At 71.2% G+C, this 112,730-nt stretch carries 106 protein-coding genes, 2 pseudogenes and 1 riboswitch (2 of these 109 cut by a window edge); of the genes and pseudogenes, 60 read left to right on the top strand and 48 right to left on the bottom strand.

The window, feature by feature from the left end; translation table 11 throughout:
- Window positions 1–1,026 carry the 3' portion of an aldehyde dehydrogenase family protein gene (locus ACIODU_RS20870; protein WP_401769521.1) on the top strand. 477 nt of this gene lie to the left of the window's left edge, so 1,026 of the gene's 1,503 nt are visible here — the last part of the coding sequence; the start codon falls outside the window, past its left edge; it ends in the stop codon at window positions 1,024–1,026.
- Window positions 1,027–1,195: 169 nt separating this feature from the next.
- Entirely contained in the window at window positions 1,196–2,575 is a 1,380-nt protein-coding gene (locus tag ACIODU_RS20865; RefSeq protein ID WP_401769366.1) for a VWA domain-containing protein, read from the top strand.
- On the opposite strand, the pseudogene ACIODU_RS20860 reads toward ACIODU_RS20865, so the two are convergent.
- Window positions 2,565–3,062, bottom strand: a pseudogene (locus ACIODU_RS20860) (MFS transporter); the annotation flags it as partial. The gene ACIODU_RS20865 and the pseudogene ACIODU_RS20860 sit on opposite strands and share 11 nt — an antisense overlap.
- On the opposite strand from ACIODU_RS20860, the gene ACIODU_RS20855 reads away from it, so the two are divergent.
- A complete protein-coding gene (locus ACIODU_RS20855) occupies window positions 3,006–3,500 on the top strand; it encodes a winged helix-turn-helix transcriptional regulator (RefSeq protein ID WP_401769520.1) in 495 nt (164 codons plus the stop codon). The pseudogene ACIODU_RS20860 and the gene ACIODU_RS20855 overlap by 57 nt on opposite strands.
- A 33-nt stretch (window positions 3,501–3,533) precedes the next feature.
- On the opposite strand, the gene ACIODU_RS20850 is transcribed toward ACIODU_RS20855, so the two are convergent.
- Complete coding sequence (locus ACIODU_RS20850; protein ID WP_401769364.1) at window positions 3,534–5,132, bottom strand: purple acid phosphatase family protein; 1,599 nt, start codon at window positions 5,130–5,132, stop codon at window positions 3,534–3,536.
- A gap of 188 nt (window positions 5,133–5,320) precedes the next feature.
- Window positions 5,321–5,842: a carboxymuconolactone decarboxylase family protein gene (locus ACIODU_RS20845; protein WP_401769362.1), complete on the bottom strand. Its 522-nt coding sequence runs from the start codon at window positions 5,840–5,842 to the stop codon at window positions 5,321–5,323.
- A gap of 47 nt (window positions 5,843–5,889) precedes the next feature.
- On the opposite strand from ACIODU_RS20845, the gene ACIODU_RS20840 reads away from it, so the two are divergent.
- The 4 genes from ACIODU_RS20840 (at window position 5,890) to ACIODU_RS20825 (ending at window position 9,542) form a co-directional block, all read left to right on the top strand.
- Window positions 5,890–7,353: a PLP-dependent aminotransferase family protein gene (locus ACIODU_RS20840; protein WP_401769360.1), complete on the top strand. Its 1,464-nt coding sequence runs from the start codon at window positions 5,890–5,892 to the stop codon at window positions 7,351–7,353.
- Between the two features lie 135 nt (window positions 7,354–7,488).
- Window positions 7,489–7,878 (top strand): VOC family protein, encoded by a 390-nt coding sequence (locus ACIODU_RS20835; protein ID WP_356423997.1) that lies wholly within the window; start codon window positions 7,489–7,491, stop codon window positions 7,876–7,878.
- Between the two features lie 138 nt (window positions 7,879–8,016).
- A complete protein-coding gene (locus ACIODU_RS20830; RefSeq protein WP_356423994.1) occupies window positions 8,017–8,298 on the top strand; it encodes a hypothetical protein in 282 nt (93 codons plus the stop codon).
- Window positions 8,299–8,360: 62 nt separating this feature from the next.
- On the top strand, window positions 8,361–9,542 hold the full coding sequence (locus ACIODU_RS20825; protein WP_401769358.1) for a glutathionylspermidine synthase family protein: 1,182 nt from the start codon (window positions 8,361–8,363) through the stop codon (window positions 9,540–9,542).
- Between the two features lie 39 nt (window positions 9,543–9,581).
- On the opposite strand, the gene rocD is transcribed toward ACIODU_RS20825, so the two are convergent.
- Window positions 9,582–10,787 (bottom strand): ornithine--oxo-acid transaminase, encoded by a 1,206-nt coding sequence (gene rocD / locus ACIODU_RS20820; protein ID WP_401769356.1) that lies wholly within the window; start codon window positions 10,785–10,787, stop codon window positions 9,582–9,584.
- Between the two features lie 184 nt (window positions 10,788–10,971).
- A riboswitch (ZMP/ZTP riboswitch) is annotated at window positions 10,972–11,062 on the top strand.
- A gap of 37 nt (window positions 11,063–11,099) precedes the next feature.
- Between rocD and glyA the strand changes: the two genes are divergently transcribed.
- From glyA to ACIODU_RS20805, 3 genes are all read left to right on the top strand, one after another.
- A complete protein-coding gene (gene glyA / locus ACIODU_RS20815) occupies window positions 11,100–12,368 on the top strand; it encodes a serine hydroxymethyltransferase (RefSeq protein WP_401769354.1) in 1,269 nt (422 codons plus the stop codon).
- 144 nt (window positions 12,369–12,512) lie between these two features.
- On the top strand, window positions 12,513–13,526 hold the full coding sequence (trpS, locus tag ACIODU_RS20810; protein WP_356423984.1) for a tryptophan--tRNA ligase: 1,014 nt from the start codon (window positions 12,513–12,515) through the stop codon (window positions 13,524–13,526).
- A gap of 224 nt (window positions 13,527–13,750) precedes the next feature.
- Window positions 13,751–14,344 (top strand): 2'-5' RNA ligase family protein, encoded by a 594-nt coding sequence (locus tag ACIODU_RS20805; RefSeq protein WP_356423981.1) that lies wholly within the window; start codon window positions 13,751–13,753, stop codon window positions 14,342–14,344.
- Window positions 14,345–14,365: 21 nt separating this feature from the next.
- On the opposite strand, the gene ACIODU_RS20800 is transcribed toward ACIODU_RS20805, so the two are convergent.
- Window positions 14,366–15,121 carry a decaprenylphospho-beta-D-erythro-pentofuranosid-2-ulose 2-reductase gene (locus ACIODU_RS20800; protein WP_356423978.1) on the bottom strand — a complete coding sequence of 252 codons (756 nt, stop codon included), beginning with the start codon at window positions 15,119–15,121 and terminating at the stop codon, window positions 14,366–14,368.
- Between the two features lie 93 nt (window positions 15,122–15,214).
- Window positions 15,215–16,582 (bottom strand): FAD-binding protein, encoded by a 1,368-nt coding sequence (locus ACIODU_RS20795; protein ID WP_401769351.1) that lies wholly within the window; start codon window positions 16,580–16,582, stop codon window positions 15,215–15,217.
- Window positions 16,583–16,764: 182 nt separating this feature from the next.
- Here ACIODU_RS20795 and ACIODU_RS20790 point away from each other — a divergent pair, with 182 nt between their 5' ends.
- Window positions 16,765–17,718 (top strand): YihY/virulence factor BrkB family protein, encoded by a 954-nt coding sequence (locus tag ACIODU_RS20790; RefSeq protein WP_356423972.1) that lies wholly within the window; start codon window positions 16,765–16,767, stop codon window positions 17,716–17,718.
- Here ACIODU_RS20790 and ACIODU_RS20785 read toward each other — a convergent pair.
- A complete protein-coding gene (locus ACIODU_RS20785) occupies window positions 17,675–18,961 on the bottom strand; it encodes a D-alanyl-D-alanine carboxypeptidase family protein (protein ID WP_401769349.1) in 1,287 nt (428 codons plus the stop codon). The two genes, ACIODU_RS20790 and ACIODU_RS20785, sit on opposite strands and share 44 nt — an antisense overlap.
- 145 nt (window positions 18,962–19,106) lie before the next feature.
- Here ACIODU_RS20785 and ACIODU_RS20780 point away from each other — a divergent pair, with 145 nt between their 5' ends.
- Together ACIODU_RS20780 and ACIODU_RS20775 are read left to right on the top strand one after the other, a co-directional pair.
- Window positions 19,107–19,382, top strand: coding sequence for an SCO4848 family membrane protein (locus tag ACIODU_RS20780; protein ID WP_401769347.1), 276 nt, complete (start codon window positions 19,107–19,109; stop codon window positions 19,380–19,382).
- 170 nt (window positions 19,383–19,552) lie between these two features.
- Window positions 19,553–20,935, top strand: a complete 1,383-nt coding sequence (locus ACIODU_RS20775) for a metallophosphoesterase (protein ID WP_401769345.1) — start codon at window positions 19,553–19,555, stop codon at window positions 20,933–20,935.
- Between the two features lie 35 nt (window positions 20,936–20,970).
- Here ACIODU_RS20775 and ACIODU_RS20770 read toward each other — a convergent pair whose 3' ends face one another.
- From ACIODU_RS20770 to ACIODU_RS20760, 3 genes are read right to left on the bottom strand one after another with little or no spacing between them, the layout of a single operon-like run.
- On the bottom strand, window positions 20,971–21,696 hold the full coding sequence (locus ACIODU_RS20770) for a TetR/AcrR family transcriptional regulator (RefSeq protein ID WP_401769343.1): 726 nt from the start codon (window positions 21,694–21,696) through the stop codon (window positions 20,971–20,973).
- 11 nt (window positions 21,697–21,707) lie between these two features.
- Window positions 21,708–22,127 carry a DCC1-like thiol-disulfide oxidoreductase family protein gene (locus ACIODU_RS20765; protein WP_356423958.1) on the bottom strand — a complete coding sequence of 140 codons (420 nt, stop codon included), beginning with the start codon at window positions 22,125–22,127 and terminating at the stop codon, window positions 21,708–21,710.
- Window positions 22,128–22,133: 6 nt separating this feature from the next.
- Entirely contained in the window at window positions 22,134–22,580 is a 447-nt protein-coding gene (locus ACIODU_RS20760) for a hypothetical protein (RefSeq protein WP_356423955.1), read from the bottom strand.
- A gap of 192 nt (window positions 22,581–22,772) precedes the next feature.
- On the opposite strand from ACIODU_RS20760, the pseudogene ACIODU_RS20755 reads away from it, so the two are divergent.
- A pseudogene (locus ACIODU_RS20755) lies at window positions 22,773–23,528 on the top strand (vWA domain-containing protein); the annotation flags it as partial.
- Window positions 23,529–23,656: 128 nt separating this feature from the next.
- Here the strand turns inward: ACIODU_RS20755 and ACIODU_RS20750 are convergent.
- From ACIODU_RS20750 to ACIODU_RS20720, 7 genes are all read right to left on the bottom strand, one after another.
- Entirely contained in the window at window positions 23,657–24,703 is a 1,047-nt protein-coding gene (locus ACIODU_RS20750) for an SGNH/GDSL hydrolase family protein (protein ID WP_401769340.1), read from the bottom strand.
- A gap of 183 nt (window positions 24,704–24,886) precedes the next feature.
- Window positions 24,887–25,444 carry a hypothetical protein gene (locus ACIODU_RS20745; RefSeq protein ID WP_356423949.1) on the bottom strand — a complete coding sequence of 186 codons (558 nt, stop codon included), beginning with the start codon at window positions 25,442–25,444 and terminating at the stop codon, window positions 24,887–24,889.
- A gap of 164 nt (window positions 25,445–25,608) precedes the next feature.
- On the bottom strand, window positions 25,609–26,385 hold the full coding sequence (locus ACIODU_RS20740; RefSeq protein ID WP_356423946.1) for a succinate dehydrogenase iron-sulfur subunit: 777 nt from the start codon (window positions 26,383–26,385) through the stop codon (window positions 25,609–25,611).
- Window positions 26,385–28,139, bottom strand: coding sequence for a succinate dehydrogenase flavoprotein subunit (sdhA, locus tag ACIODU_RS20735; protein ID WP_356423943.1), 1,755 nt, complete (start codon window positions 28,137–28,139; stop codon window positions 26,385–26,387). The genes ACIODU_RS20740 and sdhA overlap by 1 nt, the downstream gene beginning before the upstream one ends.
- 21 nt (window positions 28,140–28,160) lie before the next feature.
- A complete protein-coding gene (locus ACIODU_RS20730; protein ID WP_356423940.1) occupies window positions 28,161–28,637 on the bottom strand; it encodes a succinate dehydrogenase hydrophobic membrane anchor subunit in 477 nt (158 codons plus the stop codon).
- Complete coding sequence (gene sdhC / locus ACIODU_RS20725) at window positions 28,627–29,022, bottom strand: succinate dehydrogenase, cytochrome b556 subunit (protein ID WP_401769336.1); 396 nt, start codon at window positions 29,020–29,022, stop codon at window positions 28,627–28,629. The genes ACIODU_RS20730 and sdhC overlap by 11 nt, the downstream gene beginning before the upstream one ends.
- 168 nt (window positions 29,023–29,190) lie before the next feature.
- Complete coding sequence (locus ACIODU_RS20720) at window positions 29,191–29,670, bottom strand: 2-oxo-4-hydroxy-4-carboxy-5-ureidoimidazoline decarboxylase (protein ID WP_401769519.1); 480 nt, start codon at window positions 29,668–29,670, stop codon at window positions 29,191–29,193.
- Window positions 29,671–30,087: 417 nt separating this feature from the next.
- Between ACIODU_RS20720 and ACIODU_RS20715 the strand changes: the two genes are divergently transcribed.
- Both ACIODU_RS20715 and ACIODU_RS20710 read left to right on the top strand, forming a co-directional pair.
- Complete coding sequence (locus ACIODU_RS20715) at window positions 30,088–31,815, top strand: glycoside hydrolase family 20 protein (RefSeq protein ID WP_401769334.1); 1,728 nt, start codon at window positions 30,088–30,090, stop codon at window positions 31,813–31,815.
- A gap of 200 nt (window positions 31,816–32,015) precedes the next feature.
- The gene (locus tag ACIODU_RS20710; protein WP_401769332.1) at window positions 32,016–32,627 is read left to right on the top strand and encodes a hypothetical protein; all 612 of its coding nucleotides are present in this window, start codon (window positions 32,016–32,018) and stop codon (window positions 32,625–32,627) included.
- 21 nt (window positions 32,628–32,648) lie between these two features.
- On the opposite strand, the gene ACIODU_RS20705 is transcribed toward ACIODU_RS20710, so the two are convergent.
- A complete protein-coding gene (locus ACIODU_RS20705) occupies window positions 32,649–33,161 on the bottom strand; it encodes a MarR family winged helix-turn-helix transcriptional regulator (RefSeq protein WP_401769330.1) in 513 nt (170 codons plus the stop codon).
- Window positions 33,162–33,197: 36 nt separating this feature from the next.
- Between ACIODU_RS20705 and ACIODU_RS20700 the strand changes: the two genes are divergently transcribed.
- The 4 genes from ACIODU_RS20700 (at window position 33,198) to ACIODU_RS20685 (ending at window position 36,691) form a co-directional block, all read left to right on the top strand.
- Window positions 33,198–33,365 carry a hypothetical protein gene (locus ACIODU_RS20700; RefSeq protein ID WP_401769328.1) on the top strand — a complete coding sequence of 56 codons (168 nt, stop codon included), beginning with the start codon at window positions 33,198–33,200 and terminating at the stop codon, window positions 33,363–33,365.
- Between the two features lie 74 nt (window positions 33,366–33,439).
- Complete coding sequence (locus tag ACIODU_RS20695; RefSeq protein WP_401769326.1) at window positions 33,440–34,228, top strand: SDR family NAD(P)-dependent oxidoreductase; 789 nt, start codon at window positions 33,440–33,442, stop codon at window positions 34,226–34,228.
- 337 nt (window positions 34,229–34,565) lie between these two features.
- Window positions 34,566–35,411, top strand: coding sequence for an RNA polymerase sigma factor (locus ACIODU_RS20690; protein ID WP_401769518.1), 846 nt, complete (start codon window positions 34,566–34,568; stop codon window positions 35,409–35,411).
- Window positions 35,411–36,691, top strand: coding sequence for a hypothetical protein (locus tag ACIODU_RS20685; RefSeq protein ID WP_401769324.1), 1,281 nt, complete (start codon window positions 35,411–35,413; stop codon window positions 36,689–36,691). The genes ACIODU_RS20690 and ACIODU_RS20685 overlap by 1 nt, the downstream gene beginning before the upstream one ends.
- Before the next feature lie 270 nt (window positions 36,692–36,961).
- Here the strand turns inward: ACIODU_RS20685 and ACIODU_RS20680 are convergent, their stop codons facing one another.
- Complete coding sequence (locus ACIODU_RS20680; RefSeq protein WP_401769322.1) at window positions 36,962–37,930, bottom strand: L,D-transpeptidase family protein; 969 nt, start codon at window positions 37,928–37,930, stop codon at window positions 36,962–36,964.
- A gap of 201 nt (window positions 37,931–38,131) precedes the next feature.
- Here ACIODU_RS20680 and ACIODU_RS20675 point away from each other — a divergent pair, with 201 nt between their 5' ends.
- The 4 genes from ACIODU_RS20675 to ACIODU_RS20660 all read left to right on the top strand — a co-directional run bounded on the left by ACIODU_RS20675 (window position 38,132) and on the right by ACIODU_RS20660 (window position 44,524).
- Entirely contained in the window at window positions 38,132–39,751 is a 1,620-nt protein-coding gene (locus ACIODU_RS20675; RefSeq protein WP_401769320.1) for a methylmalonyl-CoA mutase, read from the top strand.
- Window positions 39,752–39,859: 108 nt separating this feature from the next.
- Window positions 39,860–40,531: a leucine efflux protein LeuE gene (gene leuE, locus ACIODU_RS20670; protein WP_401769319.1), complete on the top strand. Its 672-nt coding sequence runs from the start codon at window positions 39,860–39,862 to the stop codon at window positions 40,529–40,531.
- Window positions 40,532–40,676: 145 nt separating this feature from the next.
- Window positions 40,677–42,203 carry a hypothetical protein gene (locus tag ACIODU_RS20665; RefSeq protein WP_356423915.1) on the top strand — a complete coding sequence of 509 codons (1,527 nt, stop codon included), beginning with the start codon at window positions 40,677–40,679 and terminating at the stop codon, window positions 42,201–42,203.
- On the top strand, window positions 42,200–44,524 hold the full coding sequence (locus ACIODU_RS20660; RefSeq protein ID WP_401769318.1) for a glycosyltransferase: 2,325 nt from the start codon (window positions 42,200–42,202) through the stop codon (window positions 44,522–44,524). The genes ACIODU_RS20665 and ACIODU_RS20660 overlap by 4 nt, the downstream gene beginning before the upstream one ends.
- 74 nt (window positions 44,525–44,598) lie before the next feature.
- Here ACIODU_RS20660 and ACIODU_RS20655 read toward each other — a convergent pair whose 3' ends face one another.
- Complete coding sequence (locus tag ACIODU_RS20655) at window positions 44,599–45,957, bottom strand: polysialyltransferase family glycosyltransferase (protein WP_401769316.1); 1,359 nt, start codon at window positions 45,955–45,957, stop codon at window positions 44,599–44,601.
- Window positions 45,957–46,937, bottom strand: a complete 981-nt coding sequence (locus tag ACIODU_RS20650; protein WP_401769517.1) for a glycosyltransferase family 2 protein — start codon at window positions 46,935–46,937, stop codon at window positions 45,957–45,959. The genes ACIODU_RS20655 and ACIODU_RS20650 overlap by 1 nt, the downstream gene beginning before the upstream one ends.
- A gap of 187 nt (window positions 46,938–47,124) precedes the next feature.
- Between ACIODU_RS20650 and ACIODU_RS20645 the strand changes: the two genes are divergently transcribed.
- From ACIODU_RS20645 to ACIODU_RS20630, 4 genes are all read left to right on the top strand, one after another.
- Window positions 47,125–48,447 carry a DUF6716 putative glycosyltransferase gene (locus ACIODU_RS20645; protein WP_401769314.1) on the top strand — a complete coding sequence of 441 codons (1,323 nt, stop codon included), beginning with the start codon at window positions 47,125–47,127 and terminating at the stop codon, window positions 48,445–48,447.
- Window positions 48,448–48,569: 122 nt separating this feature from the next.
- On the top strand, window positions 48,570–49,835 hold the full coding sequence (locus ACIODU_RS20640) for a cytidylyltransferase domain-containing protein (RefSeq protein ID WP_401769312.1): 1,266 nt from the start codon (window positions 48,570–48,572) through the stop codon (window positions 49,833–49,835).
- Between the two features lie 9 nt (window positions 49,836–49,844).
- Window positions 49,845–50,771, top strand: a complete 927-nt coding sequence (locus ACIODU_RS20635) for an N-acetylneuraminate synthase family protein (protein ID WP_327234846.1) — start codon at window positions 49,845–49,847, stop codon at window positions 50,769–50,771.
- A 5-nt stretch (window positions 50,772–50,776) separates the two neighbouring features.
- The gene (locus tag ACIODU_RS20630) at window positions 50,777–51,898 is read left to right on the top strand and encodes a hypothetical protein (protein ID WP_401769310.1); all 1,122 of its coding nucleotides are present in this window, start codon (window positions 50,777–50,779) and stop codon (window positions 51,896–51,898) included.
- Between the two features lie 52 nt (window positions 51,899–51,950).
- Here ACIODU_RS20630 and ACIODU_RS20625 read toward each other — a convergent pair whose 3' ends face one another.
- Window positions 51,951–52,607 (bottom strand): hypothetical protein, encoded by a 657-nt coding sequence (locus tag ACIODU_RS20625; RefSeq protein ID WP_401769308.1) that lies wholly within the window; start codon window positions 52,605–52,607, stop codon window positions 51,951–51,953.
- A 163-nt stretch (window positions 52,608–52,770) separates the two neighbouring features.
- On the opposite strand from ACIODU_RS20625, the gene ACIODU_RS20620 reads away from it, so the two are divergent.
- The 3 genes from ACIODU_RS20620 (at window position 52,771) to ACIODU_RS20610 (ending at window position 54,131) form a co-directional block, all read left to right on the top strand.
- A complete protein-coding gene (locus ACIODU_RS20620; RefSeq protein ID WP_401769306.1) occupies window positions 52,771–53,631 on the top strand; it encodes a helix-turn-helix domain-containing protein in 861 nt (286 codons plus the stop codon).
- Window positions 53,632–53,634: 3 nt separating this feature from the next.
- The gene (locus ACIODU_RS20615) at window positions 53,635–53,850 is read left to right on the top strand and encodes a DUF397 domain-containing protein (protein ID WP_401769304.1); all 216 of its coding nucleotides are present in this window, start codon (window positions 53,635–53,637) and stop codon (window positions 53,848–53,850) included.
- A 74-nt stretch (window positions 53,851–53,924) separates the two neighbouring features.
- The gene (locus ACIODU_RS20610; protein WP_401769302.1) at window positions 53,925–54,131 is read left to right on the top strand and encodes a hypothetical protein; all 207 of its coding nucleotides are present in this window, start codon (window positions 53,925–53,927) and stop codon (window positions 54,129–54,131) included.
- Window positions 54,132–54,512: 381 nt separating this feature from the next.
- Here ACIODU_RS20610 and ACIODU_RS20605 read toward each other — a convergent pair whose 3' ends face one another.
- Entirely contained in the window at window positions 54,513–55,025 is a 513-nt protein-coding gene (locus tag ACIODU_RS20605) for an SUKH-4 family immunity protein (RefSeq protein WP_401769300.1), read from the bottom strand.
- A 603-nt stretch (window positions 55,026–55,628) separates the two neighbouring features.
- Between ACIODU_RS20605 and ACIODU_RS20600 the strand changes: the two genes are divergently transcribed.
- The 8 genes from ACIODU_RS20600 to ACIODU_RS20565 all read left to right on the top strand — a co-directional run bounded on the left by ACIODU_RS20600 (window position 55,629) and on the right by ACIODU_RS20565 (window position 64,672).
- Window positions 55,629–56,876: an amidohydrolase gene (locus ACIODU_RS20600; protein WP_401769298.1), complete on the top strand. Its 1,248-nt coding sequence runs from the start codon at window positions 55,629–55,631 to the stop codon at window positions 56,874–56,876.
- Between the two features lie 235 nt (window positions 56,877–57,111).
- A complete protein-coding gene (locus ACIODU_RS20595) occupies window positions 57,112–58,179 on the top strand; it encodes a BMP family ABC transporter substrate-binding protein (RefSeq protein ID WP_356423892.1) in 1,068 nt (355 codons plus the stop codon).
- Between the two features lie 182 nt (window positions 58,180–58,361).
- Entirely contained in the window at window positions 58,362–59,981 is a 1,620-nt protein-coding gene (locus ACIODU_RS20590) for an ABC transporter ATP-binding protein (protein ID WP_356424226.1), read from the top strand.
- A complete protein-coding gene (locus ACIODU_RS20585; RefSeq protein ID WP_356423889.1) occupies window positions 59,978–61,105 on the top strand; it encodes an ABC transporter permease in 1,128 nt (375 codons plus the stop codon). Before ACIODU_RS20590 ends, ACIODU_RS20585 begins: the two co-directional genes overlap by 4 nt.
- On the top strand, window positions 61,102–62,397 hold the full coding sequence (locus ACIODU_RS20580) for an ABC transporter permease (RefSeq protein WP_161310344.1): 1,296 nt from the start codon (window positions 61,102–61,104) through the stop codon (window positions 62,395–62,397). The genes ACIODU_RS20585 and ACIODU_RS20580 overlap by 4 nt, the downstream gene beginning before the upstream one ends.
- On the top strand, window positions 62,394–62,822 hold the full coding sequence (locus tag ACIODU_RS20575) for a cytidine deaminase (RefSeq protein WP_356423883.1): 429 nt from the start codon (window positions 62,394–62,396) through the stop codon (window positions 62,820–62,822). The genes ACIODU_RS20580 and ACIODU_RS20575 overlap by 4 nt, the downstream gene beginning before the upstream one ends.
- Window positions 62,823–62,961: 139 nt before the next feature.
- On the top strand, window positions 62,962–64,239 hold the full coding sequence (locus tag ACIODU_RS20570) for a thymidine phosphorylase (protein WP_401769295.1): 1,278 nt from the start codon (window positions 62,962–62,964) through the stop codon (window positions 64,237–64,239).
- Window positions 64,240–64,351: 112 nt separating this feature from the next.
- The gene (locus ACIODU_RS20565; protein ID WP_401769293.1) at window positions 64,352–64,672 is read left to right on the top strand and encodes an STAS domain-containing protein; all 321 of its coding nucleotides are present in this window, start codon (window positions 64,352–64,354) and stop codon (window positions 64,670–64,672) included.
- Between the two features lie 70 nt (window positions 64,673–64,742).
- Here the strand turns inward: ACIODU_RS20565 and ACIODU_RS20560 are convergent, their stop codons facing one another.
- From ACIODU_RS20560 to ACIODU_RS20550, 3 genes are all read right to left on the bottom strand, one after another.
- The gene (locus ACIODU_RS20560; RefSeq protein ID WP_356423877.1) at window positions 64,743–65,726 is read right to left on the bottom strand and encodes a sigma-70 family RNA polymerase sigma factor; all 984 of its coding nucleotides are present in this window, start codon (window positions 65,724–65,726) and stop codon (window positions 64,743–64,745) included.
- A gap of 67 nt (window positions 65,727–65,793) precedes the next feature.
- Window positions 65,794–66,489, bottom strand: coding sequence for a L,D-transpeptidase family protein (locus tag ACIODU_RS20555; protein ID WP_161310339.1), 696 nt, complete (start codon window positions 66,487–66,489; stop codon window positions 65,794–65,796).
- Between the two features lie 189 nt (window positions 66,490–66,678).
- Window positions 66,679–67,962, bottom strand: coding sequence for an MFS transporter (locus tag ACIODU_RS20550; protein ID WP_401769290.1), 1,284 nt, complete (start codon window positions 67,960–67,962; stop codon window positions 66,679–66,681).
- A gap of 62 nt (window positions 67,963–68,024) precedes the next feature.
- Here ACIODU_RS20550 and ACIODU_RS20545 point away from each other — a divergent pair, with 62 nt between their 5' ends.
- Window positions 68,025–68,987, top strand: a complete 963-nt coding sequence (locus ACIODU_RS20545; protein ID WP_401769288.1) for a LysR family transcriptional regulator — start codon at window positions 68,025–68,027, stop codon at window positions 68,985–68,987.
- Between the two features lie 104 nt (window positions 68,988–69,091).
- On the opposite strand, the gene ACIODU_RS20540 is transcribed toward ACIODU_RS20545, so the two are convergent.
- Complete coding sequence (locus tag ACIODU_RS20540) at window positions 69,092–70,339, bottom strand: hypothetical protein (protein WP_401769286.1); 1,248 nt, start codon at window positions 70,337–70,339, stop codon at window positions 69,092–69,094.
- A 260-nt stretch (window positions 70,340–70,599) separates the two neighbouring features.
- Here ACIODU_RS20540 and ACIODU_RS20535 point away from each other — a divergent pair, with 260 nt between their 5' ends.
- Window positions 70,600–71,310: a histone protein gene (locus tag ACIODU_RS20535; RefSeq protein WP_356423868.1), complete on the top strand. Its 711-nt coding sequence runs from the start codon at window positions 70,600–70,602 to the stop codon at window positions 71,308–71,310.
- Window positions 71,311–71,316: 6 nt separating this feature from the next.
- A complete protein-coding gene (locus ACIODU_RS20530) occupies window positions 71,317–72,288 on the top strand; it encodes an SRPBCC family protein (protein ID WP_401769284.1) in 972 nt (323 codons plus the stop codon).
- Between the two features lie 62 nt (window positions 72,289–72,350).
- On the opposite strand, the gene ACIODU_RS20525 is transcribed toward ACIODU_RS20530, so the two are convergent.
- Window positions 72,351–73,133 (bottom strand): alpha/beta hydrolase, encoded by a 783-nt coding sequence (locus ACIODU_RS20525; protein ID WP_401769516.1) that lies wholly within the window; start codon window positions 73,131–73,133, stop codon window positions 72,351–72,353.
- 139 nt (window positions 73,134–73,272) lie between these two features.
- Here ACIODU_RS20525 and ACIODU_RS20520 point away from each other — a divergent pair, with 139 nt between their 5' ends.
- Both ACIODU_RS20520 and ACIODU_RS20515 read left to right on the top strand, forming a co-directional pair.
- Window positions 73,273–74,418, top strand: coding sequence for an adenosine deaminase (locus ACIODU_RS20520; RefSeq protein WP_401769282.1), 1,146 nt, complete (start codon window positions 73,273–73,275; stop codon window positions 74,416–74,418).
- A gap of 136 nt (window positions 74,419–74,554) precedes the next feature.
- The gene (locus ACIODU_RS20515; protein ID WP_161312353.1) at window positions 74,555–74,869 is read left to right on the top strand and encodes an ATP-binding protein; all 315 of its coding nucleotides are present in this window, start codon (window positions 74,555–74,557) and stop codon (window positions 74,867–74,869) included.
- Window positions 74,870–74,995: 126 nt separating this feature from the next.
- Here ACIODU_RS20515 and ACIODU_RS20510 read toward each other — a convergent pair whose 3' ends face one another.
- The 5 genes from ACIODU_RS20510 to afsQ1 all read right to left on the bottom strand — a co-directional run bounded on the left by ACIODU_RS20510 (window position 74,996) and on the right by afsQ1 (window position 79,009).
- Window positions 74,996–75,199 (bottom strand): PspC domain-containing protein, encoded by a 204-nt coding sequence (locus ACIODU_RS20510; protein WP_161312354.1) that lies wholly within the window; start codon window positions 75,197–75,199, stop codon window positions 74,996–74,998.
- A gap of 92 nt (window positions 75,200–75,291) precedes the next feature.
- Complete coding sequence (locus ACIODU_RS20505) at window positions 75,292–75,867, bottom strand: VanZ family protein (protein ID WP_356423859.1); 576 nt, start codon at window positions 75,865–75,867, stop codon at window positions 75,292–75,294.
- Window positions 75,868–75,996: 129 nt separating this feature from the next.
- Complete coding sequence (locus tag ACIODU_RS20500) at window positions 75,997–76,614, bottom strand: hypothetical protein (protein ID WP_356423857.1); 618 nt, start codon at window positions 76,612–76,614, stop codon at window positions 75,997–75,999.
- 5 nt (window positions 76,615–76,619) lie between these two features.
- Complete coding sequence (locus tag ACIODU_RS20495; RefSeq protein WP_401769279.1) at window positions 76,620–78,434, bottom strand: ATP-binding protein; 1,815 nt, start codon at window positions 78,432–78,434, stop codon at window positions 76,620–76,622.
- A complete protein-coding gene (gene afsQ1 / locus ACIODU_RS20490; RefSeq protein ID WP_161312356.1) occupies window positions 78,332–79,009 on the bottom strand; it encodes a two-component system response regulator AfsQ1 in 678 nt (225 codons plus the stop codon). Before afsQ1 ends, ACIODU_RS20495 begins: the two co-directional genes overlap by 103 nt.
- A 238-nt stretch (window positions 79,010–79,247) precedes the next feature.
- Between afsQ1 and ACIODU_RS20485 the strand changes: the two genes are divergently transcribed.
- On the top strand, window positions 79,248–79,934 hold the full coding sequence (locus tag ACIODU_RS20485; protein ID WP_401769277.1) for a SigE family RNA polymerase sigma factor: 687 nt from the start codon (window positions 79,248–79,250) through the stop codon (window positions 79,932–79,934).
- 165 nt (window positions 79,935–80,099) lie between these two features.
- Here ACIODU_RS20485 and ACIODU_RS20480 read toward each other — a convergent pair whose 3' ends face one another.
- Window positions 80,100–80,813 (bottom strand): uridine kinase, encoded by a 714-nt coding sequence (locus ACIODU_RS20480; RefSeq protein ID WP_401769275.1) that lies wholly within the window; start codon window positions 80,811–80,813, stop codon window positions 80,100–80,102.
- A 141-nt stretch (window positions 80,814–80,954) separates the two neighbouring features.
- Between ACIODU_RS20480 and ACIODU_RS20475 the strand changes: the two genes are divergently transcribed.
- Complete coding sequence (locus ACIODU_RS20475; RefSeq protein ID WP_401769273.1) at window positions 80,955–81,359, top strand: hypothetical protein; 405 nt, start codon at window positions 80,955–80,957, stop codon at window positions 81,357–81,359.
- Window positions 81,360–81,449: 90 nt separating this feature from the next.
- Here the strand turns inward: ACIODU_RS20475 and ACIODU_RS20470 are convergent, their stop codons facing one another.
- From ACIODU_RS20470 to deoC, 3 genes are read right to left on the bottom strand one after another with little or no spacing between them, the layout of a single operon-like run.
- Window positions 81,450–82,337, bottom strand: a complete 888-nt coding sequence (locus ACIODU_RS20470) for an aldehyde dehydrogenase family protein (RefSeq protein ID WP_161310236.1) — start codon at window positions 82,335–82,337, stop codon at window positions 81,450–81,452.
- Window positions 82,330–83,772 (bottom strand): aldehyde dehydrogenase family protein, encoded by a 1,443-nt coding sequence (locus tag ACIODU_RS20465; protein ID WP_401769271.1) that lies wholly within the window; start codon window positions 83,770–83,772, stop codon window positions 82,330–82,332. Before ACIODU_RS20465 ends, ACIODU_RS20470 begins: the two co-directional genes overlap by 8 nt.
- 34 nt (window positions 83,773–83,806) lie before the next feature.
- Window positions 83,807–84,754 (bottom strand): deoxyribose-phosphate aldolase, encoded by a 948-nt coding sequence (gene deoC, locus ACIODU_RS20460; RefSeq protein WP_401769515.1) that lies wholly within the window; start codon window positions 84,752–84,754, stop codon window positions 83,807–83,809.
- A 129-nt stretch (window positions 84,755–84,883) separates the two neighbouring features.
- On the opposite strand from deoC, the gene ACIODU_RS20455 reads away from it, so the two are divergent.
- Complete coding sequence (locus ACIODU_RS20455; RefSeq protein ID WP_356423840.1) at window positions 84,884–85,519, top strand: PH domain-containing protein; 636 nt, start codon at window positions 84,884–84,886, stop codon at window positions 85,517–85,519.
- A 1,066-nt stretch (window positions 85,520–86,585) separates the two neighbouring features.
- Here ACIODU_RS20455 and ACIODU_RS20450 read toward each other — a convergent pair.
- The 3 genes from ACIODU_RS20450 to ACIODU_RS20440 all read right to left on the bottom strand — a co-directional run bounded on the left by ACIODU_RS20450 (window position 86,586) and on the right by ACIODU_RS20440 (window position 90,003).
- The gene (locus ACIODU_RS20450; protein WP_401769268.1) at window positions 86,586–88,262 is read right to left on the bottom strand and encodes a phospho-sugar mutase; all 1,677 of its coding nucleotides are present in this window, start codon (window positions 88,260–88,262) and stop codon (window positions 86,586–86,588) included.
- A gap of 217 nt (window positions 88,263–88,479) precedes the next feature.
- Window positions 88,480–89,310: a purine-nucleoside phosphorylase gene (locus tag ACIODU_RS20445; protein ID WP_401769266.1), complete on the bottom strand. Its 831-nt coding sequence runs from the start codon at window positions 89,308–89,310 to the stop codon at window positions 88,480–88,482.
- A 255-nt stretch (window positions 89,311–89,565) separates the two neighbouring features.
- On the bottom strand, window positions 89,566–90,003 hold the full coding sequence (locus ACIODU_RS20440; RefSeq protein ID WP_161309502.1) for a gamma-glutamylcyclotransferase: 438 nt from the start codon (window positions 90,001–90,003) through the stop codon (window positions 89,566–89,568).
- Window positions 90,004–90,223: 220 nt separating this feature from the next.
- Between ACIODU_RS20440 and ACIODU_RS20435 the strand changes: the two genes are divergently transcribed.
- Window positions 90,224–91,663: an NAD(P)H-quinone dehydrogenase gene (locus ACIODU_RS20435; protein WP_356425035.1), complete on the top strand. Its 1,440-nt coding sequence runs from the start codon at window positions 90,224–90,226 to the stop codon at window positions 91,661–91,663.
- 145 nt (window positions 91,664–91,808) lie between these two features.
- On the top strand, window positions 91,809–92,786 hold the full coding sequence (locus ACIODU_RS20430; RefSeq protein ID WP_356425038.1) for a DeoR/GlpR family DNA-binding transcription regulator: 978 nt from the start codon (window positions 91,809–91,811) through the stop codon (window positions 92,784–92,786).
- Between the two features lie 452 nt (window positions 92,787–93,238).
- Here ACIODU_RS20430 and ACIODU_RS20425 read toward each other — a convergent pair whose 3' ends face one another.
- Together ACIODU_RS20425 and ACIODU_RS20420 are read right to left on the bottom strand one after the other, a co-directional pair.
- Entirely contained in the window at window positions 93,239–93,838 is a 600-nt protein-coding gene (locus ACIODU_RS20425; protein WP_401769263.1) for a TetR/AcrR family transcriptional regulator, read from the bottom strand.
- 152 nt (window positions 93,839–93,990) lie between these two features.
- A complete protein-coding gene (locus tag ACIODU_RS20420; RefSeq protein ID WP_401769261.1) occupies window positions 93,991–95,742 on the bottom strand; it encodes an acetyl/propionyl/methylcrotonyl-CoA carboxylase subunit alpha in 1,752 nt (583 codons plus the stop codon).
- Between the two features lie 305 nt (window positions 95,743–96,047).
- On the opposite strand from ACIODU_RS20420, the gene ACIODU_RS20415 reads away from it, so the two are divergent.
- A complete protein-coding gene (locus ACIODU_RS20415; RefSeq protein WP_401769259.1) occupies window positions 96,048–96,536 on the top strand; it encodes a hypothetical protein in 489 nt (162 codons plus the stop codon).
- Here the strand turns inward: ACIODU_RS20415 and ACIODU_RS20410 are convergent.
- From ACIODU_RS20410 to ACIODU_RS20395, 4 genes are all read right to left on the bottom strand, one after another.
- Window positions 96,471–97,085, bottom strand: a complete 615-nt coding sequence (locus ACIODU_RS20410; protein WP_401769257.1) for a nucleoside triphosphate pyrophosphatase — start codon at window positions 97,083–97,085, stop codon at window positions 96,471–96,473. The two genes, ACIODU_RS20415 and ACIODU_RS20410, sit on opposite strands and share 66 nt — an antisense overlap.
- 23 nt (window positions 97,086–97,108) lie before the next feature.
- On the bottom strand, window positions 97,109–97,237 hold the full coding sequence (gene mmpB / locus ACIODU_RS20405; protein ID WP_272925716.1) for a morphogenic membrane protein MmpB: 129 nt from the start codon (window positions 97,235–97,237) through the stop codon (window positions 97,109–97,111).
- Between the two features lie 80 nt (window positions 97,238–97,317).
- Window positions 97,318–97,524, bottom strand: a complete 207-nt coding sequence (locus ACIODU_RS20400; RefSeq protein WP_401769254.1) for an acyl-CoA carboxylase subunit epsilon — start codon at window positions 97,522–97,524, stop codon at window positions 97,318–97,320.
- A 56-nt stretch (window positions 97,525–97,580) separates the two neighbouring features.
- Window positions 97,581–99,167 (bottom strand): acyl-CoA carboxylase subunit beta, encoded by a 1,587-nt coding sequence (locus ACIODU_RS20395; RefSeq protein ID WP_401769252.1) that lies wholly within the window; start codon window positions 99,165–99,167, stop codon window positions 97,581–97,583.
- A gap of 148 nt (window positions 99,168–99,315) precedes the next feature.
- Between ACIODU_RS20395 and ACIODU_RS20390 the strand changes: the two genes are divergently transcribed.
- Window positions 99,316–100,164: a biotin--[acetyl-CoA-carboxylase] ligase gene (locus ACIODU_RS20390; protein WP_401769250.1), complete on the top strand. Its 849-nt coding sequence runs from the start codon at window positions 99,316–99,318 to the stop codon at window positions 100,162–100,164.
- 667 nt (window positions 100,165–100,831) lie between these two features.
- Entirely contained in the window at window positions 100,832–101,998 is a 1,167-nt protein-coding gene (locus tag ACIODU_RS20385) for an adenylate/guanylate cyclase domain-containing protein (RefSeq protein WP_401769514.1), read from the top strand.
- 144 nt (window positions 101,999–102,142) lie between these two features.
- On the opposite strand, the gene ACIODU_RS20380 is transcribed toward ACIODU_RS20385, so the two are convergent.
- Window positions 102,143–102,670, bottom strand: coding sequence for a spore-associated protein A (locus tag ACIODU_RS20380; RefSeq protein ID WP_401769248.1), 528 nt, complete (start codon window positions 102,668–102,670; stop codon window positions 102,143–102,145).
- 150 nt (window positions 102,671–102,820) lie between these two features.
- Between ACIODU_RS20380 and ACIODU_RS20375 the strand changes: the two genes are divergently transcribed.
- The 3 genes from ACIODU_RS20375 (at window position 102,821) to hutH (ending at window position 107,275) form a co-directional block, all read left to right on the top strand.
- Complete coding sequence (locus ACIODU_RS20375; protein WP_401769246.1) at window positions 102,821–103,621, top strand: enoyl-CoA hydratase/isomerase family protein; 801 nt, start codon at window positions 102,821–102,823, stop codon at window positions 103,619–103,621.
- Between the two features lie 80 nt (window positions 103,622–103,701).
- On the top strand, window positions 103,702–104,829 hold the full coding sequence (locus ACIODU_RS20370) for a diguanylate cyclase domain-containing protein (protein WP_401769244.1): 1,128 nt from the start codon (window positions 103,702–103,704) through the stop codon (window positions 104,827–104,829).
- Between the two features lie 904 nt (window positions 104,830–105,733).
- Window positions 105,734–107,275, top strand: coding sequence for a histidine ammonia-lyase (gene hutH / locus ACIODU_RS20365; protein WP_401769513.1), 1,542 nt, complete (start codon window positions 105,734–105,736; stop codon window positions 107,273–107,275).
- A 61-nt stretch (window positions 107,276–107,336) separates the two neighbouring features.
- Here the strand turns inward: hutH and ACIODU_RS20360 are convergent, their stop codons facing one another.
- On the bottom strand, window positions 107,337–107,651 hold the full coding sequence (locus tag ACIODU_RS20360; protein WP_401769242.1) for a hypothetical protein: 315 nt from the start codon (window positions 107,649–107,651) through the stop codon (window positions 107,337–107,339).
- A gap of 109 nt (window positions 107,652–107,760) precedes the next feature.
- Here ACIODU_RS20360 and ACIODU_RS20355 point away from each other — a divergent pair, with 109 nt between their 5' ends.
- The 5 genes from ACIODU_RS20355 to ACIODU_RS20335 form a co-directional block, all read left to right on the top strand.
- Window positions 107,761–108,225 (top strand): hypothetical protein, encoded by a 465-nt coding sequence (locus ACIODU_RS20355; protein ID WP_401769240.1) that lies wholly within the window; start codon window positions 107,761–107,763, stop codon window positions 108,223–108,225.
- Window positions 108,226–108,385: 160 nt separating this feature from the next.
- Entirely contained in the window at window positions 108,386–109,657 is a 1,272-nt protein-coding gene (locus ACIODU_RS20350) for an Ig-like domain-containing protein (protein ID WP_356428190.1), read from the top strand.
- Between the two features lie 128 nt (window positions 109,658–109,785).
- A complete protein-coding gene (locus tag ACIODU_RS20345) occupies window positions 109,786–111,246 on the top strand; it encodes an ABC transporter permease (RefSeq protein WP_401769238.1) in 1,461 nt (486 codons plus the stop codon).
- A 146-nt stretch (window positions 111,247–111,392) separates the two neighbouring features.
- Window positions 111,393–112,079, top strand: a complete 687-nt coding sequence (locus ACIODU_RS20340) for an ABC transporter ATP-binding protein (RefSeq protein ID WP_356428164.1) — start codon at window positions 111,393–111,395, stop codon at window positions 112,077–112,079.
- A gap of 110 nt (window positions 112,080–112,189) precedes the next feature.
- Window positions 112,190–112,730, top strand: partial view of a GNAT family N-acetyltransferase gene (locus ACIODU_RS20335; RefSeq protein WP_401769236.1) — the 5' portion only. Its footprint extends 443 nt past the window's final position; the window shows 541 of its 984 coding nt (coding positions 1–541); its start codon is at window positions 112,190–112,192; its stop codon lies off the right edge, out of view.

Raw genomic sequence — 112,730 nt, 5'->3', positions numbered from 1 at the left:
GCCGGCCGGAAGATCGCGCCCGCCCTCGCCGCGGGCAACACCTTCGTCGTCAAGCCCAGCGAACTCACGCCGCTCACGACGGTCGACCTCATCGACCTGCTCGCCGAGGCCGGACTGCCCGCCGGGGTCGCCCACCTAGTCACCGGCGCGGGCGCCACGGCCGGCGCCCGGCTCGCCGGACACCCCGACGTGGACCTGGTGTCCTTCACCGGCGCCCTGAGCAGCGGTACGGAGGTGATGCGGGCGGCGGCCCCCGGCGTGCAGAAGCTCGCCCTGGAGCTGGGCGGCAAGAACCCGAACGTCGTCTTCGCCGACGCCTGCGCCACCGAGGAGGGCTTCGACACCGCCGTCGACCAGGCGCTGAACGCCGCGTTCCGCCGCAGCGGCCAGGTCTGCTCGGCCGGCTCCCGGCTGATCGTCGAGGAGTCGATACGCGAGCGCTTCGTCGGTGAACTGGCCCGGCGCGCCGCGCGCGTACGGCTCGGTCGCGGCACGGAGCAGGACGTGGAGTGCGGACCGCTCGTCTCCGCGCGGCAGGTGGCGACAACGGAGGAGTACGTCGCCTCCGCGCTCGCGGACGGCGCGGTCCTGCGCTCCGGCGGCCGGCGCCCCGAGCCCTCCGCCGTCCGTCCCGCCGGGGGTTACTTCTACGAGCCGACCGTCCTGGACCAGTGCCACCGCGGGATGCGGGTCGTACGGGAGGAGGTCTGCGGGCCCGTGCTGACCGTCGAGACCTTCCGGAGGGAGGACGAGGCCGTGGCCCTCGCCAACGACACCGGGTACGGCCTGGCCGGCGGCGTCTGGAGCGCCGACCCGGGCCGGGCGCGGCGGGTGGCCGGGCGGCTGCGGCAGGGGACCGTATGGATCAACGACGTCCACCCCTCTCTCCCGCAGGCGGAGTGGGGCGGCTTTGGCAGGTCCGGCATCGGGCGGGAGCGGGGACCGGCCGGGCTCGCCGAGTACCGCGAGGCCAAGCACGTCCACCAGAACCTCGCGCCACGCCCCGTCCGCTGGTTCGCGGGCTGACGGGCGCCCCGGGCCCGCACCGTCATCTCCCGTTCCCGGGCCCACGTACGACGTGAAGCGGCCTCCGGACGCCGTCCGCGACGTGACGGAGTAGCGGACCGGTAACAGCCCTGCCGCAGGCGGGTTCTGACGGCCGGCCAGGCACTCCGGGCGTGGCACGGTGGAGGACATGACCAACCTTGCCAAGGGTGCCAACGTTCCGCTTCCCACCACGGAGTTGCGCGCCACCCTCACCTGGCGACCCGGTCCCGGCGTACCGGACGTGGACGCGTCCGCACTCGTGCTGGACGGACGGCGGCGGGTACGGGGCGACGACGACCTCGTCTTCTACAACCAGCCGGTTCATCCGTCGGGCGCGGTGGTCAGCGGGCCGGGGCGGCCGGGCGAGGAGTGCCTCCGTCTCGACCTGGGGCGGGTCCCGGCCGGGGTGGCGTCGGTGGTGCTGGCGGCCTCGGCGGACGGGGGGCCGTTCGGCCGCGTCCCCGGCCTGCGCCTCCAGGTGACGGACGCCGGTACGGGAGCGATGGTGGTCGCGTTCGACATCGGCGACGCGACGACGGACACGGCGTTCGTCTTCGGCGAGGTGTACCGGCGGGCGGGCGGCTGGCGGTTCCGGGCGGTGGGGCAGGGGTACGCGTCGGGACTGGCCGGTCTGGCGACGGACTTCGGCGTGGCGGTCGCGGACGACCCGCCGCCCCCGGGGCCCGGGGCGCCGGGCCGGGCGGTGTCCTCTCAGTCCGCGACCACTCCGCCGGCGCCCTCCTCGCCCTCGCCGCTCAAGAAGCAGCGGCTGATCTCCATGGAGAAGCGGCTGGCCGAAGACGGCCACGACGCGTTGCTCTCGTACACCCGGAAGGCGGCGGTGAGCCTGGAGACGCACGGTCTGGCCGACCACACCGCGCGGGTCGCGCTCTGTCTCGACATGTCGGCGTCGATGTCCGGCCTCTACGAGTCGGGCCGGGTCCAGGCCCTCGCCGAGCGGGTCCTGGCGCTGGCCCTGCGCTGGGACGACAACGGGGAGGTCGACGTCTTCCCCTTCGCCGCCGTCGCGGAGGAGGCGGGCTCCATGGGACTGGCCGACTACCGGGGCCGGACCGTCGCGTTGCACCAGGAAGCCGGCGTCGGCGGCTCGACCGACTACGGCGAGGCGATCCGCCGGGTGCGCGGCCGCTACCTCGGCTCGGAGGACTTACGGTCCCTCCCGCCGCTCGCGGACGCGGGAGCGGGGGAGGGGGAGGGGGCGGTCGGGCCGCCGGTGTTCGTCGTGGTGGTCACCGACGGCGCGACCAGTGAACCGGAGGTGGCGCTGGAGCAGTTGCGGTCGTCCCGCTACGAGCCGGTGTTCTGGCAGTTCATGGCGATCGGGGAGGCGGAGGAGTTCGCGTTCCTGGCGGAGCTGAGCGCCCGGCCGGGGCCGTACCTCGACAACCTCGGGTTCTTCTCCGTCCGCGACCCCCGCGAGCTGACGGACGACCAGCTCTACGACCTCCTGCTGGCGCGCTACCCCCGCTGGCTGGACGCGGCGCGCGGCCGGGGGCTCAGACCGTGACCCGCCGGGGTGTGGTCACGGCCCACAGCAGCAGGCCCAGCGCGCTGAACCCCGCGCCCAGGACACAGACCGCGCCCCACCCGGCCAGGGCGTACACGGCCGTCGGGGCGAGACCGCCGACCGCGCTGCCGGTCGAGTAGAAGATCACGTATCCGCCCATCAGCCGGCTGCCCGCGTCGGGGCGCAGGGCGAAGATCATGCTCTGGTTGGTGACGTGCACCGCCTGGACGGCGAGATCGAGGAGCACCGCGCCGATCGCCAGCGCCCACAACGACTGCCGGGTGAGGGCGAGCGGCAGCCAGGACACCACGAGCAGGACAAACGCGAGTCCGGTCGTACGGGCGCCCAGGCCCCGGTCGTGCAGCCGCCCGGTCGGCGCCGCCGCCGGCGCGCCCGCCGCGCCCGCGAGGCCGAAGGCGCCGATCGCCGTGTGCGAGAGGGAGAGCGGGAGCTCGCTCAGCGGCTGCGCGACGCAGCTCCACAGGGTGACGAGGACGAGTGCCCGGTCGCCCGGTCGGTCGACGCGATCGGTGACTGGTGGTCGCTGCTGATCGTGCGCGACGCGTTCGACGGCAGCCGCCGCTTCGGGGAGTTCCAGCGCAGCCTGGGCGTGGCGAAGAACATCCTCGCCGCCCGGCTGCGCGCGCTGGTCGAGGGCGGGATCCTCGCCGTCGTACCGGCGTCGGAGGGCAGCGCGTACCACGCGTACGTACTGACGCCCAAGGGCGAGGACCTGTTCCCGGTGGTCGTCGCGCTGCGGCAGTGGGGCGAGGCGCACTTCTTCGACCGCGGGGAGGCGCCCTCCGAGCTGCTGGACTGCGTCCAGGAACGCCCGCTGCGGCCCGTCGGGATCCACGCGGCGGACGGCCGGCGGCTCGGCCCCGGCGACACCCACGTACGAAAAGTGGGCGCGGCCGGGGCCTAGGGCGTGTCCGCGGCCCGTCCGTCACCGCACCGTTCAGCGCTTCCCGTCGGAGCGCTTGCGGTGCAGCGTGAACTTCTCGAAGACCGACAGGTCGCCGTCGGGCTTGTTCACGTTGTAGTACGTGACGTGCAGGGTCGTCGTGTCACCGGCGTGCCGGCCGGGGTCGACGGTGAACGACGCGAAGCCGTACGGGTGGTCGACGTCGCGGACGCCCGTCCAGACGGCCTGCTCTTTGACGTACGTCGAGGTGCGCTTGGAACCGGCCGGCGCGGACGCCGACACCGCCGTGATCACCTTCGCGGTCCCGTCCTTGAAGAAGGACTGGTTGGTCGTCCCGGAGACACCGCCGCCCCCGAGGATCATGTGCACGGTGCCGTGCGTGGTGTCGATGGCGTCCGTCGCCGACGACACCGGGTTGGGCGTGAGCGTCTCGCTGCCGGAGACCACCCCGCGAACGGCCAGGGAGCGCTCGTAGTTGTGCTCGTGTCCGCACAGGACGAGGTCGACGCCGTACTTGTCGAACAGCGGCCCGTACTTCTGCCGCAGCCCGAGGTCCGCGCCGTTGGCGTCGGTGGAGCTGATCATCACCTGGTGCATGGCGACGACGATCCAGTCGATGTCACGGGAGGCGCGCGCGGCCCGCAACTCCTTCTCCAGGAAGGCGAGCTGGCGGCCACCGGAGTAGCCGCTGATGTACACGTCGCCGCCGTCCTGGAGGGCGTTGTCGTCGTTCTGGAGCACGATCACCCGCACCGACCCGGCGGTGAACGCGTACCAGAGGTTGTCGAGTTCGGTGTCCGTCTCCGTGGAGGGCAGGTCGAAGTACGTCTGGTACGCGCCGAGCCCGAGGGGGCCGTTGGACTTCTCGATCTCGTGGTTGCCGGCGGCCGGCATCCACGCGCGGAAGCGCGCCGAACGGGTGTTGTTGGTGAAGAAGTTGTTCCAGGTCCGCACGCGGTCGACGTCGAGATTCGCGTAGCAGAGGTCGCCGTTGAGCAGGTGGAAGAGGGGCGCCACCTGCTCGATGCCCGTGACGATGTCCTTGGTGGCGGGGGTCGAGTTGGCGTCCATGATGCTGGTGCCGTCGGCCGACCAGGTCACCTGCGGCGCCGACTGGTCGCCGAAGCTGGTGAAGGTCAGCGGGGCCCGCCCGCGCGGCGCGGTCCTGAACACGGCGCTGTCCGGGGTCGCCCCCTCGTGCGAGGCCATGTACACGTAGTCCGTACCGGGCTTGAGGCGGGACAGCTCCGCGTGGTGGACGTATACGACCCGGCCGGACTTCCCATCGGTGTACGTACGGGTCCTGGCGGCCGTGCTGGAACCGAAGCCGTGCTCCGGCGTCCCGTACATCACGCGGGGCCGCTTGACCGGGCCGTCGGTGAGCCAGGAGACGACCATCTGGCTGCTGGGGTCGGCCCCGAAGGTCAGGTGGAGGCCCTGCACGGGCGGCGCGCCGCCCGCGTCGGCCGTCGGGTGGAAGGCGGGGGAGCCGAAGGAGGTGTCCGCGGCGGCCGGGGTGGCGCCCAGCAGCGGGAGCGCGGCGGCGCCGGCGCCCGCCGTTCCCAGCAGGCCCAGCGCGTGGCGGCGGCTGAGGCCGTCGGGGAGGTCCGCCGAATCGTTCGATGTGGCCATCGTTGTTCCTTTCGGGGGTGTTTCGGCAAGCACGCGAACACTCGTCCGCGTCTGCGACCACCCGATGAACACGACCTTGCGGAGGCACGACAAAACGCGCCGCAGCCTTCCGGTCACCAAACGATGCGAGTTGACCCCATTCGTCGCCGCGAGGCGGAGGCCGGCTCTTGGAGGCTCGGCTCTTGAGCTCAGCTCTTGAGCGAGCCCGGCGTGTAGTGGCCCGGGACCGCCCGCGTCGCCACCGAGAACCGGTTCCAGCTGTTGATCACGGTGATCGCCGCGATCAGGTGGGCCAGTTCGGTCTCGTCGAAGTGCGCGGCGGCCTCCTCGTACACCGCGTCCGGCACAAAACCGTCCGTCAGGACGGTGATCGCCTCGGTCAGTTCGATCGCCGCGATCTCCTTCGGTGTGTAGAAGTGCCGCGACTCCTCCCACGCGCTCAGCTGGACGATCCGCTCCACCGACTCCCCGGCCGCCAGTGCGTCCTTGGTGTGCATGTCCAGGCAGAACGCGCAGTGGTTGATCTGCGACGCGCGGATCTTGACCAGTTCGAGGAGCGTGGGGTCGACGCCGTGCCGGGCCGCCGCGTCCAGGCGGACCATGGCCTTGTAGACCTCGGGCGCGAGCTTCGCCATGGCCAGGCGGGGGGTGTGCTCGGGGGCGTACGTGTGGGGGTGGGCGGGGGTACCGATCGCTTCGCCAGTTGTCATGCCAACGACGATAGGCAGCCGGTGGCGCAGGCGTATGGTCCACTTCCATGACGGATTCCTGGGCCACTACGGCACTCGGCGAGGCGCGCGCCGCACCGGAGGACCACCGCGCCGCACCGGACCACCGCACCGTCCTCGGCACCGACCTCCACCTGGAGCTGCGCGGCCCCGGTCTGCGTACCGGCCTCATGGACGCCCTGCGCGAAGCCGTCCGCACCGGCCGGCTCGCCCCCGGCGCCCGGCTGCCCTCCTCCCGCTCCCTCGCCGCCGACCTCGGCGTCGCGCGGAACACCGTCGCCGACGCCTACGCCGAGCTGGTCGCCGAGGGCTGGCTCACCGCCCGGCAGGGCTCGGGCACCCGCGTGGCCCGCCGCGCCGCGCCCCGTACCCCCGCGCCCGCCGCGCCCCGGACCCGCCCCGCCCGCCGCAGGGCCACGTACAGCCTGATGCCCGGCGCCCCCGACCTCGCCGGATTCCCCCGCGCGCAGTGGCTCACGGCCGCGCGCCGGGCGCTGACCCGCGCGCCCCACGAGGCGTTCGGGTACGGAGACCCGGGCGGCCTGGCCGAGCTGCGTACCGTCCTCGCCGACTACCTGGCGCGGGCGCGCGGGGTGTACGCGGCCCCCGAACGCGTCGTCGTCTGCTCCGGCTTCGTCCACGGGCTGACGCTGCTGGGCACGGTCCTCAGGGCGCGCCGGGTGCGCGCGGTCGCCGTCGAGTCGTACGGCCTGCGCCAGCACCGCAAGGTCCTGATGGACGCGGGCCTCCGTACCCCCGCGCTGCCGCTGGACGGGTACGGCACCCGGACCGGCGAGCTGGCGGGGGTGCGGGGCGCCGGGGCGGTGCTGCTGACCCCGGCGCACCAGTTCCCGACCGGGGTCGCGCTCCACCCCGACCGGCGCGCGGCCGCCGTCGACTGGGCGCGCGCGACCGACGGGCTGATCCTGGAGGACGACTACGACGGAGAGTTCCGCTACGACCGCCAGCCCGTCGGCGCCCTCCAGGGCCTCGATCCGGAGCGGGTGGTCTACCTCGGCACCGCGAGCAAGTCCCTGGCGCCGGGGCTGCGGCTCGGCTGGATGGTGCTCCCCGAGGGGCTGGTGGCGGAGGTGACCGCGGCGAAGGGGGAGGTGGACTGGGCGTCGAGCGCGCTGGACCAGCTGACGCTCGCGGAGTTCATCGCCTCGGGCGCGTACGACCGTCACGTCCGCTCGATGCGGCTGCGCTACCGGCGCCGCCGCGACCAGCTCGTGGAGGCGCTCGACGGGCGGCCCGACCTCCGGGTGACGGGCATCGCCGCCGGGCTGCACGCCGTGGTCGAGCTTCCCTCCGGCACCGAACGGTCCGTGATCGAGGCGGCGGCCTGGCAGGGACTCGCCGTCAGCGGTCTGGCGCGTTTTCGCCACGAGGCGGCGGAGCCGGGACCGGACGCGCTGGTCGTCGGCTACGGAACCCCGCCGGTCAGCGCGTGGACGGGCGCGCTGGACGCGCTGTGCCGCGCGCTGCCGTGACCGCCGGTGTCGTGAAACGTGTGGTGACAGTACGGGCCCCCGCGCCTAGGATCTTCGGTACGGCATCGCGTGTCGGTCACCGTCCGGGTGAGGCATGGAGGTAGCCCGTGAGTTGCCTGATGGAGGCAATCCACAGTGTCGGTCCAGTTGAATCACACCATCGTCCACTCCCGTGACAACCGGGAATCCGCGACCTTCTTCGGTCGCGTCATGGGGCTCGAAGTGGGCACCGAATGGGGCCCGTTCATCCCCGTCGAGCTGAGCAACGGCGTCACCCTCGACTTCGCGACCATCCCCGCGGAGTCGATCGTCACGCAGCACTACGCGTTCCTGGTCAGCGAAGAGGAGTTCGACGAGATCTTCGCCCGTGTCCAGGGCGAGGGACTCACCTATTACGCCGATCCGCACCGCAAGCACCCCGGCGAGATCAACCACAACGACGGCGGGCGCGGGGTCTACTTCCTCGACCCGGCCGGCCACGCCCTGGAGTGCATCACGCGCCCTTACGGAGGGTTCGTGAACTAGGCCCCCGGACCGTCCTCCTGGAGCAGGGCTAGGCTGGGTGGCGGTTCGATCGACAGTTCGTACGGACGAGCCTGTGTACGGTGCCGGAGCCGGGGCCGTACGCGGGCTCGTGTCCGTATCCGAGGGGGAGGACGGCGCATGGCGGCGCGGCAACGGAGACTGAGGTCGAGCGGGGTGGTGCTCGGCGGGATGGGGATGCTGGCGCTCACGCTCACCGCGTGCGGTTCCGACCCGGACAAGCGGTGTGTCGACCGCGTGACCCACGAGAAGCTGCCCAAGTACGAGTGTGACGACGACAACGGCCGTGGCGCGTACTACTACGGCGGCTCGTTCAAGAACGGCAAGGCCGAGGGCGGCAGCTTCGACAAGTCGGCGGTCGACCGGGGCGGCTTCGGCCACTCCGGCTCCGGCGGCGGCTGACCGGCGCCCCGCCCGGCCCCGAGAGCCGCTGATGAGCCGCTGACGAGCCCGGAGACCCGCTGATGAAACGTCACACCATCACGCCCCGCCCCGGCTGGCAGCAGACCGTCGAGGAACAGGGCGTCATCTATCCGCTCACCCGCCACCCGGACGGGTCCCTGCGCCCGTACTGGGACGAGAGCGCCTACTACAGCTTCACGCTGCCCGAGGTCGAGGCGCTCGAAGAGGTGGTCGAGGAACTGCACGCGATGTGCCTGGGCGCGGCCGCGCACATCGTGGAGCACGACCGGTTCGCCGACCTCGGCATCACCGATCCGCGGCTCGCCGCGCTGATAGCGGAGTCGTGGCGCCGCCGCGCCGAACTGCCCACCCTCTACGGCCGGTTCGACCTGCGCTACGACGGTACGGGCCCGGCCAAGATGCTGGAGTACAACGCCGACACCCCCACCTCGCTGGTCGAGGCCGCCAGCGCCCAGTGGTTCTGGATGGAGGAGCTCTTCCCCGGCGCCGACCAGTGGAACTCCCTCCACGAACGGCTGGTCGACGCCTGGCGCCACCAGGCCGCCCTCCTGCCGCCCGGCCCGGTGCACTTCGTCCACTCCGACGGGGACGAGCTGGGCGAGGACCTGATGACGGTCGCGTACCTGCGCGAGACCGCCGCCCAGGCCGGCCTCGCCACCGACGCGCTGTCCGTCGAACGGCTCGGCTGGGACGGGCTGTCCGGCCGCTTCGTGGACGAGCGGCTGCGGTTCGTCCGCAGCTGCTTCAAGCTCTACCCGTGGGAGTGGCTGACGACCGACCGGTTCGGCCCGCACGTCCTGGACACGCTGGACAACGGCGGCGGCACCGGCACCACCTGCTGGATCGAGCCCGCATGGAAGATGCTCCTCTCCAACAAGGCACTGCTCGCGATCCTCTGGGAACTCCACCCCGGCCACCCGAATCTGCTGGCCTCCTATCTCGACGGCCCCCGCGAACTCGCCGACCGGGGCGGCTATGTGGCCAAACCCCTGCTCGGCCGGGAGGGCGCGGGCGTCACCCTCCACGAACCGGGCGGCCCGCCCGCCGCGCCCGACGAACCCTCCTGCTACCAGGAGCTGGCCCCGCTGCCGGACTTCGACGGCAACCGCGTGGTGCTCGGGGCGTGGGTCGTGGAGAACGAGGCGGCGGGGCTCGGCATCCGGGAGTCGTCGGGCCCGGTCACGGACGAATACGCCCGCTTCCTGCCGCACGTGATCCTCTAGGCCGGGGGCCGGACGGGACAGCGGGTGGCGCGGCACCCGCTATTCCGCCAGTACGGCCCTGAGCTGGTCGAGCCCCCAGTCCAGGTCCTCCTTGCCGATCACCAGCGGCGGCGCCAGCCGGATCGTGGAGCCGTGCGTGTCCTTCACCAGGACACCCCGGTCCATCAGCCGCTCGGAGATCTCCCGGCCCGTGCCCAGCGCCGGCACGATGTCCACCCCGGCCCACAACCCCCGCCCCCGCACGGTCTCCACGGCCCCGCCGCCCGCCAACAGCCCCAGCTCGCGGTGGAGATGGTCGCCCAGCTCCGCCGCCCGCCGCTGGAACTCCCCGGTCTCCAGCATCGCCACGACCTCCAGCCCCACCGCGCACGCCAGCGGATTGCCGCCGAACGTCGAACCGTGCTCGCCGGGCCGGAACACCCCCAGCACCTCCGCCGAGGACACCACCGCCGACACCGGCACGACCCCGCCGCCCAGCGCCTTGCCCAGCACGTACATGTCGGGCACCACCCCCTCGTGCTCGCACGCGAAGGTCTTCCCGGTCCTGCCGAGGCCCGACTGGATCTCGTCCGCGATGAAGAGCACGTTCCGCTCGCGCGTCAGCTCCCGTACCGCCGCGAGATAGCCCGGCGGCGGCACCAGCACCCCCGCCTCCCCCTGGATGGGCTCCAGCAGGACCGCCACGGTGTTGTGCGTGATCGCGGCCTCCAGCGTGGTGAGATCGCCGTACGGGACGATCTCGAAGCCCGGGGTGTACGGACCGAAGTCCGCGCGCGCCTCGGTGTCCGTGGAGAAGCTGATGATCGTGGTCGTCCGGCCGTGGAAGTTGTTCCCCGCGACGATGATCTTCGCGCGGCCGTCCGGCACGCCCTTGACCTGGTAACCCCACTTCCTGGCGGTCTTGACCGCCGTCTCCACCGCCTCCGCGCCCGTGTTCATGGGCAGCACCATCTCCATGCCGCACAGCTCCGCCAGCCGCGTACAGAACTCTGCGAAGCGGTCGTGGTGGAACGCCCGCGACGTGAGCGTCACCCGCTCCAGCTGCGCCTTGGCCGCGTCGATCAGTCGTCTGTTGCCGTGACCGAAGTTGAGCGCCGAATACCCGGCGAGCATGTCGAGGAAGCGCCGCCCCTCGACATCGGTCATCCACGCGCCGTCCGCCGACGCGACGACGACGGGGAGCGGGTGGTAGTTGTGCGCACTGTGGGCCTCCGCCGAGGCGATGGCGTTCTCCGTTGCCGACACGGGCACTCCGTTCGTCCGGGACCGCCTGCCCCGGTCGTCCGTGACGGTCTTCCGTGACGGGGTCGTCCGGGACAAGCTGTCCGGCGCAAGCAGGGACAACCTCCAGTTTCTCCCGTCCCTCGCCACTTGGGCCGGGAAACCTCCGTCCCGGCGTGCCCCGGCGGGAAAACCTCTAGGCTGGGCCGTGCCGTACGGCGACTGGCGAACGCGGAAACGACCGCGGGGGAGCCGTGCGGAGCGACACGTACGAGGTGCCGTCCGCCTGGGCGCCCCGGGACAACGACCCAGCAGCGGATCGCCCCGGAGGACGCCATGACACCCACGCCCCGCCATCCCGCCCTGTCGGCCACCGACCCCGACCTCGCCGCCCTCGTCGGCGCCGAGGAGCGGTTGCAGGCCGAGACCCTGCGCCTCATCCCCAGCGAGAACTACGTCTCGTCCGCCGTCCTGGAGGCCTCGGGCACCGTCCTCCAGAACAAGTACAGCGAGGGCTACCCCGGCCGCCGCTACTACGAGGGCCAGCAGGTCATCGACCAGGTCGAGCGGCTCGCCGCGGACCGCGCCAAGGCCCTCTTCGGCGTCGAGCACGCGAACGTCCAGCCCTACTCCGGTTCGCCCGCCAACCTCGCCGTCCACCTGGCCTTCGCCGAGCCCGGCGACACCATCATGGGCATGGCCCTCCCGATGGGCGGCCACCTGACCCACGGCTGGAGCGTCTCGGCCACCGGCCGGTGGTTCCGGGGCGTCCAGTACGGCGTACGCCAGGACACCGGCCTGATCGACTTCGACGCCGTCCGCGAGATGGCCCTGAAGGAACGCCCCAAGCTGATCTTCTGCGGCGGTACGGCCCTGCCCCGCACCATCGACTTCGCCGCCTTCGGCGAGATCGCCCGGGAGTCCGGCGCGCTGCTCGTCGCCGACGTCTCCCACGTCGCGGGCCTGATCGCGGGCGGCGCCCACCCCTCCCCGGTGCCGTACGCCGACGTCATCTCCACGACCACCCACAAGACCCTGCGCGGCCCGCGCGGCGCGATGCTGCTGTCCCGCGCGGAGCACGCCAAGGCCCTCGACAAGGCGGTCTTCCCCGGCCTCCAGGGCGGCCCCCACAACCAGACCACCGCCGCCATCGCGGTCGCCCTCCACGAGGCGGCCCGCCCCTCCTTCCGCGACTACGCGCACGCGGTCGTCGCCAACGCCCGCGCCCTCGCGGACGAACTGCTCGCCCGGGGCTTCGACCTCGTCTCCGGCGGTACGGACAACCACCTGATCCTGATCGACCTCACCCCCAAGGAGGTCCCCGGCAAGATCGCCGCGAAGGCGCTCGACCGCGCCGGGATCGTCGCCAACCACAACACCGTCCCGTACGACACCAGGAAGCCCTTCGACCCCTCGGGCCTCCGCATCGGCACCCCCTCCCTCACCTCCCGGGGCCTGTCCACCGCACACATGGCGACGATCGCCGACTGGATCGACCGCGCGGTCACGGCGGCGTCCAAGGACGACGAACCGGCCCTGGCGGCGATCCGCGCGGAGGTCGCCTCCCTGATGTCCGCGTTCCCGGCCCCGGGCCTGCCGGTCTGAGCCGGCTTCCGGTCCCTCCGGGCGCCGGGGCGGCCCACGCCCCGGCGCCCGGGGACGCCCCTCCCGGGCGCCCCCGGAAGATCGCTCCGGGCTCGTCGGAGATCCGTTGCGGAGCTGTCGGCGGCACCTGAGAGAATGATGGGCATGGCTTCTGACCGTCCCCGCGCCCTCTCCGGTATCCAGCCCACCGCCGGTTCGTTCCACCTCGGGAATTACCTCGGCGCCGTCCGCCAGTACGTCGCCCTCCAGGAGACCCACGACGCGTTCTACATGGTCGTGGACCTGCACGCGATCACGGTTCCGCAGGACCCGGCCGAGCTGCGCGCCAACACCCGCCTCGCGGTGGCGCAGCTCCTCGCGGCCGGTCTCGACCCGCGGCGGTGCACGCTCTTCGTCCAGAGCCATGTGCCCGAGCACGCCCAGCTCGCCTGGGTCATGAACTGCATCACCGGCTTCGGCGAGGCCTCCCGGATGACGCAGTTCAAGGACAAGTCCGCCAAGCAGGGCACGGACCGCGCGACCGTCGGGCTGTTCACGTACCCGATCCTCCAGGTCGCCGACATCCTGCTCTACCAGGCCGACGCCGTCCCCGTCGGCGAGGACCAGCGGCAGCACGTGGAGCTGACCCGCGACCTCGCCGAGCGGTTCAACACCCGCTTCGGCCCGACCTTCACGGTCCCGGCGCCGCACATCGTCAAGGAGGTCGCGAAGATCTACGACCTCCAGGACCCCACGATCAAGATGAGCAAGTCGGCGTCCACGCCCAAGGGCCTGATCAATCTGCTCGACGAGCCCAAGGCGACCGCGAAGAAGATCAAGAGCGCGGTCACCGACACCGGCAGCGAGATCGTCTTCGACACCGCCGCCAAGCCGGGCGTGAGCAATCTGCTCACCATCTACTCCACGCTGACCGGCGTCACGATCGCGGATCTGGAGCGGAAGTACGAGGGCAAGCTCTACGGCGCGCTCAAGACGGACCTGGCCGAGGTCATGGTCGACTTCGTCACACCGTTCCGCGCGCGCACCCAGGAATACCTGGACGACCCCGAGACGCTGGACTCGATCCTGGCCGAAGGCGCGGAGAAGGCCCGTACGGTTGCGGCGGAGACCCTCGCCCAGACCTACGACAGAGTGGGTTTCCTGCCCGCCAAGCACTGACCCCGCCGGGCACCGGCGCGGAGAGCCGGGCCGGCCGCCCCGCGCGACGGCCGGCCCGGCGCCCCGCCCCGGTACCCGGCGCCGCCCGGCGTCATGACATCCCGACCCCGGCGGACGCTGGTCAGCCGGGCGGTACGACCGTCACACTGACGGGCGGCACCGCCCTCGCGCGACCCGCGCGAACCCGCACCACCACCCGACACACACGGACTGAGGAGAACGACGTGGGGACCGTAACGCTCGGCGTTTCGATCGCGGTCCCGGAGCCGTACGGCAGCCTGCTCCAGGAGCGGCGTGCGGCCTTCGGCGACACGGCCGCGCCCGGCATCCCCACCCACGTCACCCTCCTTCCCCCGACCGAGGTCGACGCGGCGGGACTGCCCGCGATCGAGGCGCACCTCGCCGCCGTCGCGGCGGCCAGCCGCCCCTTCCCGATGCGGCTGTCCGGTACGGGGACGTTCCGCCCGCTCTCCCCGGTCGTCTTCGTCCAGGTCGTCGAGGGCGCGTCGGCCTGCATGTGGCTCCAGAAGCGGGTACGGGACTCCTCGGGCCCGCTCGTCCGGGAACTCCAGTTCCCGTACCACCCCCATGTCACCGTGGCCCACGGCATCGCCGAGGAGGCGATGGACCGGGCCTACGAGGAGCTGGCCGACTACGGGGCGCACTGGAGCTGCACCTCCTTCGCGCTGTACGAACAGGGCCCGGACCTGGTCTGGCGCAAGCTGCACGAGTACGCGTTCGGCGGGGACGGGGAGATCTCGGGGGTGCCCTCGCAGAGCACCCCCGCGGACCGGCACGCGCGCTCCCTGCGGCCCTGAGCAGGCGCTCTCACCGGCCCCTCAGACCGGCAGCCGCCGGAACAGCGGCCTCGGCAGGTGCCGCAGCGCCGACATCACCACCCGCATCGCCCCCGGCACCCACACCGCCTCCGAGCGCCGCCGCAGCCCCAGCTCGATCGCCAGCGCGACCGCGTCCGGCGTGGTCGCCAGCGGCGTCTCCTCCAGGCCCGCCGTCATCTTCGACCGTACGAACCCGGGCCGCACGATCATGACCTGCACCCCCGTGCCGTGCATCGCGTCGCCCAGCCCCTGGGCAAAGGAGTCCAGGCCGGCCTTGCTCGACCCGTAGATGAAGTTCGCGCGCCGCGCGCGCTCGCCCGCCACCGACGACAGCACCACCAGCGAGCCGTGCCCCTGCGTCTGGAGCGCGCCCGCGCACACCAGACCGGCCGAGATCGCGCCGGTGTAGTTGGTCTGCGCGACGCGCACCGCCGCGAGCGGCGCGGCCTCGTCGCGCGCCTGGTCGCCGAGGACCCCGAACGCCAGCAGCACCATGTCGATGTCGCCCTCCGCGAAGACCTTCCCCAGGGTCTCCTCGTGCGAGGCCGGGTCCAGGGCGTCGAAGTCGACCGTACGGACGTCCGCGCCGAGCGTGCGCAGCCCGTCGGCGGCGGTGTCCAGAGCGGGGGAGGGGCGGCCGGCCAGCCAGACCGTACGGGTGCGCCGGGCGATCATCCGGCGGGCGGTGGCCAGGCCGATCTCGGACGTGCCTCCGAGGATGAGCAAGGACTGCGGGATACCGAAGGCGTCCTTCATCGGGGATCTCCTTAAGAGGTGTTCAAGAGGGGGAAGCGGTGAGGGGGAACGGGTGGGAACGGACTCCCGGAGCGGGAGCGGGGTGCGCGTGCGTCAGAGACCCAGCCGCCGCGCCAGGTCGGACGTGAAGACGGACCGCGGGTCCAGCCCGGCCCGCAGCGCGCGGAAGTCCTCCAGGCGCGGATACATCGCGGCCACCAGGTCGGGCCGCAGCCGCGCGTCCTTCGCGAGGCAGACCCGGCCGCCCGCCGTCGCGACCTCCTCGTCCAGCTCGTCCAGGAACGAGCCGAGGCCGCTCAGCCCGACGGGGATGTCCAGCGCCAGCGTCCAGCCGGCCATCGGGAACGACAGCCACCCCGGATCGCCCTCGCCGAAACGCTTGAGCACGGCCAGGAAGGACGGGCAGCCGCGCCGCGCGATGCTGCGCACGATCCGCCGCAGCGTCTCCTCCTGCCCGTACCCGACGACGAACTGGTACTGGACGAAGCCGTCGCGTCCGTAGACGCGGTTCCAGTGCGGCACGCCGTCGAGCGGGTGGAAGAACGAGGACAGGCGCTGGAGTTCCCCGGTCCGCCGCCGGGGGGCCCGGCGGTACCACAGCTCGTTGAACGCGCCGACCGTGGTCCGCCCCAGGAGCCCCGACGGTACGTGGGAGGGCGCGGCGGGCAGCCGCGCCGGCCGGAACGTGAGCGGGCGCCGCCGCGCGCGGGCCGGGAGCGCGTCCAGGGGCGCGTGCTCCCCGCGGGTCAGCACGGCGCGCCCCAGCGCCGCCCCCCGGCCCCGCGCGAGCAGGTCGATCCAGGCGACGGAGTACCGGTAGCGGTGGTCGGTGGCCGCGAGCCGCGCCAGCAGGTCGTCCAGGTCCGTGGCGCGTTCCGTGTCGACGGACATCAGCGAGGTCGCGACCGGGAGGAGCTGGACGGTCGCCGAGAGGATCACCCCGGTGAGCCCCATCCCGCCCGCCGTCGCGTCGAAGAGCGGGGTGCCGGGGAGGACCGTACGGATCTCGCCGTCCGCCGTCAGCAGGTCCAGGGACCGCACGTGGCGGGTGAACGAGCCGGAGACGTGGTGGTTCTTGCCGTGGATGTCGGCGCTGATCGCCCCGCCGACCGTCACATAACGGGTCCCGGGGGTGACCGGCACGAACCACCCCAGCGGCAGCAGCACCTTCATCAGCCGGTGCAGGCTGGTCCCCGCGTCGCAGACGACCACCCCGGCCTCCGCGTCGATCGTGCGGACACGGTCCAGGGCCGTCATGTCGAGGACCGACCCGCCCGCGTTCTGCGCCGCGTCACCGTAGGCCCGGCCGAGCCCCCGGGCGATCGAACCGCGGCGCCCGCAGTCGCGTACGGCCGCGGCGGCCTCCTCGTAGGAGCGGGGACGTACCAGCAGGGCGGTGGTGGGGGCGGTACGGCCCCAGCCGGTCATGGAAACGGCGGTATCGGCGGTATCGGCAGACATATGGGTGACCGTATCGCCCCATACCTCATTCTTTGTCGCCTTTGACGCAAGGCCCGGGGGAACTCGTATGAATGGGTGGTCGGGCGAGCGTCCCGGGACGGCGCACCGCGATCCCCCCTGATCCCTCCGTGCTTCCGGGGGACCCTGACGCTGGTTTCCCGATCCGGGGGTACATCTCCTGCATGGACTGGCTGAAAAATCTCCCCGTCATCGGCCCGTTCGTCGCCCGTTTCCTGCGTACGCACGCCTGGCGCTCGTACGAGACGCTCGAACGGGTGCACTGGACACGGCTGGCGGCGGCGATCACGTTCATCAGCTTCGTGGCGCTCTTCCCGCTGCTCACCGTGGCCGCCGCGATCGGCGCCGCGCTGCTCAGCGACAGCCAGCTCCACCGCGTCGAGCGCAGCCTCACCGACCAGGTGCCCGGCATCTCCAAGCAGCTCGACATCAACAACCTGGTGGCCAACGCGGGCACGGTCGGGGTGGTCGCCGGTCTGCTGCTCCTGTTCACCGGCGTCAGCTGGATCACCGCCATGCGGGACTGCCTGCGGGCCGTCTGGGAGAAGGACCACCTGGACCAGGGCAATCCGTTTGTCGTCAGGGCCAAGGACGGCGTGGTCCTCATCGGTCTGAGCGCGGTCGGCCTCGTCTCGCTCGGCGCCTCGGGATTCGGCTCCACCGCCATCGGCTGGACGGCCCGTCACCTGGGCATCTCCCAGGACGGGGCGGGCGGCATACTCCTCCAGGCCGCCGCCGTCCTGACGGCCGCCGTCGCCGACTTCCTGATCCTCCTGTACGTGCTGACGCTGCTGCCGCGCGTGACCCCGCCCCGCCGCCGGCTCTTCGTCGCCGCCGCGATCGGGGCCGTCGGCTTCGAACTGCTCAAGCTGCTGCTGGGCGGCTATCTGACGGGGGTGGCGGGGAAGACGATGTACGGCGCGTTCGGCGTACCGATCGCGCTCCTGCTGTGGATCAACTTCACGGCGAAGCTGCTGCTGTTCTGCGCGGCGTGGACGGCGACGGGGAGCAAGCGGGACCTGCGGAGGGAGCAGGCGGAGGCCGCCTGGGCCGAGAGCGGGGAGGGCCGTGCCCTCAGGAACGGGGAGGGCGGGGGCTCGACGGCCAGCGCCGGTTGACCAGGTACCCGGCGCCCGCCAGCAGCACCACCACCCCGCCCACCACGGACAGCGCGACGCCCATTCCGCCCGAGCCGTCCTCCGAGGCGCTGACGGCCGCCGCGGGCGCGTGGGTGTCGGTGGCCCCCGGGGCCGGCGTGGCGCCGCCGCTCGGCTGCGAGGCGGTCGTACGGGCCGACTTCGGCGGCACCAGCTCGCCGACCGGAGTGACCTTGCCGCTCGCCGCGAAGCCCCAGTCCAGCAGCCGCGCGGACTCCTGGTAGACGGCCTGGCTCTCGTCCGAGGACGGGTTCATGACCGTGACCAGCAGCACCTTGCCGTTGCGCTCGGCGACCCCGGTGAACGTCGAGCCGGCGTGCGAGGTGTAACCGTTCTTCACCCCGGCGAGACCCCGGTACGGGGAGACCCCGTTGGCGCCCGTGAGCAGCCGGTTGGTGTTCTGGATCTCGAAGGTGTCCCGCTTGGGCTGCCCCTTGGCGTCCTTCTCCGGCTTCTTGCCCTTCTTGACCTTCGTGAGGTCGCCGGGGAACTTCGCCGACTGGGTGGCGCAGTACTCCCGGAAGTCCTTCTTCTGGAGCCCGGAGCGGGCGAACAGGGTGAGGTCGTACGCGCTGGAGACCTGGCCCTTCTCGTCGTACCCGTCGGGCGTCACGACCTTCGTGTCGAGCGCCTGAAGCTCCTCGGCGTGCTGCTGCATGTCCTGGACGGTCTTCTTCACGCCGTGGTTCATGGCGGACAGCACGTGCACGGCGTCGTTGCCCGAGCGCAGGAAGACGCCCAGCCACAGGTCGTGGACGCTGTAGGTCAGGTTCTCCTTCACGCCCACCAGGCTGCTGCCGTCGCCCATCCCGGCGAGGTCGGCGGCCACCACCTTGTGCTCCTGGTCCTTGGGCAGCCGGGGCAGCAGCGTGTCCGCGAAGAGCATCTTGAGCGTGGAGGCGGGCGGCAGCCGCCAGTGCGCGTTGTGCGCGGCCAGGACGTCGCCCGTCTCGGCGTCGGCGACGATCCACGACCGGCCGCTGAGCTTCTTCGGCAGGACGGGGGCGCCGGGCCCGAGAGCCACCTGGGTGCCCGCCTGGCCCAGCCTGGCCCCGCCGACCGTGGACATCACGGCCGGGGGCGTTGGCGACTTGCTGGCGCTCGGCCCCTTGGACGCGCTGTCCGCCGACGCGGGCACGACGGTCAGAACGGGCAGCAAAGTGGCGGTGAAGACCGTCAACGCGGTCTTTTTCAGAGCGGGCACGACCGAAAACGTACAGGGCGTGTCTGTGTCCCGTGAATTCGACACCGAGGGGGTGAACCGCGCGGCCGTCCGGCCCTCCGCAGCGCGCGCCGGGTCCTCCGTACCCCGCCGCCGTCCCCGGAACAGCGGCGACGATACTGAATCCATGAAGCTCAGCCGCCGCGTGTCCTGGTTCCTGCTCGCGTTCGGGGTGTGGAGCTGGTTCATCTGGATCACTTTCGTCAAAAATCTGTGGCAGGACGGCAGCGGCCTGGCGTTCGACGACGCGGGGGACCCGACTGCCTACTTCTGGGTGCACCTGGTGCTCGCGATCACGTCCTTTCTCCTGGGGACGGCCGTGGGGACGATCGGGTTCCGGGGCGTGCGCGCCGTACGACGGGAAACGGCCACGGCCGCGCCGGAGTCCCGTATCCCCGGCTGACGGGGGTGACGGGCGTCTTCCGGCCCGTCAGTTGATCATTCTCCGCCGACCGGCCCCGCCCCGCACGCCCGCGCGCACGCCCGGCAGACTGTCGCCCAGGGCCGCGTGGCCCGGCCGCCCCCCGAGGGGCGGACGCAGGAAGTGCGGGCAACAGAAGGTGGGGGCCGTCCGTGGTCGTCGTGGTCGTTCTGGTGGTGCTGGTGGCCGTCGCCCTGGTGGTGGCGGCGCACTGGTATGTGTGGCGGCGGCTCGTGCGGGACACCGCGCGGAAGGGCGGCGTGGCCCGCCGGGCCGGGACCGTCGCCGCGTTCGTCCTGCCGGTCCTGGCCGTGAGCGCCTCGGGGGCCGGGCGGAGCGGCGCGCCGTTCTGGGTCCAGCGGCTCGTCGCCTGGCCGGGGTACCTGTGGCTCGCGGTGCTGATGTACCTGCTGCTGGCCCTGCTGGTGGGCGAGGCGGTACGGCCGCTGCTGCGGCGGTACGTGGACGGCCGCGCACGGGGTGCGGACGGCGAGGGGGGCGCGCAGGCGGCCGCGCGCGCCGAGGGTGACGTACAGGCGCGTACGGAGACGCAGACTTCGGAGCCGGTGGGGCAGCCGGTCGCCGCGCCGGCCGGTCCCGGCGGCTCGGGTGGTTCGGGCGGTACGGCCGATTCGGCCGGTTCGGCCGGTGCGGCGAGCTCACAGACAGGGACCGTCCTGACCGGCCGGGCCCCGTCCGCCGCCCCCGTCCCCTCCCGCCGTCTGTTCGTCTCGCGCGTCGTCGCCGGCGCCGCCGCGACCGCCGCCGCGGCGACCGTCGGATACGGCACGTACGGCGTCCTGCGCGGCCCCCGCGTCAAGCGGATCACGGTCCCGCTCGCCAAGCTGCCGCGCGCCGCGCACGGGTATCGCATCGCCGTCGTCAGCGACATCCACCTGGGCCCGATCCTGGGCCGCGCCCACACCCAGCGCATCGTCGACACCATCAACTCCACCCGCCCCGACCTCGTCGCCGTGGTGGGCGACCTCGTGGACGGCACTGTCAAGGATCTCGGTCCGGCCGCCGTGCCGCTCGCGGGCCTGGAGGCGCCGCACGGGGCGTTCTTCGTGACCGGGAACCACGAGTACTTCTCCGGCGCGCAGGAGTGGGTGGACCACGTCAGGGAGCTGGGGCTGCGGCCGCTGGTGAACGAGCGCGTGGAGATCGCGGGCTTCGACCTCGCCGGGGTCAACGACATCGCGGGCGAGAGCGAGGGCGACGGGCCGGACTTCGCGAAGGCCCTCGGCGACCGCGACCGGGCCAGGGCGTCCGTACTCCTCGCGCATCAGCCGATCGTGATCCACGACGCCGTACGGCACGGGGTCGACCTCCAGCTCTCCGGGCACACGCACGGCGGCCAGCTGTGGCCGGGCAACTACCTGGCGGAGCTGGCCAATCCGACCGTGGCGGGTCTGGAGCGGTACGGCGACACGCAGCTGTACGTGACCCGGGGCGCCGGCGCCTGGGGCCCGCCGGTCCGGGTCGGGGCGCCGTCGGACATCACGGTCGTGGAACTGGCCTCGCGCCAGGCCTGAACGGCTCGGGGCCGTCGTACGAGCCTGCTCGGCGCTCAGCCCCGCTTCCGTGCGGACGCCGCCTCCGCCATCCCCGGCAGGAAGTCCGTGAACAGCTCGTGCACCTCACGGACCAGCGGCCGCAGCACCCGGAAGCGGGAGAGCGAGACGCCCCGGGTGGTGAGGCGGGCGCCGCGCTCGGCCAGCCGGCGGCTGCGCTCGCTGCCCTCCGAGCGGTCGAACACCCAGTACAGGACCAGTCCCATCTGGGAGAGCCACATCAACTCGGGGAGTATGCCGACCAGTTCGTCGGCGACCTTCGCCCTGGAGCCGGCGAGGACCTCGCGGTGGACGGAGATCGCCGCCTCGCGGGCGGGCTCCGACTCGGGGGAGAAGGGGCTGAGCGGACTCTCGGGGTCGGCGGCGTTCTTGAAGAACTGCGCCGCGAACTCGTGGTACGGAGCGGCGATGTCGAGCCACGCCAGCAGCACCCCGGTGAGCCGTACCTCCAGATCCGTCTCGCTGTCGAGCACCGGCCGGACCGCCGCGCGGTGTTCGGCGGCGATCCGGTCGTAGAAGCCCTGGACGAGGTGTTCCTTGGACGAGAAGTAGTAGTACGCGTTGCCCACGGAGACCCCGGCCTCCTGGGCGATGGCCCGCATCGTCGTCCTGTCGTACCCGCGTTCCTGGAACAGGCGCAGCGCGGTTTCGAGGATGAGCGTGCGGGTCTGCTCGCTCTTGGGCGCCTTGGCGTCCTTCTCGTCCTTCTTCTCGTCCTTCACAGGGACCGAGCCTAGTGCGACGCCGGGGGCGCTTCGCACCCCGAGGCGGCGTCGCAGGGAGCGGCGGTCAGGCGCCGGTACTTCGCCGCCGCCAGGACCGTGACCCGGGCGAAGGGAGCGCCGGACGGGGTGGCCAGCCAGTGCGCCTTGGCGCGGTGTTCGGCGAGCGCCCAGAGGCAGACGATCCAGGCGGCGGTGGACCGGTAGACCTGGCCGCCGTCCCCGATCACGGTGATCTCGTCCAGGGTGCCGGCGTGGTCGAGCCCGGGGAACCGCCGCCGCGCCTCGGGCGAGGCGGCGGGGACCAGGTCCAGCGGGACGAGCGCGCGCTGGCGCAGCAGCCAGTCGCGCAGGTGGACACAGAGCGGGCAGTTCGCGTCGTACAGCACGGTCAACCCCCGTACGGCCGCGGGTGCGTGAGAGGTGCCCATGGCCCGTCAGGCTCCGGCCGGCGGGGGCGTCGGCGCGGTCGGCGCCGTCCACGGGCCGGGTCCGCGGGTCCAGCCCTGCGGGGGGACCGGCGGGATCTGGTCACGTTCCATGATGCCGCGCCGCCGGATCCGGTTGAGCACGTAGACGTTGGCGAGGTGCATGCCGCCGAGCACCAGCAGGACGACGCCGACCTTCACGGACAGGGCCTCGAACAGCTCACGCGTGTTGCCGATGTGGTCGCCTCCCTTGAGGTAGAGCGCGACGAAGCCGAGGTTGACCAGGTAGAAGCCCACCACCAGAAGGTGGTTGACGGCTTCGGCGAGCTTCTCGTTGCCGTGCAGGACATCGGCGAGGAACACCTTTCCCGCCCGGCTGAGTGTCCAGGCGACCCAGACGGTCAGCGCTCCGCTGATCGCCAGGTAGACCACGTACGCGACCACAGTGAGGTCCATGCCCCACCCTCCTCTTGAACGTGTTCAAAAGCTCTTGTCGTGGACTGTAGCCCCAATTTTGAACATGTTCAAGACGAGCCGATCCAGCCGTTCGCGGCGAGTGTTGACATCGGTGTCACGGGGACGCGGCAACAGGAGCAGACTGGAGCGATGGCATCCGTATCCCGCGATCGGGAGGGGCACATGGAGGACGAGGAACGGCACCCCGGGCACTTGCGCCGGCGCCTTCCCCTCCGTACGGCGCAGGTCGGCCTCGCCCTCCACCACTACGGCGTGGCCGGCGCGAGCACGCGCGTGGTCCTCGTCCTGGACGCGTCGGGCTCGATGGCGGGGCTCTACAGACGGGGCGCGGTCGCCGACCTCGTGGAGCGCGTGGCCGCCGTCGCCGCGCGCCTCGACACGGAGGGCGCGATGCGGGCCTGGGCGTTCGCGTCGAACCCGGCGAGACTCCCGGACGTCGACCTGGCCGGCCTGCCCGAATGGCTGCGACTCCACGTACGCGTGGGCCAGTTCCGCCTCTTCGGGCGCCCCAGGAGGCCGCGTCGCGGGCTGCTGCCGGGCCAGACGGACATGCGGGCCGTCGGCATCCGGAACGAGGAGCACAAGGCGATCGCGGCGGTCCGCGCGTACGTACGGGAGAACCCGGCCCCGGTCCCCACCCTCGTCCTCTTCTTCTCCGACGGCGGCATCCACCGCGACCGCGAGATCGAGGCGGAACTGCGCGCGTCCGTGGAGGAGCCGCTCTTCTGGCAGTTCGTCGGCCTGGGCCACTCCGACTACGGAGTCCTGACCCGCCTGAACACCCTCCCGGGCCGCCCGCTCGACAACGCGTCCTTCTTCGCGGTGGAAGACATCACCCGCACCTCGGACGCGGAACTCTACGACCGCCTGCTCTGCGCCTTCCCCGCCTGGCTGACGGCGGCCAACCGCGCGGGCATCCTCGACTGAGCCTGTCCTTCGGCGTCCCGCAGGGTTCGTTCGGACCGAGTCCGGGACTCATCGGCGTGCGGGTCCTGCACGTGCCCCGGCCCGCGGTTGCTCGCGGGCCGGGGCACTGGGCGCCGGTGTGCGGTCGGTCAGCGTTCGAGGAGAGCGACGCGGATGGCTCGTTCGACGTGGGCGGCGGTGTTGGCGTGTCCCGCACCGTTGGGGTGGACCAGGGTGACGCGCTTCTGGATCAGACCGCAGTTCAGCACGGTGCCGGCGAGCTTGGCGGGCCAGTAGTCCTCGGCGTCGCCGCAGATTCCCTCGACCCACTTGGTGCCTGCGGGCTGGCAGGCGTCGTGGCCCACGCTGGAGGAGTAGACGTCGACGTAGCGGTCGCCGAAGAACGAGGAGACCTGCCGGATGGTGCTGTTCAGCGGCTTGAGGACGTCCTCACGGAGCCAGTCGATGTCGGCGTGCTTGATCGAGCCCAGCTCGGTGAGGGAGAGGCGGTTGCAGGCAGTGGCCTCGTCCGGCAGGACGGCCGGGTAACCGACGGTGATCACCTTGGCGTGGGGCGCGGCCTCGTGCACCTTGGCCAGCATGGCGATGTACTCGTCCTGGACCCGGCCGAGCTTGTCCTGGATGCTCTCCTCGCCCTCGGGCGGGTTGGTGTAGTACTCGCGGCAGGACTCGCCGGGCTTTGCGCCCAGTTCGAGGCACTTGAGGAGCATGCCGCCGAAGGGCAGGCTGTTGCCGCCGACGCCGACGGTGACGACGTCGGTCCGGTCGCTCAGCCTGGCCCGCTGGATCTGCGGGTCGACCGCGCTCCAGCCTCCGGCGGGGGGCTGGACCGGACTGATCGGGGTCTGCTCGGTCTCGGCGATGTTGTCGATCGTGGCGTTGCCGCAGCTGACGTTGGTCAGGTGGACGTACTTGCCCGGCGGGAACTCGTCCAGCTCCCGCTCGACGAGCCCGGGGTAGGCGTCGCTGGTGCGGTCGCAGCCGTCGCGCGACGCGTCACCGAGCGCGGGCTGCGGGTTCCCGACGAAGCCCCCGGCGGTGTACGAGTCCCCGAGGGCGGCCCACTCGTACTGATCAGCCGCACCGGCGGAGCCCGCGGGTACGAGGGCGGACGCGGCCAGGGCGAGCCCGACCGCCAGTGCTCGCGTCCTGAGTCGGGAAAAAGGGTGTCGCATGAATCCTCCAGAATCGGCAGAAGACACCCCGGAGCCGCGATGTGCCCCACGTCGGAAGGCGTCTCGCCCAAGATCATCCATGCGACCGGTCCACCGCTCGACCGAATCGGACCCATCAGACCCGATCGAGCTAAATGTCAGATCTTCACGTCGCCCGGCACGGGAGCGGCCGGCGACGGCTCGTCACATCGCGCTGATCGAGCGCGCGTACGCGATCTGGCCCATGACCGCCTGGAACGCGTGGGGGTTGTTCGCCGGGATCATCGTCGCGTGGTGGATTCCGCCGCTCGTCACCGTGACCTGGATGAAGCCCGTCGTCGTGCGTTCCTTCATCAGGAGGAAGAGCAGGCCGACCAGGCAGAGGAGGAAGAAGACGATCGCCAGGACGATGGCGTGGGCCGGGATCTTCTCCTCCGTGCGGGACAGGTCCGTCGCGTTCCACACCGCGCCGCGCAGCGGCAGCGTGCCCGACGGGGTGACGATGGAGTCGCCGATGACCGTGATGTCGCCGATCGTCACCAGCGGGGTGCCGCCGTGGGCCGGGGTGGCGGACGGCGTCATGCCCGTGCCCGGGTGCGGGTAGCCGTACGGGGGCGTGCCCTGGGGGTAGCCGTAGCCCGGGGCGGGCGGGATCTGGCCGTCGGCGAGGGTCGGCTGGGGGAAGTCGTACTCCGGTGTGCCGGGCGGCTGGCCCGGGCCCCACGTGTACTCCCCGTCCGCGTACGGATTCGGCTCGGTCATCTCGCTCCCCGTTTCCCCCGGCCCAGTTCGGCGTCGGCCGTGTCGGTCTCTGATCCTGTTCTGATCCTGGCACAGAAGAGGCCCGTTTCCGTACGGACTTCGTACGGAAACGGGCCTCTTGAAGCCGTATCGCAACGACCCTCGCGACGACCGTCGGGACGCCGTCAGAAGCGACGCGTGATCAGCGCGCGCTTGACCTCCTGGATCGCCTTCGTGACCTCGATCCCGCGCGGGCACGCGTCCGTGCAGTTGAACGTCGTACGGCAACGCCACACGCCGTCCTTGTCGTTGAGGATCTCCAGCCGCTGCTCCCCGGCCTCGTCGCGCGAGTCGAAGATGAAGCGGTGGGCGTTCACGATGGCCGCCGGGCCGAAGTACTGGCCGTCGTTCCAGAACACCGGGCAGGACGACGTGCACGCCGCGCACAGGATGCACTTGGTGGTGTCGTCGAAGCGCTCGCGGTCCTCGGCCGACTGGAGGCGCTCTCGCGTCGGCTCGTTGCCGGTCGTGACCAGGAACGGCATCACGTCGCGGTACGCCTGGAAGAACGGGTCCATGTCCACGATCAGGTCCTTGAGGACCGTCAGGCCCTTTATGGCCTCGACCGTGATCGGCTTGGACACTCCCTCCTTGTTGGGCGAGATGATGTCCTTGATCAGCGTCTTGCACGCCAGCCGGTTCTTGCCGTTGATCCGCATCGCGTCCGACCCGCAGATGCCGTGCGCGCACGAGCGGCGGAAGGTGAGCGACCCGTCCAGTTCCCACTTGATCTTGTGGAGACCGTCGAGCACCCGCTCCTTGGGGTCGATGTCGATCTGGAAGTCCTGCCAGGTCGCCTCGGCCGAGATCTCCGGGTTGAAGCGGCGGATGCGGAAGGTGACCGTGATGAGGTGCGAGGCGGCGGAGGCCGCCTCGACCCGGTCCATGGTGGCTGTGGACATCAGTACTTACGCTCCATCGGCTGGTAGCGGGTCTGGACGACCGGCTTGTAGTCGAGACGGATCGACTCGTTGCCGTCGTCGCCGACCTCGCGGTACGCCATGGTGTGGCGCATGAAGTTCACGTCGTCGCGGTTCGGGTAGTCCTCGCGGTAGTGACCGCCGCGGGACTCCTTGCGGGCGAGCGCGGAGACCGCCATCACCTCGGCCAGGTCGAGCAGGTTGCCCAGCTCGATGGCCTCCAGCAGATCCGTGTTGAAGCGCTTGCCCTTGTCCTGGATGGACACGTTCAGGTACCGCTCGCGCAGCTCGCCGATCTTCTCGACCGCCGTCTTGATCGTCTGCTCCGTACGGAACACCATGACGTTCGCGTCCATGGTCTCCTGGAGCTCCAGGCGCAGCGCGGCGACCCGCTCCTTGCCGGTGGAGTTACGGAGGTGCTCGACCCGGTTCGCGACGAACTCCGCCGGGTTCTCGGGCAGTTCGACGAAGTCGTGCTTGGCGGCGTACTCCGCGGCGGCGATGCCCGACCGCTTGCCGAACACGTTGATGTCCAGCAGGGAGTTGGTGCCGAGGCGGTTCGCGCCGTGCACCGACACGCACGCGACCTCGCCGGCCGCGTACAGACCGGGAACGACCGTCGTGTTGTCGGCGAGCACCTCGCCCTGGACGTTGGTGGGGATGCCGCCCATGGCGTAGTGCGCGGTCGGCTGGATCGGGATCGGGTCCGTGTACGGCTCGATGCCGAGGTACGTACGGGCGAACTCGGTGATGTCGGGCAGCTTGGCGTCCAGCTGCTCCGGCGGCAGGTGCGTGAGGTCGAGGTAGACGTGGTCGCCCTCGGGTCCGCAGCCGCGGCCCTCGCGGATCTCCGTGTAGATGGAGCGCGAGACGACGTCGCGCGAGGCGAGGTCCTTCATGACGGGCGCGTACTTCTCCATGAAGCGCTCGCCGTCCTTGTTGCGCAGGATGCCGCCCTCACCGCGGGCGCCCTCCGTGAGCAGGATCCCCATGCGCCAGATGCCCGTCGGGTGGAACTGGAAGAACTCCATGTCCTCCAGGGGCAGTCCGCGCCGGTAGCAGGCGGCCTGGCCGTCACCGGTCAGGGTGTGCGCGTTGGACGTCACCTTGAAGAACTTGCCGGTGCCGCCGGACGCGTAGACGACCGACTTGGCCTGGAAGATGTGGATCTCGCCGGTGGCCAGCTCGAAGGCGACCACTCCGGCGGACACCTTCACGCCGTCGACCTCGGCCATCAGCTGGTCGAGGACGTAGAACTCGTTGAAGAACTCCACCCCCTCCTTGACGCAGTTCTGGTAGAGGGTCTGGAGGATCATGTGGCCCGTACGGTCCGCGGCGTAGCAGGACCGGCGCACCGGCGCCTCGCCGTGGTTGCGGGAGTGCCCGCCGAACCGGCGCTGGTCGATGGTGCCGTCGGGCGTCCGGTTGAACGGCAGGCCCATCTTCTCCAGGTCGAGGACCGCGTCGATGGCCTCCTTCGCCAGGATCTCGGCGGCGTCCTGGTCGACCAGGTAGTCGCCGCCCTTGATCGTGTCGAAGGTGTGCCACTCCCAGTTGTCCTCCTCCACGTTGGCGAGCGCGGCGGCCATGCCGCCCTGCGCCGCGCCCGTGTGGGAGCGGGTGGGGTAGAGCTTCGTCAGGACGGCGGTACGGCTGCGCTTGGTCGACTCGATGGCCGCGCGCATACCGGCGCCACCGGCGCCGACGATGACGGTGTCGTACTTATGGATCTTCATGAGAGTCTCGTCAGCCCCGGTTTAACGGATGTTCGGGTCGAAGGTGAAGATCACCAGCGAGCCGAGGAAGATGGTGAACACCGTCGCGGTGTACAGGAGGCCCTTGAGCCACAGGCGCGTGGTCGTGCGCTCCGCGTAGTCGTTGATGACGGTGCGCAGGCCGTTCCCGCCGTGCAGCATCGCCAGCCACAGCATCAGCAGGTCCCAGATCTGCCAGAACGGGGACGCCCAGCGGCCGGCGACGAACGCGAAGCCGATCTTGGTCACCCCGCCGTCCAGGACGAGCTGGATGATCAGGTGGCCGATGACCAGGACGACCAGCACGACGCCGGACAGCCGCATGAAGAGCCACGCGGCCATCTCGAAGTTGCCGCGGGTCGCCTTCGGGGTCTTGCCGGTGCGCCGGCGCGGGGCCTCGATGAGCGGCGCCGGGTTGTCGGCGTCGTACAGGCTCGCGCCCTCGACGGGACTGATCGAGGTCGTGGTGTCAGCTGACATGGGTGGCACTCCCGAAGACTTCGCGTACGGCATGGCCGAGCACGGGATAGAGGGCGCCCACCATCAGGATCACCCAGATGCCGACGGCGGTCCAGAGCATCTGCTTCTGGTAACGGGGGCCCTTGGACCAGAAGTCCACGGCGATGACGCGCAGGCCGTTGAGCGCGTGGAAGAGAATGGCGGCCACGAGGCCGTACTCGAGCAGCGCGACGACCGGGTTCTTATAGGTGGCCACGACGTCGTCGTACGCCTCCGGGGAGACGCGGACGAGCGAGGTGTCCAGCACGTGTACGAACAGGAAGAAGAAGATGAGGACGCCGGTGACTCGATGAGCCACCCAGGACCACATTCCTTCCCGGCCGCGGTACAGCGTTCCAGCCGGCACGGAAAAACCCTCCGGGAGCAAGGATCGGGGCCGGCCGCCATCTTCTACTCAATCAAGCACAGTGGTGTCGGTCGTACCCGGCCGGGTACGGTCCACCGGCCCCGGCCATCGTAGCGACGTATTTTCCGTGTCCTCGCCCGGGGTCCACAGGTGTGATCAAACACCCATTCAAACCGCCACGGACGGGCTATCGGGGCAGGCGGATTTATTGGATACTGTATGCACATTCTCGCTGGATTCCCGGGGCCGGGCGATCAGTGCGGCAATTCGGGACCGTACGAGCCGGCGCAATTCGTCCGCCGACACGGCCCGTTCGTGGTCGGGGTCGTGGGACAGGCGCGTACGGATCCCGCTCAGCACCTGGTCGAGGCGCTCCTCGGGGGCGTATCCGTCGAGGCTGATCACGAACGCGTGTCCGAAGCTGCTCTCGTACGCGGCGTGCGCGGCGCGCAGGGCGGTGCGGGCGGCCGGGGGCGCGCTGTGGAGCGGGCCGGGGGACGACTCGGCGGCGAGCGCCTCCGTCAGGTCGGCGTGCGAGAGGTCGTAACTGGCCTCGTCGGCCGCCGCGAACAGGGCGTCGAGGTCCGGGTAGGGGCGGTGGGCGGCGAGCCGCTGGGCCCACCGGCGGTTTCCGCAGCAGGTGAGCAGGGCGGCTTCGGCGTCACCGGCCGGGGCGGCGTTGAACCGGTGGAGGTTGTCGCGGGGGCCGGCGTGGGATGCGCTGGACAGCGTGGGCTCCTCGAACGCGGCCTGGAGGCGGGCGGCCTGACGGCGGGCGTGTGAGCGGAGGTGAGGGCGGGCGGGGGAGACGGCTGGGGAGACGCCTCCGGAGGTACGGGTCGTAGAGGTAGACGTCCGAAAGGGCGCGGTGGTTGTGCGGGAGGGGCGTGAAGTGGAAGTGGGGGATGTGCCCCCACGCTATCGACGGCCGGTGCGAAGAGTGGGACGGATGCGCGATTTTCACTCGGAAGGAAGAGTTTCGACGCGCGTGATGGACGGCGCCGTGGGACCTTCGGCTTAGATCTGGCCAAAGCGGGAGGTTTTCGGATGATACGGATAGCGCGAATGGCGCGGTTCGCGCGGTCTTCCGCGTCGGCCCGGTCGGCCTCGTCGGCCCGGTCGGCGCGGTCGGCGCTTCTGGCGCGGAGGTCGCGCGGCGCCCTCGCGGCCGGCGTGGCGGTCTCGGTCGCCGCCGTCACCGTGGCGGGCTGCGGCTCCGGAAGCTCGGGCTCCGGGTCGTCGTCCGGGGCCCGTACGCCGTCGGCGTCGGCGCCCTCCCCGTCCGCCGCGTCCTCTTCCTCGTCCGTGGAACGCACCTCCGCCAGCTCGACGCCCCCGCCGTCCCCCTCCCGTACGTTCGCGCTCTCCTCGGCGCCCCGCGTCATCCCCTCCGTCCGGACGCACGAAGCGGCCCGCGGCCCCGGCTGGCGGCCCGGCGCGAAGAGCGGGGTGGTCATCGCCAAAGGCCGCGCGAGCGCCGGACTGGCCGACGAGGGCCGCCTGATCGCCCAGGAACTCAAGATCGGCTACCGGGGCGCGGTCGCCGCCCGCTCCGGCGACGTCGTCCTCACCGTGTCCGGCAAGGGCGCGGCGGAGTCGTACACCGCGACCGTACGGAACAACCAGGTCCGGATCACCGGCCCCGGCCAGGCCGGCGTCTTCTACGGCACCCGCACCCTCAAGCAGTCGGTCCGCGCGAGCGGCGCGATGCCGGAGGGGGTCGTACGGGACCGGCCCGACCGCGCCCAGCGGGGGCTGAACGTCGACATCGCGCGGAAGTTCTACACCGTGGACTGGATCGAGGCCCGGCTGCGCGAGATGGCGGACCTCAAGCTCAACCAGCTGGGCCTGCACTTCTCGGACGACCAGGGCTTCCGGATCGCGTCCACCACGCACCCCGAGATCGTCTCCGCGCAACATCTGACCAAGGGTCAGGTCCAGCGGATCCTCGACCTCGCGGCCCGGCTGCACATCACGGTCGTCCCGGAGATCGACAACCCGGGCCACCTCGGCGCGGTGATCGCCCCGCACCCCTCGCTCCAGCTGCGCAACGTCAACGGCTCGGCCCCGCGCGGGGCGATCGACATCGCGCAGACCGCGTCCGCGCGGATCATCGACGACCTGCTGCGGGAGTACGCCGGGCTCTTCAAGGGGAAGATCTGGAACCTCGGCGCCGACGAATACCCGGCGCTGATGGTCTCGAACCCCCAGGCGTCCTTCCCGGATCTGGCCACCGCCGCCCGGAAGCGGTTCGGCGCGAAGGCGCGGGTCCAGGACCTGACGACCGGCTGGACGAACGACCGGGCCGCCGTGATGGCCCCCTTCAAGCGCACCCTGCGGGTGTGGAACGACGGCATCTTCAGCGGCGGAGTCGTCCAGGCGGACCCGGATCTGGAGGTCCAGTACTGGACGGGCCGCGAGGCCGGCGCGCGCCCGCCGCTCGACTATCTGAACACCGGGCGCAAGCTCGTCAACTTCAACGACGAGTACCTCTATTACGTGCTGGGCCAGCCGAACAACTTCGTCTATCCGACGGGCCAGCGGATCTACGAGGAGTGGACGCCGTTCGTCCTGCGGGGCACGACGGCGGTGCCGGCGCGGTTCTCGAAGCAGATCCTGGGCGGACTGCTGGCGATCTGGGGCGACTTCCCCAACGCGCAGACGCAGGACCAGGTGGCGCGGGGCATCAGGCTGCCGCTGAACGCGGTGGCGCAGAAGGTGTGGAACCCGGCGCGGCCGTCGCTGAGCTGGACCGGTTTCAAGACGTTGGCGGGCCAGGTGGGCACGGGCTGAGGGGGCGGCGGCCGGCGACCGGCTTGATTCGTACGGCGCCGAATCGTTCCTCCACCGAACACCCCCTCAAAGGGACCGCACATAACGGCACTTACACTCAGGAAGCTCCGACTCCCGCCGAACCAGAGTGACGTATTCCAGCCGCACGACGCAGTACTGTGCAGCAGTGGTCAGTACCGCGTCCACGACGGGAGACGTACATGAGCCTGGTGAAGCTGATCGCACAAGCCGATGAGCGTGCCCTGGCCGCGAGCGGGCTCGCCTGCCTCGACCGGTGTCTCCCCCTGCTCGCCGAGGAGCCGGACACCCTGCGACCGCTGTGGGCGGGCATCGTGAGCGGCGAGGGCGACTGGTCCGCGCGCCTGGCCGAGACCAGGGACGTCCTGGATCAGGCCCTCGACGCCGGGGCCACGCCGAACGTCGCCACCGTGCTCGTACGGACCATGCTCGGCTCCGCGCCCTCGGACTGGGGCATCGATTCGCTGCGCGCCTGGGCCGACACCTGCTCCGTGGTCGCGCTGGAGATCCACCAGCGCTTCGACGTGGTGGGCGAGAGCGTGAGCGCCGCCGCCGAGGAACGCCTGGCCCGCTGCCGCGAGGACGGCACAGGCGCGGACGGCGAGGGTACGGACCCGGCCCTCGACGGCGTCGGCCCCCTCGTCGCGGGCGAACTGCGCCGCCAGATCCGCATCCTGGAGATCCTCGCCGACACCACGGACCCGGCGGCCCTGCGCCACGTCATGGACCTCTCGACGGAGGGCCAACGCGTCCTCCGCGCGGTCGTCTCCCGCAGGGCCAGATCCCGCGGCTGACGCGGTCCCGCCGTCGGCTGGTCAGGTCTGGGGCGGGGCGCAGGCGTTGGTGTGCCGCTGTCCGTTCTCGATCCGCGCGACCGGGGCGCCGGCGAGCCGTCCCAGGACGGCGCGCAGCGCGTTCCGGGACGCCGGGTCCAGGTCGGCGAGCAGGTTGTTCTCGATCGCCTCGACCTCGTCGCGTGCCGCGTCGACGACGCGCCGGCCCGTGTCAGTCACCTCGACGATACGGGCCCGCCGGTCCGCGGGGTCGGGGCGGCGCCGGACCAGTCCGGCCGCTTCCAGTTCGTCGAGGACGAGGACGAGCTTGCTCTTGTCGACCGAGACGGCCTGGGCGAGGGCGAGCTGGCTCCTGGTGGGCGCGTCGGCGATCGCCATCAGCACCGTGTAGCCCCACAGGGTCATCCCGTGCTCACGCACGACCGCGGTCTCCGCGGTGGCGAGCCCCTGCTTGAGCCGGGCGAACAGCCAGTGGAGATCGCTCCGGAGCAGGCTGCCCGGAGCCTGGTCGTCGGCGGGAGAGGTGAGCGGCATACCCGCAGAATAGCAAAGGGCCGAAATCATCTTGACTTGAGATTATCTGCGAATAGTCTGGTCTCGATCTCGGATCATCTTGCCTGGAAGGTGGTCCTCAGCGATCGCGGCGGCGCCTACGGACCCGGCACCCCTCGGGCCGCCGCACTGGACGCGGTCAAGGCGCTGGCCACCCGGCTCCCCGACGAGGTCCACGCCGCCTGAGGCCCCGCCGCCCGAGGTCCCCGGACCGGGCCCCCGCCGCTCCCCGTACTTCCCACGAGAGGACACCCCACACGATGGACACCGCACTCAAGGACCGTGTGGTCCTGGTCACCGGCGCTTCGAAGGGCATCGGCGCCGCGACCGCTCGCGCGTTCGGCCAAGAAGGCGCCCGGGTCGCCATCACCTACCGCGACAGCCCAGAAAAGGCCGAGAAGGTCGCCTCCGAGATCGAGAGCGCCGGCGGAAAGGCGCTCGTGGTCCGGCTCGACCTGGAGGACCTGCGTACCGTCGAGGAGGCAGCCAACACCGTCATCGAGCGGTGGGGCGGGATCGATGTGCTCGTCGCCAACGCCGTGCGCTGGGGCGGGGACGGGCCCCCGGACCCTAGCGTCCGTTTCGAGGACGTGCCGCTGAACGAGTGGCAGGCCATGATCAGTGCCAACCTCATCGGAGCCGCCGCCCAGGTGCGCGCCGTCCTGCCGAGCATGCGCTCGCGCGGCTGGGGCCGGATCGTGCTGATCTCCTCCAGCGTCGCCGAGGAGGGCCTGCCCGGCCCCGGTCCGTACGGTACGGCCAAGTCCGGCCTCTACGGTCTCGCGCGCAGCCTCGCCTGGGAGGCGGGCCGGGACGGCATCCTCGTCAACGTGGTCGCCCCCGGGTTCACCCTCACCGACAGCCGCCCGCCCATTCCCACGTTCATCACCGACAAGCTCGCCGCCGGCACGCCCACGCGCCGTCTCTCCGACGCGGACGACGTCGCCAGGCTGGTGCTGTTCCTGGGCTCGGGAGCCAACGGGAACCTCACGGGCGAGGTGGTCCGTGACGGGTCCTCCGCCGCGCGGGCGCCCCACGTCGGTCCCTGACACGGCACACCGGTACGGGGTCCCGCTCGCCCGGGGCCGTGGGGCGGCCGGTTCGGAAACGTCGGGGCGGGTGGCCGGAAGCGCGCCTCGGCACCGGAACGACGACCGGGGCCGCCACCCCCCACAGGAGAGGCCCCGGCCGTCGTCCGCGGAGCCGCAGCACGGCCCCGTACTCCTACCAGCGCCATGGGTGCGTTTTCTGTCACACCGCATATCGCCAGGAAGTTGTTGCAGGTTGTACAAGTTATGGACGTGGGCCCCGGGCAGGCCGTAGCGTGCCGCACAGCGTGGGTCGACGCGGTGATGACCGGCCGCGATTTCAGGACAGGTTGTGGGAGTGCTGGGGGACGACGCGGAGCTGACCACCGCGGTGCTCGCGGCACAGGACGGGGACGAGAACGCGTTCCGTACTGTGTACCGCGCCGTGCACCCGCGGTTGCTGGGCTACATACGCACGCTCGTCGGCGATCTCGACGCCGAGGACGTGACCTCCGAGGCCTGGCTCCAGATCGCCCGCGACCTCGACCGTTTCGACGGGGACGCCGACCGGTTCCGCGGCTGGGCCGCCAGGATCGCCCGTAACCGCGCCCTCGACCACATCCGGATGCGTGGCCGCCGGCCCGCCGTCGGCGGGGACGAGACGGAGCTGACCGGGCAGGCCGCCGAGTCGGACACCGCGGACGAGGCGATGGAGGCCCTGTCCACCGGCCGGACGATGGCCCTCATCGCCCAGCTTCCCCAGGACCAGGCCGAGGCCGTGGTGTTGCGGGTGGTGGTCGGGCTCGACGCGAAGAGCGCCGCCCTGACCCTCGGCAAGCGGCCCGGAGCCGTACGGACCGCCGCGCACCGCGGGCTCAAGCGGCTCGCCGAGCTGCTGGGCGCCGAGGAGGCCGACGGCCTCGACGAGTGGGTCGGGTACGGCCGGGGCGACGGGGGTGGCGGGGCCGGTGCGAGTGGTGCGGTCGGTGGGCGGCGGGTCGAAGCCGTCGCAGAAAACGCTTACCCCCGGAGCGGTGGCGCGGCCGACGGCGCGATCGGTGCCGCCACCCGTACGGCCGGGCGCGGCGCCGCAGGTCAGAGCGCGGGGCTCGGCAGCGTACCGCCGCAGCGCGGCAAACGAACGGGAGCCGCGGCGTCCGCGGGTGTGACGCATTCGCGCCTGCGGACGCTGAAAGACATGTGATGGCCGACGGGCGTGACCAGTGGCTCGACAAGGACGTGGCGGAAAGACTCCTGCGCGGTGAGCGGGTGGACGCGGTCGACGGCCTCGACGGGGTCAGAGCGAAACGGCTTTCCGACGTCCTGCGGGACATGGCGGACGTCACGTACGCAAACGATGCCGAACTTCCCGGCGAGGCGGCCGCGCTGGCCGCGTACCGCCGGGCCGCCGCGGCGCGCGCGGGCGGCTCCGGCGCGGTGGGTTCGCGGGCCGGCGCGCACGCCGGTTCGCCGGAGCCGCGGGCCGGATCACAGGGACCGCGCGCCGGTTCGCCGCCCGGCCCCGTTCCGGTCCTCGGGGCCGACACGTCCCCCGGGGCCGAGGCGTGCCTCGGGAGCGCGGCGGTCCAGGATCTGCCGGGGCCGACGGTACGGCTGGCTCCCGCGACCGGCCCCGTACGCGCGGTGCGGTACGGCGGCCCCCTGCGGATGAGCCTCGTCGCGACCCTCGCCGCCTGCGCCCTGGGCGGGATGGCCCTGGTGGACGGCGGGGGCGTACCGCACGCCGGTCCCGGCAGCGGTCAGAGCTGGGACCGGACGGAATCGGAAGCGGAGCCCGCGCGGTCGCCCCACCCGCCCGCCTCCGGCCGGCCCGAAGGCGCCGGCACCATGGGCGGCGGCTCCGGCCCGGCCACCCCAGACGCCTCGGTGTCCCGAGGCTCCGCCACCGCCGAGGCGGAGGGCGAGAGCACCCACGGCGGCGACGGCGCGGACGAACCGATCGGCCCGGTGGGCAAGCACCGCGACTGGTCCGCCGGAGCCCCGCGCGTCAAGGGCTCCACCTGGTACAGCAGGACGGTGGCCGCCTGCCTCGCCTACCGCGACGGCGAGATCGACCAGGCGCTCAAAGAACAGCTGGACCGCGCCGCCAAGAACCCCGCCCAGGCCCGGCGCTTCTGCGACTGGCTGCTGGAGGTCAAGGCCACGAGGGACGGCGGCGGCAAGGGGACGGGCGGCGGCACGATCGGCGACGGTACGGGGGGAGGGGGCGGGGAAGGGAACGGCAGCGGTGGTCCCGTCGGCGGTACGCCCGGTGAGCCCACCGTCCACCCGTACGAACCTCACATCCCCCCGCACCCACCGACGTTGGGCACCGGCTCGACCACCCCGCCGGCGGAGACTCCCGACGCACCCGGGACGCCCGACGCACCCGGGACACCCGACACACCCGGGACGTCCGCGGACCCGTCCCCCACCCCTACCCCCACACCTTCGGAGACGCCGGACCCTTCCGAACAGCTCTGACCTGCGCGTTCTCCTGATCAGCGATCAGGTGTGACGTTTTCGCGCGCCCCGGCGCAGTACTAGATGAGCCGACTGGTCATCGGCCGCGCAACGAGCCGGGGTTCCCCCCGTACCTTCGGCTCAGCGCATCGGCGCGGGCGGGACACGTTCCCCCGGTCCCGCCCGCGCCACTCTTTTTGCGCCTGAGCCGGCGCCGCTTTCGCGGATGTGGTGCTGGGGGTGGGGGGTGCTCAATTGATGGTCGCGGTCACTACCGACCGCTGGGTGGGGCTACCAGTAGATGACTACCTTGTCGCCCGTTTTTACTTCGGCGAAGAGGGTTGCGATTTTCTGCTCGTCCCGGACGTTGACGCAGCCGTGTGACGCGCCCGTGTAGCCCCTAGCCGCGAAGTCCGCCGAGTAGTGGACCGCCTGGCCGCCGCTGAAGAACATCGCGTACGGCATCGCCGTGTCGTACAGCGTCGAGACGTGGTGCCGGGACTTCCAGTAGACCGTGAACGTGCCCTCGCGCGTCGGGGTGTACTCCGAACCGAAACGCACATCCATCGAGGACACCCGCTTGCCGTCGACCATCCACGACAGCGTGCGGCTGTTCTTGCTGATGCACAGCACCCGCCCCTTCAGGCACCGGGGATCCGGCGCCGCGACCGGCCGTTCCGTCGGCGGCCACAGTTCGTCGCGGGTCGGCTTCTCCGTCATCCCGAGGAGTTTTTCCCACGTGACGCTGTCCGTCGTGCCCGTACGAGCCAGTCCGCGCTTGCCCTGGAACGACGCGACGGCCGTCGCGGTCAGCGTGCCGTAGTAACCCGTCGGTGTGCGGTCGAAGTGGCCGATCTGCCGCAGCCTCGCCTGGAGTTCGCGCACCTGGTCGCTCTCGGCTCCGCTCGCCATCACCGTCCTCGGCTTCGCCACGCCGGGCGAAGGGGTACGGGCGGAGGACGGCGGACGCGCGGGGGCGGAGGCGGACGGCGGCACGGAACCGGAAGGCGATACGGAACCGGAAGGGGACCGCTCCCCGGTCGGCAGGGCCGCGGGGTTCTTCGACGGCCTGGGTGGCGCGGAGGGTGACGGCGTACCGGATCCGGATCCGGGCGGGGCGACCGCCGCCGCGCCGCTGCCCCCCGACTTGCCGTCGGCCCCGGCCGTCCCGCCGTCGGCCGGCCGCACCGTACAGCCGACACCCACGGCCAGCACGGCCGCCGCCGCGAGCCCGCCGCGCAGTGCGGAGGTCCTGAGCATCTTCGCTCCCTTGTCTCTCCCGCCGAGTCATGAACTCCAGTGGCAACTCCCCGGAAAGAAACCGCTTCACACCCGGCGCGGCTCCTGACCCCACGGAAGATTCCGGGCATGTCGGGCCCGGATGTCTCCCCGCCGGCGTCGATCATGGGCGCAGGCAGCACGGACAGACACCGGCCCATACGGACAACAGAGGCCCCGGACATGGCACCCGACCCCCACCCTCATCCGGACACCGCCCGCCTCACCGAGAGCGGTCTCCCCCTCCACCCCGTCTACGGCCCCGCCGCCCTCGACGGCTGGGACCCCGGCTCCAAGCTCGGCGCGCCCGGCTCGTACCCCTTCACCCGGGGCATCCGCCCGACGATGTACACCGGCCGCCCCTGGACGATGCGCCAGTACGCCGGGTTCGGCACCGCCGCCGAGTCCAACGCGCGCTACCGGCAGCTCATCGCGCACGGCACGACCGGCCTGTCCGTCGCCTTCGATCTGCCGACCCAGATGGGCCACGACAGCGACGCGCCCCTGGCGGGCGGTGAGGTCGGGAAGGTCGGGGTCGCCGTCGACTCCGTGGACGACATGCGGGTGCTGTTCGACGGCATTCCCCTCGACCAGGTCTCCACCTCGATGACGATCAACGCACCCGCCGCGCTGTTGCTGCTGATGTACCAGCTCGTCGCCGCGGAAAAGGGAATTCCGGGAAGCGCCCTGACGGGCACGATCCAGAACGACGTGCTCAAGGAATACATCGCCCGCGGCACCTATATCTTTCCGCCGGAACCGTCCCTGCGGCTGGTCGCGGACATCTTCACGTACTGCCGTGCGGAAATGCCCCGGTGGAACACCATCTCGATCTCCGGCTACCACATGGCGGAGGCCGGCGCCTCGCCCGTGCAGGAGATCGCGTTCACCCTCGCCGACGGCATCGCGTACGTACGGACCGCTCTCGCCGCCGGAATGGACATCGACGAGGTCGCGCCCCGGCTCTCGTTCTTCTTCGTCGCGCGGACGACGCTGCTCGAAGAGGTCGCCAAGTTCCGGGCCGCCCGGCGGATCTGGGCGCGGATCACGCGCGACGAGTTCGGCGCGAAGGACCCCAAGTCGCAGATGCTCCGCTTCCACACCCAGACGGCCGGGGTCCAACTGACCGCGCAGCAGCCGGAGATCAATCTGGTACGGGTCACCGTCCAGGGCCTCGCGGCGGTCCTCGGCGGCACCCAGTCCCTCCACACGAACGCGTACGACGAGGCCATCGGCCTCCCCACCGAGCGCGCCGCGCGCCTCGCGCTCCGTACCCAGCAGGTACTCGCGTACGAGACGGACCTCACCGCGACCGTCGATCCCTTCGCCGGCTCGTACGCCGTGGAGGCGATGACGGACGAGGTGGAGGCGGCGGTGGTGGCGCTGATGACCCGTGTCGAGGATCTGGGCGGGGCGGTCGGGGCCGTCGAACGCGGCTTCCAGAAGGCGGAGATCGAGCGCAGCGCGTACGACGTGGCCCGGCGGACCGAGAGCGGCGAGCGGGTCGTGGTGGGGGTCAACCGCCACACCCTGGACCCGGACGCGGACGAGACGCCGTACGAACCCCTGCGCGTCGACCCGGAGATCGAGGCCCGGCAGGCGGCGCGGCTGGCGCGGCTGCGCGCGGAACGCGACGGCGCGGCCGTGGCGGTGGCCCTCGCCGACCTGCGGCGCGCGGCGGCCGGCACGGACAACGTGCTGTACCCGATGAGGGAGGCCCTGAGGGCGCGCGCGACGGTGGGCGAGGTGTGCGGGGCGCTGCGGGAGGTGTGGGGGACGTACGTGCCGACCGACGCCTTCTGAGATTCGCCTTCCGTGATTTCCCTTCCGTGATTCGCCTTCCGACCCGGAAGGCGCGGACGCCGCGAACCCGGATGCGTGGGTACGAACAGGTCTGCGAGACTCGCGCCCATGTTGGGTGTCACGGATCTGCCGACCTACCTCGTCGGCCTTGTGCTGATCGTCCTGCTGCCAGGACCGAATTCGCTGTACGTCCTCTCCGTCGCGGCCCGGCGCGGGGTCCGCGTCGGATACCGGGCGGCGATGGGGGTCTGGTGCGGCGACACCGTGCTCATGGTGCTGTCGGCGGCGGGGGTCGCCTCGCTGCTCCAGGGCAACCCGCTGCTCTTCGGGATCGTGAAGTACGCGGGCGCCGGGTACCTGACGTGGCTGGCGGTCGGAATGCTGCGGGCGGCCCGGTCATTGTGGAAGAGCCGCCACGAGCGGGTGGGTGAGGGAGTCGCGGACGGGACGAGCGCCGCCGGTACGGCCCCGGAGGCGGTGGAGCGGCCGTACCGCAGGGCCCTGCTGATCAGCCTGTTCAACCCCAAGGCGATCCTCTTCTTCATCTCCTTCTTCGTGCAGTTCGTCGACCCCGGTTACGCGCACCCGGCCCTCTCGTTCGTCCTGCTGGGCGTCCTCGCGAACCTCGCCAGCGCGCTCTACCTCTCGGCCCTGATCTTCGGCGGCACGCGGCTCGCCGCCGCCTTCCGCCGCCGCAAGCGCCTCTCGGCGGGCGCGACGACCGCCGCGGGCGCCCTGTTCCTGGGCTTCGCCGTCAAGCTGTCGATGAGCGGTGTCTAGCCTCCGCGCAGCACTATTCCCACTCCGGATCGTCTCGTTTCCCGCGTCGACGGCCCCAGTTCACCCAAGGGTCGTCCAGGTTTCCTAACGTGACGCCGACCCGCCATCTGTCAGCGGGACAGCAGACGCTTGGAGCAGGATGACAATGGCCCGCAACAGATGGCCGAGGGTGCGCAGCTCGGAGACCCCGGTCGTCGCACCCGACGGCACCGCAGACCAGGCCCGGATCAGGCCGACCGAGCTGGACGAGTGCCTCCGTGCCTGCGCCGTCCACAGCGGCAAGCTCGTCGCCGGCCTCGACCGGCGGCGCGTGGAGCTCGCCGAGAAGCTCCGGCACGCGCTCGCCACGCACGCCCTCGCGGAGTCCGGCGGCACGCCCGCTCGCGCCTCCTCGGCCGGCAGCGCCGCCGCGGCCCTGCTCCGCCGGGGCACCAGCGCCGTCGGCGTCTCGGGCCCGGCCCTCGGCGGGGACCTGCTCGACGCGCTGCTCGCCGTCGGCAACAAGGCGCTGGAGTGCAAGTACGACGACGAGCTGAAGCTCGCCCTCCTCATCAGCGACACCGTGCTGACCGCGCGCAAGAACTCGCGCGCCGGATGGCGCCTGCGCGCCAGGACGCTGGAGGCGCTCGGCAACGAGTCCGCCGCCATCGAGGCGTACGACCGCTACCTCGCGCTCACCGACGAGGACGGGTTCGGCGTCGCGACCAGGAACGCGGGCCTGCGCGCCGGCCGCCAGTACCAGGCGGAGCTCCTGGCACAGCTGAAGAGCGAACGCCCCCGGTCCGCGCTGTACTCGCACGGCCAGCCCACCGACACCTGGGCCGAGGGCCTGGTCCTGCACGACCGCGGCGAGTGGGAGCAGGCCGAGCTGCGGCTCATCGGCGCCCTGCTCACCATGGCCGGTGACGGCACCCCCGTACCGGACATCCAGGACGCCATCGCGCACTACCTCGACCTGCGGATCTCGGTGAACGGCGGGGACGCCTCCGAGCTGCGCGACCTCGTCGGCCTCTACGCCGAACAGCGCAGGAACCGCATGCGCGGCCCGGTCGCCGACCCCACCTACGGCGGTGTCGAGTGGCTGAGCCTCGGTGAGTTCCGCAACCAGATCGCCGGCAAGTCCATCTGCCTGATCGCCAACTCCCAGAGCGTGGGCCGCGGTTCGATCGGCCGGGAGATCGACGACTACGACCTGGTCGTCCGCTTCAACTCGTACAAGATCGACGCCCCGGCCACCGGCAAGCGCACCGACATCCACGTCTCGATCCACAAGCACAGCTTCAACTGGGACCAGAAGGTCACCACGCGGCTGATCTTCGGCGGGATCTCGGGCGACTGGAAGCACTCCGTGCGCAACCGCCTGGTCCCCGGCGCGCAGACCTACCTGGGCGACGAGTCGCTGCGCTGGCCGCTGCGCAACATCGGCCAGATCGGCGCGAGCGTCTGGCCGTCCATCCCCACCAGCGGCTTCAACATGCTCTGGCTGCTGGACTTCCTGGACGTCAGCCCGCGCCTGGACCTGATCGGCTTCGACTTCTACGAGAGCGGGGCGTACCGGCTCCAGGAGGCGATGCGCATGCCCATCACCTCCGTGCACGAGTACACCACCGAGAAGGCGTGGGTCATGGAGCGTGCCCAGAGCGTGAACGACACGAGGATATCCCTGCGATGACCACCACCACCTTCTCCGGCGTGGCCCCGGCCGACACCTCCACCAACGCGCTGACCGGCAAGCGCCGTATCGCCTTCGCCAGCTTCGTCGACGAGAACTACCTGCCCGGCTTCCTGGTGCTGCTGCGCAGCCTCGCGCTCTCCAACCCGGGCCTGTGCGAGGACTTCATCGTCCTGCACGACGGGCTGCGCCCCGCCTCGGTCGCCAAGATCCGCGCGCTGCACCCGCGGATCGACCTGCGCCGCGTCGACGCCGAGCGGTACGAGTCGTACGCCAAGGGCGACCAGGACAACTACCTGGTGCGCAAGGCGTACTTCATCCTCGACGTGTTCCGCATCCGGGACTACGACACCGTGATCACCCTGGACACCGACATGGTCGTCCTCGGTGAGCTGGGCGACCTGCTGAAGCTGCGCGACGGGCTCGCCGCCGTACCGCAGTTCTTCTACGGGCAGCACAAGCTCAACAGTGGCCTCCTGGTCATCCAGAAGGAGTACCTGAGCGACGAGTTCTGCGCCCGGATCGACGCCACGGGCCGCTCGGGCGACTACGAGCTGGACAAGCACGACCAGGGCATCCTCAACGCCGTCCTGGACGGGGACTTCGTCCAGCTCGACGCCCGCTTCAACTTCGTGAAGCGCCGCCTCTCGGGCGACAAGGAAGTCCCCGAGGACACCGCGATCCTGCACTTCACGGGCCGGCACAAGCCCTGGCAGGGCGGCGAGGCCGGGTACAGCAAGGGCGAGGACCGCTGGCGCGAGTACGTCATGTCCGACGCCGACTTCCACGCGGCGTACATGTCCGGCGGCGGCACCACCCACCACGACCTGCTGGTGCACTACGGCACCCCGCACGTCGCGCGCACCGGCGACGTGGACAGCGCCCGCCGGGTCGCCCTCGCGCACATCGGCGCGGGCGAGTTCGAGGACGCGGTACGGGTGCTGTCCTCCGTCCACATCCCCGTCGACTCCTCCTGGCCGCACGAGGTGTACGGCCACGCGCTGATGAGCGTGTCCCGGTACGAGGAGGCCGAGGCGCAGCTGCTGCTCGCCACCTCCGCCCCCAACCGGGCGGCGACCGCCTTCTCCCGGCTGGCCCAGATCGCCTGGATCCACAACGACGACGCCACCGCGCGCGACTACGCGATGGAGGGGCTGCGGGTCGACCCGACCCACCGGGCGAACCGGCTGATGCGGATCCGTACGTCCGCGGTGCCCGCCCAGCGCGAGGGCGCGCCCGAGGACCAGCTGGCCCACGTGGCGTTCTACATGCCCCAGCAGGGCAACGCGGGCGACAAGCTGCTGCCCGAGTCGGTACGCCTCACCTTCGGCGAGGACACCGGCAACCGCCGCTGGCACTCGGTCCACGCCCACCGGCTCCTTGACGAGGAGGCGCTGGAGCGGGTCAACGCCCGGCGCGGGCTGGTCATCGGCGGCGGCGGCCTCTTCATCCCGGACACCGCGCCCAACGGCAACAGCGGCTGGCAGTGGAACGTACCGGACGAGCGGCTGAACCGGATCGACGTCCCGATCGTCGTGTACGCGGTCGGCTTCAACGCCTTCGACGGCCAGTCCTACCGGGCCGCGCGCTTCCACTCCAGCGTGCGCCAGCTTGTCGAGCGCTCGGCCTTCTTTGGGCTCCGCAACCACGGCTCGATCGAGAAGGTCAGGGCGCTGCTGCCGCCCGAGCTCCAGGACAAGGTGCGCTTCCAGCCCTGCCCGACGACGGTCACCCGCCAGCTGGTCCAGGGCTGGACCGACCCCGCCGTGCGCGAGAACACGATCCTGATCAACGCCGCGTACGACCGGGCCGGTCTGCGCTTCGGCCACGACTACGCGCACTTCCTGGCGGAGATGGCGAAGGCGATCAAGGCGCTGGGCGCGTACGCCGAGGTGCAGTGCGTGGCGCACTCGCTGGACGACGAGAAGATCGCGTTCGACCTGCGGCGCCAGCACGGCATCTCGCTGCCGGTGATCCCGATGTACGACTTCGAGAACGACGAGATCAGGGACCTGTACGCGCGGACGAAGCTGGTCATCGGGATGCGCGGCCACGCCGGCATGATCCCGTTCGGCTGCGGGACGCCGATCATCAGCCTGATCTCGCACCCGAAGATGACGTACTTCCTGTCGGACATCGGGCGCCCCGAGTGGGGCGTGTCCGTGCACGACAAGAACCTCGGCGCGGTGCTGACCGAGCGGGCCGTGGGGCTGCTGAACGACCACGCCGCGTCGGTCGCGGACGTGCACGCCCGGCAGCAGGAGCTGTGGAAGATCACCCAGGCGAACGCCTCCGACCTGCGGGTCATCCTGGGAGCGTGACGGCGGCGGGCGCCGGGCGGACCGTGTGAACGGCCCGCCCGGCGCCCGGAGTTGTTCCCTGCCCGATCCCGGGCTCAGTCCCCGCGCAGGACCGTCCTGCGCAGCTTCTTGGCCCGGCGCACCATCCGCCGGGCCGTCGCGTTGCGGGGCAGCCGCGCCAGCTGGGCGGGGACCCCGCCCGGCAGGCCGAGCCCGGTCAGCCGGCGCCGCTTGAAGTAGCGCCACGTGCGCTCGTCCAGGTGCCGGGAGAGGTACGCCTCCGCCTCGCCCCGCAGCTCCGGGTATATCTGCGGCTGCATCGCGAAGCCCACGGCCGCCAGCAGTCCCGGCAGGTGGGGGTCCGGGCGGTGGGTGCCCCGGTCGTCCAGCGGCGGCAGCAGCGCGTCCACGATGGTGATCGGCACCCGGTTGCTGTTCTGGTACGGGGACAGCCGGTCCAGCAGGATGTCCGTGCCGACCCGCGCCACCGGCAGGCCGTAGAACGCGGACGCCGTGAACAGCGCGGTGGAGAAGCACCCCACCACCAGCGCCGGCTTGATCCGCCGGAACAGCACCTCGGCCAGCACGGGGGAGTCGAGGACGGTCAGTTCGACCCCGGCGCTCTTCGCCTCGCTCTCCAGCAGCCGCGACCAGACGGCGGGGGCGGCCGGATGCGGCTTGAAGATCACCCGGGTGTGCCCGAGGGCCGCCGCGCCCTTCACCATCCGTACGTGCAGCTCCTCCTCCTCGGCCTCGGTGAGGATGCCGAGCGCCGAGAGGTACTGGCCGAGCAGCAGGGCGGGAGCGACCGCCGGGGTCTCGAACTGCTCCTCCGCGTCGGCGAGTTCGTCCAGCACGCGGACGAACACGTCCGTCGGCACCAGCTCCGGCTCGACACCGAACTCGGTGAGGAGCCGGGGCGTGAGCCCGGGGACGAGGTCGAGGTGCAGCAGCCTGCGCACCCGCCCGCCGATCAGCGGGTCGATCTTGGAGCGGGTGGGGCCGTAACTCATCAGCCCGTCCGCGTACACCTCCATCGAGGCGCCGCCGAGGATCTGCGCGATGGCCTGCGCGGGGTTGACCTGGATGGATTCCACGATCAGCTGGAGGTCGTCGTCACCGAGCCCCCACGCGAGCCGCAGATGGCGCTCCCAGAGGGGCAGGTCGTCGGGGCGCGGCTCCCAGACGGCCGGGTGGAAGGGCGCGATGGTCTCGTTCCACGACACCAGGTCGTCGAAGCGGCGGCGCAGGTGCGCGAAGCCCGGCATGTCGCTGACGGACGGGGTGAGTTCGGGCGTACCGGCGTTGTTGCTGACGACCAGCAGCCGCCGCCCGGCCGGCCGGTAGAGCCCCGCGTCGATCGCGGCGGCCAGCGTCGCGGCCCCGTACAGCGTGGACACGCAGAAGATCTGCGTCGTCCCCCGCGCACCGGTCACATAAGGCGAGGTCACCATCACGCGACCGCCTTCGCGGACGCCATGGACCGCTTGACCAGGCGGCGCAGCCGCTCCGAGCGCTCGAAGTCCATCGAATCCAGTGCTTCTTTCAAGAGGTCCTGGGGGAGGCGTTTCAGGGCGGCGGCGCTCAGCGAGCGCAGCTGCTTCGCCACCGCCGGTTCGAACCGTTCCTTCGCCCCCAGGTGGTGGGCGATGATCGCGCAGTACGTGCGCACGGCCTTGGCCAGGAACCGGTCGGCGTCGGCGTCCTTCGCCGTCTCCTCGATCACCTCGTCGAAGGCCCGGATGAAGTCGAGCTGGCGCACGTCACCGATCTGGGTGAGCGACGACGCCACCCCGCGCCGGTAGAACACCCCGAGCAGCCCGACGGCCGCGAAGGACTCCGCCTCGCGGTGCAGCCGCCAGATCCACGGCCGGTCCTCGGCGGTGCGCAGCCCGTGCGTGAAGTGCACCAGGCCCCGGTCGACGACGCGGCGGTGGTAGATCCCCGCCCACGCGTAGGCGTAGTCGACGGACGTGGTGCGGTGGGCGGGCAGGATCGCGTCGCGCGGGTTCAGCACCTCGCCGCGCCGGCCGACCGGGACCCGGTGGACCGTACGGGCCCTGCCGGTGAACTGGACATGATCCGTACGGACGAAGTCGCAGCCGAGGGCCTCGGCTGCGGTCACCAGCTGGGAGTAGTAACCGGGCGCCGCCCAGTCGTCCCCGTCCAGGAACGTCACGTACTCGCCGCGGGCCGCGTCGATGCCGGTGTTGCGCGCGGTGGCCAGACCGCCGTTCTTCTCATGTCTGAGGAGCACCGCTCCCGGAAGATCACGCTCCGCCCGTTCGAGTATTTCGGGAGTTCCGTCGGACGAACAGTCGTCCACGAGGAGGAACTCGAAGTCCTCACGGGCGTTGGCCCGCAGGCTTCTCAGTGTTTCGAGGGCATATGTCTGCACGTTGTAGAACGGCACGACAACAGAGAGCTTGACCACCCGCGTCACGCTAGAGGGCGCCTGATCGTCCACGCTGACATTCGGGCGCACGGAAGGTGAACGACGAGTGGCGGAATGATGAATCCAGTCGCTTCCGTCCCCCTGCCCCCATTCGTAGACGTGCTGTTAACCCTTTATTGCCATTGAGTTGGGCTGACGAAGGGAATCACTTCCTAACGTCCAGGACGTGCCATCACGTACCAGTCCAGCGGTCCGGGTCGCGGTGCTCGCCGACTCCGACACCCGGTGGAAATGGGGCGCGCTGACCGCGCGCCGCATCGCCCCGGAAGACCGCTCCGTCGAGCTCAGCGGGTTCCTGCTGCGCGGCCGAGCCACGCCCACCGCCCGACAGCTCGCCGAGGTCGGGGCGGACGCCGATGCCCTGCGCGAGATGACCGGTACCGCCTTCCTGAAGAACCTCCGCGAGGAGCCGTACGACATCGTCGTCCTGGCCCTCGTCGGCGGCGCCGTCCAGGCCATGCTCCACGGCATGGCCGCCCTCGGCCTGCCGGACCGGCCCCTCGTCGTCACCGGCTACGTCGGGGTCGTCTACGAGAAGCTCGCCGACGGACTGCTGCTGCGCCACGGCGCCGATGTCGTCCTCGCCAACTCCCGCTACGACGCCAAGCGCTTCCGCGAGGTGTACGAAGGGGTCGGCGCCGACGCCTCCTCCGTCACCGAGGCGGCCCTGCCCTTCCTCGCCGGGGAGCGGTACGTCCCCGAGGAGGGCCGCGACACCGTCGTCTTCGCCGCGCAGCCGTCCGTACCGGTGAGCCGCGCCGACCGTACGTACGTGCTCAAGCGCCTCGTCGAGCACGCCCGGCTGCACCCCCGCCGCGAAGTGCTCCTCAAGCTGCGCAGCAAGCCCGGCGAGCAGACGACGCACATCGAGGAGTTCCCGTACCAGAAGCTCGCCGAGCGCCTGCCCGGCGGCCTGCCGCCCAACTTCCAGCTGGTGTACGGGCACATGGGCGAGGTCCTGGACCGTACCGACCTCCTGGTCACCGTCTCCTCGACGGCCGCGCTCGAATCGCTGCACCGGCGCATCCCCACCGCGATCCTCACCGACCTCGGCATCCGTGAGCCGCTGGGCAACCACCACTTCATCGGCTCGGGCTGCCTCGCGTCCTGGGACCAGCTGGACGGCGGCTACCGCCCGAAGGCCGACGTCGTCTGGGCCGACCGGCAGGGCGTCGCCGCCGACGGCGCGTACGAATCGGCCTTCGACCAGGCCCGCGCCCACGTCGCGAAGCTGCTCGCCCAGTCCGAACTGCCGCCGCTGCGCCCGTACTACACGGCCACCACCGCACCCGGCTACCTGCCGCCCCTGCTCGCCCGCTACCACCTGGCCGCCGACGGGACACCCCTCCCGGGCGCCCGCGCCGAGTCGAGCGACGACTCCCGGATGCGGCGCGCGGTGCGCGAAGCCGTACGGGGAGCGGCGCGCGGCGCGTACCGGCACGGCGTGCAGCGCGTGGCCCCCGTCATCCGCCGCATGGGCGAACTGTGACCGGCCCGGCCGCGCACGCGGCCGACCACACGACGCAACGATCCGCGAACCGCCCGGTGGCCCGCCCTCCGGACCCGTCCACGGACCGGTCCACGGGCCGGTCCCCGGACCAAGGAGCACAGATGAACGCCGTCCTCGCCGTGATCCCCGCCCGCGGCGGATCCAAGGGCGTGCCCGCCAAGAACCTCGCCCCCGTCGGCGGCGTCCCGCTCGTCGTCCGCGCGGTCCGCGCCTGCCTCGCCGCCCGGCACGTGACCGACGTCGTCGTCTCCACCGACGACGCGGCCATCGCCGACGTCGCCAGGACCGCCGGCGCCGAGGTCGTGCTGCGCCCCGCCGCCATCGCGGGGGACACCGCGACCAGCGAGGCCGCCGTCCTGCACGCGATGGACGCGTACCACGCGATGCGCGGAATCACCGCCGACGTGGTGCTCCTCGTGCAGTGCACCAGCCCGTTCATCACCGCCGAGGACCTCGACGGCGTCGTGACGGCCCTCACCGAGGACGGCGCCGACTCCGCCCTCACCGTCGCCCCCACCCACGGCTTCATCTGGCGCGACGACCGCACGGGCAGCACCGAACGCGACGGCTACGGCGTCAACCACGACAAGGCCAACCGCCCCCGCCGCCAGGACCGGCCGCAGGAGTACCTGGAGACCGGCGCCGCCTACGCGATGCGCGCCCCCGGATTCCGCGCCGCCCAGCACCGCTTCTTCGGCCGCACCGCGCTCGTCACCACCGACCCCGCCCGGGTCCTGGAGATCGACGACCCGCACGACCTGGCCCGGGCCCGCGCCCTCGCGCCGCTCCTCGACCCGGCCGCGCTGCCCGTCCACGACGACATCGACGCCGTCGTCCTCGACTTCGACGGGACCCAGACCGACGACAAGGTCCTCATCGACTCCGACGGCCGCGAAATGGTCGCCGTCCACCGCGGCGACGGCCTCGGCATCGCCGCGCTGCGCCGCTCCGGGCTGGAACTGCTCATCCTCTCCACCGAGCAGAACCCCGTCGTCGCGGCCCGCGCCCGCAAACTCCAGGTCCCCGTCCTGCACGGCATCGACCGCAAGGACCTGGCGCTCAAGCAGTGGTGCGACGAGCACGGCATCGCGCCCGAGCGCGTGCTGTACGTCGGCAACGACGTCAACGACCTCGGCTGCTTCGGGCTCGTCGGCTGGCCGGTGGCCGTCGCGAGCGCCCATGACGCCGTACGCGCCGCGGCGCGTGCCGTCACCACGACTCCGGGCGGCGAAGGGGCGATCCGTGAGATCGCCGCCTGGTTGCTGGGACCGGGACTCCACGTCCCGTCCTCGCGGGAGAAGACCCCCACGTCTCACGCTCTCCGCCCGAACGACACCCCCCACACGATCAACGCCCACGACAAGTAAGGACCCCTCATGAGCACCGACGCCACCTCCCGCCTGCGCACCCTCGGCACGCGGACCGCCGGCCCCGGTCGCCCCGTCTATGTCACGGGTGAGATCGGCATCAACCACAACGGCGAGCTGGACAACGCCCTCGCCCTGATCGACGTCGCCGCCGACGCGGGCTGCGACGCGGTCAAGTTCCAGAAGCGCACCCCGGAGATCTGCACCCCGCGCGACCAGTGGGACATCGAGCGCGACACCCCCTGGGGCCGGATGACGTACATCGACTACCGCCACCGCGTCGAGTTCGGCGAGGACGAGTACCGCACCATCGACGAGCACTGCAAGAAGCGCGGCATCGACTGGTTCGCCTCCCCGTGGGACACCGAGGCCGTCGCCTTCCTGGAGAAGTTCGACGTCCCCGCCCACAAGGTCGCCTCCGCGTCCCTCACCGACGACGAGCTGCTGCGCGCCCTGCGCGCCACCGGCCGTACGGTCATCCTCTCCACCGGCATGTCGACGCCGAAGCAGATCCGCCACGCGGTCGAGGTCCTCGGCAGCGACAACATCCTGCTCTGCCACGCCACGTCGACGTACCCGGCCAAGGCCGAGGAGCTGAACCTCCGCGTCATCAACACCCTCCAGGCGGAGTACCCGAACGTCCCGATCGGCTACAGCGGCCACGAGACCGGTCTCCAGACCACCCTCGCCGCCGTCGCCCTCGGCGCCGCGTTCGTCGAGCGCCACATCACCCTCGACCGCGCGATGTGGGGCTCCGACCAGGCCGCCTCCGTCGAGCCGCAGGGCCTCCAGCGCCTCGTCCGTGACATCCGCACGATCGAGGCGTCCCTCGGTGACGGTGTCAAGAAGGTCTACGAGTCGGAGCTCGGCCCGATGAAGAAGCTCCGCCGCGTCGCGGGCGTCGTTGCCGAGTCCACCGAGCCGGTCTCGGTCTGACGACCATGCCGACCCCCAGCGCGGGCAGCGCCCCGCACTCGCAAGCGATCGCGTTCGTCGAGAGCCCGGTCCAGCTGCTGAACGTGCTGGAGTGGGCCAGGACGTCCGTCGTACTCGACGGTGCCGCCGATCCCCGTACCGGCGGTGCTCCCGCCGGGCGGGCCGGCGCGCTCACCGTCGTCGTCCTGTCCCCGACCGACCCCATGTCGCGCGGCCAGCTCAGGCGGATGGCCGACCTGGCCCGCGACGAGGGGTTCACCGTGCGCTGGGAAGAGGCGCGGGGCGGGGCGGGGGCGCCGCTGCGGACCGTACGGCAGCTGACCCCGCTGCTGCGGAGGGCGGACCGGATCGTGATCGGCGATCCGTTCTCCCGGTACGTACAGCTCCTGCTCACGCTCGTCGGCGGCAAGCGGCTGACGGTCGTGGACGACGGCACGGCGACCATGGAGTTCATCGGCCAGGTCGCCCGCGGGGAGCGCCTGGTGCGCTGGCACCGGCGCGGGAGCGGGCGGGGGCCGCGCGAGCTGGTCCTGGCCCCGGTCACCGCGGCGGCCCGGCGGCGGCTCACGCCGTCCGCCGACCGCCCGGTGGAGGTCTTCACCTCGATGCCGGTGGACGAGGTGCCGGAGGGCATCGAGGTCACCCCGAACACCTTCGAGTGGACGAAGGCCACCTTCGGCCCGCCGTCGATCACCGAGACGGCGGACATGGTGGGCACTTCGCTGGTGGAGACCGGCGTGGTGGACGTCGACCAGTACATCGCGGCGGTCATCTCCCTGGCCCGTACGCACAACGCCGCCCGCTACTTCGCGCACCGCCGCGAGAGCGTGGAGAAACTGCACCGCCTCCACGCGGACACGGGCCTGGAGATCGTCCGCCCCGACCTCCCCCTGGAACTGATCGCCCGCCGCGGCCCCATCGGCAGCACGGTCCTCAGCTTCCCGTCCACGGTGGTCCACACCCTGCCCCTGGCCCTGGCGGGCACGGGCGTACGGATCGCGGTCTGCGACATCGCTCCGGAATGGCTCAAGTCCTCGGCGTCCCCCCGGGCCCAGGGCTTCCTCTCCGGCGTCACGACGACAGCCAAGGACGTCCACCGCCTCTCCCGCCTCCCGTCCCCGGCCTGACGCGCCGACACCCCACCCGGCCCCCACCCCGGCACCCGGGCGGGGCCGTTCCTCACGCTTCTCCTGACGCCCCACCAAGCCCGAGTGCGTCCTGGAGCGGCACAAAGGTGCAGCCGTGCAGCCCCATCACCAGCTGCGCGGCCACGACCCAGCGGACATCCGGGTCGGTGTAGGCACGGGTGACCCCCTCAACGGCCTTGGGAATCAGTCCATCCGGCACGTAACGGGCCCCATGCACGCCACTGACCCGAGGCTCCCGCACCCGCACGGCGACAAACGTGCCACGCAGGTAGGGGCAGGCGCGAACGGACTTCGCCGCACAGGGCAGACACACGGGCGGATGGGTCGCCGCCATGTCCTCCGGCCACCCGGGCCAGTCGCCACGCTCGTCCCGGACCAGCCAGAGCACCCCTAACTCGTTGCGGTCGGCGGGCCCCGCGCACACCTGACACAACAACTTCCGCATGGCCCGACGCTGCCGCAGCGGGTGAACACCGCCGAACTCGGGCCGTCCCTGACCCCGTTTGAGCAGACAACGTCTCCACAGGACGCCTTCCTGATCGCGGTCCTGAAGGATCTCGTCGGGGTATGCGATGCCGCCGCGCCGGGCTGTCACGAGGGGCGGACCTGTGCGCTCCGCGCTCCAGACGGTGATGTAGGGCACGACAGCCGGCCGACGCGGCGCGTCGTCGTTCCTCGGGAAACCCATGGCTCGCCTCCGTGTGACGTGGGATGTGGCACTGTGTCAACTATGACGGTAGGAGTTCCCAAAGTATCAAGTCCTACTTTTTGGTTGCGCGGAAGCCGGTTGCCGTTACAGTCGGCTACCGGCAGACTTGACCTGCACAGTCGTAGGGAGGGGCGACCCGCGCATGCCCATCAACAACAACCCGACGATCCGTCAGCGACGCCTCGCACGGCAGCTCCGGGAGCTGCGGACGGCAGCCGGACTGACCTACGCGGATGTCGCGCCGGTGTTGGGTTCGGCGGAATCCAAGATCGGGCGCATCGAGAACGGGCAGTCGGGCGTGAGGCTTCCGGACCTCCGGGCGCTCATGGACGCCTACGGCGTGACAGATCCCGATCAGCGAAGCGCAATTGAGCAGCTTGCCCGCGAGGCAAAGCAGAAGGGTTGGTGGTCGCGGTACGCCAAGGCCGTGGATTCCGCGTACGCCGCCTACATCGCTGTCGAGTCGGACGCGGCTGAGCTTTACAACGTAGAGACCAACTTGATCCCGGGACTTCTTCAAACCCCCGAGTACACTGACGCGTTGATCCGGCTACAGAATCCCGACTTCTCTGACGAGGCCGTCACCTCGCAGATCGACGTGCGGCGGGAGCGTCGTAAAATCCTGGCGCGCGACAATCCGCTTCAACTGTGGGTCGTCATCTCGGAGAGCGTGCTGTACCACCGCGTCGGAGGTCGCGCGGTCATGAAGGCGCAGCTGGAAGCGTTGATCGAGGACAGCGGTCGATCGAACATTCAGTTGCAGGTGTTGCCGCGTGAGGACCCGATGAACGCGTGTCTCTTCGGACCGTTCGTCATCATGAGCTTCCCGGCTCCGGTCGAGACGGACATCACCTACACCGAATCCCCTACGAGTACGTTGTACTACGAAGAGGAACCCGATGTGGAGACTTACACAACGCTTTTCCGAAGGTTGAACATGGCTGCCGCCAACGTTGACAGATCAAGAAACCTGATCACGGACGCCGTCAAAGAGATGATGTAGATCATGAATTCATCAGCCGAATCCCCGTCGGGCCCCGATGCGGTGTGGGTGAAGTCCTCCTACTCGGGAACCAACGGTAATTGCATAGAGATTGCCGCGCTGGCCGACGGTTACCAGGCTGTACGCGACAGCAAGATACGAAGCAGCCCCACACTGGTGTTCACCCCCACCCAGTTCACCGCGTTCGTCCTGGGCGTCGCACATGGTCAGATCGGCTGACCCTCGATCGTGGATGAGCCGATACGGAAAGCGGGCGGCGACCCATTCGTCACGCCCTGGGGTCACTTCGAGGAATGGCTGCGCCAAAACGCGTACGCGGCAGCGCATCGGCAATGGATGCGATGGCTTACTTGGCGATCGGCTCGCTATTGATTACTTGGATTTTCCGAGGGAACAAACGAGATGTGCTGCGCAACTTTGCGGACAGCGCCATTGTGCTGCGCCTTCTCGCGATGGTCGCACTTTCCATCTTGATGTTCATGGACCTGGTCAATGGATGACCGGGGGTCGCGCCTTGACTTCCTCGCACGCGCCATATCGGCCTTCCCTCTCCGGCGCGCAACTTTAATCCGTCGATCCAGTCCCATAGAAACCCTCTTCCCGCTGTGTCCGTCATGGTGGTGTGGTCGGCTGCGGCATTCCTGCCCGCATTGCCCGCCGCGCTACTGAACTTGATTGGGTGATGTCGGTGCCGTTCGCCTGACAGGTGGGTGTCGGCACCGGTAGCCCTGGGGTGTGAGGTACGCGCAGGGCGGCGGACTGACCGACGCCGAAAGAACTACGCGGGAGCGGTTGCGGCTACAGGCCGTGGAGCGTTTCGAGAGCGGGTAGAAGAACGCGGAGGTTGCCGCTGCCCTGCGGATCTGGGGGACTGACGTGACTCATTCCTCCTCCCAGTTCGCGTAGTCGCCCATCGCCGCGTCATCGCACAAGGTCTCCCACAACCCGTTGTCTGCGAGTGCGGTGGCATCGAGAGCAGCGAGGAGCCGTCGAAGCTCGTCCGCCACCTCCTGGAACCTGTCCTCCTCGTCCTCCTCGTAGAAGGGGAAGCGAGCGATGATGCCCGCGACGCACCGGTGGAAGGCCCTGAGGTCCCTGTTCACATGCCAGGCGGTCGCGGACCCGATCTTGGGGATCTGCACGACGCGATGCGAAGCCACATCGACGCCGAGCCGACCGAACAGGCCGCTGGACCCAAAGACGACCAACCCGCCCTCACCGATCCCGTCCAGGAGCGTCGCCTCAGTCAGCGGTTGGTACTCATAACCGATCAGCCCTGCCGGGACGCCGACTTCCCGCAGATCGGCGGCGATCTCGGCAGGCAGCTCTGATGAGCAGCCGATACGGACCACGGCGTACTGGGGCAACGGCAACGGCGGGAAGTCTCGGATCACGCAACCATCATCCTCGTGCTCCGGCCACACCGGGAAGGCGCGAGCTGGCCCCTGCCACCCTGCGGCGGGACCCGACAGCACTCATCAAGTTCAGTAGCCTCTCCGCCGGCTCTCCGGACCTGGCCGACCCGTGGTCTCGGATGCCACCGCACCGAACACTTCCGGCTCGGCCCGCGGTAGGGGCACGGACACATCCGCACCCCCCGGCTCGGAGTACGTCCTGGCGCCCCCGGTCAGCGACCTGGTCGGGTGCCGTGGCCAGGATCCGTTCCCGGTCCCCGATCTCCGCGCTCGCGTCCGGCGGCCCGGCGTACGCGGCGATGGCGTCGGTCGTCCCACGCGAAGCGCTGACCCAGGCCCTCCCCGTCCGTATGGATCCGTATAACTGGATCTATACGGATCGGTATATGTGGGGCGCTACGAGAGAAGGGCGGCGACGGGATGCGGGAGGGCGGGTGAGGCTGGAGTGTGGGGTGGGGGACGCCCTCGATACCCACCTCGCCGTCTCACTATGCGGGCCGTCCGCTCGAATTTTGGCTGGGTGGCTGAAATTTTTGTTGATCGCTGGGTAGTTGACCTAGGAAGAGCCCTAACCTTCAGAAGGTGAACCACTTGACGTCCCGTGAGTCCGATGTCCCCCCGGCCGGCGAAGCAGCGTTGCCCGGTGCGCTTCCCGAAGGGTTGCGCGCCGAGCTGATCGCGTTCCGCCGGGACATGCACATGCACCCTGAGCTGGGCAATCAGGAGGTCCGCGCCACCGCGGCGATCAAGCGGCGGCTGGAGCTGGCGGGGCTGGAGCCCCGGGTGCTGGGCAGCGGGACCGGGCTCATCTGCGACATCGGGGAGATCGGGGAGGCCGGCGGGGTGTCCCCGCAGGGCGTGCGGCCCGTGCTGGCGATCCGTGGCGACATCGACGCCCTGCCCATCCCGGACACCAAAATCGGCGTGGAATACCGCTCCACCATCCCCGACCGCGCCCACGCGTGCGGCCACGACGTGCACACCACCGCCGTCCTCGGCGCCGGACTGGTCCTCGCCGACCTCCACCGCCGGGGCCTCCTGCCGAACCCGGTCCGGCTGATCTTCCAGCCCGCCGAGGAGGTCATGCCCGGCGGCGCGCTCGCCGCCATCGCCTCCGGCGCCCTCGTCGGCGTCGGACGGATCATCGCCGTCCACTGCGACCCCAAGGTCGACGCCGGCCTCATCGCCCTGCGGGCCGGCCCCATCACCTCCGCCTGCGACCGGCTGGAGGTCACCCTCGACGGCCCCGGCGGCCACACCGCGCGCCCGCACCTCACCACGGACCTCGTCACCGCCGTCGCGAAGGTGGCCGCCGAGGTGCCCGCGCTGCTCGCCCGCCGGGTCGACGCCCGGTCGGGGCTCGTCCTGACCTGGGGCCGTATCGAATCGGGCCACGCGGCCAACGTCATCCCGCAGCACGCGGAGCTGTCCGGCACGGTCCGCTGCCTGGAGCTCTCCGCCTGGCACGACGCCCCCGACCTGATCCACGCAGCCGTGGACGAGATCGCCGCGCTGCATCACGCCAAGACCGAGGTGACGTACGTACGGGGCGTCCCGCCCGTCGTCAACGACGTCGTCGTCACCGAACTGCTCCGGGACGCGCAGACCGCCCGCCGCGGGTTGTATGCGATCGAGGACACCGAGCAGAGCCTCGGCGGCGAGGACTTCTCCTGGTACCTGGAGCAGGTCCCCGGCGCGATGGCCCGCCTCGGCGTCCGCCCGCCCGGCGACAGCACGCGCTACGACCTCCACCGAGGCGATTTCGACGTGGACGAGCAGGCGATCGGGGTCGCCGTCGAGCTGTTCACCGCCGCCGCGATGCTGGCCTGAGCGGTGGGTGTACGGGTGTGAGGGAAGCGGATGCCCAGCCGCGCGGGCGGCGGGGGTACGGCCCCGGGGAGAGCACGGCTCCCCGGGGTGCCCGGACGGTCACCCGGGGTGCCCGCCGGGGTTCGAAGACGATCCGATAACGACTGGTGAACGTGTCTTTAACTGACATCTACGCGCGTTACGATCGGCGCGAAACCAGCGCCAACGGAGGCGCTTCGAGTGAAAGGGCCCCCTCGTGCGCCGGGTATCCAAGATCGCTGTAGCGGGCATAGCCTCAGCTGCACTCGCCCTCACCGCCACCGCGTGTGGCAGTACATCCGCCGACAAGGCCAAGGATGACGCGGCCCCGTCCGGCTCGTCCTCCGCGAAGTCGGGTGTCAAGGTCGGCATCGCCTACGACGTGGGCGGCCGTGGCGACCACTCCTTCAACGACTCCGCCGCGCGCGGCGTCGACAAGGCCAAGGCCGAGTTCGGCGGCGAGGTCAAGGAGCTGACGGCCAAGACCACCGACACCGAGGCCGACCGCGTCGACCGCCTGACGCAGCTCGCCGAGGCGGGCTACAGCCCCGTCATCGGCATCGGCTACGCGTACGCCAACTCGATGAAGGCGGTGGCCGCGAAGTTCCCCGCCACCACCTTCGGCATCGTCGACTCGGTCGTGGACGCCAAGAACGTCGACAACATCGTCTTCACCGAGGAGCAGGGCTCCTACCTCGGTGGCGTCGCGGCGGCGCTCAAGACCAAGAAGGACCGCGTCGGCTTCATCGGCGGGGTCGACGTCCCGCTCATCAAGAAGTTCGAGGCGGGTTACGTCCAGGGTGTCCACGACACCAACCCGAAGATCAAGGTCGACGTCCAGTACCTGTCGCACGGCTCCGACACCTCCGGGTTCGCCAGCCCCGACAAGGGCAAGGCCGCCGCCCAGGGCATGCTCGACAACGGCGCCGACGTGATCTACAGCGCCGCGGGCTCCTCCGGCTCCGGTGCGATCGAGGCCGTCAACGGCTCGAAGGGCGCCTGGGCCATCGGCGTCGACTCGGACCAGTACAACCAGGTCTCCCTCGCCAAGTACAAGAGCTCGATCCTCACCTCGGTCGTCAAGAACGTCGACGTCGGCGTCTACGACCTGGTGAAGTCGATCAACGACAAGAAGCCGCTGGTCGGCACCAACGCCTACTCGCTGGCCAAGGACGGTGTGTCGCTGTCCACCAGCGGTGGCTTCATCGCCGACATCCAGCCCAAGATCGACGCCGCCAAGGCCAAGATCGTGGACGGCTCGATCAAGGTCAAGACCACCCCGTGACCTGCTCCGGCGCCCGGTTCTCCACCGGGCGCCGGTTCTGTGTACGGGCCCGGTGAAGGTACTCCGACCCTTTCGCCGGGCCCATAACGATGTATCAACTCTACGCGCGTAGGCGTGAGTTGACACGCTAGCGTCACCGAACGCCCCCCGCCCCAACGCTCCTTCTCCGAGGAGAGTGCGCCATCAACGCGTCCAGCCCTCCCGCCGTCGAACTGCGCGGCATCACCAAACGCTTCCCCGGTGTCGTCGCCAACAGCGATATCGACATCACCGTCCGCCGAGGCACCGTGCATGCCCTCTGCGGTGAGAACGGTGCCGGCAAGTCGACCCTGATGAAGATCCTCTACGGCATGCAGAAGCCCGACGAGGGGACCATCACCGTCGACGGCGCGCAGGTCAGCTTCGGCAGCCCCGCGGACGCCATAGCCCGCGGCATCGGCATGGTGCACCAGCACTTCATGCTGGCCGACAACCTCACCGTCCTGGAGAACGTCGTCCTCGGCGGTGAGAAGCTCCACGGCATCGGCTCCCGGGCCCGCAAGAAGATCCAGGAGATCTCGGACGCGTACGGCCTCGGGATCCGCCCGGACGTCCTCGTCGAGGAACTGGGTGTCGCCGACCGCCAGCGCGTGGAGATCCTCAAGGTCCTCTACCGGGGCGCCCGTACGCTCATCCTGGACGAGCCCACCGCGGTCCTCGTCCCGCAGGAGGTCGAAGCCCTCTTCGACAACCTGCGCGAGCTGAAGTCCGAGGGCCTGACCGTCATCTTCATCTCCCACAAGCTGGGCGAGGTGCTGTCGGTCGCCGACGAGATCACGGTCGTCCGGCGCGGTACGACGGTGGGCAGCGCCGACCCCCGTACCACCACGTCCAGGCAGCTCGCCGAGCTGATGGTGGGCAGCGAGCTGCCCTCCCCGGAGACCCGCGAGTCGACCGTCACCGACGTACCCATGCTCACGGTCGAGGACCTGAGGCTCACCGCCACCGACACCGACGGTGTCGTACGGGACGTCCTCGCCGACATCGGTTTCACCATCCACCAGGGTGAGATCCTCGGCATCGCCGGCGTCGAGGGCAACGGCCAGGCGGAACTCGTCGAGGCGATCATGGGCCTGCGCGACCCCGACGGCGGAGTCATCTCCCTGGACGGTACGGACATCTCCCACGCGCCCACCCGCACCCGGCGCGAGAGCGGTATCGGCTACATCCCCGAGGACCGCCAGCGCCACGGCCTGCTCCTGGAGGCCCCGCTCTGGGAGAACCGCGTCCTCGGCCACGTCACCGAGCCGCCCAACTCCCGCCGCGGCCTCATCGACGGCAGGGCCGCCCGCCTCGACACCGAACGGATCGTGCGCGAGTACGACGTACGGACCCCCGGCATCGAGGTCACGGCCGGCTCCCTGTCCGGCGGCAACCAGCAGAAGCTGATCGTCGGCCGCGAGATGAGCCACCACCCCAAGCTGCTGATCGCCGCGCACCCCACCCGGGGCGTGGACGTCGGCGCCCAGGCCCAGATCTGGGACCAGATCAAGGACGCCCGCCGCGACGGCCTCGCCGTCCTGCTCATCTCCGCCGACCTGGACGAACTGATCGGCCTGTCCGACACCCTGCGGGTGATGTACCGGGGCCGCCTGGTCGCCGACGCCGACCCCGCCACCATCACCCCCGAGGAACTGGGCTCCGCCATGACGGGTGCCGCCACCGGCCACCTGGCGCACACCGTGCCCCCGCAGCGCGACGGCGCGACGGGCGGAACGGGCGGAACCAGCGACACAGGCGAAACCGCGGGAGAGGCCCGATGAAGAAGCTCACCTCCCGGCTGGACAAGGAGCGGCTGATCCTCGCGGTCGGCGCCCCCCTGCTGGCCCTGGTCGCGGCGCTGGTCGTCACCGCGCTGGTCATCCTCGCCACGGGCAAGAACCCGTTCGAGGCGTTCAACGACATGCTGTCGTACGGCTCCGCCAGCGACAGCCAGATCTACATCCTCAACAAGGGCACGACGTACTACCTCGCGGGTGTCGCGGTCGCCATCGGCTTCCGGATGAACCTCTTCAACATCGGGGTCGACGGCCAGTACCGCATGGCGGCCTTCGCCGCGGCCGTCGTCGGCGGCGCGCTGCACCTGCCGGCCCTCGTCCAGATCCCGGTCATCATCATCGTCGCCATGCTCGTCGGCGCCATGTGGGCCGGCATCGCGGGCATCCTCAAGACCTCACGCGGGGTCAGCGAGGTCATCTCGACGATCATGCTGAACTCCATCGCCACCGCGATCATCGGCTATCTGATCCAGCCGGAGCGGCTCGGCCAGCTGGACGACGCGGGCACGCTGGTCTCCACCAAGCCGCTGCCCGAGTCCTCCTTCTTCTTCACCCTGGACATGGGCCCGGCCGGCCAGCTGTGGGGATTCATCGTGGTCGCCGCGCTCGCGGGCCTCGCCTACTGGTTCGTCCTCGGCCGCACCCGCTTCGGTTTCGACCTGCGGGCCGTCGGCCAGTCCGAGTCGGCCGCCGCCGCGAGCGGGGTCAGCGTCAAGAAGATGATCTTCACCAGCATGATCCTCTCGGGCGCCATGGCCGGCCTCATCGGCATGCCGACGCTGCTCAACGAGAGCCACATGTACAGCAACGACTTCCCGCTGGGCATCGGCTTCACGGGCATCGCGATCGCGCTGCTCGGACGCAACCACCCGATCGGCATCGCCCTCGCGGCCCTCCTCTGGGCCTACCTGGAGCGCACGACCAACCACCTCGAAGTGATCGGCTACGACAAGGAGATCCTCGGCGTGATCCAGGGCGTCATCGTCCTGTGCGTCGTCATCGCCTACGAGATCGTCCGCCGGTACGGCCTGAAACGCCAGCAGCAGCGGGTCGGCGCCGAACTCGCCGCCCAGGCGGCCACGACCCAGAAGCTGGAGGTGGCCCGATGACCGCCACGACCACCGAGACCCCGCCTCCCTCTCCGGCGGCGCCGAAGGCCCCGGGCGCCAAGCCCGCCCGGCGCAGGCTGACCCTCGCCCGGGTCCTGCTGATCGTCGCGGGCGGGCTGATCCTGCTCTCCCTCGTACGGATCCTCACCGGCGCCGACCAGCTCACCTCGGCGGGCCAGATCAGTGCCTCGCTCGGCCTCGCCGTCCCGATCGGCCTCGCGGGCCTGGCCGGCCTCTGGTCGGAACGCGCCGGAGTGGTCAACATCGGCCTTGAGGGCATGATGATCCTCGGCACCTTCGGGGCCGGCTGGATCGGCTGGCAGACCAACCCCTGGCTCGGCATCCTCGCGGGCATCGCCTTCGGTGTCCTCGGCGGCCTCCTCCACGCCGTCGTGACCGTGACGTTCGGGGTCGACCACATCGTCTCCGGTGTGGCGATCAACCTGCTCGCGCTCGGCGTCACCCAGTACCTCGCCAAGATCTTCTTCAACGCCGGCGAGGCGCAGACCCTGGGCGGCAACCCCAAGCAGTCCCCACCCGTCGACTCCGTCCCCGACATCACGATCCCGGGGCTCTCCGACGGACTCACGTCGCTGGCGGGCCACCACTGGTTCCTGGTCTCCGACCTCGCGGGCATCCTCGGCGGCGCGATCACCAACCTGTCCGTGCTGACGATCTTCGCCGCCGTCCTCTTCGTGGGCAGCTGGTGGGTGCTCTGGCGGACCCCGTTCGGGCTGCGCCTGCGCTCCTGCGGTGAGAACCCGATCGCCGCCGAGTCGCTGGGCGTCAACGTCTACTCGTACAAGTACATGGCGGTCGCGATCTCCGGCGGCCTCGCCGGACTCGGTGGCGCGTTCCTCGCCACCGTGCCCTCGCACATCTACCTGGAGGGGCAGACCGGCGGCCGGGGTTACATCGGTCTCGCCGCGATGATCTTCGGCAACTGGCGGCCCGGGGGGCTCGCCATGGGCGCGGGCCTGTTCGGCTTCTCCGACGCGCTCCAGCTGCGCAACGGCGGCGAGACCGTGCACGCGCTGCTGCTCCTGCTCGTGGTGCTGCTGGTGCTGCTGGCGGCGTGGAAGGCGTACCGGAAGGCGCGCTTCCAGGCGATCCTGAGCGGGGTCACCGCGCTGCTCATCCTGGTCTGGTACCTGGTCACCGACACCGTCCCCTCGGACTTCGTCGGCGCGACCCCGTACGTCGTGACGCTTCTGGTGCTGTCGTTGTCGGCCCAGCGGCTGCGGATGCCGAAAGCTGACGGCATGCGCTATCGAAGAGGACAAGGAAAGTGACGGCCGACGATTCCGCGGGCACCGCGGGCACGCGGGAGGCCGACATCGACTGGACGGAGCTGCGGTCCGTCGCGCGGGACGCGATGTCCCGGGCGTACGTCCCGTACTCCGGCTATCCGGTCGGCGCGGCGGCCCTCGTGGACGACGGCCGCACGATCAGCGGCTGCAACGTCGAGAACGCGTCGTACGGCCTGTCGCTGTGCGCCGAGTGCGGTCTGGTCTCCGCCCTGCACCTGACGGGCGGCGGCCGGCTCACCCACTTCACCTGCGTCGACGGCGCGGGGGAGGTGCTGGTGCCCTGCGGGCGGTGCAGACAGCTGCTGTACGAGTTCGGCGGCCCCGAGCTGGTGCTGGAGACGCCGGCGGGGATCCGCACGCTGGACGCCATGCTGCCGCAGGCGTTCGGCCCCGGGCACCTGGCCTGACCACCGGCGGCGCGGGCCCGAGCGTCCGCGCCGCCCCCCGACCCGGCCCCGCCGCCGCCGCGATCCGGCGGCGCCGGGGCCGTACAACTGCTCCACCCTGCCCCCGCACACACCTGTTGTGCCGAAAGGAACGCACGCCATGGACGTCATCTCCGTCATCCGCACCAAGCGGGACCGGGGCGAACTGAGCCCCGAGCAGATCGACTGGGTGATCGACGCCTACACCCGGGGCGAGGTCGCCGACGAACAGATGTCGGCGCTGGCCATGGCGATCCTCCTCAACGGCATGAACCGCACCGAGATCGCCCGCTGGACCGCCGCGATGATCGCCTCCGGCGAGCGCATGGACTTCTCCGCGCTGTCCCGGCCGACGGCGGACAAGCACTCCACGGGCGGTGTCGGCGACAAGATCACGCTGCCGCTCGCCCCGCTGGTCGCGGCGTGCGGGGCGGCCGTCCCGCAGCTCAGCGGGCGCGGGCTGGGCCACACCGGCGGCACGCTCGACAAGCTGGAGTCCATTCCCGGCTGGCGGGCGCTGCTCTCCAACGCCGAGATGCTGCACGTGCTGGAGAGCACCGGCGCGGTGATCTGCGCGGCGGGCGACGGGCTGGCCCCCGCCGACAAGAAGCTGTACGCGCTGCGCGATGTCACCGGGACCGTCGAGGCCATCCCGCTGATCGCGTCCTCGATCATGTCCAAGAAGATCGCCGAGGGGACGGGCTCGCTGGTCCTGGACGTCAAGGTCGGCTCCGGGGCCTTCATGAAGACCGTCGAGGACGCCCGCGAGCTGGCGTCGACGATGGTGGGGCTCGGCAACGACCACGGCGTCCTGACGGTCGCGCTGCTCACCGACATGGCGACCCCGCTGGGCCTCACCGCGGGCAACGCCCTGGAGGTCCGCGAGTCGGTCGAGGTCCTCGCGGGCGGCGGTCCGGCGGACGTCGTCGAGCTGACCCTCGCCCTGGCGCGCGAGATGCTCGACGCGGCGGGCCTGCGGGACGCCGACCCGGCGAAGGCGCTGGCCGACGGCTCGGCGATGGACGTCTGGCGCCGGATGATCGCGGCCCAGGGCGGCGACCCGGACGCGGCGCTCCCGGTGGCCCGCGAGCACCAGGTGATCACGGCCCCGTCCTCGGGCGTCCTGACCCGCCTCGACGCGTACGGAGTCGGCGTCGCCGCCTGGCGCCTGGGCGCGGGCCGCGCCCGCAAGGAGGACCCGGTCCAGGCGGGCGCGGGCATCGAACTCCACGCGAAGCCGGGCGACCACGTCACCGCGGGCCAGCCGCTCCTCACCCTCCACACGGACACCCCGGAAAAGTTCGACTACGCCCAGGAGGCCCTGACCTCCACGTACGACATCGCCCCGCCGGGCACGGCCTACGACCACCGCCCGGTCGTGCTGGAACGTATCGCCTGACCTGCGCTTTCCCCCTTCGGGTGAACGGGACCGGCGGACCCCCGCCGGTCCCGTTCACCGTCCCGGGACGGGCGCGCGATGAGTTCCGACCCCCGCGACGGTCTCTCAGGTTGTGGATGCCACGAAACCGATCGTTCTTGTTGTCTCGGGCCGGCTCGGGCCCGGGGATGTGCCCCGGTTGTGTGAGGAGCTGGTTGCTCGGCTGCGGGGGAGTGGGGCCGGCGAGGCGGTCTGTGATGTGCGGGGGCTGGAGCGGCCCGGGCTGGTTGCCGTCAACGCGCTCGCGCGGTTACAGCTCACCGCGCGGCGGCGTGCCGTTCGGTTGCGGGTGCGGGGCGCCGGGCAGGAGTTGCGGCTGTTGATGGACCTCGTGGGGCTCGCCGAGCTGGTGCAGTACGCGGATCCGGAGGACGACGCGGACGACGACTCGTAGGCGTACACACGGGTGCAGGGCGTAACCGTGTGTACCGGTCCGTGCGGGCGGGCCGGTACACACGGATCCGCTACTCCTTCTCCAGCCGCGCCGGCAGGTCGAACAGCGGAAACCACCGCTCCGTGTCCAGGAACGAGTTGATGCCCGAGATCCGGCCGTCCACGATCTCGATGACCATCAGCGCCCACGGCGTATGCCCGTTGCCGTCCTCCGCCGGGTGGTAGTGCGCGAACGCCGGCGTGCCGTTGGCCACCGTCGGGATGAGGCGCGAGCCCCGGCAGACGGAGCCCACCCCCAGCATCCAGCCCACGATGTCGTCGTGGCCTCGCAGCCACAGGTCGTACGGCGGCATGGACAGCGTCGCGTCCTCGTGCAGGAGCGTCGTCAGCGCCTTCATGTCATAGCCCTCGAAGGCCGTGACATAGCGCTCCAGCAGCTCCTTCTGCTCGTCGTCCAGCGGATCCGCCGCGTCCGTCGACGCCGGCTCCGACTCGGCGATCGTCGCCCGCGCCCGCTGGAGCGCGCTGTTCACCGAAGCCACCGTCGTGCCCAGCAGCTCCGCGACCTCGCTCGCCTTCCACGCCAGCACCTCGCGCAGAATCAGCACGGCCCGCTGCTTGGGCGGCAGGTGCTGGAGCGCCGCCATGAACGCCAACCGGATCGTCTCCCGCTCCACCGCCCGCTCGGCCGGGTCCGCCACCGAGGGCAGCACCCGGCCGTCCGGGACCGGCTCCAGCCACGTCACCTCGGGCCGCGCGTTGAGCTGCGCCTGGGCCACCGGCGTCGCCGCCGTCAGGTCCATCGGCCGCGCCCTGCGGTTGCCCGCGTTCAGCATGTCCAGGCACACGTTCGTCGCGATGCGGTACAGCCACGACCTGAGCGAGGACCTGCCCTCGAACTTGTCGAAGCTGCGCCACGCCCGCACCATCGTGTCCTGCACCGCGTCCTCGGCCTCGAACGCCGAACCGAGCATCCGGTAGCAGTACCCCGTCAGCTCCGTCCGGTGTTTCTCCAGCCGGGAATCAAGATCCTCTGTTGTCGCGAGATCACTCATCGGGTCACCCCAGTCGCCCCCTTGGAACCAGTCCTTCGGAAGCTACCGCACCCCACTGACAATCGGCTCAGGTTCCCGGCTTGCGGCCGTACACGAAGACGTCGTCCCCGGTCTTGAGCAGCGACCAGTACTTTGAGGCCGCCGCCGTCGTCATGTTCACGCAGCCGTGCGAACCCGGCGGGTTCCACATGCTCACGCCCACCGAGTGGAACGCCTGGCCGCCGTCGAAGAACTGGCTGTACGGCATGGGCACGTCGTAGATAGACGACACGTGGTTCTTGTCGCGCCAGCCGATCTTCTTCAGGCCCGTCCTGGTCTCGTACTTGTCGCGGCCGGTGCGCACCGGGACCGGTCCGTACACCAGTTTCTTGCCGTCCTGGATCCAGCTGAGCTGACGCGTCAGGTCGACACAGGCGATCCGGCCCTTGTTGGTCGGGCACTTCCCGGCCTTGTTGGGCGTCTTGCCCGCGGCCTTCTGCTTGTTCATGAGGTCCATCACGCCCCAGGTGACGGGCCCGGCGTAGCCGATCGTCGGCGTGATGCCGTGCTTCGACTGGAAGGCACGGATGGCCTTGCAGTCGGTGGCGGACTGCTTGCCGTCCACCGGCCGGCCGAGGAACTTCTCGACCTGCTTCTGGTTCGGCCCCGTACTGGTCGTACAACTCGCCGCCTGCGCGGGGGTGCCGCCCAGTGCCACGGTCAACGGCACCACCAGCGCGGCGATCCCCGCCGCGACGGCCCCTCTGCGTCCGATACTTCCCATGGTCCCGCCCCGTCCGTCCTCGTACCTGCTCCGACATGGCTGTGTGCCGCGCGTTGTTGCAGCGCGTGTCAGGGAGATAGACGGACGAACGGTACGCGCAGTTGCACGCCCCTGTACGGCGATTGGGTAACAGGGACCCCCAGCGGGACCCCCGGCGTACCCGGGGCGGACCCCCGGCCCGCGGTGGCCTCAGTGGCCCGCGAGCACCCGGCGCCGCTCCACCCGCGCGCAGCGCGACCCGTACAGCGTGATCGACACGACACCCAGCACCGCCAGCAGCCCGAGCGCCACGGTCGCCGCCCAGCCCCCGGTATGGAAGGCGATCGCGCCCAGCGTGCCGCCCGCGCTGCTGCCCAGGTAGTACGAGGACTGGTAGAGCGCGGACGCCTGCGCGCGGCCCGACTTGGCCGTACGGCTCACGGACGACGACGCGACCGCGTGGCCCGCGAAGAAGCCCGCCGTGATCAGGACCAGGCCGAGCAGGACGGCGGCGAGCGCGTCCGCGAGGGACAGCAGCAGGCCCGCCGTCGTCGTGCCGACGGCCAGGTAGAGCGCGCCGCGCCGCCCCAGCCGCCCGACGAGCCGGCCGGCCGCCGCCGAGGAGACCGTACCGACCAGGTAGACGACGAAGACCGAGCCGACCACGCCCTGCGGCAGGTTGAACGGATCGGCCACCAGCCGGTAGCCGATCACGGTGTAGACGGCGCCGAACACCGTCATGAACAGCCCGCCGATCGCGTACAGCCGCAGCAGCAGCGGATCGGACAGATGCGCCCCGACCGTCCTCGCCAGCGCCCGCGGGCTCAGCGTGCGCGAGGTGAAGTTCCTGGCCCTCGGCAGCAGCGCGCGGAAGACCACCGCGCAGGCGACCGCCAGCAGCCCGACCGCCGCCAGCGCCGCCCGCCAGCCCCACGCCTGGGCGACCCAGCCGGTGAGGATACGGCCGCTCATCCCGCCGATGCTGTTGCCCGCGACGAACAGTCCGATCGCGGCGACCAGCGCCTTCGGCCGTACCTCCTCGGCGAGGAACGCCATCGCGGAGGCCGGCAGCCCGGCCAGCGCCGCGCCCTGCACGGCGCGCAGGGCCACCAGCCACTCCAGGTTCGGCGCGAACGGCACCAGCAGCCCCACCACGACGGCGACCACCAGCGAGGCGGTCATCAGCGTCCGCCGGCCGAAGCGCTCGGAGAGCGCGCTCAGCGGCAGGACGAAGAGGGCGAGCGCGCCCGTCGCCGCCGACACCGTCCAGCTGGCCTGCCCGGCCGTGACACCGAAGTCCGCGGAGATCGCGGGCAGGAGGGCCTGCGTCGAGTAGAGGAGGGCGAAGGTCGCGATCCCGGCGGCGAAGAGCGCGAGGCTCATGCGCCGGTAGCCGGGGCCACCGGGGGTGAGCTGATCACTCGGAGCGAGGGGCACGGACGGCGCTGCGGAGGCACCCGCCGTGACGGGTGCCTCGGTACTGACAGAAGGCATACGACGAACGTAGGCACTCGCCGCTCATGCGTCCAATGCGGAGAATGCCGATAATCGATCCCATGGCGCATCAACCGAGATCAGACGGTACGCGAGACTCCCCGCAGGCCGACCTGGATCCCGAGTCCTGGCCGGCGCTGCTCGCCCCGCGCCTCGCCTACTTCGCCGGGGTCGCCCGCCACGAGCACGTGACACGGGCCGCGCAGGACATGGGAGTCCCGCAGTCCACGCTCTCCCGGGCGATGGTCAGGCTCGAACAGGACCTGGGGATCGCCCTGTTCGCCCGCAAGGGCCGTACGGTCTCGCTCACCCCCGCCGGCCGGGCGTTCCTCACCTCGGTCGAAGGCGCGCTCGCCGAGGTGGAGCGGGCCGCCGAGTCCGTACGGGCCGACGCGGATCCGGAGTCCGGCAAGGTCGCGTTCGGCTTTCTGCACACCATGGGCTCGGAGACGGTGCCGGGTCTGATCCGGGCCTTCCGCGCGGACCATCCGCGGGTACGGTTCCAACTCGTCCAGAACTACGGCGAGGCGATGATCGAACGCCTCCGCGCCGGGGAGCTGGACCTGTGCCTGACCTCACCGGTGCCGGACGCCCCCGACCTGGTCGCCCGGCGGGTCGACGTGCAGCGCCTGCGCCTGGTCGTCCCCGACGACCACCGGCTGGCGGGCCGCAAGCGCGTCCGGCTGGCCGAGGCGGCCGACGAATCGTTCGTCACGCTCGAACCGGGGTACGGGCTGCGCCGGATCACCGACGACCTGTGCGCCAAGGCGGGCTTCAAGCCGCGCGTCGCGTTCGAGGGGGAGGAGGCGGAGACCCTGCGGGGCCTGGTGGCGGCGGGGCTCGGGGTGGCCCTGCTGCCCCCGCCGGCGGTGGCCCGGCCCGGGGTGGTGGAACTGACCGTGACGGCACCGCGCGCGGTACGGGAGATCGGCCTGGCGTGGCTGGACGGGCACCCGGACACCCCGCCGGTGGCGGAGTTCAAGCGCTTCCTCCTGTCCCGGCGGGGACAGATCCTGCCGGACTGACCCGGGACCTGACCGGGGGCGGCGGACCGAGTGGGCCGGCCGGGGGCGGCGAACCGACCCCGGACCGACCGCGTGCGGCCGTCAGGGACTCACCGGGCCGGCCGTCAGCGTTCGGCGCGCCGCCTCGGGGCGCGTCCCTCGGCGTCGGCGGTTTCGTGGGAGCGCTTGCCGACGGTCCGCGTCGGCGGCTTCCGGCGCCTCGACTTCGCCGTACCGGAAATGGCACCGGGCGCCCTGTCGGCGGTCCTGCGGACCTTCTTGCCGGTGTTCCTGGCGGTACGGGAGGTGTCCCGGCCGGTCTCCTCGACGTCGTCGGCGTCCTCCTCGACGTCCTCGCCGGCCTCCTCAGCGAGCTCCCCGGTCTCCTCACCGATGTCTTCACCGACGTCGTCCCCGATGTCATCCGTGACGTCCTCGCCGACGTCCCCGGCCTCCTCGACGGCGTCCCCAGCCGTACGGCCGACGTCCCCGGCCGCCTCTCCGGCACCTTCGCCGACGTCCCCGGCCGCCTTCCCGGCGCCCCGGCCCACGTCGCCCACCGCGCCGCCGGCGCCCCGGCCCGCTTCCTGAACCGCGCCGCCGGCGCCTTCACCCACGTCCCGGACCGCTTCTCCGGCGCCCTGGACCGTCTCGCCCGCACCCCGGCCGACGTCCTGAACGGCTCCTCCGGCTCCTTCGCCGACCTCCTCGACCGCCTCACCCGCCCCGCGGCCCACGTGCTCCACAGCGCTCCCCGCCCCGCGCCCGACGCCTTCCACCGCGCCGCCCGCGCCCTGCCCCACCTCTTCGACGGCTTCGCCCGCTCCCCGGCCGACGTGCTCCACCGCGCCGCCTGCCCCGCGTCCGAGTTCCCCGACCGCCTGCCGCGTGCCGGTGCCGACCTCCTGGACCGCCGACCCCACACCGCGGGTGATCTGCTCCAGGATCTGCGGGTTCCGGTCGATCGTGGTCAGCACCCGCTGGAGGATCAGGGCGACGTGGTGCAGCCGGACCTTGAGCTGGGCCTCCGCCTCGACGCCCTTGATGTCCAGTTCCACCCGGCCGAGTTCGACATCGGCGCCGACATTCAGTTTGAGCAGATCCAGCACCTCGGCCTGGAGCGACACACGCGCCCTGAGATCCTCGACCTGGAGATTGATCTCCTCGACGTGCAGCACCGGCACGTCGAGATAGACGTCGGGTTCTTCGTCGCCCATCGCCTCCCCCTCTTCGGCCACCTCGCCCGTTATTTCCTCGTCGCCGTCGTCCACATACGCGTCGGCGTCGTCGGATTCGGCTTCCAGGGCGTCCGGTTCGGCATTGTCGTACGTCTCGTCGGACGGTTCTTCGGCGTATTCCGCGTCTTTCCCCATGCCCGCAGCACATCCTCGGATCTGGCCCGTTTTCCCCTTCCGGCCATGGTCGCACGATCCGTGCCCGTCCGGAGATTGTCGCTCTGTGTGAGAAGCGGTCGCACTCCGCTCGGGCAATCGGCGGAATGGCGTCGGCCGTGCATGCCACGCACACTGGAAGGAGTTCCACGGGGGATGCCGGTGTGGACGCGGGCGGGCCCATTCGGGCGCCGAACGTCAAGAGCCGGGCGTACTCGAGGCATTGGAAGGTGGCGTACTCCATGGCGGAGAACAGCAAATTCGCGCTGGGCGCGGCGATCGTCGGTGGCTATGTGCTCGGCCGTACCAAGAAAGGGCGGCTCGCCCTGACGGCCGCCACATATCTCACCGGCAAGCGAATGGGCGTTTCACCGCGGCAGTTGATCTCCGGGGGAGTGAGCCGCCTCGGTGAGGTTCCCCAGGTCGCGGAGCTCCAGGAGCAGGTGCGCACGGAAGGCGCCCAGGCGGCCCGTAAGGCGCTCACGTCCGTGGCGAGCAGGGGCATGGGCTCGCTCTCCGGCGCCCTCGGCGGGCACGGCCCCAGCTTCGGCGGCAAGGGCGGCAAGGACGAGGAGCAGGAGGGCGACGAGGAGGAGTACGAGGACGAGTACGAGGAGGGGGAGCCGGAGGACTCCGACGAGGAGGAGCCGGAAGAGGCGACGGACGAGGAGACCGACGAGGAGGAACCGGACGACGAGGAGCCGGACGAGGAGGAGGACGACGAGGAGGCGGCGGAGGAGCCCCAGCGCCGTCACCCCCGGTCCCAGCGCCCGGAGCGGCCCGCGCCGAAGAAGCGGCAGCCCGCGCGCCGGGCCCCCGCGAAGAAGTCGGCTCCCGCGAAGAAGACGGCGGCCAAGAAGGGGACCCCGGCCGGGAAGTCGGGGAGGAAGAATGACCAGCCGTCGGGGAAGGCGGCCAAGAAGACGTCACCGCGCGCCGATCGCCGGAGGTGAACAGCCATGGCCAAGACCGAGCAAGCGATAGCCCGTATGGGCAATGCCGCCGTGGAGAAGGTGCGGGGCGAGATCACGAGTTTTGTCGGCGCCCAGGTGGGACATCTCGCCGAGAAGGCCGGGGACAAACTCACGGGTATCACGGGTCAGTTGACAGAGATCGCGGAGAACGACGGAAAGCTCCCCTCGATAGGGACGCTCGTCGGCCTCGGTGAGTCGCCTGTGAAGACGCTGATATCGAGCAAGGCGAAGGATGTGAAGGACAACGTGGTCGACAAGGTGACCGGCGGTGGCGGTGGAAGCGGCGGCAAGGCCGGTGACACCAAAGTCACCAGTGTCATCGAGTCGCTGGACGTGGGTGTCCCGATCAGGACCGCCTATGACCACTGGACGAATTACGAGAAGTTCTCGGGATTCACCAAGGGGGTACGGAGTGTCTCGGCGGACGACGAGACGACCACCCAGTGGAAGGTGAAGGTGGGCCCGTCGTCACGGAGTTTCGAGGCGACCGTTCTGGAACAGATCCCCGACGACCGCATCGTCTGGGAATCGGAAGGCGCGAAGGGATCCACCCACGGCGTGGTCACGTTCCACGAACTGGCGCCCTCACTGACCCGGATCGTCCTGGTCATCGAATATTATCCCGCCGGTTTCTTCGAGAAGACCGGAAACCTCTGGCGCGTGCAGGGGCGGCGGATGCGGCTGGACTTCAAGCACTTCCAGCGGTACGTGACCCTCACCGACGAGGAGGCCGAGGGCTGGCGGGGCGAGATCCGCGACGGCGAAGTCGTCCGCTCGCACGAGGACGCCATCGCCGACGAGGAGAACGAGGGCGACGAGGACGAGGAAGCCCCCGACGACGACGCCGAGGACGAGTTCGAGGACGACGACGAGCAGGATGACGACGAGCAGGACGACGACGAGCAGACCGGCGAGTGGGAGGACGACGACGAGGAGGACGAGGAGAAAGCGGGCTGAGTCCGGACGGCCCCGCGCCGCGCCGCGCCCCCGCCCGTCCGGCACTCCGGACGCACCGAGGTCTACCGCCGTAACGACCGCCCGAACCCCGCGGCCAGCGGCATCCGCAGGCCCAGCGGCGGCGGAGCCGCCAGCGCGTCCGCGACCGGCCGGGAGTAGGTGCGCGACAGCAGCGCGCCCAGGACGAAGTCCGTGGCCAGCGCCAGGACTTCGCCGTGGTGCTGGCGCAGCGCGTGGCCGTCCGAGTGGACCTCGAAGCGGCAGATGTCGCGGTTGGTCTTCTTGGCGCGCTCGGCCAGCCGGTACGACAGTTCGGGGTCGGTCCGCGCGTCGTTCGTACCGTGCATGATGAGCACCTGGCGTCCCACCAGCTGCCGTACCGGCTCCTGTTCACCCGCCACGTCGTCCTCGGGCAGCCAGGGCGCCATCGCCAGCGCCGAGTTGACCGCCGGATGGCCGGCGGCCCGCAGCGCCGCCCGGCCGCCCATGCCGTGCCCGACGAGGCACACCGGCACGTCGCCGTACCGCCGCAGCACCTCGTCCGCCGCCCAGCGGGCGTCCGCCGCGAGCCGCGCGTCCACGCCGTTCCAGCCGCGCAGGCCGTACCGCACGACGTGCACCACCAGCCCCTCGCCCGCGCCCGACCTGGCCAGCGACCGCGCGAGCGACATCACCCCCGCGTGCGACACGAGGGAAGGCCGCCGGAGCGACACCGCGTCCCCCTCCGGGAGGACCAGCACCACCCCGCCCGTCGCCGAACCCGTGGGCGGCGGCAGGACGGCCCGCCCCAGCCGCGCGTGCGGCTCCCCGCGGCCCGAACGCCCCTGCCCGTCCCCACCCGCCATGCGCTCCCCCGGCCCGGGAACTGCCCGCTGTCCCATAACAGAACAGTCTCAGAAGGACAGGTGTACTCCACCCGTCCGCACGGTCACTGTTACGTATCGACCCCGGGTGATCTACGCGCGTAGGCGCTAGAGTGCGGGGATGACGAGCCAGACCTTCCGTCCGCCCACAGCCGACCAGATCCGCCGCGCCCCCAAGGTCCTTCTCCACGACCATCTGGACGGCGGGCTGCGCCCCGGCACGATCATCGACCTCGCCCGCGAGACGGGGTACACGTCGCTGCCCGAGAACGAGTCCGACAAGCTCGGCCTCTGGTTCCGCGAGGCCGCCGACTCGGGTTCGCTGGAGCGCTACCTGGAGACCTTCGCCCACACCTGCGCCGTCATGCAGACCCGTGACGCGCTCGTGCGGGTCGCCGCCGAGTGCGCGGAGGACCTGGCCGAGGACGGCGTGGTGTACGCGGAGATCCGTTACGCCCCCGAGCAGCACCTGGAAGGCGGTCTCACCCTCGAAGAGGTCGTCGAGGCCGTCAACGCGGGCTTCCGGGAAGGCGAGCGGCGCGCCCGCGAGAACGGCCACCGCATCCGTATCGGCGCCCTGCTCACCGCCATGCGGCACGCGGCCCGCGCCCTGGAGATCGCCGAACTGGCCAACGGCTACCGCGACTCGGGCGTCGTCGGCTTCGACATCGCCGGCGCCGAGGCGGGCTTCCCGCCCACCCGCCACCTCGACGCCTTCGAGTACCTGAAGCGCGAGAACAACCACTTCACGATCCACGCGGGCGAGGCCTTCGGCCTGCCGTCCATCTGGCAGGCCCTCCAGTGGTGCGGCGCCGACCGCCTCGGGCACGGGGTGCGGATCATCGACGACATCGACGTCGCCGAAGACGGCGCGGTGACCCTCGGCCGCCTCGCCGCGTACGTACGCGACAAGCGCGTCCCGCTGGAGCTGTGCCCCAGCTCCAACCTCCAGACGGGCGCGGCCACCTCGATCGCCGAGCACCCCATCGGGCTGCTGCGGAAGCTGCACTTCCGGGCGACGGTCAACACGGACAACCGTCTGATGAGCGGCACGAGCATGAGCCGTGAATTCGAGCTGCTGGTCGAGGCGTTCGACTACGCGCTCGACGACATGCAATGGTTCACAGTCAATGCGATGAAATCAGCATTCATTCCTTTCGATGAACGACTGGCCATGATCAATGACGTGATCAAGCCCGGATACGCCGAGTTGAAATCCGAATGGCTGTTCCGGCAGACGGCTGTGACCAGCGAGTCCGTGGTCTGATTCACGGGAGTACGGGGATCGGGGCGCCACCGGGAACACAGAATTCCCGTGGCGCTCCGGTGTTTGCGGGCGGCGGGCGCGCTGGCTACCTTGCAGAGCCGCTCATATTCCCCCTTCCCCAAGGACGAAAACCCAGATGAAGCAGTCCGCTGTCAAGACTCTCGGTGTCGCCGCCCTCGGTGCCGCCCTCGCCGCCACCGCCGCCGCGGGCAGCGCCTCCGCCGCCCCCTCCGTGCCCGACGCCGGCAACGCGCTGGACCTCGTCTCCCGGACGCTTCCGTCGGAGGACATCGCCGAGCAGCTCCCCATGGGCGTCGACGGCGCGCTCCTCGCGGGCCGCAGCGCGCTCAGCACCATCCAGCAGACGGCCCCGATCGCCGTCGGCGCGCTCCAGGCGGGCCCGGCCGCGGGCCTCCTCGGCGGCCTCCCGGTCAAGGGCGCCGCGGTCTGAGGCAGTACCCCCCGGGAGGCTGACGCGGCCCTCGGAGGCCGACGCCCCTCGGAGTCCCCGTACGCGCAAGGGGCGCACACCCGTCGATCAGGGTGTGCGCCCCTTCGGGACGGTCGGCGGCTGTCTCTACCAGGCGGTGGTCGCGTCCCGCTTCTCACCGGGCAGGAACACCCACAGCGCCAGGTACAGCAAGAACTGGGGACCCGGCAGCAGGCACGAGACCACGAAGATCACACGCATCGTGGTCGCGGAGGTGCCGAAGCGCTGGGCCAGCGCCGCGCACACTCCACCGATCATGCGTCCCTCTCGGGGGCGGACCAATGCGGCCATGATGAACTCCTTCGCGAGACCGTTCGGGAGTCTGTCCGTCGCAGCTCCCCTTCTCTTCCATGGTGCGCCGGAGGAGGGGTTCGCGCCTCGCTCTACGGGGCCACGCCGACCCTGGGAATCGTCGGGGTCGCCCCCTGGGACGACTCCTCCCACGGGAGGGGTACCTGGTCATCCCCGGGGGACGAGGGGGTACGGGGGGTGTGGGGGCGCCTCCTGCGGCGCATCCGGGACCGGGTCGCCGGGACAACCGCCAGGTGCGCGAGGGCCACCCCGGTCGTGTTCAGCAGCAGGGAGTCCACGTCGACCACCTGACCGGGCACCCCGGTCTGGAGCAGCTCGATCGCCAGCGAGATCAGCGCGCCCGCCGCGACCGTACGGGCCAGGGAGGCCCAGGGGGAGACGGCCAGCCGCCCGCCCGCCACCGGCAGCAGCACCCCGAGCGGGGCCAGCAGGAGCAGTCCCTCCGCGATGCGGCGGAAGGCCTCGACGGGACCGAGCGCGAGATCCGCCCTGATGCCCGCGAAGGGTCGCAGGTTCGCCGCGGTGACCCACATGACATCGAGCGGGCGGAGCGTCAGCCACGCCACGACCAACAGATGCGTGACGAGGAGAACGAGCCCCGCCGTACGGATACGGATGACGGCACTGCCGTCCGGGCCTTGGCGCACGCATCCCAAGACGCCACGCCCGGGACGAACGGTTCCGCTCCGTACCCGGGAACAGCGGGTTGAGACCCGGATCACCCGGCCGCCAGGCCCATGTCCGTCTCGTCCTAGGAGGAGACGGTGTCCCTCCTCCTAGGACGGGGGAGAGGCGGTGACCGGGCCCAGGGTCGGTACGGACGAGTCAGGCCGCTTCTTCGTCTCCTCCGCGCACACGTACGCACGCGGCGGATAGTCGCCGGGACCGGCCAGGACGACCTTCCCGTCCGTCGCCGCGCTCTCCGCGAACGTACAGACGATCTGCGCGAGCGCGGCGGCCGGCAGGTCCTCCGGCTGCCGGCTCAGCCGCAGTGTGCCCGCCGGGTCGGCGGAGCGCCCCGGGGAGACGGCCAGCGGCCCCCGTACGTCCGTGGTGAAACCGGCCTCCCGCTCGGCGGCCGACGGCCGCGCCTGGAGTTCGTCCAGCAGCACCTGCGCGAGCCGCGCGCGGGTGTCCGTGGTCTTCTCCTCCGGGATCCGCGCGGCACGCTCCACCGACGCCAGCTCGGACGCGCACTCCAGGTACACGCGCACCGGCAGCCCCGGCGCGGCCTGCGTGATCACGTCCTTGCGCGGCACCTCGCACGGCATCCGCGAGGGCGCGGGCCCGGCGTCCACCGGCACCGACGTGGTCCTGATCCCGCACGCCGTGGCGCAGAACGCCAGCGCGAGCACCCCCGCCAGCATCCCGCCCGTACGGCGCGTACGGCTCACGCGTCTCACCGTACGTCGCCTCCCTCTCGCGTTTCCCGACCGCGGCCCCGATCCCGGTCCCGGCCCCCGTCCTGGCCCCGGTCCGCGTCCGCGGTCCTGGAGCCGTCCCGGGGCAGCCGCAGCACGAACATCGCACCGCCGTCCGGCACATTCGCCGCCGTGATGTCCCCGCCGTGGATATGGGCGTTCTCCATCGCGATCGACAGCCCCAGCCCACTGCCCTCCGAGCGCGGCCGGGACGCGCTCGCCTTGTAGAACCGGTCGAAGACGTGCGGCAGGACGTCCTCGGGGATGCCGGGCCCGTGGTCCCGTACCTCGATCACCAGCTCCTCGCCCTCCGTCCGCACCGCCACCCGCACCGGCGAACCGCCGTGCTTGAGCGCGTTGCCGATCAGATTCGCCAGGATCACGTCGAGCCGGCGCGGATCCAGCCGCGCCACGATGCCGCGCTCCGCGTCCAGGTCCACCGCGTCCAGCCAGGCCCGCGCGTCGATGCAGGCCGTCACCTGGTCGGCGACGTCCACGTCGTCCAGGACGAGCCGGGCCGTACCCGCGTCAAAGCGGGTGACCTCCATCAGGTTCTCCACCAGCACGTTCAGCCGGCGCGTCTCGCTGACCACCAGCGTCACCGCCGGCGCGATCATCGGGTCGAGGCTGTCCGCCTCCTCCTCCAGGACCTCCGCCACGGCGGTCAGCGCCGTCAGCGGCGTCCGCAGCTCGTGCGACATGTCCGCGACGAAGCGGCGGCTGGACTCCTCCCGGGCGCTCATGTCCGCGACCTTCTTCTGCAACGACTCCGCGGCGTTGTTGAACGTACGGGACAACTCCGCCAGCTCGTCCGTCCCCGACACCCGCAGCCGCGTCGCGAACTTGCCCTCGCCGAGCTGCCGCGCCGCCTCGCCCAGCCGCTGCACGGGCTTGAGCACGGTCGTGGCGGCCGCCTGCGCGAGCAGCGCCGAACCGACCAGGGCCAGGGCGGTGGCGATCCCCAGCGACCAGGCGAGCGAGTTGAGGTCGGCCCGCTCCTGGTCCAGGGACTTGTACAGATAGCCGGTCGGGCCGCCGCCGATCACGCGCGTCCCGCCCACCAGATACGGCGTCCCGTGGCGCTCCGTACGCTGCCAGAAGAGATGGAAGGGGTACTTGTTCCCCGACGTCACCGCCTGCCGCCGGTTCACCGCGTTCCGCAACGAAACCGGTACGTCGTCCAGCGTGAAGGTGTCGGGGTCGGAGGCGCCCACGATCGGTTTCCCCTCGGCCCGCTCGCCGATCAGCAGGACGCTGTAACCGGGGCTGTCGCCCGCCATCTGCTCGGCGGTGCTCTGGAGCTCGCTCTGCTGCGGCCGCAGCGGCAGGTCCGCCGCGCGGTTCTGCATCTCCTGGTGGAAGTCCGTCAGCGCCGCGTCCTGCGTCCGTGTGAGGACCGCCTCGCGGTTGAGCCAGTACGCGATGCCCGACGCGGACACCGCCGCCGTCAGCGCCACCGCGCCGAAGACGACCACGAGCCGCAGCCGCAGGCTGGTCCAGCGCAGACTGGCCATGACGGCCTTCTTCGCGGCACTGCCGCGCGCGACCCGGCTCTCCGGCGGGCGCCCGTCTATCGCGCCGTCGTCCGCCGTACCGCCGCCCGCGCCGTCCCGCACGCCCTCGCGCACGGAGTCACGTACGCCGTCACCCACCGGACCGCCGTCCGGGCCGCGCCCCACCGCCACGCCACTCACGAAGGGGCGTCCAGCCGGTAGCCCACCCCGCGTACCGTACGGATCAGCGTCGGCGAGGACGGCACGTCCTCCACCTTCGCCCGCAACCGCTGCACACACGCGTCCACGAGACGCGAGTCGCCCAGGTAGTCGTGCTCCCACACCAGCCGCAGCAACTGCTGCCGCGACAACGCCTGCCCCGGCCGGCGGCTCAGCTCCAGCAGCAGCCGCAGCTCCGTCGGCGTGAGCTGGAGATCCTCGCCGTTCTTCGTGACCGTCATCGCGGACCGGTCGATCACCAGCGACCCGAACGACGCGGAATCGGTCGACTCACGCTCCCCGCGCCGCAGCACCGCGCGGATCCGGGCGTCCAGCACCCGCCCCTGCACCGGCTTCACCACGTAGTCGTCCGCGCCGGACTCCAGCCCGACGACCACGTCGATGTCGTCGTTGCGCGCGGTCAGCAGGATGATCGGCAACTGGTCGGTGCGCCTGATGCGGCGGCACACCTCGAAACCGTCGATCCCGGGCAGCATCACATCCAGCACGATCAGGTCCGGGCGCTGCTCGCGCAGCAGCTTCAGGCCGTCCTCTCCCGTCGCCGCGGTGGCCACACGGTGGCCCTGGCGTGACAACGAGAGTTCGAGGGCCGTGCGGATGGCGTCGTCGTCCTCGATCAGCAGCAGGAAAGGCACGCGGGCCATTCTGTCCCATGGGGGGACCGGAGTTCGACAGTTGGAGCGCTCCCAGTGTTCCGGCCCTCTTCGACCGGTGCTTCCACCGGTGCTTTCACCCTGCTTCCACCGCGCTTCCCCACCGCTCCACGACCCCTGTGACAGGCCTGTGACAGTCGGCGGACAGGTCCATGAAACTGCCCCGGCAATCTCATGGGCACAGGGAAAAGAACAGACTCCAACCGACGGGGGGCGCGAGATGAACGCACTGCACGGCACCACCTCAAGCGCAGTTGTCACGCGTCTCCACGACGTCACGCGGAGCACCGAGAAGTCCGGCGCCGTGAACGGGCGGGGGTGCGTGCGCGGCGCCGGGCGTCAGGTCAAGACCTCGTCGTACATGACGCTGGTCGAGAAGGAGAGCGCGGAAGACGCGTTCACCGCCTACGTCCAGGAGCGCCGCGCCTCCCTGTACGCCACCGCCTACCACCTGACCGGCGACCGGTTCGAGGCCGAGGACCTGCTCCAGAGCGCGCTGTTCTCCACGTACCGCGCCTGGGACAGGATCAGCGACAAGGCGGCGGTCGGGGGTTACCTCCGCCGCACGATGACCAACCTGCACATCAGCGCGTGGCGCAGGCGCAAGCTCAACGAATACCCGACGGAGGAGCTGCCGGAGACGGCGGGCGACACCGACGCGATGCGCGGCACGGAACTGCGCGCGGTCCTCTGGCAGGCGCTCTCCCGCCTCCCCGAGACCCAGCGCACGATGCTCGTGCTGCGCTACTACGAGGGCCGTACCGATCCCGAGATCGCGGACATCCTCGACATCAGTGTCGGCACGGTGAAGTCCAGCATCTGGCGGTCACTCCGCCGGCTGCGCGAGGACCAGGTCCTCAGCTTCGGCCGTGACGAGGAAGAGTCCTTCGGCGAACTGGTCGCCTGAGGGCAGTGGGGGGCCTGCCGTCTCGGGGGAGACGGCGGGGAGTGGGGGGAAGCACGGGGGCACGGGGGGAAAGGCGAAGCGGCTCGTACAGGTCCGGGGGGTCCTGTACGAGCCGCTTCGTCGTGCTTTCGGCGCACCTCTGTCCGTACGGGCTGTACGGGGTGCTCAGCGACCGCTAGCGGTGGGGGCGGCCGTGGTCCCGGCGGGGGCCGTCGCCGGTGCCGGAAGGACCACCGGTGCCGGGAGGGCCACCGGGTCAGGAAGAACCGCGGCCACCTTCGTGACCGCAGCCTCGATACGGCTCAGCGCCTCCGCCTTCGCACACGGGTGCGCGCCCAGGGCCGCCTGACGGGCCACGATGCCCCGTTCCGCGCGCATCAGGCGCCACCCCCGGCGCAGCAGGAACGGGACCGACTTGCGGCCCTCGCGCAGATCGCGCAGCAGACGGCGGCGGTACGTGGTCGAGGGGCGGCCCCGCAGGCAGAGCGCGTCCGCCAGGAGGCCCAGCTCGCCGCAGCGGGCGACGATGTCGGCGGCGAAGATGCCCTCCGCGACGAACACCGGCGCGTGCCCGAGGTCGAAGGACTCCGTGTCCTCGCGCGAACTGGTCGCGATCGAGTAGACGGGGACGGTCGTACGGCCCGTACGGCACAGCTCCGCGATCGACGCGACAGCGGCGTCCGCGTCCCAGGACAGGGGCGAGTCCCAGTCGATGTCCGAACTGCCGGGGACGAGCGGGAGCGTCGGGTCGACGCCTTCCTTGTAGAAGTCGTCGAGGCGCAGCACGGGCAGGCCCGTACGGGCGGCGAGGGACGACTTGCCGGAGCCGGAGGGGCCGGCGAGCAGCACGACCCGGGTCGGGTGCGGTTGGAGGCTCACGGGACACCAGTCTGGCGTACGGACCGCCGGAGGGGATCCCCGGGGAGGGTTCGGGGTGAATTGTTGGTGTCGGAGAGGGCCGGTCAACTACGCTACGTGTCATTCCGATTACACACACCACTCGGCCAGGCAGGAATCCCCATGGCACGTCACGCAGCTCGTCCCTCTCCGCGCCGCGCTCTGCTGCGCGCCGGTCTGACCGTCACGGCGGCCGGTGCGGCCCTCGGCCTGGCGGGCACGGCGGCCGACGCGGCTCCGGCGGTGGCGCCCGTGGCCGCCTCGGACGACACGTCGCTGGCGGCGGCGGGCTCAGCGGCGGCGTCGGGCCTCACGGGGGCGCTGACGCACACGGCGCGCCCGCTCACGAGCCTCAAGCTGCACCCGCTGGCGGGCACGGGCGTGGACCCGCTGGACAACGCGGTGGGCACCCAGATCGGCGACTTCAAGCCGGTCTCGACGGCCCGTCTGACGGCCCCGGTCACCAGCGGCGGAGCGATCAAGGACCTGCCGGTGGCGGGGGCGGTGACGGGGCTGCTCACGGGGTGAGCGGTCGGGGCCGTACGGGACGGTGCCCGCCGTTCGACTCGACAGAACGGCGGGCACCCTCACGTACCACAGCGGCCCCTCACAAACGCGTCAGTACGACGCGCCCGAGGTGCCCAGCTTGCCCGTCGGGTGCCAGACCGTCTTCGTCTCCAGGAACGCCGTCATGCGGCGCGTGCCGGGGTCGGCCGTCCAGTCGTCGGCGCGGCGGCGCAGGACCCGCTTGACGTTGTCCGCCGCCGCGATCTCCAGCTCCTTGGCCAGCGCCTCGTCCGCGCCCGTCAGGTCGATGCCGTTGACGTCCTGGTGCGCGGCCAGCGGGGTCGCGATCTCCGCCGTACCGCCGGACAGGATGTTGACCACGCCGCCCGGCACGTCGGAGGTGGCCAGCACCTCGCCCAGGGACAGCGCGGGCAGCGGGGACGACTCGCTCGCCACCACGACCGCCGTGTTGCCGGTGGCGATGACCGGGGCGAGGACGGAGACCAGGCCCAGGAAGGACGACGCCTGGGGTGCCAGGACCGTCACGACACCGGTCGGCTCCGGGGTGGAGAGGTTGAAGTACGGTCCGGCGACCGGGTTGGCGCCGCCCACGACCTGGGCGATCTTGTCGGTCCAGCCCGCGTACCAGACCCAGCGGTCGATCGTGGCGTCGACCAGCGCCGCCGCCTTCGACCGGGAGACGCCCTCCGACGCGGCGACCTCCTGCGCGAACTGGCCCCGGCGGCCCTCCAGCATCTCGGCGACGCGGTAGAGGACCTGGCCGCGGTTGTACGCGGTCGCGCCCGACCAGCCGCCGAACGCCTTGCGGGCCGCGACCACCGCGTCCCGCGCGTCCTTGCGGGACGACCGGGGGGCGTTCGCCAGCCACGTGCCCTTGGAGTCCGTCACTTCGTACACCCGGCCGCTCTCACTGCGGGGGAACGCGCCCCCGACGTACAGCTTGTAGGTCTTGAGGACGGACAGTCGCTCGTCAGACATCGAGGTATGCCTCCAGGCCGTGGCGGCCGCCCTCGCGGCCGTGACCCGATTCCTTGTAGCCGCCGAAGGGCGAGGTCGGGTCGAACTTGTTGAACGTGTTGGCCCAGACGACGCCCGCCCGGAGCTTGCCCGCGACCGCGAGGATGCGCGAGCCCTTCTCCGTCCAGATGCCCGCGGAGAGGCCGTACTGGCTGTTGTTCGCCTTGGCCACGGCCTCTTCCGGCGTACGGAACGTCAGCACGGACAGCACCGGGCCGAAGATCTCGTCCCGCGCGACGGTGTGCGCCTGGGTGACGTTCGTGAAGAGCGTGGGCGCGAACCAGTAGCCGGCGGAGGGGAGTTCGCACGCGGGCGACCAGCGCTCCGCGCCCTCGGCCTCGCCCGTCTCCGCCAACGCCTGGATACGGGACAGCTGTTCGGCGGAGTTGATCGCGCCGAGGTCCGTGTTCTTGTCCAGCGGGTCACCGATCCGCAGCGACGACAGCCGGCGCTTGAGCGCGTCCAGCACCTCGTCGTGGACCGACTCCTGCACGAGCAGGCGCGATCCGGCGCAGCAGACCTGGCCCTGGTTGAAGAAGATGCCGGTGACGATCCCCTCGACGGCCTGGTCGACCGGCGCGTCGTCGAAGACGATGTTCGCGCCCTTGCCGCCCAGTTCGAGCGTGATCTTCTTGTCCGTTCCCGCCAGCTGCCGGGCGATGGCCTTGCCGACGCCCGTCGAGCCGGTGAAGGCGATCTTGTTCACGTCCGGGTGCGCCACCAGCTCCGCGCCGGTCGAGCCGTCGCCGGTGACGATGTTCACGACGCCCTTGGGCAGCCCCGCCTGCCGGCAGATGTCGGCGAAGAAGAGGGCCGACAGGGGCGTGGTCTCGGCCGGCTTGAGGACCACGGTGTTGCCGGTGGCGAGCGCCGGGGCGATCTTCCACGCGAGCATCATCAGCGGGAAGTTCCAGGGGATGATCTGCCCGGCGACCCCGAGGGGGCGGGGATCCGCCCCGTACCCCGCGTGCCCGAGCTTGTCCGCCCAGCCCGCGTAGTAGAAGAAGTGCGCGGCGACCGTCGGGAGGTCGAAGTCGCGTGTCTCCTTGATGGGCTTGCCGTTGTCGAGCGTCTCCAGGACGGCCAGTTCGCGCGAGCGCTCCTGGACGATCCTGGCGATACGGAACAGGTACTTGGCGCGCTCGGCGCCCGGCAGCACCGACCACTTCTCGAAGGCCTTGCGGGCGGCCCGTACGGCCCGGTCCACGTCCTCGGCCCCCGCCTGGGCGACCTCGGAGAGCACTTCCTCGGTGGACGGGCTGACCGTCTTGAAGACCTTGCCGCCGGCCGCGTCGGTGAACTCGCCGTCGATGAACAGGCCGTAGCTCGGCGCGATGTCGACGACGGAGCGCGACTCGGGCGCGGGGGCGTATGCGAATGCGTTCGTGCGTGCCACGTTCTTGGATGCCTTCTCTGCTGCCATCTCCGCCTCAGTCCACCGTGACGTAATCGGGGCCGGAGTACCGGCCGGTGCTGAGCTTCTGACGCTGCATCAGCAGGTCGTTCAGCAGACTGGACGCGCCGAAGCGGAACCAGTTGTTGTCCAGCCAGTCCTCACCGGCGGTCTCGTTCACCAGCACCAGGAACTTGATCGCGTCCTTGCTGGTGCGGATCCCGCCCGCCGGCTTCACGCCGATCTGTACCCCCGTCCGCTCCCGGAAGTCCCGGACGGCCTCCAGCATCAGCAGCGTGTTCGCCGGGGTGGCGTTGACGCCGACCTTGCCGGTCGACGTCTTGATGAAGTCCGCGCCGGCGATCATCCCGAGCCAGGAGGCGCGGCGGATGTTGTCGTACGTGGACAGCTCGCCGGTCTCGAAGATGACCTTGAGGCGGGCGGCCCCCGCGGCCTCCTTCACGGCGCGGATCTCCTCGTACACCTTGAGGTAGTGGCCCGCCAGGAAGGCGCCGCGATCGATGACCATGTCGATCTCGTCGGCTCCGGCGGCCACGGCGTCCCGGGTGTCCGCGAGCTTCACGCTCAGCGAGGCGCGGCCGGCCGGGAAGGCGGTGGCGACGGAGGCCACCTTCACCCCCGAACCCGCCAGCGCGGCGACCGCCGTCGCGGCCATGTCCGGGTAGACGCAGAGCGCGGCCGTGGTGGGCGCGGTGCGGTCGGTCGGATCGGGCCGCAGCGCCTTCGCGGCGAGGGCCCGGACCTTGCCCGGGGTGTCCGCGCCCTCCAGCGTCGTCAGGTCGATCATGGAGATGGCCAGGTCGATGGCGTACGCCTTGGCCGTGGTCTTGATCGAACGCGTACCGAGCGACGCGGCGCGCGCCTCCAGGCCCACGGCGTCGACGCCGGGCAGTCCGTGGAGGAACCGTCGCAGTGTGCTGTCGGACGCGGTCGCGTCCACGAATTCGTGGGTGATGGTCGGCATGGTCACCAGAGGAGCATATCTACGCGCGTAGCGGTGTGTACAGGGTCGGCCGCCGTCCGGAGGGGAGCGTTCCCTAGATGTGACCGTGGCCTGACCGTGCTTTTCAGGACGTACGGCAGAATCGGAGGTATGACGAGTACCGACCAGCCCTCCGAGCCGACCTATGCCGACCGTGTCTACCGGTCCTCGGGCGGGATCGCGGGCGGGGTGATGCTGCTCCTGATCTCCGTCTGGCTCGGCGGCGACGCCCTCATCAACGGCACGGGCCGCACGCCGTGGCTCGCGCTGGCGGGGCTGCTGCTGGTGGTGCCGCTCGTCATCGCGTTCACGCTGCGCCCGGCGGTCTTCGCGGGCGAGGACCGGCTCCGGATCCGTAACCCCTTCCGCCTGGTCACCGTGCCGTGGTCGGCGGTGAGGGACGTCCGGGCCGGGTACTCGTGCGAGGTGTTCACGGAGGACGCGGGCAAGTACCAGCTGTGGGCGGTGCCGGTGTCGCTGCGGCAGCGGAAGCGGGTGGCGCGGCGGCAGTCGCGGCAGGCGCATGACGATCCCCACAACATGACGTCCGTCACGGCGGATGTGAACGACACGGGGGCGCGGTTGGCGCAGGCGGACCAGACGGTCCTGGAACTGCGGGAGCTCGCGGAGCGGGGCGGGCGGCGGGGGGCTGCTTCGGAGCGGGTTGCCGTGCGGTGGGCTTACGAGGTGGTTGCCCCTGCGGTGGCGGGGCTGGTGGTCCTGATCGTGCTGCTGCTGACGGGCTGACGCCGCGGTGGGGGGGCGCGGCTTCTTGCTTTGTCCTCGCGCCGGACGGGCGTCTGCGCCCCGGTGGGGGGCGCGGTTTCCTTCTTTGTCCTCAATCGCCGGACGGGCTTCTGCGGCCCGGTGGTGGGCGCGCCCTACTGATGTCCTCAAGCGCCGGACGGGCTGGGTGTGTCGTGGTGACGGGGGGCGGGGCCTCCGGAGGCACGTATGTCCGGACTGCATGTTTTACGGCGCGTGCAAGGTCTTGTTTCGTTAACGGTAGCCATGCGCCACAAAACACGCTTTACGTCCGGTCACACGCACCTCCTCCGACCCCACCCCCCTCACGCCGGGGGTGAAGTGAACGGCCCCGCCCGCCCCGGGGTCCCCGCGGTCCGTTGCGCGGGCGCGGCTTACTGATGTCCTCAAGCGCCGGACGGGCTGGGGGTGTGGCCGGGCGGGCTGGATGGTGCCCCTGCGCGGTGCGCTGGTGCGGGTCAAAGATGTCCTCAAGCGCCGGACGGGCTGGAGAGGGCGTCCGGACGGGGTGGAGAGGGGCGTCCGGGCTGGTCGGAGGTGCGTCGGGCCGGGCTGGCCTCCGTGCCGGTGATGGGTGCGGGTCAACGATGTCCTCAATCGCCGGACGGGCTTGGGGGGGCGTCCGCGCACCGGCTGGGGGTGCGTCGGGACGGGCTGGAGGTTCCTCTGGGCGGGCCCGGGTTGCCCCCGGGTGCGGGGCACTCGGCCCCGCCCTCGCCCGACGGGCCGTCGGTTGCTTGTACGCGGGCCCGGAAGGGGGACGGGCAGGGGTCGTGTCCGGAACGTAAAGCGTGTTTTGTGTCGCATGGCTACCGTCAAACAAGACGAGGGCGCGCACGCGACGTAAAACATGCAGTGCAGGACACGGCCCCTGCCCGGCCCCCGGCAACAACCCGCGCCAGAAAACGCGGCCCGCAGCGGGCACAATCAAGCCCGTCCGGCGATTGAGGACATCAGTAAGCCGCGCCCGCGCCCCGGGCAGACGCCAAAACGGAGCCCGTCCGGCGATTGAGGACAAGAACGAAGCGCAACGGACAACGGGCCACGCCTACCGAAGGCCCGCCGCCCCCGCAACGTCACGCTTCAGGGACGAAAGCACGCCCGTCGCAGACGCCCGCGCCGAAGCCAGCGCCCCCCGCGAGGGAACCCCCACCACGACCTCCAAGTAGCACTTGATCTTCGGCTCCGTGCCGCTCGGCCGTACCACCACCCGCGCCCGGTAACCATCACCCTCCAAGACGTAACGCAAGCCATCCGTCGGCGGCAGCCCCAGCGCGCCCTCGTTGAGGTCCTCCGCCGAGACCACGTCCAGCCCCGCCAGCGCCACCGGCGGGTGCTCCCGCAGGCGGCGCATCGCGTCCGTGATCAGGGACAGGTCCGTGACCCGTACGGACAGCTGGTCCGTCGCGTGCAGCCCGTGCGCGAGCGCGAGGTCGTCCAGCAGGTCGGTGAGCGTGCGGCCCTCGGACTTCAGCTCGGACGCCAGCTCCGCCACCAGCAGCGCCGCCGTGATGCCGTCCTTGTCGCGGACGCCGGCGGGGTCGACGCAGTAGCCGAGCGCCTCTTCGTACCCGTATCGCAGGCCCTCGACCCGGGCGATCCACTTGAAACCGGTCAGCGTCTCCTCGTACCCGACCCCCGCCGCCTCCGCGATCCGGCCGAGCAGCGAGGAGGAGACGATCGACGCGGCGAACGTGCCGGTCGCGCCCTTGTTCACCAGGTGCGCCGCGAGCAGCACGCCCAGTTCGTCGCCCCGCAGCGTCCGCCAGCCCGCGCCCTCGCCGCCCTCGGCGAACTCGGCCGTCTCGTCCGGCACGGCCACCGCGCAGCGGTCCGCGTCCGGGTCGTTGGCGATGATCAGGTCCGGCCGTACCCGCCGCGCCGTCGCGAACGCCAGGTCCATCGCCCCCGGCTCTTCCGGGTTCGGGAAGGCCACCGTCGGGAACGCCGGGTCCGGGTCCGCCTGTTCGGCGACCAGCGTCGGCGCGGGGAAGCCCGCCCGCGCGAAGGCCGCGAGGAGGGTCTCCGTACCGACGCCGTGCAGTGCGGTGTGCACGACCCGCGCCGTCCGCGGTGAGCCCGGTGTCAGGACGGTGTCCGTACGGGCGAGATACGCGTCCAGGACCTCGTCCCCGAGGGTCTCCCAGCCGTCCTCGGGCCGCGGTACGCCGGCCAGCGGGCCGACCGCCGCGATCTCGGCCGCGATCTCGCCGTCGGAGGGCGGCACGATCTGGGAGCCGTCGCCCAGGTACACCTTGTAGCCGTTGTCCCGGGGCGGGTTGTGGCTGGCGGTGACCTCGACCCCGGCGACCGCGCCCAGGTGCCGTACGGCGAAGGCCAGGACGGGCGTCGGCAGCGGACGCGGCAGCACGGCGGCGCGCAGGCCCGCGCCGGTCATCACGGCGACGGTGTCGCGGGCGAAGTCGGCGGACTTGTAGCGGGCGTCGTACCCGACGACCACCAGGCCGCCGCCGTCCCCGCGTGCCTTGAGGTACGCGGCGAGGCCGGCCGCCGCCCGGATGACCACGGCGCGGTTCATCCGCATGGGCCCGGCGCCCAGTTCGCCGCGCAGTCCGGCGGTGCCGAACTGGAGCGTGCCGGAGAAGCGTTCGGTGAGGGCGTCCAGGTCTCCCGCGTCGATGAGCGCGGCGAGTTCGGCCCGGGTGTCCCCGTCCGGATCCTCGGCCAGCCAGGCCTTGGCGCGCGTGACGATGTCCTGCTGCACGGTGGGCGATACCTCCTCGCGCCGGAACCGGCGCCTGCGGGCTGGGGGATGAGGGATAAGGGGTGAGGGGTGAGGGGGATGGGCGGTGAGGGCCGGTGACTGTAAAGGGGGTGACCGGGCCTCGGCCCGGAGATGTGACCCTAGGGCAGACGTGCGGGGCCGGACAGAGGTGCCCGACGCATCCCGTACGACAAAGGCGTCCGACGCATCCTGTACCTCACACCCGCTCCAGCACCCGCGCCAGCAACGCCCCCATCTGCGTCGCCGAGTCGCGGCCCGCCTGGAGCACCTCCTCGTGGTTCAGCGGCTCGCCCGACAGACCCGCCGCCAGGTTCGTGACCAGCGAGATGCCGAGCACCTCCGCGCCCGCCTCGCGTGCCGCGATCGCCTCCAGCACCGTGGACATGCCGACCAGGTCGCCGCCCATCACCCGGACCATGTTGATCTCGGCCGGGGTCTCGTAGTGCGGGCCGGGGAACTGGACGTACACGCCCTCCTCCAGCGCCGGGTCGATCTCCTTGCAGAGCGTGCGCAGCCGGGGGGAGTAGAGGTCCGTCAGGTCCACGAAGTGCGCGCCGACGATCGGGGAGACCGCCGTCAGGTTGATGTGGTCGCTGATCAGGACCGGCTGGCCGGGGCGCATGCCCTCGCGCAGGCCGCCGCAGCCGTTGGTGAGGACGACGGTCTTGCAGCCCGCGGCGACGGCGGTACGGACGCCGTGCGCGACGGCGGCGACGCCGCGGCCCTCGTAGTAGTGGGTACGGCCCAGGAAGACCAGCGCGCGCTTCTCCGCGATCTTGTACGAGCGGATCCTGCCGCCGTGGCCGGCGACCGCGGGCGCCGGGAACCCGGGTAGTTCGGTCACCGGGAAGTCCGCCTCGGGTTCTCCGAGCGCGTCGACGGCCGGTCCCCATCCCGAGCCCATCACCAGGGCCACGTCGTGGGTTTCGGCGCCGGTGAGCTCGCGCAGGAGGCCCGCGGCCTCGGTTGCGGCGGCGTGGGGGTCGGCAGGTCCGTCGGCGAAGGCCGGGTTAACAGATGCGTTCACGCGGATGAGCGTAGCCGGTCGTGCCCTACGCGCGTAGATGACGGGTGGGGCGGCGCCGGGATCGTTAACGTCTTGTTTCCGACAAAAGGATGATCCGTCCGCGTGGCGGGGAGGCCTGATCTGTACGTACGGGGTGTGAAGCCGACCTGTCCGTACGACGACAAAGGCTGATCCGGGTGTACGGCGGTCCGGGCCGATCCGGCCGAACTGCCGCGCCGCGCACCCCGTCCGTACGCCTGCCCGCTCCGCCCCCGCTCAACAGGGGCGCTTGCGCAGCTCCATCACGTAGTCGTGCGGCGCGCCCGCCGAGTCCGCCGCGTCGGCCAGCTCGCCCAGGTAGCGGGCGGACGGCAGGCCGCCCTCGTACCCGTTCAGGACGTACAGCCAGGTCGGCTCCTCGCCGTCCAGCGTGTCCACGCGCACCCGCATCCGCCGGTAGATGTCGAGCCCGACACCCTCCCAGCGGTCCATCGAGTCCTCGTCCATCGGCGCGATGTCGTACAGCGCGACGAAGACCTGGGAGCGCGGCGCTTCCACGATCGTGGCCAGCGCCCCCTCCCAGCCCATCTGCTCCCCACCGAAGGTGAGCCGCCAGCCGTTGAGCCAGCCGGTCCCGCGCAACGGTGAGTGCGGGGCGCGGCGGGACATCAGCCGCGCGTCGAGGTTGCCGGCGTAGGCGGCGTAGAGCGACATGGGTCCGAGGGTACGGGAGGTGGGGGCGTGGCCGCCGGTGCACCGTCAGGACGCCCGAACGGATGGCGGGTGATCTTCGGACGGAGGAACCTGACGGGCGGGGACGAATCCACTTGGCGCGTGCGGGACAATGGGGTACGACTGCATCCCCCGGGGACACCCCCGGAACCCCGGCCGGGGTGTCGATGGGCCGGGTCGACCATGCGAGGCGGACTTTTTCGTGACCCGGATCGTGATCATCGGCGGCGGACCCGGCGGCTACGAGGCGGCCCTGGTGGGCGCCCAGCTCGGCGCGGAGGTGACGGTCGTCGACTGCGACGGGCTCGGCGGCGCGTCGGTGCTGACCGACTGCGTGCCGTCGAAGACGCTCATCGCGACGGCCGAGGTGATGACGTCCTTCGACTCCTCGTACGAGGAGCTGGGCATCATCGTCGCGGACGACACGCCTCCCCTCGAACAGAAGGCCCGGGTCGTCGGCGTCGACCTCGGCAAGGTCAACCGCCGGGTGAAGCGGCTCGCCCTCGCCCAGTCCCACGACATCACCGCCTCCGTCACCCGGGCCGGCGCGCGCGTCATGCGCGGCCGGGGCCGGCTCGACGGCCGGCAGGCCGTGGACGGCTCGCGCCAGGTCATCGTGCGGGCGGCGGACGGCACGGAGGAGTCGCTGACCGCCGACGCCGTCCTGATCGCGACCGGCGCGCACCCCCGGGAGATCCCGGACGCGCGGCCGGACGGCGAGCGGATCCTCAACTGGACCCAGGTGTACGACCTCGACGAGCTGCCCGAGGAGCTGATCGTGGTCGGCTCGGGTGTGACGGGCGCGGAGTTCGCCGGCGCGTACCAGGCGCTCGGCTCGCGCGTGACGCTCGTCTCCTCCCGCGACCGGGTGCTGCCGGGCGAGGACCCGGACGCCGCCGCCGTCCTGGAGGACGTCTTCCGCCGCCGCGGCATGAACGTGATGTCCCGTTCCCGCGCCGAGGCCGTCAAGCGGGTCGGCGACCGTGTCGAGGTGACGCTCTCGGACGGCCGGGTCATCTCCGGTACGCACTGCCTGATGGCGGTCGGCGCGATCCCCAACACGCGCGGGATGGGCCTCCAAGAGGCCGGGGTCGTGGTGAAGGACTCGGGCCACATCAAGACCGACCGGGTCTCCCGTACGTCCGCGCCCGGCGTGTACGCGGCCGGTGACGTGACCGGCATCTTCGCCCTCGCGTCCGTCGCGGCGATGCAGGGCCGTATCGCGATGTACCACTTCCTGGGGGACGCGGTGGCCCCGCTGAACCTCAAGACGGTCTCGTCGAACGTCTTCACGGACCCGGAGATCGCGACCGTCGGCTACAGCCAGTCGGACGTCGACAGCGGCAAGATCGAGGCGCGGGTCGTCAAGCTGCCGCTGCTGCGCAACCCGCGCGCGAAGATGCAGGGCATCCGGGACGGCTTCGTCAAGATATTCGCTCGTCCCGGTACGGGAATCGTGGTCGGCGGCGTCGTTGTGGCGCCGCGGGCGAGCGAGCTGATCCACCCGATCGCGGTCGCCGTGGACAACAGCCTCACGGTCGAGCAGATCGCGAACACCTTCACGGTGTACCCGTCCCTGTCGGGCTCGATCGCCGAGGTGGCGCGGCAGTTGCACACGAAGAGGGCGGCCGAGGAGGCCTGACCGCGCGGGCGGTGGCCGGTCGGTGCCGGCGGTGTGGTCCGGGGCCGGTCGTCCAATACCACTTGCGACGCTCGTCTGTGTACAACTTCTGTTATTCGCCGCAAACTGCTGAAAGCAGACGGTCGTTGGGGTTACTGTCAGTTTCGTGTTCGCTGCAGAACGTCGCCAACTGATCCTCGAAATGGTGCGCGCCAACGGGGCCGTGTCCCTCCGTGAGCTCGCCCGTGTCGTCCAGACCTCCGAAGTGACCGTCCGGCGGGACGTGCGGGCGCTGGAGGCAGAAGGACTCCTCGACCGCCGGCACGGCGGTGCGGTACTGCCGGGCGGTTTCACGCGAGAATCCGGCTTTCCGCAAAAGTCCCATCTCGCAACGGCGGAGAAGACGGCCATCGCCGACCTCGCCGCGAGTCTCGTCGAAGAGGGCGAGGCCGTGGTCGTCGGCGCCGGTACGACCACGCAGGAGCTGGCCCGCCGGCTCGCGCGGATCCCCGGTCTGACCGTCGTCACCAACTCCCTGCTGGTCGCCCAGGCCCTCGCGCACGCCAACCGCGTCGAGGTCGTCATGACGGGCGGGACACTGCGTGGTTCCAACTACGCGCTGGTCGGCAGCGGGGCCGAGCAGTCGCTCCAGGGGTTGCGGGTCAGCCGCGCGTTCCTCTCCGGGAGCGGGCTGACGGCCGAGCGCGGCCTGTCCACGTCCAACATGCTCTCGGCGAGCGTGGACCGGGCGCTGGTGCAGGCGGCGGCGGAGGTCGTCGTCCTGGCCGACCACACCAAGCTCGGTACGGACACCATGTTCCAGACGGTGCCGACCGACCTGATCAGCCGGCTGGTCACCGACGAACCGCCCGCGCACGACGATCGCGCGGGGACGGAGCTCCAGGCGCTCGCCGACCAGGGTGTGCAGATCACGGTCGCGGGCACGGGGCCCGCGGGATCCGGCACCCCGTCGGGTGAGGGCGTCCCGCCGGGTGGCCGGTCCCGCCGGGACGTACCCCTTCCCGGCCAGCGTCGTACGCATACACCGGGCGGGCCGGGGCCGCAGCTCCGCAGTGCGGCAGCCGCGGCGGCCCTTGCGGAGCCGTCGGAGCGGGCGCGGGTGGCGGACATGCGGCGTCGCTGACGGGCGGTGCGGCGCGCTTTGCCGTTGGGGTGCGGGGGGTGCGCGGCCGCCTCGCCGTGGTGGCGCGGGTGGGTGTCCTCAATCGCCGGACGGGCTTGAAACGGTGCTGGGCGCGGGTCGCGGTGTCCTCAATCGCCGGACGGGCTTGATGTGGCCGGGCGGGCTTGATGTGCGGCGCGGGTCGTGGTGTCCTCAAGCGCCGGACGGGCTGGAAGTGGCCGGACCCCGGCTTGAAGTGGCCGGGCGCGGTTGAAGTGGTCGGACCTCGGCTGGAAGTGGCCGCACGGGCTGGAAGTGGTCGGACCTCGGCTTGATGTGGCCGGACGGGCTTGAAGTGGCCGGACCCCGGGTTGAAGTGGCCGGGCGCGGTTGAAGTGGCCGGATCCCGGCTTGATGTGGCCGCACGGGCTGGAAGTGGGTGGGTCCCGGCTGGGAGCGTGTCGCTCGTGGTCTCAGGCCAGGGTGGGTGTTGGTTTCAGGCCCGTCAGGGTCAGGGTCAGTAGGCGGTCCGCCAGGGACGGGTCCGTGGGGGACTGTTCGGCTGCCAGGGCGATCGCGTTCGTGAGCTGCATCAGGTCGTCGATGGACACCTCGGGGCGTACGTGACCGCCCCGCTGCGCCCGTACGAGCAGCCGCTCGCCCGCCGCCCGCAGCGGCACGCTGCACTCCGACAGCGCCGAACTCTCGTCGTGCGACGCCGACATGAGCGCGCGGGAGAGGCCGCGGTACTCACCCGCGTGGGTGATCAACGCCCGCAGCCACTCGACCAGCGCGCCGCACGGCTGCTCCGCCCCCGCCAGTTCGCGCGAGTGTTCCAGCAGCGCGGCCAGCGCCTCCTGGAAGACCGCGCTGAGCAGGGCCTGCCGGGTGGGGAAGTGACGGTAGAGCGTGCCGATGCCCACCCCCGCCCGCCGCGCCACGTCCTCCAGCGACGCGTCCGTGCCGTGCGCCGCGAAACTGGTCCGGGCCTCCGTCAGCAACCGCTCGTAGTTGCGCCGCGCGTCGGCGCGCATGGGCCGGGGCGGCGCCTGCGCCGTACTCCTCGCCGTCATGCGGACTCCTCGTCTCCCCACCGGCGGCCCGCGAACCGGCCCCCGTCGCCCCAAGGATGCCACCGCCCCGCCCGGACATCCCTCCGCGGACACGCGACCGCCCCCGCCGGGAACACCCGGCGGGGGCGGAGACGAGCGTCGTGACGGGGTCGTCAGTCCTTGATCTCGCAGATCAGGGCGCCCGAGGTGACCGAGGAACCGACCGTGGCGTTCAGGCCCTTGACCGTGCCCGAGCGGTGGGCGTTGAGGGGCTGTTCCATCTTCATGGCCTCCAGGACGACGATCAGCTCGCCCTCCTTGACCTCCTGGCCCTCCTCCACCGCGACCTTGACGATCGTGCCCTGCATCGGGGACGCGAGGGAGTCGCCGGAGGCGGCGGGGCCCGACTTCTTGGCCGCGCGCCGTTTGGGGCGCGCGCCGGCGGCCAGGCCCGTACGGGCGAGGGTCATGCCCAGGCTGGTCGGCAGCGAGACCTCCAGGCGCTTGCCGCCCACCTCGACCACGATCGTCTCGCGGCCCGACTCGTCCTCGTCCCCGTCGGCCGCCACGGCGAACGCCGGAACGGTGTTGACGAATTCCGTCTCGATCCACCGCGTGTGGATCGTGAACGGGTCGGCGGTGAAGGCCGGGTCCACGACCACCGCGCGGTGGAAGGGGATCGCCGTGGCCATGCCCTGCACGTCGAACTCGGCGAGCGCGCGCGCCGCGCGCTGGAGCGCCTGCTCGCGGGTGGCGCCGGTGATGATCAGCTTGGCCAGCAGGGAGTCCCACGCCGGGCCGATCACGCTGCCGGACTCGACGCCCGCGTCCAGGCGGACACCGGGGCCGGTGGGCGGCGCGAACGTGGTGACCGTACCGGGCGCGGGCAGGAAGCCGCGGCCCGGGTCCTCGCCGTTGATACGGAACTCGAAGGAGTGACCGCGCACCGCCGGGTCTCCGTACCCCAGCTCCTCGCCGTCGGCGATCCGGAACATCTCGCGGACCAGGTCGATGCCGGTGACCTCCTCGGTGACCGGGTGCTCCACCTGGAGGCGGGTGTTGACCTCCAGGAAGGAGATCGTCCCGTCCGCCCCGACCAGGAACTCGACCGTGCCCGCGCCGACGTACCCGGCCTCCTTGAGGATGGCCTTCGACGCGGCGTACAGCTCCGCGTTCTGCGCCTCGCTCAGGAACGGCGCCGGCGCCTCCTCGACGAGCTTCTGGTGGCGGCGCTGGAGCGAGCAGTCACGCGTCGACACGACCACGACGTTGCCGTGCGTGTCGGCCAGGCACTGCGTCTCGACGTGCCGGGGCTTGTCGAGATACCGCTCCACGAAGCACTCGCCCCGCCCGAAGGCGGCGACGGCCTCGCGCACGGCGGAGTCGTACAGTTCCGGGATCTCCTCCAGCGTGCGGGCCACCTTGAGCCCGCGCCCGCCCCCGCCGAACGCCGCCTTGATCGCGATCGGCAGTCCGTTCTTCTCCGCGAACGCCACGACCTCGTCCGAGCCGGAGACCGGATCGGGGGTGCCCGCGACCAGCGGGGCGCCCGCGCGCTGCGCGATGTGCCGCGCGGCGACCTTGTCGCCGAGGTCGCGGATGGCCTGCGGCGGCGGGCCGATCCACGTCAGCCCGGCGTCGAGGACGGCCTGGGCGAATTCCGCGTTCTCGGAGAGGAACCCGTAGCCGGGGTGGACCGCGTCCGCCCCCGAGTCCTTCGCGGCGCCGAGCACCTTGGCCATGTCCAGATAGCTGGTGGCCGGGGTGTCACCGCCCAGGGCGAACGCCTCGTCGGCCGCACGGACATGCAGGGCATCCCGGTCCGGATCGGCGTAGACGGCCACGCTCCCGATTCCGGCGTCCCGGCAGGCACGGGCGACGCGGACAGCGATTTCGCCTCGGTTGGCGATGAGCACCTTGCGCACGATGGCTCCCTCCTTGGAACAAGCTGAGTTTAGGGACTGCCGACACGCCCCCTCGACCCGTCCCCAGTGGTGAGCTTGCCCACACGGAGCGTGAGTCGAGGCTTGCCCAAGTCGCGAATTCCCTTGTGGCACCACGGTACGCCCGGATCCTCCCCCGCACACTAACGGTCGGGTGCGGTCCGTTTCTCTGTCAGTGTGCCCCGCGCTCGATCGTGTTTCTTTGTTGACTCTCTACGAATGGGCAGATGGTCCGTTGCCTCCGCCCGAGCCCTTGTCCGGCCGTTTACCGGTGAGTAGCGTGCGCGATGTCGTCCGTACTGGCGGTAACAACCGGAGAGGGTGATGCCGTGATACGCAGACCCGTGGCCTGGGTGGCCGCGATCGTGCTGCTCGTGGAAGCCGTCGGATTTGTCTTCGTCAACGGGGTGCTCGCCACGGTCGTCCACAACCAGCGGATGTCCCTGGCCGGCCTCGACCCCGACGCCATGTCCGCCGGTACGTGGGCGATGGGCGGCGTGACCGCCCTCTTCCTCGTCCTGTGCGCGGTGACCATGGTGCGTACGGCCCTCACGAACCGCGCCCCCGGCCGCTTCGGCCGGATCCTGCTGATCACCTGCGCGGTGGTGCACGGCGTGCTCGGCGCGTTGACGGTGGGGCTGGTGGGGTGGACGGCCTTCCTGTTCATGATGGTGGTGCTGGGACTGGTCGTGCTGGTGCTGGTGGGCCCGTCAGACCCAGAGATCCGTGATCGCCACCCCGTGCTCGGCCAGCAGCCGACGCAGCAGGGGCAGTGAGAGCCCGATCACGTTGCCGTGGCTGCCGTCGACCGAGTCGACGAACGGCGCCGAACGGCCGTCCAGCGTGAAGGACCCCGCGACATGGAGCGGCTCGCCCGAGGCGACGTACGCGGCGATCTCGTCGTCCGACGGGCTGCCGAAGCGGACGGTGGTGGAGGCGGTCTCGGACACGCGGCGGCCGGTCGCCGTGTCGATCACGCAGTGGCCGGTCCTGAGGACGCCCTCGCGGCCGCGCATCGACTTCCAGCGGGTGGCGGCCTCTTCGGCGTCGGCGGGCTTGCCGAGGGCCTCACCGTCCAGGTCGAGTACGGAGTCGCAGCCGACGACCAGCGTCCCGGCGGCCGCCGGGAGGGCCGCCACGGTGGTGGCCTTGGCCTCGGCGAGCAGGAGCGCGAGCGCGGCGGGGTCCGGGGCGGACAGCGCGTCCTCGTCGACCCCGCTGACGATCACCTCGGGCGCGAACCCGGCCTGCCGGAGCAGGGAGAGGCGGGCGGGGGAGGCGGAGGCGAGGACGAGCCTGCGGCGGGGAGCGGTCATGCGGGCCATGGTAGGCGGGGGGCTAACGGACGTCAGAGCAGGCCCAGGACGAGCATCGCCAGGATCATCGCGAGCGCGAGGACCACTCCGGCGCGGCGGAGCATGGTCTGCCCCTCGCGCAGTTCCTCGGGTGCTTCGTTCTTCGGGTCGGACCACAGCATGCCTCCGATCCTCCGGCGATCCCGTCCCGGGCGCCTGAGTACACGTACTCAGGCGCCCTGCCCGCCGGTGACCAGGCCCGTCAGCCGGGCCAGTAGGTGCGGGCCCAGGAGCGGGGCCCCGGCCGGTGCAGCCGCTCGCGGAGCACCCGGTCCGGGGCGGACCAGGCGGCGGGCGGCTCGGGCGGGGCGGCCTCCTGCGCGCCCGTCGCCCGTACCCGCGCCTGGACGACCGTCAGGGCGGCGGCCAGCTCTTCCGGAGTCGGATTGCCGCGTATCACTTTGATCATGGCCATGTCCCCTTTCCCACCTGTCTCCTGCCTGCCGTCCAGACCGTCCACGCCATCTAGAGCGGGATGTTGCCGTGCTTCTTGGGCGGCAGGCTCTCCCGCTTCGTACGGAGTTGACGCAGGCCCTTCACCAGGTGCGCCCGGGTGTCCGACGGCATGATCACCGCGTCGACGTACCCGCGCTCGGCCGCCACGTACGGGTTGAGCAGCGCGTCCTCGTACTCCTGGATCAGCCCCGCCCTGGCCGCGTCCTGCGCGGCCTCGTCGCCGGCCGCCGCGATCGTACGGCGGTGCAGGATGTTCACCGCGCCCTGCGCGCCCATCACCGCGATCTGGGCCGTCGGCCAGGCGAGGTTGAGGTCCGCGCCGAGGTGCTTGGAGCCCATCACGTCGTACGCGCCGCCGAACGCCTTGCGGGTGATCACCGTGATGAGCGGGACGGTGGCCTCCGCGTACGCGTAGATCAGTTTGGCGCCGCGCCGGATGATGCCGCCGTACTCCTGGTCGAGACCGGGCAGGAAGCCCGGCACGTCCACGAACGTCAGCACCGGGACGTTGAAGGCGTCACACGTACGGACGAACCGGGCCGCCTTCTCCGAGGCGTTGATGTCCAGACAACCGGCGAACTGCATCGGCTGGTTGGCGACGATCCCCACCGGATACCCCTCCACCCGGCCGAAGCCGGTCAGGATGTTCGGCGCGAACAGCGCCTGGGTCTCCAGGAACTCACCGTCGTCCAGCACGTGTTCGACCACGCGGTGCATGTCGTACGGCTGGTTCGCCGAGTCCGGGATCAGCGTGTCGAGCTCGCGGTCCTCGTCGGTCGTCTCCAGCGCGGCCTGCTCGGGGAAGGCGGGCGGCTCGGAGAGGTTGTTCGAAGGGAGGTACGACAGAAGGGACTTGACGTACTCGATGGCGTCCTTCTCGTCCCCCGCCATGTGATGCGCCACGCCGGACGTGGTGTTGTGCGTACGGGCTCCGCCCAGCTCCTCGAAGCCGACGTCCTCGCCGGTCACCGTCTTGATGACGTCGGGGCCCGTGATGAACATGTGGGACGTCCGGTCCACCATCACCGTGAAGTCCGTGATGGCGGGCGAGTAGACGGCGCCGCCCGCGCAGGGGCCGACGATCAGGCTGATCTGCGGGACCACCCCGGAGGCGTGCACGTTGCGCCGGAAGATCTCGGCGAAGAGGCCGAGGGCCACCACGCCCTCCTGGATCCGGGCGCCGCCACCGTCGTTGATGCCGATGACCGGGCAGCCGGTCTTCAGCGCGAAGTCCATGACCTTCACGATCTTCTCGCCGTACACCTCGCCGAGCGAGCCGCCGAAGATCGTGAAGTCCTGCGAGTAGACGCAGACCGGGCGGCCCTCGACCGTGCCGTAACCGGTCACCACGCCGTCGCCGTACGGCCGGTTCTTCTCGATGCCGAAGGCGGTCGAGCGGTGCCGGGCGAACTCGTCCAGCTCGACGAACGAGCCCTCGTCCAGCAGCAGGCCGATCCGTTCACGGGCCGTCAGCTTGCCCTTGGCGTGCTGCTTCTCCACGGCGCGCGCGGAGCCCGCGTGGGTGGCCTCCTCGATACGGTGCTGGAGGTCCGCGATCTTGCCCGCGGTGGTGTGGGCGGTTCCGGGCTCGGACATCGGGGTGCGGCTCCCTGCGGGGTTGCGGGTGCGGTGGGTCTAACGCCGTGCTGTCTGCGCCGTGCTGTCTGCCCGGCTACTGATCCGTAGCGTATCGGCGCGGATACGGTTCGGCAGTGCGGTGTTTGCCACATCTAGGGTGGCTCGCATGACCGATCCCGAAACCCCACACAGCCGCTGGTCCGACCTGGAGCGGCCGCCGCTGAACGTACGGGCGCTGCGGCGCGGCCTCATCCGGCCGGGCGGCCTGTGGACGTCCCTGGACGTCGTCACGACGACCGGCTCGACCAACTCCGACCTGGTGGCCGGAGCGTCCTCGCGCGCGGAGGGCGCGGTCCTCGTGGCCGAGGAACAGACGGCGGGGCGGGGGCGGATGGACCGGCGGTGGTCGGCGCCGGCGCGCTCGGGGCTCTTCTTCTCCGTCCTCCTCACGCCGGGCGACAACGTGCCCGTCCACCGGTGGGGGTGGCTGCCGCTGCTCACCGGCGTGGCCGTGGCGACGGCGGTGGCGCGGTCGGGGGGCGTCGACACCGCGCTGAAGTGGCCGAACGACCTGCTGGTCACGGTGGACGGCGAGGAGCGCAAGGCGGGCGGGATCCTGGCGGAGCGCGCGGGGGACGAGGCGGTGGTCGTGGGCATCGGCCTGAACGTGTCGCTGCGCGCGACGGAGCTGCCGGTCCCGACGGCGGGGTCGCTGGCGCTGGCGGACGCGATGTCCCTGGACCGGGACACGCTGCTGCGGTCCGTCCTCCGGTCGCTGGAGCAGTGGTACGTGGACTGGCGCGAGGCGGACGGCGACCCGGCGACGTCGGGCCTCCAGGAGGCGTACGCGGCGGGCTGCGCGACGCTGGGGCGGACGGTGCGGGCGGTGTTGCCGGGTGCTCGGGAGCGGGTGGGCGAGGCGGTGGCCGTCGATGGGGACGGCCGCCTTGTCTTGGCGATGGCTTCGGGGGGCCGGTATCCGGTGGGGGCGGGTGACGTGGTGCATCTGCGTTGACCGGGGTTTTTGGTTGCGCTTACTGATGTCCTCAATCGCCGGACGGGCTGGGTGTGCCGTGGTGACGGGGGCCGGGGCCTCCGGAGGTACGTATGTCCGGACTGCATGTTTTACGGCGCCTTCGGGAGCCCCGGACATTCACGGTAGTCATGCGCCACAAAACACGCTTTACGTCCGGACACACGCACCTCCTCCGACCCCACCCCCCTCACGCCGAGGGTGAGCAAAACGCCCCCCCGCCTGGGGTGGGCCTGCTTGTTTGGACGCGGGCCTGGAAGGGGGACGGGCAGGGGTCGTGTCCGGAACGTAAAGCGTGTTTTGTGTCGCGTGACTACCGGTGCACCAAACAAGACCCCGAACGCGACGTAAAACATGCAGTGCAGGACACGACCCCTGCCCGGCCCCCGGCAACAACCCGCACCGGAAAACGCGGCCCGCAGCGGGCACAACCAAGCCCGTCCGGCGCTTGAGGACATCAGTAAGCCGCGCCCGCGCCCCGGGCCGAGGCCACAAACGAAGCACGTCCGGCGATTGAGGACAAGAGGACAAAAGACCAAGACCACGCCGACCCGCCCCGTGGCCGTGAGCCAGCGCACACCTGTCGTATCGTTGAGCCCGATCCACGACAGATCGGCAGGACTGTGCGCAGGGAACGGGCAGGAGGCGGCTGGTGACCGTCGACGACGCGGGCGGAGCAGACGCGCAGCCGCCACAGCCGGACCCCACCCCGGACCCCTCCCCCCACTCCACCCCCCACCACATCGTGGACCACACGGCCGAACCGACCGACGACCCGCTCGCCATCCGGCTTGAGCAGCTCATCCTCGGCGCGGACCGCCGCTACACCCCCTTCCAGGCCGCCAGGACCGCCGGCGTCTCCATGGACCTCGCTTCCCGCTTCTGGCGTGCCATGGGTTTCGCCGACATCGGGCAGGCCAAGGCCCTTACCGAGGCCGACGTCCTCGCGCTGCGCCGCCTCGCCGGGCTCGTGGAGGCCGGGCTGCTCAGCGAGCCCATGGCGATCCAGGTGGCCAGGTCCACCGGACAGACCACCGCCCGCCTCGCGGAGTGGCAGATCGACTCGTTCCTGGAGGGGCTCACGGAGCCGCCCGAGCCGGGGATGACGCGGACCGAGGTCACGTACCCCCTGGTGGAGCTGCTCCTGCCCGAGCTGGAGGAGTTCCTTGTCTACGTGTGGCGCCGCCAGCTCGCCGCCGCCACCGGGCGCGTCGTGCAGGCCGCCGACGACGACGAGATGGTCGACCGGCGCCTCGCCGTCGGGTTCGCCGACCTCGTCGGGTTCACCCGGCTGACCCGCCGGCTGGAGGAGGAGGAGCTGGGCGAGCTGGTGGAGGCGTTCGAGACGACCTCCGCCGACCTGGTCGCCGCGCACGGCGGCCGGCTGATCAAGACCCTCGGTGACGAGGTGCTGTTCGCGGCGGACGACGCCGGCACCGCCGCCGAGATCGCGCTGCGCCTCATCGAGACGATGACCCATGACGAGACGATGCCGGCGCTGCGCGTCGGGATCGCGTTCGGCACGGTCACCACCCGCATGGGTGACGTCTTCGGCACGACCGTGAACCTCGCGAGCAGGCTCACCTCGATAGCTCCCAAGGACACGGTCCTGGTCGACGGCGCCTTCGCGGAGGACCTGATCCGTACGGGCGAGGCCCCCGCCTCCGAGGCCGGGGCGGCCGAGGCCGCCGCCGAGGCGGAGAAGGAGGGGCGCGAGGCCCCCTCGTACCGCTTCGGGCTCCGGCCGATGTGGCAGCGGCCCGTCCGCGGTCTCGGTGTGGTCGAGCCCTGGCTCCTGGCCCGCCGCACGACCTGAGCCGGGCCGGCGACGCCGGGCGCACCGGAGGCCGGCCCCCGGTGCACACGAGGACCGGCCGGTGTATCAGCGGCTGCGGCGGCTGCAGCCGCGGTGGGTCAGCGCGCGCCACCCGCACCCCTCAGCGCGCGGCGCCCACCCGCCTCAGCGCGTACCGCCCGCGACCGCCGCACGCGGCTCGGCGACCGTCGACCGCACCGACTTCCCGTCGGCCTTCGTCACCCGGGTGGCCACCCGCGCGCCGCAGTTCGAGCCGTAGGTCCACACCCCCTGGTTGGCGATGCCCCCGGCCCAGTCGACGCAGTAGCCCTTCCCGTAGACGTAGACGGGTCCGGCGTACGACCGGTAGTCGCCGGCGTCGGAGCCGGACTCGTAGGTGTCCGGGACGGACACCGAGGTGAAGATGTACACCGGCGAACCGCTGGTCTTGCGGATCGTGACGGCGCAGTTGTAGCCGCTCTTGGCGTTGTACGTCAGGTACACCGTGCCCTGTGTGCCGATGTCCGCCGAGTTCACGACCTTGTAGCCGGTGCCACAGACCCCGTTGTACGCGGCCTGGGCCGCCGCGGCGGTCGGTGCGGCGGCGGCGGGCTGGGTGAAGGCGGCGGTCGTTCCTCCGACGGCGAGCGCGGTCAGGGCCGCGGCCATGGCCGCACGACGAGATTTACGCATGAATTTTTCCCCCTGTAACTCCACGAGTACTTTCTGTGTGCTCACCAATCCAGACCAGCCGATCAAGAAAAGAGTTGTACGGAACTTTCCGCCACCAAATGCGGGGCCTTTATGATCTCGGTGAACCGTCGTTAACCGGGAGGGTGTTCCATGGGTGGGTCCGAGCAGAGGTACGGGGACTTCGTCGTCGTACGGAGGTCCGGGTACGTCGCCGAGCTGGTCCTCGACCGGCCGAAGGCCATGAACGCCGTGTCCACGGAGATGGCCCGTTCCCTCGCCGCCGCGTGTACGGCGCTGGGCGCGGACCGGGACGTACGGGTCACGGTCCTCACCTCCAGCCACGCGAGCGCGTTCTGCGTCGGCGCGGACCTCAAGGAGCGCGCCTCCTTCACCGACGGCGACCTGGTACGGCAGCGGCCGACCGCGCGGGCCGCGTACACCGGGGTCCTGGAGCTGCCCATGCCCACGATCGCGGCCGTGCACGGGTTCGCCCTGGGCGGCGGGTTCGAGCTGGCGCTCGCCTGCGACCTGATCGTCGCGGACCGTACGGCCGTCGTCGGGCTGCCCGAGGTCTCGGTCGGCGTCATTCCCGGCGGGGGCGGTACGCAGCTGCTGCCGCGCCGGGTCGGGGCGGCCCGCGCGGCGGAGCTGATCTTCACGGCCCGGCGGGTGAAGGCGGCGGAGGCGCGTGATCTCGGTCTCGTCGACCAGCTCGTGGACGAGGGCGACGACCGGGAGGAGGCCCTCGCCCTCGCGGACCGTATCGCCGTGAACTCGCCCGTCGGCCTGCGCGCGGCCAAGCGCGCGCTGCGGCTCGGGCAGGGCCTGGACCTGCGGGCCGGCCTGGAGGTGGAGGACGCGGCGTGGCGGGCGGTCGCGTTCTCCGGCGACCGTCCTGAGGGGGTCGCGGCGTTCAACGAGAAGCGGACGCCGCAGTGGCCCGGGGAGTGAGCGGGTGAGCGGGTGAACGCAGAGTGAGCGGCCCTCGCTCCAAGTGATCAAATCATCCCAAAGCGCCCTAAGCTGGAGCGATGGGAGTGGATGGGCGACTGCGAGCCGTGGTGTCGCTGGCGCAGGCCATGGCGTCGGCCCAGGCCCCGCGCGATTCCTGGCGGGCGGCCGCGCAGGGGGCGCGCGAGGCGCTCGGCGGGAGCTTCGCGGCGCTGTCCGTGTGGGAACGGGACCTCGGGCGGCTCAAGGTGCTCGTGAACGCGGGGGAGCGGGTGGCGGGGGAGGAGGAGTTCCCCGAGGCCGAGGCGTATCCCGTCCACCAGTTCCCGGAGATCGCGGAGTTCCTGCACGAGCGGTGGGCGGGGGGCGGCGGCCCGAACGCCTGGGTCGAGACGGCGGAGGGCGCGGCGGCCGGGTCGCCCGGCTACAGCCACCAGCGCGTGGCCGCGCTGCGGCGGCGGGGGCGGGGGTGCTGTGTGGTCGCGCCGATCATCCTGCACGGGCGGGCGTGGGGTGAGCTGTACGTGGCCCGGGCCAAGGGCGCTGCGCTCTTCGGCCGGGACGACGCGGACTTCGCGACCGTCATCGCGTCGGTCGTGGCGTCCGGGATCGCCCAGACGGAGCGGCTCGAAGAGGTACGCCGCCTCGCCTTCACCGACCCCCTGACGGGGCTCGCGAACCGGCGCGCGGTCGACATGCGGCTCGACGAGGCGGTGGGACGCTACCGGGCGGACGGCTCCGTCACGAGCCTGGTCGTGTGCGACCTGAACGGCCTGAAGACGGTCAACGACACGCACGGGCACGCGGTCGGCGACCGGTTGCTGGAACGGTTCGCCTCGGTCCTGTCCCTGTGCGCGGCGAAACTGCCGGGCGCGGTGGCCGCGCGGCTGGGCGGGGACGAGTTCTGTCTGTTGGCGGTGGGGCCGTCGGCGGACGAGGTGATCGCGGTCGCGGACGAGCTGTGCGTGCGGGCGGCGGAGCTGGAACTGGGGGAGGGGGTGGCGTGCGGGGTCGCGTCGACGGGGGACGCGATTGGGGAGGTGCGGTCCGCCCGGCGCCTGTTCCGCTTGGCGGACGCGGCGCAGTATCGCGCGAAGGCTGCGCGGGCGGGGGGGCCGGTGGTGGCGGGGCGGGACGAGGAGGTGCTGCGCCTGGCGGACACGGCGCCCCCGTCGGGAGACCGCCGCCGTTTCCGCGATGCGCGTTGACGTGGTTGTTGCCTTGCGCCCGGTGGTGGGCGCGCCTTACTACTTGTCCTCAATCGCCGGACGGGCTGGGTTTGTCGTGGTGACGGGGGGCGGGGCCTGCGGAGGTACGTATGTCCGGACTGCATGTTTTACGGCGCGTGCAAGGTCTTGTTTTGCGTAACGGTAGCCATGCGCCACAAAACACGCTTTACGTCCGGCCACACGCACCTCCTCCGACCCCACCCCCCTCACGCCGAGGGTGAACTGAACGACCCCGCCCGCTCCCGGGGGTGGTTGTGGCCCGGCACGCGGGCGCGGCTTACTGATGTCCTCAAACGCCGGACGGGCTGGGGGTGCGTCCGGGCGGGCGCCCGTTGACGGGTGCGGGTCACCGATGTCCTCAATCGCCGGACGGGCTTGAAGTGCCCCGGTGCGGGCCGGGTTGTTTTGGCGCGGGCCTGGAAGGGGGACGGGCAGGGGTCGTGTCCGGAACGTAAAGCGTGTTTTGTGTCGCATGGCTAACGTTACGCAAAACAAGACCCCGCACGCGACGTAAAACATGCAGTGCAGGACACGACCCCTGACCGGCCCCCGGCAACCGACCCGCACCAAGGCCACCGGGCCGCAGCGGGCACCACCAAGCCCGTCCGGCGATTGAGGACAATCAGTAACCGCACCCGGCACCGGGCGCGCGGGCAAAATCAAGCCCGTCCGGCGATTGAGGACATCAGTAAGCCGCGCCCGCGCCCCGGGCAGACGCCACAAACAGAGCCCGTCCGGCGCTTGAGGACAAGCAGTGGGCCGCGCCCACCACCCGGGCGCAGACGCCCGTCCGGTGATGGAGGACAAAAGCCGGCCGCCAAGCCGCCCCGCAGCCCGCCTAGTGACACGTTCGGATTCAATCCGTACGCTCCTGAATATGGATATGCACACCGTCATCCTGGGCACCACCGGCACCACCCCCGAAGACGTCCTCGCCGTAGCCCGACACCACGCCAAGGTCACGCTCAGCGAAACCGCGCGCAGCGCGATCGCCGAGGCCCGCCTCGTCGTGGACGCGCTCGCCGCCAAGCCCGAGCCCGTCTACGGCGTCTCGACCGGGTTCGGCGCGCTCGCCAGCCGGCACATCGGGCCCGAACTCCGCGCGCGGCTCCAGCGCAACATCGTGCGCAGCCACGCCGCCGGCATGGGGCCCCACGTCGAGCGGGAGGTCGTGCGCGCGCTGATGTTCCTGCGGCTCAAGACCCTCGCGTCCGGGCACACCGGCGTACGCCCCGAGGTCGCCCAGACCATGGCGGACGTGCTGAACGCCGGGATCACGCCCGTCGTGCACGAGTTCGGCTCCCTCGGCTGCTCCGGCGACCTCGCGCCCCTCTCGCACTGCGCGCTGACGCTCATGGGCGAGGGCGACGCGGAAGGACCCGACGGGATCGTGCGCCCCGCCGGAGAGCTGCTCGCGCGGCACGGCATCGCGCCCGTCGAGCTGCGCGAGAAGGAGGGCCTCGCCCTGCTCAACGGCACCGACGGCATGCTCGGCATGCTGGTCATGGCCCTCGCCGACCTGCGCCGCCTCTACACCTCCGCCGACATCACCGCCGCGCTCACCCTGGAGGCCCTTCTCGGCACCGCCAAGGTCCTCGCGCCCGAGCTGCACGCGATCCGGCCGCACCCGGGCCAGGCCGCCAGCGCCGACAACATGCTGCGGGTCCTCGCCGGATCCGGCCTCACCGGCCACTTCCAGGAGGACGCGGCCCCGCGGGTCCAGGACGCGTACTCCGTGCGCTGCGCCCCCCAGGTCGCCGGCGCCGGCCGGGACACCCTGGAGTACGCCGGGATCGTGGCCGGCCGCGAGCTGGCCGCCGCCGTGGACAACCCCGTCGTCCTGCGCGACGGCCGCGTGGAGTCCAACGGCAACTTCCACGGCGCGCCCGTCGCGTACGTCCTGGACTTCCTGGCCATCGCCGCCGCCGACCTCGGCTCGATCGCCGAACGCCGTACCGACCGGCTGCTCGACAAGAACCGCTCGCACGGCCTGCCGCCCTTCCTGGCCGACGACGCCGGGGTCGACTCGGGCCTGATGATCGCCCAGTACACCCAGGCCGCGCTGGTGAGCGACATGAAGCGGCTGGCCGTCCCCGCGTCCGTCGACTCCATCCCGTCCTCCGCGATGCAGGAGGACCACGTCTCGATGGGCTGGTCGGCTGCACGCAAGCTCCGTACCGCCGTGGACAACCTCACGCGGATCATCGCGGTGGAGTTGTACGCGGCGACCCGCGCCATCGAGCTGCGCGACGGCCTCACGCCCGCGCCCGCCTCCCGCGCCGCGATCGACGCGCTGCGCGCCGCCGGCGTCGAGGGCCCCGGCCCCGACCGCTTCCTCGCCCCCGACCTCGCGGGCGCCGACGCGTTCGTACGGGACGGGAGCCTGATCGCCGCCGTGGAGCGGGTCACGGGCCCCCTGGCCTGACACGTACAAGAAACGCGTGAGGGGCCGCCCGGCGCACCGGGCGGCCCCTCACGTACGTACGTCAGATCAGGCCGGCGCTTCTTCGCGCCGCGTACGCGACGAAGCCCGCACCGATGCCGAGGAAGGCGGTCCCGCCGATCAGGTACGGCGTGGTGCTCACGCTGCCCGTGTCGGCGAGGGCCAGGGGTTGTGAGGTGTTCGGGTCCTCGGAGGTGGTGTTCAGGCGGGCTGAGGTGAAGCTCTGACCGGCTGCGACCGGCTGTTGTTCCGGGCCGGAGTGCTCTTCCGCGGCTTTCGCGGACGGGACGAACCACAGAGCGCAGAGCAGGGTTCCGGCGGCGGTAGCGGTCAGCAGCGGACGGCGTGCGACGGACACGTGATCGATCCCCCTTGTGACAACGCCGAATTGGCTGGGTGCGCTGATGCTAGTGAAAGCAGCGGGTCGCGGGAAAGTCGTGGAGGCCAGGAGCCCTACGCTCCGTCGTATGACCACTTCTGAGACATCACGTTTTGTGCGGCTACGGGTCGAATTGGTACTGGAGATCGACGGGCCCGAGCCGCTCAGCGCGGCGGCGCTGGACCGGATCGTCACCGACGACACCATGCGCGAGGACGAGCGCGCGCACGCGCAGGCGACGGTACGGCAGGACCCGGCGGAGGCCCTCGCCTATCTCGTGGAGCCGTACGACCTGGTCAGGGACGTGCCGGGGGTGGAGCTGGCGCAGGCGTCGTGGACCAGCGAGGAGATCGACTACGACCCCGACGCGGTGGAGTGGGCACTCGACGAGGATGACGAGGAGGGGGACGACGAAGGGGACGAGGGGGCCGGCGGCGACGAGGACGAGGGCGGCGACGGCCCCTGGGGCGGCCTCGGTGACGGCGGTACGGGCGGCGCGGAGGGTGGCCGGGGAGCGCGCTTCGACCACCGCGACGGTCAGGGCCCGCGCTGAGTCGTGTCACTCTGGTAAGCCCCGGTCCTTTGCTGTGGCGGGCCGGGGCTTACGGCCGTGCGCGAGCGGCAAGTGGCATTCACCACATCGCCGGCCGAAGTGGAACCGGACGAACCGGTACAGGTGTTCTTAAGGGTTATCGGCAGGGTAGTCGGCGATGATGGAGATACGTGTGATGACGGACAGCAAGCGGCGCAGGGGCCTCATGGCCGCGTCCGCACTGCTCGGTGGCGTACTGGTCCTTTCGGCCTGTAGCGACGACGGCGGCAAGACCGCGAGCGGCGCCGACAGTACGAAGTCGTCGTCGCAGGCCCAGGTGGACGAGGCGGCCGCCAAGGCGACGTCCGAGGCCAAGATAGTCATCGCACCCCGGGACGGGGCGTCGAACGCCGGTATCAACGACGACGCCAAGGTCACGGTCAGCAAGGGCACCCTCACGCAGGTGACCATGACGACGGCCGACGGCACCGCCGTGAAGGGCACGCTGTCCGCCGACGGCCTCAGCTGGAAGCCGGACGCGCAGCTGGAGCGCTCCACGACGTACAAGATCGCCGCGACGGCGAAGGACGGCAAGGGCCGCAAGGCCTTCGAGAACTCCTCCTTCACCACCGTCTCGCCCGCCAACAGCTTCATCGGGAACTTCACCCCCGAGGACGGCTCCACGGTCGGCGTCGGCATGCCGGTCTCGATCAACTTCGACAAGGCGATCACCGACCAGAAGGCCGTGCAGGACGGGATCACCGTCACGTCCAGCAGCGGCCAGCAGGTCGTCGGCCACTGGTTCAGCCAGCAGCGCCTCGACTTCCGCCCCGACCAGTACTGGAAGGGCGGCTCGACGGTCACCCTCAAGCTGAACCTGGACGGGGTCGAGGGCGCGAAGGGCGTCTTCGGCGTCCAGCAGAAGACGGTCACCTTCACCATCGGCCGCAACCAGGTCAGCACGGTCGACGCCAAGGCGAAGACCATGACCGTCACGCGCGACGGCAAGACGATCAAGACGATCCCGATCTCCTCGGGATCGCCCGACAACCCCACGTACAACGGTCAGATGGTGATCTCCGAGAAGTTCAAGGAGACCCGGATGAACGGCGCGACGGTCGGCTTCACCGACGACGACGGCAAGGGGGAGTACGACATCCCCGACGTGCCGCACGCCATGCGGCTGTCGACCTCCGGGACCTTCATCCACGGCAACTACTGGGGCGCCCCCTCCGTCTTCGGCAACGTCAACACCAGCCACGGCTGTGTCGGCCTCCAGGACGTCAAGGGCGCGGGCGACGACAACCAGCCCGCCGCGTGGTTCTACAACAACTCGCTGGTCGGTGACGTCGTCATCGTGAAGAACTCCCCGGACAAGACCATCAAGCCCGACAACGGTCTGAACGGCTGGAACCTGTCCTGGGCCGAGTGGCAGGCCGGCTCGCAGGCCTGATCCTCCATCAGCCGCCCGGCCGAACGGCGGCCGGTCCCGTGTGACGGGATCGGCCGCCGTCGGCGTTCTCATGGCGTTCTCAGCGGGGCCTCAACCGACCATCACACCGCGCGCCTAACTTCACGCCCATGTTCTTCACATACCTCCGGCGGGAACTGCGCCGCCGCCGAAAGGCGGCGCTCGTCGTCGCCTCCGGGCTCGCGCTCGGCATCGCGCTCGTGATCATCGTCAATTCCGTGTCCGCCGGTATGGGCAACGCCCAGGACAAGGTCCTTCAATCGCTGTACGGCCTCGGCACGGACATGACCGTCACCAAGGCCGCGCCCGCCGCGACCGGGGGCGAGTCGGGGCGCCCGCGCTTCCGGTTCGACGCGAAGGGCGAGGACGGCGCGTCGCAGAGCAGCGACCGCGTGGTCGTCCAGGGCTTCCAGACCCTCGCGTCCTCCACGGTGACCGAGGTCGCCGACCAGAGCGGTGTCTCCGGCGCGGTCGGCGGCCTGAGCCTGAACGTGCTGAAGATCAACGGGGAGTTCACGCGAGGCGAGTTCAAGCCCGACGAGAACGGCGGCACTCCCGGCGGTGGCCGTAACGGCGGCGGCACCGGCGGCCGGGTCTCCGGAGGCGGCGCCAACTTCGACGTCGACTCCTTCACGCTGTACGGCGCCGACGTCACGGAGCCCGCGCTCGGCCCGCTGACCTCCTCGAAGATCACTTCGGGCCGTACGTTCAAGGCGACGGAGACCGACGCGAAGGTCGCGGTCGTCGACAGCGCGTACGCCAAGAAGAAGAGCCTCGCGGTCGGCAAGACCCTCACCATCCACGGCAGCAAGTTCAGCGTCATCGGGATCGCCACGGCGGACAGCGGTGACGCCGCCGCCAACGCCTACATCCCGCTGAAGCAGGCCCAGACCCTGTCCGACTCCAAGGACAAGATCACCACGGTCTATGTGAAGGCGTCCGACTCGCAGCAGATCGGCGCGGTCAAGTCCACCATCCAGAAGAACATCCCGGGCACGACCGTCACCACCTCCGCCGACCTCGCGGACACCGTCTCCGGCTCCCTCTCCACCGCCTCCGACCTCGCCACGAGCGTCGGCAAGTGGCTGTCGATCGCGGTGCTCATCGCCGCCTTCCTGGTGGCTGGACTGCTCACCTCCTCGGCGGTCAGCCGCCGGGTACGGGAGTTCGGCACCCTCAAGGCGCTCGGCTGGAAGTCCGGCCGCGTCACGCGCCAGGTGATCGGTGAGGCCCTGGTCAACGGGCTGCTGGGCGGAGTGCTCGGCATCGCCCTCGGGCTCGGCGGCGCCTACCTGGTGACGGCCATCAGCCCGACCCTCAAGGCCCAGATCGGCTCCGCGGGCTCGTCAGGGGCGGGCGGCGGCTTCGGTGGCTTCGGTGGTGGCGGTGGTGGCCCGGCGCGGCAGACCGCCTCCAAGGCCCTCGACGTCGCGCTCACCGCGCCCGTGTCCCTCGCCACCATCGGGATCGCCGTGGCGCTCGCGGTCGGCGGCGGTCTGATCGCCGGCGGCTTCGGCGGCTGGCGCGCCTCGCGGCTGCGCCCGGCGGACGCGCTGCGGCGGGTCGAGTAGGCCCGCTCCTGTGCGCGGCCGGGTCCCTCGTCCGCAGCCGGACTCTTCGCCCTGGCCCGGCTCCTCGCCCGTACCCCGGCCCCCGTACCACCCCGCCCCCGTACCACCCCACCCTCGTTCCTCCCTCGTACCGCAGGAGTTGCCCGATGTACCAGCTCAAAGGCGTCACCAAGGTCTACCACCGGGGAAAGAAGCCCGTCCACGCGCTCGCCGGCGTCGATCTGACCATCGAGGACGGCGGCCGGCTGGTCATCCAGGGCCCCACCGGCGGCGGCAAGTCCACGCTGCTCCAGATGCTCGGCGCGCTCGACCGGCCGACCGCGGGCTCCGTCGAACTCGACGGCGTCGACCTGGCCGGCCTGTCCGAGGCCCGGCTCACCAAGGTGCGCGCCGAGTCCATCGGCTTCGTCTTCCAGAGCTTCAACCTCATCCCCACCCTCACCGCGCAGGAGAACGTCGAGACGGCGCTCGTCCCGCTCGGCCTCAAGGGGCCCGCGCGGCGCCAACAGGCCGCCGAGGCGCTGGAGTCCGTGGGGCTCGGTGAGCGGCTCGGTCACGTACCGGGCGAGTTGTCCGGCGGCCAGCAGCAGCGGGTCGCCATCGCGCGTGCCCTGGTGAAACGCCCGAAGGTGCTGCTCGCGGATGAACCCACGGGAAATCTGGACGAGTCGATGCGTGACGAGATCATGGAACTGCTGGAGGGCCTCTGGAAAGAGCACGGGCTGACCTTCATCATGGTCACGCACGACAGTTCCATCGCCCGCCGTGCTCCCCGGCTCGCCACCATCCGCAAGGGGAAGGTCACGGTGACCGAGAACGCGACCGCCGCCTGAGGTCGAGAGCCGGACGACAGGCCCCAGGTCCGTGGGGCGGCGCCCCCTGCCCTGCCCGGACGTCCCGCAACTCGCGGGCGTCGTCACCCCCGTACGCGTAGGTTCGGTTCATGCTGATCACTCTGGGAAGCCCGCCCACGGACGCCGAGACGGACGCCTGGCACGCGGTGATCACCGCGGCCCACGTCCTCGATCTCCCGGCGTCCGTCCCCGAGCCCAGCCGGTCCGAGACGGCGGGGAAGCTGCGGCTGCCCCCGGTCGGGGGGCGGAACGTGCACGTCGTGTCGACGGCGGCGGACGGTTCGTACGACGGGGTCGCCTCCCTTCTCCTCTTCACCGAGGAGCCCCACCTCCGGACCGCCTTCCTCGACGTCCTGGTGGTGCGGCCCGACGCCCGCCGGGGTGGTGTCGGCGCCGCGCTCTGGACCGCGATACGGGACGAACTCGCCGCCGCCGGGCGGACCTCGGTCTCGACCGTCCTCGAACTGGGCGGCGCGGGCGAGGCGTTCGTCGACAGCCTCGGCTTCACGAACACGCTCCCGCTCGGCTGGTACGTGATGCGGGTCCGGCAGACCCTCGACGAGGTCCCCGAGCCGGTGCTCCCCGCCGGACTGCGCTTCGCCGACTGGTCCGGGGTGGTTCCCGACGAGT

Source organism: Streptomyces sp. NPDC088261, assembly GCF_044740805.1.
Lineage (GTDB): Bacteria > Actinomycetota > Actinomycetes > Streptomycetales > Streptomycetaceae > Streptomyces.
The sequence above is the reverse complement of the archived record's forward strand: the minus strand, read 5'-3'. Positions and strand labels throughout refer to the sequence as shown.

Bases quoted from the DNA above. Each gene is read 5' to 3' on its own strand.
- ACIODU_RS20800 (WP_356423978.1), bottom strand. From the start codon at position 15,121: ATGAAGGACGCCTTCGGTATCCCGCAGTCCTTGCTCATCCTCGGAGGC.
- leuE (WP_401769319.1), top strand. From the start codon at position 39,860: ATGTTGGGTGTCACGGATCTGCCGACCTACCTCGTCGGCCTTGTGCTG.
- sdhA (WP_356423943.1), bottom strand. From the start codon at position 28,139: ATGAAGATCCATAAGTACGACACCGTCATCGTCGGCGCCGGTGGCGCC.
- ACIODU_RS20865 (WP_401769366.1), top strand. From the start codon at position 1,196: ATGACCAACCTTGCCAAGGGTGCCAACGTTCCGCTTCCCACCACGGAG.
- ACIODU_RS20750 (WP_401769340.1), bottom strand. From the start codon at position 24,703: ATGCGACACCCTTTTTCCCGACTCAGGACGCGAGCACTGGCGGTCGGG.
- ACIODU_RS20540 (WP_401769286.1), bottom strand. From the start codon at position 70,339: ATGGGGAAAGACGCGGAATACGCCGAAGAACCGTCCGACGAGACGTAC.
- ACIODU_RS20340 (WP_356428164.1), top strand. From the start codon at position 111,393: ATGTACCAGCTCAAAGGCGTCACCAAGGTCTACCACCGGGGAAAGAAG.
- ACIODU_RS20395 (WP_401769252.1), bottom strand. From the start codon at position 99,167: ATGTCCGAGCCCGGAACCGCCCACACCACCGCGGGCAAGATCGCGGAC.
- ACIODU_RS20705 (WP_401769330.1), bottom strand. From the start codon at position 33,161: ATGCCGCTCACCTCTCCCGCCGACGACCAGGCTCCGGGCAGCCTGCTC.
- hutH (WP_401769513.1), top strand. From the start codon at position 105,734: ATGCACACCGTCATCCTGGGCACCACCGGCACCACCCCCGAAGACGTC.
- ACIODU_RS20840 (WP_401769360.1), top strand. From the start codon at position 5,890: ATGACGGATTCCTGGGCCACTACGGCACTCGGCGAGGCGCGCGCCGCA.
- ACIODU_RS20485 (WP_401769277.1), top strand. From the start codon at position 79,248: ATGAACGCACTGCACGGCACCACCTCAAGCGCAGTTGTCACGCGTCTC.
- ACIODU_RS20355 (WP_401769240.1), top strand. From the start codon at position 107,761: ATGACCACTTCTGAGACATCACGTTTTGTGCGGCTACGGGTCGAATTG.
- ACIODU_RS20620 (WP_401769306.1), top strand. From the start codon at position 52,771: ATGCCCATCAACAACAACCCGACGATCCGTCAGCGACGCCTCGCACGG.
- ACIODU_RS20830 (WP_356423994.1), top strand. From the start codon at position 8,017: ATGGCGGCGCGGCAACGGAGACTGAGGTCGAGCGGGGTGGTGCTCGGC.
- ACIODU_RS20665 (WP_356423915.1), top strand. From the start codon at position 40,677: ATGGCCCGCAACAGATGGCCGAGGGTGCGCAGCTCGGAGACCCCGGTC.
- ACIODU_RS20390 (WP_401769250.1), top strand. From the start codon at position 99,316: ATGACCGATCCCGAAACCCCACACAGCCGCTGGTCCGACCTGGAGCGG.
- ACIODU_RS20455 (WP_356423840.1), top strand. From the start codon at position 84,884: ATGACGAGTACCGACCAGCCCTCCGAGCCGACCTATGCCGACCGTGTC.
- ACIODU_RS20740 (WP_356423946.1), bottom strand. From the start codon at position 26,385: ATGTCCACAGCCACCATGGACCGGGTCGAGGCGGCCTCCGCCGCCTCG.
- ACIODU_RS20685 (WP_401769324.1), top strand. From the start codon at position 35,411: ATGGCCGACGGGCGTGACCAGTGGCTCGACAAGGACGTGGCGGAAAGA.
- ACIODU_RS20470 (WP_161310236.1), bottom strand. From the start codon at position 82,337: ATGTCTGACGAGCGACTGTCCGTCCTCAAGACCTACAAGCTGTACGTC.
- ACIODU_RS20400 (WP_401769254.1), bottom strand. From the start codon at position 97,524: ATGATCAAAGTGATACGCGGCAATCCGACTCCGGAAGAGCTGGCCGCC.
- ACIODU_RS20625 (WP_401769308.1), bottom strand. From the start codon at position 52,607: ATGGGTTTCCCGAGGAACGACGACGCGCCGCGTCGGCCGGCTGTCGTG.
- ACIODU_RS20380 (WP_401769248.1), bottom strand. From the start codon at position 102,670: ATGCGTAAATCTCGTCGTGCGGCCATGGCCGCGGCCCTGACCGCGCTC.
- ACIODU_RS20570 (WP_401769295.1), top strand. From the start codon at position 62,962: ATGGACGTCATCTCCGTCATCCGCACCAAGCGGGACCGGGGCGAACTG.
- ACIODU_RS20520 (WP_401769282.1), top strand. From the start codon at position 73,273: ATGACGAGCCAGACCTTCCGTCCGCCCACAGCCGACCAGATCCGCCGC.
- ACIODU_RS20345 (WP_401769238.1), top strand. From the start codon at position 109,786: ATGTTCTTCACATACCTCCGGCGGGAACTGCGCCGCCGCCGAAAGGCG.
- ACIODU_RS20680 (WP_401769322.1), bottom strand. From the start codon at position 37,930: ATGCTCAGGACCTCCGCACTGCGCGGCGGGCTCGCGGCGGCGGCCGTG.
- ACIODU_RS20630 (WP_401769310.1), top strand. From the start codon at position 50,777: ATGCCGACCCCCAGCGCGGGCAGCGCCCCGCACTCGCAAGCGATCGCG.
- ACIODU_RS20660 (WP_401769318.1), top strand. From the start codon at position 42,200: ATGACCACCACCACCTTCTCCGGCGTGGCCCCGGCCGACACCTCCACC.
- ACIODU_RS20550 (WP_401769290.1), bottom strand. From the start codon at position 67,962: ATGCCTTCTGTCAGTACCGAGGCACCCGTCACGGCGGGTGCCTCCGCA.
- ACIODU_RS20730 (WP_356423940.1), bottom strand. From the start codon at position 28,637: ATGTCAGCTGACACCACGACCTCGATCAGTCCCGTCGAGGGCGCGAGC.
- ACIODU_RS20370 (WP_401769244.1), top strand. From the start codon at position 103,702: ATGGGAGTGGATGGGCGACTGCGAGCCGTGGTGTCGCTGGCGCAGGCC.
- ACIODU_RS20415 (WP_401769259.1), top strand. From the start codon at position 96,048: ATGTCGTCCGTACTGGCGGTAACAACCGGAGAGGGTGATGCCGTGATA.
- ACIODU_RS20790 (WP_356423972.1), top strand. From the start codon at position 16,765: ATGGACTGGCTGAAAAATCTCCCCGTCATCGGCCCGTTCGTCGCCCGT.
- trpS (WP_356423984.1), top strand. From the start codon at position 12,513: ATGGCTTCTGACCGTCCCCGCGCCCTCTCCGGTATCCAGCCCACCGCC.
- ACIODU_RS20350 (WP_356428190.1), top strand. From the start codon at position 108,386: ATGGAGATACGTGTGATGACGGACAGCAAGCGGCGCAGGGGCCTCATG.
- ACIODU_RS20535 (WP_356423868.1), top strand. From the start codon at position 70,600: ATGGCGGAGAACAGCAAATTCGCGCTGGGCGCGGCGATCGTCGGTGGC.
- ACIODU_RS20555 (WP_161310339.1), bottom strand. From the start codon at position 66,489: ATGGGAAGTATCGGACGCAGAGGGGCCGTCGCGGCGGGGATCGCCGCG.
- ACIODU_RS20675 (WP_401769320.1), top strand. From the start codon at position 38,132: ATGGCACCCGACCCCCACCCTCATCCGGACACCGCCCGCCTCACCGAG.
- ACIODU_RS20560 (WP_356423877.1), bottom strand. From the start codon at position 65,726: ATGAGTGATCTCGCGACAACAGAGGATCTTGATTCCCGGCTGGAGAAA.
- ACIODU_RS20795 (WP_401769351.1), bottom strand. From the start codon at position 16,582: ATGTCTGCCGATACCGCCGATACCGCCGTTTCCATGACCGGCTGGGGC.
- ACIODU_RS20585 (WP_356423889.1), top strand. From the start codon at position 59,978: ATGAAGAAGCTCACCTCCCGGCTGGACAAGGAGCGGCTGATCCTCGCG.
- ACIODU_RS20525 (WP_401769516.1), bottom strand. From the start codon at position 73,133: ATGGCGGGTGGGGACGGGCAGGGGCGTTCGGGCCGCGGGGAGCCGCAC.
- ACIODU_RS20425 (WP_401769263.1), bottom strand. From the start codon at position 93,838: ATGACGGCGAGGAGTACGGCGCAGGCGCCGCCCCGGCCCATGCGCGCC.
- mmpB (WP_272925716.1), bottom strand. From the start codon at position 97,237: ATGCTGTGGTCCGACCCGAAGAACGAAGCACCCGAGGAACTGCGCGAG.
- ACIODU_RS20780 (WP_401769347.1), top strand. From the start codon at position 19,107: ATGAAGCTCAGCCGCCGCGTGTCCTGGTTCCTGCTCGCGTTCGGGGTG.
- ACIODU_RS20845 (WP_401769362.1), bottom strand. From the start codon at position 5,842: ATGACAACTGGCGAAGCGATCGGTACCCCCGCCCACCCCCACACGTAC.
- ACIODU_RS20765 (WP_356423958.1), bottom strand. From the start codon at position 22,127: ATGGGCACCTCTCACGCACCCGCGGCCGTACGGGGGTTGACCGTGCTG.
- ACIODU_RS20510 (WP_161312354.1), bottom strand. From the start codon at position 75,199: ATGGCCGCATTGGTCCGCCCCCGAGAGGGACGCATGATCGGTGGAGTG.
- ACIODU_RS20710 (WP_401769332.1), top strand. From the start codon at position 32,016: ATGAGCCTGGTGAAGCTGATCGCACAAGCCGATGAGCGTGCCCTGGCC.
- ACIODU_RS20410 (WP_401769257.1), bottom strand. From the start codon at position 97,085: ATGGCCCGCATGACCGCTCCCCGCCGCAGGCTCGTCCTCGCCTCCGCC.
- ACIODU_RS20475 (WP_401769273.1), top strand. From the start codon at position 80,955: ATGGCACGTCACGCAGCTCGTCCCTCTCCGCGCCGCGCTCTGCTGCGC.
- ACIODU_RS20655 (WP_401769316.1), bottom strand. From the start codon at position 45,957: ATGGTGACCTCGCCTTATGTGACCGGTGCGCGGGGGACGACGCAGATC.
- ACIODU_RS20825 (WP_401769358.1), top strand. From the start codon at position 8,361: ATGAAACGTCACACCATCACGCCCCGCCCCGGCTGGCAGCAGACCGTC.
- ACIODU_RS20440 (WP_161309502.1), bottom strand. From the start codon at position 90,003: ATGTCGCTCTACGCCGCCTACGCCGGCAACCTCGACGCGCGGCTGATG.
- deoC (WP_401769515.1), bottom strand. From the start codon at position 84,754: ATGCCGACCATCACCCACGAATTCGTGGACGCGACCGCGTCCGACAGC.
- ACIODU_RS20850 (WP_401769364.1), bottom strand. From the start codon at position 5,132: ATGGCCACATCGAACGATTCGGCGGACCTCCCCGACGGCCTCAGCCGC.
- ACIODU_RS20580 (WP_161310344.1), top strand. From the start codon at position 61,102: ATGACCGCCACGACCACCGAGACCCCGCCTCCCTCTCCGGCGGCGCCG.
- ACIODU_RS20745 (WP_356423949.1), bottom strand. From the start codon at position 25,444: ATGACCGAGCCGAATCCGTACGCGGACGGGGAGTACACGTGGGGCCCG.
- ACIODU_RS20640 (WP_401769312.1), top strand. From the start codon at position 48,570: ATGAACGCCGTCCTCGCCGTGATCCCCGCCCGCGGCGGATCCAAGGGC.
- ACIODU_RS20375 (WP_401769246.1), top strand. From the start codon at position 102,821: ATGGGTGGGTCCGAGCAGAGGTACGGGGACTTCGTCGTCGTACGGAGG.
- ACIODU_RS20545 (WP_401769288.1), top strand. From the start codon at position 68,025: ATGGCGCATCAACCGAGATCAGACGGTACGCGAGACTCCCCGCAGGCC.
- glyA (WP_401769354.1), top strand. From the start codon at position 11,100: ATGACACCCACGCCCCGCCATCCCGCCCTGTCGGCCACCGACCCCGAC.
- ACIODU_RS20760 (WP_356423955.1), bottom strand. From the start codon at position 22,580: ATGGACCTCACTGTGGTCGCGTACGTGGTCTACCTGGCGATCAGCGGA.
- ACIODU_RS20715 (WP_401769334.1), top strand. From the start codon at position 30,088: ATGGCGCGGTTCGCGCGGTCTTCCGCGTCGGCCCGGTCGGCCTCGTCG.
- ACIODU_RS20610 (WP_401769302.1), top strand. From the start codon at position 53,925: ATGGCTGCGCCAAAACGCGTACGCGGCAGCGCATCGGCAATGGATGCG.
- ACIODU_RS20695 (WP_401769326.1), top strand. From the start codon at position 33,440: ATGGACACCGCACTCAAGGACCGTGTGGTCCTGGTCACCGGCGCTTCG.
- ACIODU_RS20515 (WP_161312353.1), top strand. From the start codon at position 74,555: ATGAAGCAGTCCGCTGTCAAGACTCTCGGTGTCGCCGCCCTCGGTGCC.
- ACIODU_RS20635 (WP_327234846.1), top strand. From the start codon at position 49,845: ATGAGCACCGACGCCACCTCCCGCCTGCGCACCCTCGGCACGCGGACC.
- ACIODU_RS20615 (WP_401769304.1), top strand. From the start codon at position 53,635: ATGAATTCATCAGCCGAATCCCCGTCGGGCCCCGATGCGGTGTGGGTG.
- ACIODU_RS20530 (WP_401769284.1), top strand. From the start codon at position 71,317: ATGGCCAAGACCGAGCAAGCGATAGCCCGTATGGGCAATGCCGCCGTG.